At 40.5% G+C, this 110879-nt stretch carries 131 protein-coding genes, 1 other RNA gene and 14 pseudogenes (2 of these 146 cut by a window edge); 96 read left to right on the top strand and 50 right to left on the bottom strand.

The genetic code is table 11. From position 1 onward, the window contains the following. From ACQXR1_RS07265 to ACQXR1_RS07280, 4 genes are all read left to right on the top strand, one after another. On the top strand, positions 1-371 hold the end of the coding sequence (locus ACQXR1_RS07265) for an SGNH/GDSL hydrolase family protein (RefSeq protein WP_151257382.1). Its footprint begins 397 nt before the window's first position; 371 of the gene's 768 nt are visible here — the last part of the coding sequence; its start codon lies beyond the left edge, outside the window; the stop codon is at positions 369-371. Between the two features lie 9 nt (positions 372-380). Next, on the top strand, positions 381-944 hold the full coding sequence (locus ACQXR1_RS07270) for a YpmS family protein (protein WP_040082845.1): 564 nt from the start codon (positions 381-383) through the stop codon (positions 942-944). 12 nt (positions 945-956) lie between these two features. Further along, positions 957-1151: a protein YpmT gene (gene ypmT / locus ACQXR1_RS07275; protein WP_147772143.1), complete on the top strand. Its 195-nt coding sequence runs from the start codon at positions 957-959 to the stop codon at positions 1149-1151. Positions 1152-1222: 71 nt separating this feature from the next. After that, on the top strand, positions 1223-2560 hold the full coding sequence (locus tag ACQXR1_RS07280) for an MATE family efflux transporter (RefSeq protein ID WP_430771909.1): 1338 nt from the start codon (positions 1223-1225) through the stop codon (positions 2558-2560). 51 nt (positions 2561-2611) lie between these two features. Here the strand turns inward: ACQXR1_RS07280 and ACQXR1_RS07285 are convergent, their stop codons facing one another. Continuing rightward, positions 2612-3037 carry a MarR family transcriptional regulator gene (locus tag ACQXR1_RS07285; RefSeq protein WP_004398634.1) on the bottom strand — a complete coding sequence of 142 codons (426 nt, stop codon included), beginning with the start codon at positions 3035-3037 and terminating at the stop codon, positions 2612-2614. A 131-nt stretch (positions 3038-3168) separates the two neighbouring features. On the opposite strand from ACQXR1_RS07285, the gene msrA reads away from it, so the two are divergent. Both msrA and msrB read left to right on the top strand, forming a co-directional pair. Further along, entirely contained in the window at positions 3169-3702 is a 534-nt protein-coding gene (gene msrA, locus ACQXR1_RS07290; protein ID WP_430771910.1) for a peptide-methionine (S)-S-oxide reductase MsrA, read from the top strand. Beyond that, positions 3703-4137, top strand: coding sequence for a peptide-methionine (R)-S-oxide reductase MsrB (gene msrB, locus ACQXR1_RS07295; protein ID WP_040082849.1), 435 nt, complete (start codon positions 3703-3705; stop codon positions 4135-4137). 43 nt (positions 4138-4180) lie between these two features. On the opposite strand, the gene ACQXR1_RS07300 is transcribed toward msrB, so the two are convergent. Further along, complete coding sequence (locus tag ACQXR1_RS07300; protein WP_014664318.1) at positions 4181-5206, bottom strand: SDR family NAD(P)-dependent oxidoreductase; 1026 nt, start codon at positions 5204-5206, stop codon at positions 4181-4183. Positions 5207-5549: 343 nt separating this feature from the next. Between ACQXR1_RS07300 and ACQXR1_RS07305 the strand changes: the two genes are divergently transcribed. Beyond that, positions 5550-6698 (top strand): phytase, encoded by a 1149-nt coding sequence (locus ACQXR1_RS07305; RefSeq protein WP_430771911.1) that lies wholly within the window; start codon positions 5550-5552, stop codon positions 6696-6698. Between the two features lie 73 nt (positions 6699-6771). Here ACQXR1_RS07305 and cgeB read toward each other — a convergent pair whose 3' ends face one another. Together cgeB and cgeA are read right to left on the bottom strand one after the other, a co-directional pair. Beyond that, positions 6772-7713, bottom strand: coding sequence for a spore maturation protein CgeB (cgeB, locus tag ACQXR1_RS07310; protein WP_430771912.1), 942 nt, complete (start codon positions 7711-7713; stop codon positions 6772-6774). A 6-nt stretch (positions 7714-7719) separates the two neighbouring features. Further along, the gene (gene cgeA, locus ACQXR1_RS07315; RefSeq protein WP_040082853.1) at positions 7720-8121 is read right to left on the bottom strand and encodes a spore crust protein CgeA; all 402 of its coding nucleotides are present in this window, start codon (positions 8119-8121) and stop codon (positions 7720-7722) included. Positions 8122-8326: 205 nt separating this feature from the next. Here cgeA and cgeC point away from each other — a divergent pair, with 205 nt between their 5' ends. The 14 genes and pseudogenes from cgeC to ACQXR1_RS07385 all read left to right on the top strand — a co-directional run bounded on the left by cgeC (position 8327) and on the right by ACQXR1_RS07385 (position 18759). Then, positions 8327-8632, top strand: coding sequence for a spore maturation protein CgeC (gene cgeC, locus ACQXR1_RS07320; RefSeq protein WP_014664314.1), 306 nt, complete (start codon positions 8327-8329; stop codon positions 8630-8632). A 63-nt stretch (positions 8633-8695) separates the two neighbouring features. Beyond that, complete coding sequence (gene cgeD, locus ACQXR1_RS07325) at positions 8696-9976, top strand: spore maturation glycosyltransferase CgeD (protein ID WP_430771913.1); 1281 nt, start codon at positions 8696-8698, stop codon at positions 9974-9976. A gap of 28 nt (positions 9977-10004) precedes the next feature. Continuing rightward, complete coding sequence (gene cgeE, locus ACQXR1_RS07330; protein WP_430771914.1) at positions 10005-10784, top strand: spore maturation N-acetyltransferase CgeE; 780 nt, start codon at positions 10005-10007, stop codon at positions 10782-10784. A 43-nt stretch (positions 10785-10827) separates the two neighbouring features. Then, positions 10828-10977: a YjcZ family sporulation protein gene (locus tag ACQXR1_RS07335; RefSeq protein ID WP_370881202.1), complete on the top strand. Its 150-nt coding sequence runs from the start codon at positions 10828-10830 to the stop codon at positions 10975-10977. Then, a pseudogene (locus ACQXR1_RS07340) lies at positions 10971-11125 on the top strand (hypothetical protein). Before ACQXR1_RS07335 ends, ACQXR1_RS07340 begins: the two are co-directional and overlap by 7 nt. Further along, on the top strand, positions 11106-12440 hold the full coding sequence (locus ACQXR1_RS07345; protein ID WP_430771915.1) for an aspartate aminotransferase family protein: 1335 nt from the start codon (positions 11106-11108) through the stop codon (positions 12438-12440). The pseudogene ACQXR1_RS07340 and the gene ACQXR1_RS07345 overlap by 20 nt, the downstream one beginning before the upstream one ends. Positions 12441-12446: 6 nt before the next feature. Further along, entirely contained in the window at positions 12447-13136 is a 690-nt protein-coding gene (locus ACQXR1_RS07350; protein ID WP_014664308.1) for a CoA transferase subunit A, read from the top strand. After that, a complete protein-coding gene (locus ACQXR1_RS07355) occupies positions 13121-13774 on the top strand; it encodes a 3-oxoacid CoA-transferase subunit B (RefSeq protein ID WP_069839277.1) in 654 nt (217 codons plus the stop codon). The genes ACQXR1_RS07350 and ACQXR1_RS07355 overlap by 16 nt, the downstream gene beginning before the upstream one ends. A gap of 8 nt (positions 13775-13782) precedes the next feature. Next, entirely contained in the window at positions 13783-15093 is a 1311-nt protein-coding gene (locus tag ACQXR1_RS07360; RefSeq protein WP_430771916.1) for a peptidase, read from the top strand. Further along, on the top strand, positions 15071-15898 hold the full coding sequence (gene ablB, locus ACQXR1_RS07365) for a putative beta-lysine N-acetyltransferase (protein WP_069839279.1): 828 nt from the start codon (positions 15071-15073) through the stop codon (positions 15896-15898). The genes ACQXR1_RS07360 and ablB overlap by 23 nt, the downstream gene beginning before the upstream one ends. Before the next feature lie 28 nt (positions 15899-15926). Then, positions 15927-17342: a lysine 2,3-aminomutase gene (gene ablA, locus ACQXR1_RS07370; RefSeq protein ID WP_071577953.1), complete on the top strand. Its 1416-nt coding sequence runs from the start codon at positions 15927-15929 to the stop codon at positions 17340-17342. Continuing rightward, positions 17339-17617, top strand: coding sequence for a YokU family protein (locus ACQXR1_RS07375; RefSeq protein ID WP_040082864.1), 279 nt, complete (start codon positions 17339-17341; stop codon positions 17615-17617). Before ablA ends, ACQXR1_RS07375 begins: the two co-directional genes overlap by 4 nt. An 86-nt stretch (positions 17618-17703) precedes the next feature. Next, a complete protein-coding gene (locus ACQXR1_RS07380; protein WP_003241575.1) occupies positions 17704-17928 on the top strand; it encodes a YozE family protein in 225 nt (74 codons plus the stop codon). Positions 17929-18078: 150 nt separating this feature from the next. Then, complete coding sequence (locus tag ACQXR1_RS07385) at positions 18079-18759, top strand: hypothetical protein (RefSeq protein ID WP_014664302.1); 681 nt, start codon at positions 18079-18081, stop codon at positions 18757-18759. Here ACQXR1_RS07385 and ACQXR1_RS07390 read toward each other — a convergent pair. Beyond that, a complete protein-coding gene (locus tag ACQXR1_RS07390) occupies positions 18756-18899 on the bottom strand; it encodes a hypothetical protein (RefSeq protein ID WP_014664301.1) in 144 nt (47 codons plus the stop codon). The genes ACQXR1_RS07385 and ACQXR1_RS07390 overlap by 4 nt on opposite strands. Positions 18900-19017: 118 nt before the next feature. Here ACQXR1_RS07390 and ACQXR1_RS07395 point away from each other — a divergent pair, with 118 nt between their 5' ends. The 3 genes from ACQXR1_RS07395 (at position 19018) to yodL (ending at position 20259) form a co-directional block, all read left to right on the top strand. Beyond that, positions 19018-19194: a YozD family protein gene (locus ACQXR1_RS07395; RefSeq protein ID WP_003231166.1), complete on the top strand. Its 177-nt coding sequence runs from the start codon at positions 19018-19020 to the stop codon at positions 19192-19194. Positions 19195-19272: 78 nt separating this feature from the next. Beyond that, positions 19273-19884, top strand: coding sequence for a phosphatidylglycerophosphatase PgpB (pgpB, locus tag ACQXR1_RS07400; RefSeq protein ID WP_040082866.1), 612 nt, complete (start codon positions 19273-19275; stop codon positions 19882-19884). A 60-nt stretch (positions 19885-19944) separates the two neighbouring features. Then, on the top strand, positions 19945-20259 hold the full coding sequence (gene yodL / locus ACQXR1_RS07405; protein ID WP_014664300.1) for a shape determination protein YodL: 315 nt from the start codon (positions 19945-19947) through the stop codon (positions 20257-20259). 39 nt (positions 20260-20298) lie between these two features. Here the strand turns inward: yodL and ACQXR1_RS07410 are convergent, their stop codons facing one another. Continuing rightward, positions 20299-20424 (bottom strand): hypothetical protein, encoded by a 126-nt coding sequence (locus tag ACQXR1_RS07410; RefSeq protein WP_003231174.1) that lies wholly within the window; start codon positions 20422-20424, stop codon positions 20299-20301. 201 nt (positions 20425-20625) lie between these two features. Here ACQXR1_RS07410 and deoD point away from each other — a divergent pair, with 201 nt between their 5' ends. Next, positions 20626-21327: a purine-nucleoside phosphorylase gene (gene deoD / locus ACQXR1_RS07415; RefSeq protein ID WP_430771917.1), complete on the top strand. Its 702-nt coding sequence runs from the start codon at positions 20626-20628 to the stop codon at positions 21325-21327. An 82-nt stretch (positions 21328-21409) separates the two neighbouring features. Further along, positions 21410-22231: an LD-carboxypeptidase LdcB gene (ldcB, locus tag ACQXR1_RS07420; protein WP_014664298.1), complete on the top strand. Its 822-nt coding sequence runs from the start codon at positions 21410-21412 to the stop codon at positions 22229-22231. Between the two features lie 80 nt (positions 22232-22311). On the opposite strand, the gene ACQXR1_RS07425 is transcribed toward ldcB, so the two are convergent. After that, positions 22312-22563, bottom strand: a complete 252-nt coding sequence (locus tag ACQXR1_RS07425) for a hypothetical protein (protein ID WP_014664297.1) — start codon at positions 22561-22563, stop codon at positions 22312-22314. A gap of 86 nt (positions 22564-22649) precedes the next feature. Then, entirely contained in the window at positions 22650-23351 is a 702-nt protein-coding gene (locus tag ACQXR1_RS07430; RefSeq protein WP_430771918.1) for a class I SAM-dependent methyltransferase, read from the bottom strand. 152 nt (positions 23352-23503) lie between these two features. Between ACQXR1_RS07430 and ctpA the strand changes: the two genes are divergently transcribed. Then, positions 23504-24904 (top strand): carboxy-terminal processing protease CtpA, encoded by a 1401-nt coding sequence (gene ctpA, locus ACQXR1_RS07435; RefSeq protein ID WP_430771919.1) that lies wholly within the window; start codon positions 23504-23506, stop codon positions 24902-24904. Between the two features lie 34 nt (positions 24905-24938). Here the strand turns inward: ctpA and ACQXR1_RS07440 are convergent, their stop codons facing one another. Together ACQXR1_RS07440 and ACQXR1_RS07445 are read right to left on the bottom strand one after the other, a co-directional pair. Next, positions 24939-26429 (bottom strand): sodium:solute symporter family protein, encoded by a 1491-nt coding sequence (locus ACQXR1_RS07440; RefSeq protein ID WP_430771920.1) that lies wholly within the window; start codon positions 26427-26429, stop codon positions 24939-24941. Further along, positions 26429-26629, bottom strand: coding sequence for a DUF3311 domain-containing protein (locus tag ACQXR1_RS07445; RefSeq protein WP_014477095.1), 201 nt, complete (start codon positions 26627-26629; stop codon positions 26429-26431). Before ACQXR1_RS07445 ends, ACQXR1_RS07440 begins: the two co-directional genes overlap by 1 nt. 183 nt (positions 26630-26812) lie before the next feature. On the opposite strand from ACQXR1_RS07445, the gene ACQXR1_RS07450 reads away from it, so the two are divergent. Continuing rightward, positions 26813-27724: a ring-cleaving dioxygenase gene (locus tag ACQXR1_RS07450; protein WP_430771921.1), complete on the top strand. Its 912-nt coding sequence runs from the start codon at positions 26813-26815 to the stop codon at positions 27722-27724. Positions 27725-27738: 14 nt separating this feature from the next. Continuing rightward, on the top strand, positions 27739-28341 hold the full coding sequence (locus tag ACQXR1_RS07455) for an alpha/beta hydrolase (protein ID WP_103032217.1): 603 nt from the start codon (positions 27739-27741) through the stop codon (positions 28339-28341). A gap of 43 nt (positions 28342-28384) precedes the next feature. On the opposite strand, the gene ACQXR1_RS07460 is transcribed toward ACQXR1_RS07455, so the two are convergent. Further along, positions 28385-28993, bottom strand: coding sequence for a nitroreductase family protein (locus ACQXR1_RS07460; RefSeq protein WP_430771922.1), 609 nt, complete (start codon positions 28991-28993; stop codon positions 28385-28387). Positions 28994-29122: 129 nt separating this feature from the next. On the opposite strand from ACQXR1_RS07460, the gene yodB reads away from it, so the two are divergent. Next, positions 29123-29461: a transcriptional regulator YodB gene (gene yodB, locus ACQXR1_RS07465; protein ID WP_014664291.1), complete on the top strand. Its 339-nt coding sequence runs from the start codon at positions 29123-29125 to the stop codon at positions 29459-29461. A 370-nt stretch (positions 29462-29831) separates the two neighbouring features. On the opposite strand, the gene ACQXR1_RS07470 is transcribed toward yodB, so the two are convergent. Further along, the gene (locus ACQXR1_RS07470; protein ID WP_014664290.1) at positions 29832-30221 is read right to left on the bottom strand and encodes a tautomerase family protein; all 390 of its coding nucleotides are present in this window, start codon (positions 30219-30221) and stop codon (positions 29832-29834) included. Positions 30222-30690: 469 nt separating this feature from the next. Here ACQXR1_RS07470 and ACQXR1_RS07475 point away from each other — a divergent pair. Together ACQXR1_RS07475 and ACQXR1_RS07480 are read left to right on the top strand one after the other, a co-directional pair. After that, positions 30691-30870, top strand: a pseudogene (locus tag ACQXR1_RS07475) (gluconate permease); the annotation flags it as partial. Between the two features lie 86 nt (positions 30871-30956). Continuing rightward, positions 30957-31193 (top strand): hypothetical protein, encoded by a 237-nt coding sequence (locus ACQXR1_RS07480; RefSeq protein WP_069149732.1) that lies wholly within the window; start codon positions 30957-30959, stop codon positions 31191-31193. A 31-nt stretch (positions 31194-31224) separates the two neighbouring features. On the opposite strand, the gene gerT is transcribed toward ACQXR1_RS07480, so the two are convergent. Then, on the bottom strand, positions 31225-31698 hold the full coding sequence (gerT, locus tag ACQXR1_RS07485; protein ID WP_071577937.1) for a spore germination protein GerT: 474 nt from the start codon (positions 31696-31698) through the stop codon (positions 31225-31227). 98 nt (positions 31699-31796) lie between these two features. Between gerT and rarD the strand changes: the two genes are divergently transcribed. From rarD to bshB2, 4 genes are all read left to right on the top strand, one after another. Further along, on the top strand, positions 31797-32693 hold the full coding sequence (rarD, locus tag ACQXR1_RS07490) for an EamA family transporter RarD (RefSeq protein ID WP_040082880.1): 897 nt from the start codon (positions 31797-31799) through the stop codon (positions 32691-32693). Between the two features lie 75 nt (positions 32694-32768). Then, on the top strand, positions 32769-33047 hold the full coding sequence (locus ACQXR1_RS07495; protein WP_040082881.1) for a hypothetical protein: 279 nt from the start codon (positions 32769-32771) through the stop codon (positions 33045-33047). Next, a complete protein-coding gene (locus tag ACQXR1_RS07500; protein WP_003231213.1) occupies positions 33044-33394 on the top strand; it encodes a YojF family protein in 351 nt (116 codons plus the stop codon). Before ACQXR1_RS07495 ends, ACQXR1_RS07500 begins: the two co-directional genes overlap by 4 nt. A gap of 18 nt (positions 33395-33412) precedes the next feature. Next, positions 33413-34078 (top strand): bacillithiol biosynthesis deacetylase BshB2, encoded by a 666-nt coding sequence (gene bshB2 / locus ACQXR1_RS07505; protein ID WP_040082883.1) that lies wholly within the window; start codon positions 33413-33415, stop codon positions 34076-34078. A gap of 25 nt (positions 34079-34103) precedes the next feature. Here the strand turns inward: bshB2 and rsbRC are convergent, their stop codons facing one another. Together rsbRC and ACQXR1_RS07515 are read right to left on the bottom strand one after the other, a co-directional pair. Beyond that, on the bottom strand, positions 34104-34952 hold the full coding sequence (rsbRC, locus tag ACQXR1_RS07510) for an RsbT co-antagonist RsbRC (RefSeq protein WP_071581994.1): 849 nt from the start codon (positions 34950-34952) through the stop codon (positions 34104-34106). A 14-nt stretch (positions 34953-34966) separates the two neighbouring features. Beyond that, on the bottom strand, positions 34967-36325 hold the full coding sequence (locus tag ACQXR1_RS07515) for an MATE family efflux transporter (protein WP_430771923.1): 1359 nt from the start codon (positions 36323-36325) through the stop codon (positions 34967-34969). A gap of 265 nt (positions 36326-36590) precedes the next feature. Here ACQXR1_RS07515 and cdaS point away from each other — a divergent pair, with 265 nt between their 5' ends. The 8 genes from cdaS (at position 36591) to odhB (ending at position 48206) form a co-directional block, all read left to right on the top strand. Continuing rightward, on the top strand, positions 36591-37214 hold the full coding sequence (gene cdaS / locus ACQXR1_RS07520; protein WP_430771975.1) for a cyclic di-AMP synthase CdaS: 624 nt from the start codon (positions 36591-36593) through the stop codon (positions 37212-37214). Positions 37215-37449: 235 nt separating this feature from the next. Beyond that, complete coding sequence (locus ACQXR1_RS07525) at positions 37450-38667, top strand: macrolide family glycosyltransferase (protein ID WP_430771924.1); 1218 nt, start codon at positions 37450-37452, stop codon at positions 38665-38667. A gap of 379 nt (positions 38668-39046) precedes the next feature. Continuing rightward, positions 39047-40285, top strand: a complete 1239-nt coding sequence (cwlS, locus tag ACQXR1_RS07530; protein ID WP_430771925.1) for a D-gamma-glutamyl-meso-diaminopimelic acid endopeptidase CwlS — start codon at positions 39047-39049, stop codon at positions 40283-40285. 93 nt (positions 40286-40378) lie between these two features. After that, positions 40379-40969: a superoxide dismutase family protein gene (locus ACQXR1_RS07535; RefSeq protein WP_014664276.1), complete on the top strand. Its 591-nt coding sequence runs from the start codon at positions 40379-40381 to the stop codon at positions 40967-40969. Between the two features lie 63 nt (positions 40970-41032). Beyond that, entirely contained in the window at positions 41033-41947 is a 915-nt protein-coding gene (locus tag ACQXR1_RS07540) for an AAA family ATPase (protein WP_430771926.1), read from the top strand. 10 nt (positions 41948-41957) lie between these two features. Next, a complete protein-coding gene (locus ACQXR1_RS07545; protein ID WP_172640303.1) occupies positions 41958-43874 on the top strand; it encodes a nitric oxide reductase activation protein NorD in 1917 nt (638 codons plus the stop codon). Positions 43875-44102: 228 nt separating this feature from the next. Continuing rightward, a complete protein-coding gene (gene sucA, locus ACQXR1_RS07550) occupies positions 44103-46937 on the top strand; it encodes a 2-oxoglutarate dehydrogenase E1 component (RefSeq protein ID WP_430771927.1) in 2835 nt (944 codons plus the stop codon). A gap of 15 nt (positions 46938-46952) precedes the next feature. Further along, positions 46953-48206: a 2-oxoglutarate dehydrogenase complex dihydrolipoyllysine-residue succinyltransferase gene (gene odhB / locus ACQXR1_RS07555; protein WP_430771928.1), complete on the top strand. Its 1254-nt coding sequence runs from the start codon at positions 46953-46955 to the stop codon at positions 48204-48206. Positions 48207-48255: 49 nt separating this feature from the next. Here odhB and ACQXR1_RS07560 read toward each other — a convergent pair whose 3' ends face one another. Then, the gene (locus ACQXR1_RS07560) at positions 48256-49221 is read right to left on the bottom strand and encodes a bile acid:sodium symporter family transporter (RefSeq protein ID WP_306289717.1); all 966 of its coding nucleotides are present in this window, start codon (positions 49219-49221) and stop codon (positions 48256-48258) included. A 219-nt stretch (positions 49222-49440) separates the two neighbouring features. On the opposite strand from ACQXR1_RS07560, the gene ACQXR1_RS07565 reads away from it, so the two are divergent. Further along, complete coding sequence (locus ACQXR1_RS07565; RefSeq protein ID WP_430771929.1) at positions 49441-50778, top strand: sodium-dependent transporter; 1338 nt, start codon at positions 49441-49443, stop codon at positions 50776-50778. Positions 50779-50810: 32 nt separating this feature from the next. Here ACQXR1_RS07565 and ACQXR1_RS07570 read toward each other — a convergent pair whose 3' ends face one another. The 3 genes from ACQXR1_RS07570 to dhaS all read right to left on the bottom strand — a co-directional run bounded on the left by ACQXR1_RS07570 (position 50811) and on the right by dhaS (position 55132). Then, positions 50811-51656: a superoxide dismutase gene (locus ACQXR1_RS07570; protein WP_430771930.1), complete on the bottom strand. Its 846-nt coding sequence runs from the start codon at positions 51654-51656 to the stop codon at positions 50811-50813. Then, a complete protein-coding gene (gene sqhC / locus ACQXR1_RS07575; protein ID WP_430771931.1) occupies positions 51646-53544 on the bottom strand; it encodes a sporulenol synthase in 1899 nt (632 codons plus the stop codon). The genes ACQXR1_RS07570 and sqhC overlap by 11 nt, the downstream gene beginning before the upstream one ends. 100 nt (positions 53545-53644) lie before the next feature. After that, positions 53645-55132, bottom strand: a complete 1488-nt coding sequence (gene dhaS, locus ACQXR1_RS07580; RefSeq protein WP_243572336.1) for an aldehyde dehydrogenase DhaS — start codon at positions 55130-55132, stop codon at positions 53645-53647. 229 nt (positions 55133-55361) lie between these two features. Here dhaS and ACQXR1_RS07585 point away from each other — a divergent pair, with 229 nt between their 5' ends. Continuing rightward, the gene (locus tag ACQXR1_RS07585) at positions 55362-55565 is read left to right on the top strand and encodes a DUF6501 family protein (RefSeq protein WP_003231245.1); all 204 of its coding nucleotides are present in this window, start codon (positions 55362-55364) and stop codon (positions 55563-55565) included. Between the two features lie 354 nt (positions 55566-55919). Next, the gene (locus ACQXR1_RS07590; protein WP_003220141.1) at positions 55920-56264 is read left to right on the top strand and encodes a PH domain-containing protein; all 345 of its coding nucleotides are present in this window, start codon (positions 55920-55922) and stop codon (positions 56262-56264) included. Positions 56265-56342: 78 nt separating this feature from the next. Here the strand turns inward: ACQXR1_RS07590 and ACQXR1_RS07595 are convergent, their stop codons facing one another. Both ACQXR1_RS07595 and ACQXR1_RS07600 read right to left on the bottom strand, forming a co-directional pair. After that, positions 56343-56576, bottom strand: a complete 234-nt coding sequence (locus ACQXR1_RS07595) for a hypothetical protein (RefSeq protein ID WP_014664266.1) — start codon at positions 56574-56576, stop codon at positions 56343-56345. Between the two features lie 4 nt (positions 56577-56580). Then, positions 56581-56844, bottom strand: a complete 264-nt coding sequence (locus tag ACQXR1_RS07600; protein WP_004399338.1) for a hypothetical protein — start codon at positions 56842-56844, stop codon at positions 56581-56583. Between the two features lie 66 nt (positions 56845-56910). Here ACQXR1_RS07600 and yocM point away from each other — a divergent pair, with 66 nt between their 5' ends. Beyond that, positions 56911-57387 (top strand): salt stress-responsive protein YocM, encoded by a 477-nt coding sequence (gene yocM, locus ACQXR1_RS07605; RefSeq protein WP_014664265.1) that lies wholly within the window; start codon positions 56911-56913, stop codon positions 57385-57387. On the opposite strand, the gene ACQXR1_RS07610 is transcribed toward yocM, so the two are convergent. Further along, positions 57374-57601, bottom strand: coding sequence for a hypothetical protein (locus tag ACQXR1_RS07610; protein WP_069149723.1), 228 nt, complete (start codon positions 57599-57601; stop codon positions 57374-57376). The two genes, yocM and ACQXR1_RS07610, sit on opposite strands and share 14 nt — an antisense overlap. A gap of 76 nt (positions 57602-57677) precedes the next feature. Between ACQXR1_RS07610 and ACQXR1_RS07615 the strand changes: the two genes are divergently transcribed. From ACQXR1_RS07615 to ACQXR1_RS07640, 6 genes are all read left to right on the top strand, one after another. Then, the gene (locus tag ACQXR1_RS07615) at positions 57678-58010 is read left to right on the top strand and encodes a hypothetical protein (RefSeq protein ID WP_134975440.1); all 333 of its coding nucleotides are present in this window, start codon (positions 57678-57680) and stop codon (positions 58008-58010) included. Positions 58011-58084: 74 nt separating this feature from the next. Continuing rightward, the gene (locus tag ACQXR1_RS07620) at positions 58085-58576 is read left to right on the top strand and encodes a TraR/DksA family transcriptional regulator (RefSeq protein WP_014664262.1); all 492 of its coding nucleotides are present in this window, start codon (positions 58085-58087) and stop codon (positions 58574-58576) included. A gap of 151 nt (positions 58577-58727) precedes the next feature. After that, a complete protein-coding gene (gene azoJ, locus ACQXR1_RS07625) occupies positions 58728-59354 on the top strand; it encodes an FMN-dependent NADH-azoreductase AzoJ (RefSeq protein WP_014664261.1) in 627 nt (208 codons plus the stop codon). 232 nt (positions 59355-59586) lie between these two features. Continuing rightward, a non-coding RNA gene (ssrS, locus tag ACQXR1_RS07630) (6S RNA) lies at positions 59587-59773 on the top strand. 141 nt (positions 59774-59914) lie between these two features. Next, a complete protein-coding gene (recQ, locus tag ACQXR1_RS07635) occupies positions 59915-61690 on the top strand; it encodes a DNA helicase RecQ (RefSeq protein WP_326273608.1) in 1776 nt (591 codons plus the stop codon). A gap of 247 nt (positions 61691-61937) precedes the next feature. Next, positions 61938-62801, top strand: coding sequence for a LysM peptidoglycan-binding and 3D domain-containing protein (locus tag ACQXR1_RS07640; RefSeq protein ID WP_151257397.1), 864 nt, complete (start codon positions 61938-61940; stop codon positions 62799-62801). A gap of 550 nt (positions 62802-63351) precedes the next feature. On the opposite strand, the gene desR is transcribed toward ACQXR1_RS07640, so the two are convergent. The 5 genes from desR to ACQXR1_RS07665 form a co-directional block, all read right to left on the bottom strand. Beyond that, entirely contained in the window at positions 63352-63951 is a 600-nt protein-coding gene (gene desR / locus ACQXR1_RS07645) for a two-component system response regulator DesR (protein ID WP_014664257.1), read from the bottom strand. 18 nt (positions 63952-63969) lie between these two features. Beyond that, on the bottom strand, positions 63970-65082 hold the full coding sequence (gene desK, locus ACQXR1_RS07650) for a two-component sensor histidine kinase DesK (protein ID WP_014664256.1): 1113 nt from the start codon (positions 65080-65082) through the stop codon (positions 63970-63972). Between the two features lie 119 nt (positions 65083-65201). Next, a complete protein-coding gene (gene desE / locus ACQXR1_RS07655) occupies positions 65202-66260 on the bottom strand; it encodes a fatty acid desaturase DesE (RefSeq protein WP_168781014.1) in 1059 nt (352 codons plus the stop codon). A gap of 161 nt (positions 66261-66421) precedes the next feature. Further along, entirely contained in the window at positions 66422-67399 is a 978-nt protein-coding gene (locus tag ACQXR1_RS07660) for a S66 family peptidase (protein ID WP_326273613.1), read from the bottom strand. Between the two features lie 63 nt (positions 67400-67462). Then, entirely contained in the window at positions 67463-67960 is a 498-nt protein-coding gene (locus ACQXR1_RS07665; RefSeq protein ID WP_040082905.1) for an N-acetyltransferase, read from the bottom strand. A gap of 170 nt (positions 67961-68130) precedes the next feature. Between ACQXR1_RS07665 and ACQXR1_RS07670 the strand changes: the two genes are divergently transcribed. Together ACQXR1_RS07670 and ACQXR1_RS07675 are read left to right on the top strand one after the other, a co-directional pair. Then, positions 68131-68913, top strand: a complete 783-nt coding sequence (locus tag ACQXR1_RS07670) for a VLRF1 family aeRF1-type release factor (RefSeq protein WP_326273616.1) — start codon at positions 68131-68133, stop codon at positions 68911-68913. Positions 68914-69050: 137 nt separating this feature from the next. After that, positions 69051-69587 carry a DUF420 domain-containing protein gene (locus tag ACQXR1_RS07675; RefSeq protein ID WP_003231280.1) on the top strand — a complete coding sequence of 179 codons (537 nt, stop codon included), beginning with the start codon at positions 69051-69053 and terminating at the stop codon, positions 69585-69587. A gap of 89 nt (positions 69588-69676) precedes the next feature. On the opposite strand, the gene ACQXR1_RS07680 is transcribed toward ACQXR1_RS07675, so the two are convergent. Further along, positions 69677-70354, bottom strand: coding sequence for a lysozyme family protein (locus ACQXR1_RS07680; RefSeq protein WP_014664251.1), 678 nt, complete (start codon positions 70352-70354; stop codon positions 69677-69679). A gap of 192 nt (positions 70355-70546) precedes the next feature. Between ACQXR1_RS07680 and czrA the strand changes: the two genes are divergently transcribed. Then, on the top strand, positions 70547-70870 hold the full coding sequence (gene czrA, locus ACQXR1_RS07685) for a Zn(II)-responsive metalloregulatory transcriptional repressor CzrA (RefSeq protein ID WP_003231284.1): 324 nt from the start codon (positions 70547-70549) through the stop codon (positions 70868-70870). 26 nt (positions 70871-70896) lie between these two features. Here czrA and csk22 read toward each other — a convergent pair whose 3' ends face one another. Then, positions 70897-71442, bottom strand: a complete 546-nt coding sequence (csk22, locus tag ACQXR1_RS07690; protein WP_014664250.1) for a mother cell-specific sporulation protein Csk22 — start codon at positions 71440-71442, stop codon at positions 70897-70899. 206 nt (positions 71443-71648) lie between these two features. Here csk22 and ACQXR1_RS07695 point away from each other — a divergent pair, with 206 nt between their 5' ends. The 7 genes from ACQXR1_RS07695 to csaA all read left to right on the top strand — a co-directional run bounded on the left by ACQXR1_RS07695 (position 71649) and on the right by csaA (position 76440). Beyond that, positions 71649-72587 (top strand): helix-turn-helix transcriptional regulator, encoded by a 939-nt coding sequence (locus tag ACQXR1_RS07695; protein WP_430771932.1) that lies wholly within the window; start codon positions 71649-71651, stop codon positions 72585-72587. A 53-nt stretch (positions 72588-72640) separates the two neighbouring features. After that, positions 72641-73123, top strand: a complete 483-nt coding sequence (locus ACQXR1_RS07700; RefSeq protein ID WP_430771933.1) for a GyrI-like domain-containing protein — start codon at positions 72641-72643, stop codon at positions 73121-73123. A 77-nt stretch (positions 73124-73200) separates the two neighbouring features. Continuing rightward, entirely contained in the window at positions 73201-73902 is a 702-nt protein-coding gene (locus ACQXR1_RS07705; RefSeq protein WP_430771934.1) for an MBL fold metallo-hydrolase, read from the top strand. A 5-nt stretch (positions 73903-73907) separates the two neighbouring features. Next, positions 73908-74483, top strand: coding sequence for a TetR/AcrR family transcriptional regulator (locus ACQXR1_RS07710; RefSeq protein ID WP_430771935.1), 576 nt, complete (start codon positions 73908-73910; stop codon positions 74481-74483). 76 nt (positions 74484-74559) lie between these two features. Then, entirely contained in the window at positions 74560-75303 is a 744-nt protein-coding gene (locus ACQXR1_RS07715) for a GNAT family N-acetyltransferase (protein WP_430771936.1), read from the top strand. 14 nt (positions 75304-75317) lie between these two features. Continuing rightward, a complete protein-coding gene (locus ACQXR1_RS07720) occupies positions 75318-76043 on the top strand; it encodes an AraC family transcriptional regulator (RefSeq protein ID WP_430771976.1) in 726 nt (241 codons plus the stop codon). A 64-nt stretch (positions 76044-76107) separates the two neighbouring features. Continuing rightward, positions 76108-76440: a chaperone CsaA gene (gene csaA, locus ACQXR1_RS07725; RefSeq protein WP_069839307.1), complete on the top strand. Its 333-nt coding sequence runs from the start codon at positions 76108-76110 to the stop codon at positions 76438-76440. Between the two features lie 356 nt (positions 76441-76796). On the opposite strand, the gene ACQXR1_RS07730 is transcribed toward csaA, so the two are convergent. Next, positions 76797-77039 carry a hypothetical protein gene (locus ACQXR1_RS07730; protein WP_169051582.1) on the bottom strand — a complete coding sequence of 81 codons (243 nt, stop codon included), beginning with the start codon at positions 77037-77039 and terminating at the stop codon, positions 76797-76799. Next, positions 77014-77364: a winged helix-turn-helix transcriptional regulator gene (locus tag ACQXR1_RS07735; protein WP_014664240.1), complete on the bottom strand. Its 351-nt coding sequence runs from the start codon at positions 77362-77364 to the stop codon at positions 77014-77016. The genes ACQXR1_RS07730 and ACQXR1_RS07735 overlap by 26 nt, the downstream gene beginning before the upstream one ends. Positions 77365-77532: 168 nt before the next feature. On the opposite strand from ACQXR1_RS07735, the gene ACQXR1_RS07740 reads away from it, so the two are divergent. Beyond that, positions 77533-78279, top strand: coding sequence for an SDR family NAD(P)-dependent oxidoreductase (locus tag ACQXR1_RS07740; protein WP_430771937.1), 747 nt, complete (start codon positions 77533-77535; stop codon positions 78277-78279). A 432-nt stretch (positions 78280-78711) separates the two neighbouring features. Here ACQXR1_RS07740 and ACQXR1_RS07745 read toward each other — a convergent pair whose 3' ends face one another. Further along, positions 78712-78885, bottom strand: coding sequence for a hypothetical protein (locus tag ACQXR1_RS07745; protein ID WP_169051584.1), 174 nt, complete (start codon positions 78883-78885; stop codon positions 78712-78714). A 44-nt stretch (positions 78886-78929) separates the two neighbouring features. Here ACQXR1_RS07745 and ACQXR1_RS07750 point away from each other — a divergent pair. The 3 genes and pseudogenes from ACQXR1_RS07750 to ACQXR1_RS07760 all read left to right on the top strand — a co-directional run. Further along, positions 78930-79082: pseudogene (locus ACQXR1_RS07750) on the top strand (ABC transporter ATP-binding protein); the annotation flags it as partial. Positions 79083-79095: 13 nt separating this feature from the next. Then, complete coding sequence (locus ACQXR1_RS07755; RefSeq protein WP_040082925.1) at positions 79096-79305, top strand: bacteriocin-like WGxF protein; 210 nt, start codon at positions 79096-79098, stop codon at positions 79303-79305. A 168-nt stretch (positions 79306-79473) separates the two neighbouring features. Then, positions 79474-79956: a hypothetical protein gene (locus tag ACQXR1_RS07760; protein WP_227098657.1), complete on the top strand. Its 483-nt coding sequence runs from the start codon at positions 79474-79476 to the stop codon at positions 79954-79956. Between the two features lie 16 nt (positions 79957-79972). Here the strand turns inward: ACQXR1_RS07760 and ACQXR1_RS07765 are convergent. Then, a pseudogene (locus tag ACQXR1_RS07765) lies at positions 79973-80055 on the bottom strand (hypothetical protein); the annotation flags it as partial. Between the two features lie 87 nt (positions 80056-80142). Between ACQXR1_RS07765 and ACQXR1_RS07770 the strand changes: the two are divergent. Continuing rightward, positions 80143-80307: pseudogene (locus ACQXR1_RS07770) on the top strand (hypothetical protein); the annotation flags it as partial. A 163-nt stretch (positions 80308-80470) separates the two neighbouring features. Here ACQXR1_RS07770 and ACQXR1_RS07775 read toward each other — a convergent pair. The 3 genes from ACQXR1_RS07775 to ACQXR1_RS07785 form a co-directional block, all read right to left on the bottom strand. Then, complete coding sequence (locus ACQXR1_RS07775) at positions 80471-81631, bottom strand: Rap family tetratricopeptide repeat protein (protein WP_430771938.1); 1161 nt, start codon at positions 81629-81631, stop codon at positions 80471-80473. 156 nt (positions 81632-81787) lie between these two features. After that, the gene (locus tag ACQXR1_RS07780; protein ID WP_252408507.1) at positions 81788-82237 is read right to left on the bottom strand and encodes a phage holin; all 450 of its coding nucleotides are present in this window, start codon (positions 82235-82237) and stop codon (positions 81788-81790) included. Between the two features lie 489 nt (positions 82238-82726). Then, positions 82727-83101: a YoqO family protein gene (locus ACQXR1_RS07785; RefSeq protein WP_168781000.1), complete on the bottom strand. Its 375-nt coding sequence runs from the start codon at positions 83099-83101 to the stop codon at positions 82727-82729. Between the two features lie 332 nt (positions 83102-83433). Between ACQXR1_RS07785 and ACQXR1_RS07790 the strand changes: the two genes are divergently transcribed. Beyond that, a complete protein-coding gene (locus ACQXR1_RS07790; RefSeq protein ID WP_252408506.1) occupies positions 83434-83610 on the top strand; it encodes a hypothetical protein in 177 nt (58 codons plus the stop codon). 464 nt (positions 83611-84074) lie between these two features. Here ACQXR1_RS07790 and ACQXR1_RS07795 read toward each other — a convergent pair. Beyond that, positions 84075-84289 (bottom strand): annotated as a pseudogene (locus tag ACQXR1_RS07795) (hypothetical protein). Positions 84290-84434: 145 nt separating this feature from the next. On the opposite strand from ACQXR1_RS07795, the pseudogene ACQXR1_RS07800 reads away from it, so the two are divergent. Both ACQXR1_RS07800 and ACQXR1_RS07805 read left to right on the top strand, forming a co-directional pair. Then, positions 84435-84546: pseudogene (locus tag ACQXR1_RS07800) on the top strand (hypothetical protein); the annotation flags it as partial. Positions 84547-84663: 117 nt separating this feature from the next. Continuing rightward, positions 84664-85587: a hypothetical protein gene (locus ACQXR1_RS07805; protein WP_430771939.1), complete on the top strand. Its 924-nt coding sequence runs from the start codon at positions 84664-84666 to the stop codon at positions 85585-85587. 92 nt (positions 85588-85679) lie between these two features. Here the strand turns inward: ACQXR1_RS07805 and ACQXR1_RS07810 are convergent. Further along, positions 85680-85772, bottom strand: a pseudogene (locus ACQXR1_RS07810) (ATP-dependent DNA ligase); the annotation flags it as partial. A gap of 69 nt (positions 85773-85841) precedes the next feature. Continuing rightward, positions 85842-86517, bottom strand: a pseudogene (locus tag ACQXR1_RS07815) (SOS response-associated peptidase). Positions 86518-86773: 256 nt separating this feature from the next. On the opposite strand from ACQXR1_RS07815, the gene ACQXR1_RS07820 reads away from it, so the two are divergent. After that, positions 86774-87295 (top strand): hypothetical protein, encoded by a 522-nt coding sequence (locus tag ACQXR1_RS07820; protein WP_136654090.1) that lies wholly within the window; start codon positions 86774-86776, stop codon positions 87293-87295. 38 nt (positions 87296-87333) lie between these two features. Here the strand turns inward: ACQXR1_RS07820 and ACQXR1_RS07825 are convergent, their stop codons facing one another. Continuing rightward, a complete protein-coding gene (locus ACQXR1_RS07825; RefSeq protein WP_082032992.1) occupies positions 87334-87567 on the bottom strand; it encodes a hypothetical protein in 234 nt (77 codons plus the stop codon). A 141-nt stretch (positions 87568-87708) separates the two neighbouring features. Here ACQXR1_RS07825 and ACQXR1_RS07830 point away from each other — a divergent pair, with 141 nt between their 5' ends. The 6 genes and pseudogenes from ACQXR1_RS07830 (at position 87709) to ACQXR1_RS07855 (ending at position 90645) form a co-directional block, all read left to right on the top strand. Further along, the gene (locus ACQXR1_RS07830) at positions 87709-88410 is read left to right on the top strand and encodes a hypothetical protein (RefSeq protein ID WP_103749677.1); all 702 of its coding nucleotides are present in this window, start codon (positions 87709-87711) and stop codon (positions 88408-88410) included. 196 nt (positions 88411-88606) lie between these two features. Then, positions 88607-88837: pseudogene (locus tag ACQXR1_RS07835) on the top strand (helix-turn-helix domain-containing protein). A 500-nt stretch (positions 88838-89337) separates the two neighbouring features. Continuing rightward, entirely contained in the window at positions 89338-89718 is a 381-nt protein-coding gene (locus tag ACQXR1_RS07840; protein WP_430771940.1) for a hypothetical protein, read from the top strand. Positions 89719-89767: 49 nt separating this feature from the next. Then, positions 89768-89953 (top strand): hypothetical protein, encoded by a 186-nt coding sequence (locus tag ACQXR1_RS07845; RefSeq protein WP_430771941.1) that lies wholly within the window; start codon positions 89768-89770, stop codon positions 89951-89953. A gap of 33 nt (positions 89954-89986) precedes the next feature. Continuing rightward, positions 89987-90208: a hypothetical protein gene (locus ACQXR1_RS07850; RefSeq protein ID WP_116315615.1), complete on the top strand. Its 222-nt coding sequence runs from the start codon at positions 89987-89989 to the stop codon at positions 90206-90208. Positions 90209-90252: 44 nt separating this feature from the next. Then, a complete protein-coding gene (locus ACQXR1_RS07855) occupies positions 90253-90645 on the top strand; it encodes a UPF0715 family protein (protein ID WP_430771942.1) in 393 nt (130 codons plus the stop codon). Between the two features lie 9 nt (positions 90646-90654). On the opposite strand, the gene ACQXR1_RS07860 is transcribed toward ACQXR1_RS07855, so the two are convergent. Next, positions 90655-90885, bottom strand: coding sequence for a hypothetical protein (locus ACQXR1_RS07860; protein ID WP_430771943.1), 231 nt, complete (start codon positions 90883-90885; stop codon positions 90655-90657). Between the two features lie 163 nt (positions 90886-91048). Here ACQXR1_RS07860 and ACQXR1_RS07865 point away from each other — a divergent pair, with 163 nt between their 5' ends. Together ACQXR1_RS07865 and ACQXR1_RS07870 are read left to right on the top strand one after the other, a co-directional pair. Next, a complete protein-coding gene (locus ACQXR1_RS07865; protein ID WP_430771944.1) occupies positions 91049-91378 on the top strand; it encodes a hypothetical protein in 330 nt (109 codons plus the stop codon). A gap of 173 nt (positions 91379-91551) precedes the next feature. Further along, positions 91552-91965: a hypothetical protein gene (locus ACQXR1_RS07870; RefSeq protein WP_430771945.1), complete on the top strand. Its 414-nt coding sequence runs from the start codon at positions 91552-91554 to the stop codon at positions 91963-91965. 20 nt (positions 91966-91985) lie between these two features. On the opposite strand, the pseudogene ACQXR1_RS07875 reads toward ACQXR1_RS07870, so the two are convergent. Continuing rightward, positions 91986-92164: pseudogene (locus tag ACQXR1_RS07875) on the bottom strand (hypothetical protein). 70 nt (positions 92165-92234) lie between these two features. On the opposite strand from ACQXR1_RS07875, the gene ACQXR1_RS07880 reads away from it, so the two are divergent. From ACQXR1_RS07880 to ACQXR1_RS07895, 4 genes are all read left to right on the top strand, one after another. Then, on the top strand, positions 92235-92525 hold the full coding sequence (locus ACQXR1_RS07880) for a hypothetical protein (protein ID WP_430771946.1): 291 nt from the start codon (positions 92235-92237) through the stop codon (positions 92523-92525). A 207-nt stretch (positions 92526-92732) separates the two neighbouring features. Then, on the top strand, positions 92733-92846 hold the full coding sequence (locus ACQXR1_RS07885) for a hypothetical protein (protein WP_430771977.1): 114 nt from the start codon (positions 92733-92735) through the stop codon (positions 92844-92846). 651 nt (positions 92847-93497) lie between these two features. After that, positions 93498-93854 carry a hypothetical protein gene (locus ACQXR1_RS07890; protein ID WP_040082941.1) on the top strand — a complete coding sequence of 119 codons (357 nt, stop codon included), beginning with the start codon at positions 93498-93500 and terminating at the stop codon, positions 93852-93854. A 485-nt stretch (positions 93855-94339) separates the two neighbouring features. Then, positions 94340-95629: a Na+/H+ antiporter NhaC family protein gene (locus tag ACQXR1_RS07895; RefSeq protein WP_071582027.1), complete on the top strand. Its 1290-nt coding sequence runs from the start codon at positions 94340-94342 to the stop codon at positions 95627-95629. 135 nt (positions 95630-95764) lie between these two features. Here ACQXR1_RS07895 and ACQXR1_RS07900 read toward each other — a convergent pair whose 3' ends face one another. From ACQXR1_RS07900 to ACQXR1_RS07910, 3 genes and pseudogenes are all read right to left on the bottom strand, one after another. Further along, entirely contained in the window at positions 95765-95998 is a 234-nt protein-coding gene (locus ACQXR1_RS07900; RefSeq protein WP_411813682.1) for a transposase, read from the bottom strand. Beyond that, positions 95910-96194 (bottom strand): transposase, encoded by a 285-nt coding sequence (locus tag ACQXR1_RS07905; protein WP_411813683.1) that lies wholly within the window; start codon positions 96192-96194, stop codon positions 95910-95912. The genes ACQXR1_RS07900 and ACQXR1_RS07905 overlap by 89 nt, the downstream gene beginning before the upstream one ends. A gap of 382 nt (positions 96195-96576) precedes the next feature. Continuing rightward, positions 96577-96759 (bottom strand): annotated as a pseudogene (locus ACQXR1_RS07910) (ATP-dependent DNA ligase); the annotation flags it as partial. 310 nt (positions 96760-97069) lie between these two features. Between ACQXR1_RS07910 and xynA the strand changes: the two are divergent. The 4 genes from xynA (at position 97070) to ACQXR1_RS07930 (ending at position 99941) form a co-directional block, all read left to right on the top strand. Next, entirely contained in the window at positions 97070-97711 is a 642-nt protein-coding gene (gene xynA / locus ACQXR1_RS07915) for an endo-1,4-beta-xylanase XynA (RefSeq protein ID WP_014664226.1), read from the top strand. Positions 97712-98168: 457 nt separating this feature from the next. Then, positions 98169-99071 (top strand): CPBP family intramembrane glutamic endopeptidase, encoded by a 903-nt coding sequence (locus tag ACQXR1_RS07920; RefSeq protein ID WP_430771947.1) that lies wholly within the window; start codon positions 98169-98171, stop codon positions 99069-99071. A gap of 187 nt (positions 99072-99258) precedes the next feature. Further along, positions 99259-99453: a hypothetical protein gene (locus ACQXR1_RS07925; RefSeq protein ID WP_430771948.1), complete on the top strand. Its 195-nt coding sequence runs from the start codon at positions 99259-99261 to the stop codon at positions 99451-99453. A gap of 86 nt (positions 99454-99539) precedes the next feature. Next, complete coding sequence (locus tag ACQXR1_RS07930) at positions 99540-99941, top strand: UPF0715 family protein (protein ID WP_430771949.1); 402 nt, start codon at positions 99540-99542, stop codon at positions 99939-99941. Positions 99942-100026: 85 nt separating this feature from the next. On the opposite strand, the pseudogene ACQXR1_RS07935 reads toward ACQXR1_RS07930, so the two are convergent. Continuing rightward, positions 100027-100107: pseudogene (locus ACQXR1_RS07935) on the bottom strand (hypothetical protein); the annotation flags it as partial. 142 nt (positions 100108-100249) lie between these two features. Between ACQXR1_RS07935 and ACQXR1_RS07940 the strand changes: the two are divergent. Next, the gene (locus ACQXR1_RS07940; protein ID WP_252153570.1) at positions 100250-100330 is read left to right on the top strand and encodes a hypothetical protein; all 81 of its coding nucleotides are present in this window, start codon (positions 100250-100252) and stop codon (positions 100328-100330) included. A 29-nt stretch (positions 100331-100359) separates the two neighbouring features. Continuing rightward, positions 100360-100674 carry a hypothetical protein gene (locus ACQXR1_RS07945; protein ID WP_041521514.1) on the top strand — a complete coding sequence of 105 codons (315 nt, stop codon included), beginning with the start codon at positions 100360-100362 and terminating at the stop codon, positions 100672-100674. A gap of 604 nt (positions 100675-101278) precedes the next feature. Here the strand turns inward: ACQXR1_RS07945 and ACQXR1_RS07950 are convergent. Next, positions 101279-102715 carry a flavin monoamine oxidase family protein gene (locus tag ACQXR1_RS07950; protein WP_430771950.1) on the bottom strand — a complete coding sequence of 479 codons (1437 nt, stop codon included), beginning with the start codon at positions 102713-102715 and terminating at the stop codon, positions 101279-101281. 128 nt (positions 102716-102843) lie between these two features. Here ACQXR1_RS07950 and ACQXR1_RS07955 point away from each other — a divergent pair, with 128 nt between their 5' ends. After that, positions 102844-103398 carry an SMI1/KNR4 family protein gene (locus ACQXR1_RS07955; protein ID WP_430771951.1) on the top strand — a complete coding sequence of 185 codons (555 nt, stop codon included), beginning with the start codon at positions 102844-102846 and terminating at the stop codon, positions 103396-103398. A gap of 333 nt (positions 103399-103731) precedes the next feature. Then, positions 103732-106332, top strand: a complete 2601-nt coding sequence (ppsA, locus tag ACQXR1_RS07960; RefSeq protein WP_430771952.1) for a phosphoenolpyruvate synthase — start codon at positions 103732-103734, stop codon at positions 106330-106332. Positions 106333-106738: 406 nt separating this feature from the next. On the opposite strand, the gene ACQXR1_RS07965 is transcribed toward ppsA, so the two are convergent. After that, positions 106739-107002 (bottom strand): hypothetical protein, encoded by a 264-nt coding sequence (locus tag ACQXR1_RS07965; RefSeq protein ID WP_040082952.1) that lies wholly within the window; start codon positions 107000-107002, stop codon positions 106739-106741. A 370-nt stretch (positions 107003-107372) separates the two neighbouring features. Here ACQXR1_RS07965 and ACQXR1_RS07970 point away from each other — a divergent pair, with 370 nt between their 5' ends. Beyond that, positions 107373-107738: a DUF3221 domain-containing protein gene (locus ACQXR1_RS07970; RefSeq protein WP_251199375.1), complete on the top strand. Its 366-nt coding sequence runs from the start codon at positions 107373-107375 to the stop codon at positions 107736-107738. A 233-nt stretch (positions 107739-107971) separates the two neighbouring features. On the opposite strand, the pseudogene ACQXR1_RS07975 reads toward ACQXR1_RS07970, so the two are convergent. After that, positions 107972-108136 (bottom strand): annotated as a pseudogene (locus ACQXR1_RS07975) (class A beta-lactamase); the annotation flags it as partial. A gap of 315 nt (positions 108137-108451) precedes the next feature. Here ACQXR1_RS07975 and ACQXR1_RS07980 point away from each other — a divergent pair. Further along, the gene (locus ACQXR1_RS07980; protein ID WP_040082955.1) at positions 108452-108883 is read left to right on the top strand and encodes a hypothetical protein; all 432 of its coding nucleotides are present in this window, start codon (positions 108452-108454) and stop codon (positions 108881-108883) included. 165 nt (positions 108884-109048) lie between these two features. Here ACQXR1_RS07980 and ACQXR1_RS07985 read toward each other — a convergent pair whose 3' ends face one another. After that, the gene (locus ACQXR1_RS07985; protein WP_429767285.1) at positions 109049-109927 is read right to left on the bottom strand and encodes a DMT family transporter; all 879 of its coding nucleotides are present in this window, start codon (positions 109925-109927) and stop codon (positions 109049-109051) included. Positions 109928-110027: 100 nt separating this feature from the next. Between ACQXR1_RS07985 and ACQXR1_RS07990 the strand changes: the two genes are divergently transcribed. Continuing rightward, positions 110028-110879 carry the 5' portion of a LysR family transcriptional regulator gene (locus tag ACQXR1_RS07990; protein WP_430771953.1) on the top strand. It continues 21 nt past the right edge of the window, so only the first 852 of its 873 coding nucleotides appear in the window; it begins with the start codon at positions 110028-110030; its stop codon lies off the right edge, out of view.

Below are 110879 nucleotides of genomic sequence, written 5' to 3' on the forward strand. Positions count from 1 at the left end.
TAACCATTGAACCGTTTCAGGAAGCGGAAAAACCGTACGAAAAGCGCTTTGAAAAAATCATTTCTGAAATTCGCAAGCTGAATGATCACGCTGAGCTGATTTATGTCAGCATGTACAATCCGTTTACGTTTACATTATCTGAACTAAATGAAATAAACGGTGTTGTCACGGATTGGAACCATATTGCTGAAAAAGAGCTGAAAAAGGATAAGCATGCGAAAATCATTTATATCGAAGATTTGTTCAACAAAAAAAGTGACAGCAGCCGAATTTCTGAGGAAGATGATTTTCATCCTAATGGTACGGGTTATTCTCTAATCGCGAAGCGCGTCTATCAATTCATAAAAAAAGAAGGATTACCGAAAGAGTAGGGTGACAGCATGAATAAGTGGAAACGACTGTTTTTTATATTGCTTGCAATCAATTTTATCCTCGCTGCCGGGTTTGTTACACTTGTTTTGCTCCCGGGAGAGCAAGCTCAGGTGAAGGATTCATCTGAGAGCGAGTATGGATTTCAAGTGACAAGCACAAAAGAATCATTAGCTGCGTTTGTTAACTCATATTTAAACGACAAGGCATCAAACAAGCTTGATTATAAAGTAGAGATTGATGATGATGTTCATGTCGCAGGGAAAATCAAGGCATTTTCTACCTCTATTGATGCTTTTATCGCTTTTGAACCGACCGTGAAAAAAAACGGTGATGTAGAGTTGAATGTTACGAAATTTTCGTTAGGGAAATTGAGTATACCGATTAGCTTTGTGTTAAATTATATGGACAGCTTTTATGAATTGCCGTCATTTGTCCACGTTCACCCCGGAGATAAAAGCATTGAAGTGCGTTTGTCAGAAATGCCTTTAACGAATGGTATGTATGTCAAAGCGGATAAAATAAATTTAGAAAATGATGAAATTGAATTTTCCTATTACCATCCTAAACAATAGAGGTGACTGAAAATGAAACAGGTTTACCAGTATTTCAGTTTATTATCCTTTACATTTTCCCTGTACTTCGGCTGGCTGGCTTATCATCATTTGGCCGCTGAAGACATGGATCAAATGTATTTGAATGTTTCCTATTGTGCCTTGTTCCTAAGTGTGATGGTGTTTACATTCGGTATGGGAGACCGGAAAAAAACCGATAAATCATGAAAAAAGAGACATGAAACAACGTCTCTTTTTTCGTGCGGTCCGAAGAAAATTTGAGAACACAAGGAGAAAAGATGAGAGCAAACGATTTTACACAGGGGAACGTGCTGAAACAGCTTGTACTGTTTTCAACGCCTATTATGCTCGGAAACGCATTGCAGGTTTCCTTTCAGTTTATAGACAGCTTGTGGATCGGCAATTTACTGGGGGCACAGGCTCTTGGGGCAGCTGCGGTATCAAGCACGATTGTTCTAACCGTGCTGTCTTTTATTTTGGGCCTTAACAATGCGACGTTAACCATTTTATCTCAGCAAAAAGGAAAAGATGATGTAAAGGGAATGACGTCGTATATTAACGCTTTTGTTGTTTTATTAACAGGCCTAAGCATCGGATTCGGCGCGGCCGGTTTTTTTCTGTCAGAGCTTTTGCTGCGTCTTCTAAAAACGCCGGAGTCAATGCTGCCGCTTGCTGAGACTTATTTACAGATTCAATTTATCGGCATTTTATTTTTATTTGGTTATAACTTTATCAGTACTGTGCTTCGGGCGCTGGGCGACAGCAAGACACCGCTCCGGTTTATTGCGTTTGCTGTTGTACTGAATACAGTGCTGGCGCCGCTCTTTATTTCTGTGTTTCGCATGGGAATAGCGGGTGCGGCTTATTCAACGATTTTGTCACAAGGCGTTGCTTTTCTGTATGGGTTGTTTTATGTCATCAAACACAAGCTTGTGCCATTCTCAATTCCGAGAGTGCCCAAGTGGAGAGAGTCCGCGTTGATTTTGAAACTAGGGATTCCGGCAGGTCTGCAGATGATGGTGATTACAGGCGGTATGATGGCGATTATGAGTGTTGTCAACTCATACGGGGAGCACGTGGTATCAGGTTTTGGCGCGGTCCAGCGGCTCGACAGCATCATCACGCTTCCAGCAATGGCTGCCGGTACGGCCGTCAACAGTATGGCAGGGCAAAATATCGGAATCGGAAACAATAAAAGAGTAGGAACGATTGCAAGGCTTGGTGTGCTGGCTGTTATTTCCTGCATGCTGGTGATTGCGGTTATGATTTGGGTGTTTGGTAAATACCTTATAAGGTTATTTATCAGCGAGCCTGATGCGGTCGCATTTGGTGAACAATATTTGCGGTGGATCGCGTTTTTCTACCCTTTTATTGGGATTAATTTCGTACTGAACGGAATTGTCAGAGCCGCGGGAGCGATGCTGCAGGTGCTGGTTTTAAATTTGATCTCGTTTTGGGTGCTGCGATATCCTTTCACGGTTCTTTTTTCAGCTTGGCTTGGACAAAAAGGAATCGGGCTTGGAATCGGAATGAGTTTTTTATTTAGCAGCTGCGCGGCATTTTTGTATTACCGCTATGGCCGCTGGAAAACAATGAAGCTGTTCGCTGAAAAATAAGTGAAGCACTGCGAAAAGCACATACCTATATATAGCGGTATGTGCTTTTTTTTACCGTTTTTTATCAAGTTTGCTGAAGAGCTCGATTAACGTGGCAAGTTCAGCATCAGTGTAACAGTCAAAGCGTTTAAAGAAATATTCCGTTTTTTTCTCGTTAAAGTGCTGAAGGACTTTTTCGCCAGCTTCAGTGATATGAATGCGAATGATACGTCTGTCTTCCTTCGATCTGATTCTCGTAATCCATTCCTTTTCTACCAGCGCATCAGTCACAGCCGTAATGTGGCTTGCCGATACCTCTAAAATAGGCGCAAATTCAGTGACTTTTTTAGGCCCTTGTTCACTGAGGATCCGAAGAATGGTGAATTCATTCCGCGACAGCTCTTTATCTAAAATTTCATTGATTTCGTTTCGTATTTGTTTAAAGACTTTACGGAGTAAAGTTTCCATATCGTACATCATCTGTGTTCTTACTTTCAAATTTGTGAACCTCCATTACATAAGCATATTGCTTAAAACCTATAGATTTTATTGAAAAGCAGAATCATTTTCATTCTATTTTTACATGCTATAATATAATAATACCACGTATTAACAAAGGAGGCACCAGTATGTCTGAAAAAAAAGAAATCGCCACATTTGCAGGAGGCTGTTTTTGGTGTATGGTTAAACCTTTTGACGAACAGCCGGGTATTGAAAAAGTGGTGTCCGGGTATACAGGCGGCCATACTGAAAACCCTACGTATGAAGAGGTGTGCAGTGAAACGACAGGGCATCGTGAAGCTGTTCAAATCACGTTTGATCCTGATGTATTCCCTTATGAAAAACTGCTTGAATTATTTTGGCAGCAAATCGATCCGACAGATGCCGGCGGACAGTTTGCTGATCGCGGCAGTTCCTACCGCGCAGCCATTTTTTATCATAATGATAAACAAAAGGAGCTTGCGGAAGCTTCCAAGCAACGTCTGGCGGAAAGCGGGATCTTTAAAGATCCGATTGTAACGGACATTTTAAAAGCTGAACCTTTCTATGAAGCGGAAGGCTACCATCAGCATTTTTATAAAAAGAATCCAGCACATTATCAGCGCTACCGGACAGGTTCCGGACGTGCCGGATTTATTAATGAGCATTGGGGGGATAAATAAATGGCGTACAATAAAGAAGAAAAATTGAAGTCATTAAATCGCATACAATATGAAGTAACGCAAAATAACGGCACGGAGCCGCCGTTTCAAAATGAATATTGGGATCATAAGGAAGAAGGGCTTTATGTAGACATTGTATCAGGCAAGCCATTGTTTACATCCAAGGATAAATTTGATTCCCACTGCGGCTGGCCAAGCTTTACAAAACCGGTTGAAGAAGAAGAAGTGGAAGAAAAACTGGACACGACTCATGGCATGATTCGCACAGAAGTAAGAAGCCGAACTGCTGACTCTCATCTTGGCCATGTATTTAATGACGGTCCGGGGCCAAACGGGCTTCGTTACTGCATAAATTCAGCAGCGCTGCGGTTTGTTCCAAAGCATAAGCTGAAAGAGGAAGGATACGAAAGCTACCTGCATCTCTTTGATAAATAAAATATTAAAAACAGGCCTGCCTAATGGATAGACAGGCTTGTTTTTATGCCTTTTTCTCTTGATGCAAGTCTTCAATAATCTGGGCAATTCTTTCTTTCGTAATGAGCGGGGCCTGATCAGATTGATACCCAGGCAGATTGACTTTGCGAAAGTCAGGATGTTTTTCAGGCTCTGGAAGGATCGCATAAAGGTTGCCCCATTCATACAGTGATTCAATTTCATGCGGGGATGTTAATTCTTCGTGAAGCTTTTCACCTGGACGCTTGCCGACTTCTACTGCAGCCGGCCGCGGGAGCCCATGCTGCGATGCATATTCTTCAAATCCATGAATCAGTTCTTCAAGTTTCAGTGATTCCATTTTAAAAATAAAGGTTTCTCCGCCTTTTGTAATCGCAGCTGATTGCAAAGTCAATGTAGCTGCATCGTCTATTGACATGAAAAATCTGGTCATGTTCTTGTCTGTGATAGTCAGAGGCTGACCCTCCATCATCTGTTCAAATAATATAGGGATGACCGAACCTCTGGAGCCCAGAACATTTCCAAAGCGGACCGAACAAAACACGGTTCCTTTGTTTTGAACGTGGCGGTTTGCTTGATGAAACAGCTTTTCGGATAACAGCTTGGTGGCACCCATTGTGTTCACAGGAGATACAGCTTTATCTGTACTAATATTAATGACATGCTGCACTCGGTGTAAAAGGGCAGCTTCCACCACATTTTGTCCGCCGATGAGATTGGTCTGGATCGCTTCAAATGGATGATCCTCACATGTCGGAACCTGTTTTAGCGCAGCCGCGTGAAAGACGATATCGACGCCTTTCATCACCTGATTCACCCTTCTGTGATCGCGCACATCTCCTAGTACAAATAATAGCCGCTTATCCTCCGCATACTTTTGGCTCATGACATACTGTTTACTGTCGTCTTTGCTGAATACAATCACCTGTTTAGGTGTAAGCAGCAAAAGGCGTTTGACAATTTGACTCCCGATTGAACCTGTTCCGCCAGTGACTAAAACTGTTTTGTTATGAAAAAATGGTTTTAGTTCTGCTGTTTGCTGTTTAGGCATGGCTTATCCTCCAACTCTCGTTTCTCTACCATGCATCATATGTTCAACTTTATAATCGAATTAATGAAAGCAACCAATAAAACAAAATTTAGGGGAATGATCATGTCACAACGTGTTCTTTTTTAATAGAAAATGATGAAACTAAATAAACAATGTACTAAATATTCATTATGTTTTTATTTCGCACCTCAAAAACAAAGCTGACAAAGTCATCTCACGTACCTCTTTAGGGAAAGTTGTTTATGAGCCAGAAACCCTATAAAAAAAGGTTCATTTTCCTCACGGTAAATACATGTATATATTTTACAATAGGGATGATAGTGATAAAAGAGGAGGGTACCAAATGAAGTTTTCAAAAACAATGCTGCTAAGCACCGCCGCGGGTTTATTGCTTAGCCTGACAGCAAACTCGGTGTCGGCTCATGATGTGAGTGAGGAACATCATTTCAAAGTGACTGCGCAAACGGAGACAGATCCGGTCGCTTCTGGTGATGACGCAGCTGATGATCCGGCTATTTGGGTACATGAGAAACATCCGGAAAAAAGCAAATTAATTACGACAAATAAGAAATCAGGGCTCGTCGTGTATGATTTAGATGGAAAGCAGCTTCATTCTTATGAATTTGGCAAGCTCAATAATGTCGATCTGCGCTATGATTTTCCATTGAAAGGTGAAAAAATTGATATTGCTGCAGCATCCAACAGGTCTGAAGGAAAAAATACAATTGAAGTATATGCAATAGACGGGGATAAAGGAAAATTGAAAAGTATTACAGATCCGAAACATCCTATTTCCACTGGTATTTCTGAGGTTTACGGATTCAGCCTGTATCACAGCCAGAAAACAGGAGCATTTTACGCATTAGTGACAGGCAAACAAGGGGAATTTGAGCAATATGAAATTGTTGATGGTGGAAATGGTTTTGTAACAGGAAAAAAAGTGCGTGAATTTAAGTTGAATACTCAGACTGAAGGGCTTGTTGCGGATGACGAGTACGGAAATCTATACATAGCAGAGGAAGATGAGGCCATCTGGAAATTTAACGCTGAGCCAGGCGGAGGATCAAAGGGACAGGTTGTTGACCGTGCGACAGGAGAACATTTGACAGCTGATATTGAAGGACTGACAATCTATTATGCACCAAATGGCAAAGGATATCTCATGGCCTCAAGTCAAGGAAATAACAGCTATGCAATGTATGAACGGCAGGGGAAAAATCGCTATGTGGCCAACTTAGAAATTACAGATGGAGAGAAGATAGACGGTACTAGTGACACGGATGGTATTGATGTTCTCGGTTTCGGGCTTGGTCCAAAATATCCGTATGGGATTTTTGTGGCGCAGGACGGTGAAAATATCGATAATGGACAAGCAGTCAATCAAAACTTCAAAATTGTATCGTGGGAACAAATTGCACAGCATCTCGGCGGAATGCCTGATCTTCATAAACAGGTGAACCCGAGGAAGCTGAAAGACCGTTCTGACGGCTAGAAAAGAAAGAAAGCAGCTGAACAAGCTGCTTTTTCTGTGAATGAAAAAATCGTTCATAGCAATGAACGATTTTTCAAGAAAGCGCCAGATGAATCGCCTTTAGTGTTGCGGGAAGCTCATCAAACGTAAATGCAGGTACGGTCTCATTATAATTGGCTGCTGCAGCTTTATGCCGTTCTTCAGGGTTTTTGATATAGAAAGCGGTTTTTTCCTTAAAGTCGTCCATGCCGTGATAAGAAATAAAGGATGAAAAAGGATGGGCCGCGGGTAAATCGGTTAATTGAAATGCTTCGCATGCAGCGATATCAAACGTTCGGTTATTAAAACTGGCATTTTTGATGCGCATAGTATTTTGGTTGAAAGCAAAATGATAGGGCCGATGCGCATTGATTACGATATCTGCTCCGTTATAATAATGCACGGCCTGTTCGGGTGGAACCCATCTGCTGACGACATCAATGTGCGGCTGTTTGAGCACTTTTTTAGGCAGATATTTTCTCCATTCCTTGCCGATTACCCGAACCGTGAAAGGCAGATGGACCGCTTCTTTCATAAGCTGAACCCGATTAGGGTAAGGATAGCCGATGATTAACAGATTTGAATGATAGGAATGTTCGGTGCCCATTTTTTTAAACAGCCGATGGTTAACTGGTATCGGAACATAATAGACGTTCTGGTAGCCGAGCTCTTGATAATAGAAAGCGGCATTTTGTTCAATCGTTAATATGGCGTCAGCAAGCTTAATTACCTGTAGGCTGATATCAATATAAAATGGGTCTTCGGTCAGCCAAACATACACGGGGATATCCTTACCCTTTAACCAGGTCAGCCAGTCGTGAGGAACGCGGTCTCCAACCATTATAAGTGCGAAGTCCGGCTGAAACGCTTCGATCTTCACCAAAGGTTTATCTGCAATCATATACTCTGTATGAGTGTTCTGAAAACATTCTTCAGCCCAGCGATCAAAATAACTGTATATGCCTCCGTATCCCGACTGGATATACAAGACTTTCATCGGATGTTATGAAAAGAACGTAACGCTTTCTACTTTGTCTACATCAATTAATGTTGTAGCTTGACCTGCCGGAGTGACGGAGCTTTCCTGTGTTACAAAGACGATACCGTGAACTTGATCGAAAGCAACGAAAACAACCGGCCCGATCATGTCACCTGAATCAGTCACAATGCTGATTGTCGTGCCTGGCGTAATTCTGGCAAAAATCCATCTTGCCGGAAGGGAAGGGTCTAAAATAGATTCTGCCGTAACCGTTTCACTTTCATCTACTTTTTGATCGATGGCAGCTTCAAGCAAGGCTTTAAGATTACTTTCCATGTTTTCTCCTCCTTCTGTTGCAGTTGGAAATAAAGGACTTAAAACGGTTTTAATTAAATCCTTTTTTAATTGTGCATTTTCAGAGCTCATTACACACACCTCCTATTCGATAGTGAACTCACGTTAATCTATTCTTCTGGCTGTTGTTTGGTATGAGTCGAACGCCGTACCAGACCTATTTTTCATGTATTTAAGGAAAATGCTGATTTTTTAATGGAGTGGACATAGCCCTATACCATACATCAAAGTCGCTCATATTGTGAAACAGAGTAAAGGGATAAGGGAGAGGGATTATTTGGATTTAGAGAAACAAGTGGATCGAGAAGAAAACCAAGATGAACTGCATTTTATTTTGCTTTTGCTGATTCTGCTTATTCGTCAATCATCTACTGAAGGAAATCCATCTGATCTCAGACGCCAGCTCGTTTTTGCAAAGGAGCTGGGCGTACCGGTTTCAAAAGTTCATTTGATCAACGGAGATACGCTTCAGAATGTCATCGTAAAAGAAGTACTGACTGATTTGGTTATTTTTCAAAACCCGTTAAATAACACGAGATCTCATGTGTCACTCTCAAGTGTTGTAAGCTGGGGTGCTTTTTAAATGATGACAGAGGCTCTGCTTGCTGCGGAGCCGTTTTTATGTTTGACGGCGGGGGCGGTATAGATGGGAGAGAAAGTGTCTATTATTTTAACAAGTTACAACAAACCTAAATATTTGCAAAAAGCGATCGAAAGCGTGATTCAGCAAACGCATGATCTTTGGGAGCTTTTTATTATGGATGATCATTCGAATGAAGAAACAACTGCGGTGATTCACAAGTATCTCCATGACCGGCGCATTCAATATCATAACAGTTTCGTGCAACCTGCAGATCGATTAAAAACAGCCCGTTATGCCACATTAATTAACAGTGCGCTCCCATTTGCAGCAGGCGATTACATTTCCTATCTTACTGATGACACTGTTTATCATCCCGAGCGGCTGAGCCGTATGGTGCAAGAGTTTTCACATCAGCCTGAAGCGCAGGTTGTCTATTCAAAACAAAAAGTTGTACATGTAAACGAAAGGGGAGAGGAAATCTCATATTTCTACAGAAATGCCAATGCAGTGCTAGAGCAGGCGGCTTTTCATGTTGATCATTGTTCAGTAATGCATCGCCGTTCGTTACTTAATCTCATTCACCATAAATATGGAGGCTATTGGGATGATGATATGAAGCATTGGAATCATGGCGACGCAATTTTTTGGGCGAGACTCAACAACTTTACTCCATTTCTGCCGATAAATGAAGTATTAGATACAACTTATAAAACCCCAGATTCATTTCAAAATGCATATCGGTTTCTGCCCGCCGATTTGATTGACGGTTCTTTTGTGAAAGGTTCAGATCAAACTGTGTATTTTCTTGATCAGGGTGTACGGCACCCTGTCGGGGAAAAGTGGAGTTTTTGGTATCTAAATCGGACTGTCGCTGTTCCAGACCCATATTTATTCCAATATAGGATGGGGAAAATTTTAAACATTCCGAATTATATTTTAGTAAAGGAAGCTGACCATCCTGCCATATTTTATATCGAAGCCGGAAAAAAAAGGCGCATTGTGGACCAGTATGCGTTTCAATTTTATCAATTTCAAAGAAAAGACATATTGACAGTTGGAAAAGAAGAGATGGAGGCGCTTTTGGAAGGGCCGCCGATTATGTGGAAGCGATCTGAATTGATCAAAAATCCGCCTGGCCGAAGGCTGTTTTTCATCGAACGCGAGCCGTTTTTGTTTCTAAACGGCTTCTTTCACCCAATTAGTGAACAAGTAGCAAGGAAGTTTTTTTTACATCAGAAGCCAATCTCCGCTTCTTTCCGAAATATTCAGCAATTTCCAATTGGAAAGCCGTTTTATCCGGTGTACGATGAGATTATAAAGAAATTGAACATTGCAACAGAGTAAAGGGATAGGTCATAAAAAGGAGACGTTCATGACAGGACATTATGCAAAAACGGAACATCAATATATATTGTTAACGTCTGAATCGACATCGTTTGATCATTACAGCGTATACAGAGATCCTCAGCTTCCGCAAATTTTTTCTCATAATTTTGTTCAGCTCCATGATACGTTTCCATTGGAGCGGTTATTGAATTTTTTGCCCTCCGTACCAAAGCTGCTTGAAGCGAATTATCTCCATTTAAAAGCATCGCCGCAGCATGTTTTTCCGCTCGGTTTGAAGCAGTCGCTTGTAAAAAGCGGTTTTGTCGTCGAGGATGAGCTGCTATATGACATAAAGCTTAGTGACTGGAAGGGACAGATGGGACATCCTTTAACCGCATGGGGGACGGCAAAGAGCCTTAGCGACGGATCTTCTATTATGAAAATTTACGATTCCATTTATATTGGAGAAGCGATCGCCGAACAAAAATTAAATAGAAAATATCCTTTCTACGAAGCGGGTACAATCATTCTTGTTGTTTGTTATAGCGACGAGGCACAGAAAATTCCCATTGGGTGCGGAGAGCTGTTTATCGATCAGCAAGAGAAAACAGCTAAAATCGAAGAAGTGGCAATTTTAGATCAGTTTCAAAGGAGGGGCTACGGCAGTATCTTAGTGCAAGAAATGCTGTCCATCGCCAAATCACTAGGAATGGAAGCAGCCTACTTAGTCGCTACAAGCACAGACGGTGCAACCCATTTTTACGAAAAGCTGACATTTAAAAAATATGAGCGGGTGCATACTGTTTTTCATTATTTCCTTACATGAAATAGGCGTTTGCACAAACCATTTGGGACTTGGCCCGCATAAAATGCCGTATATCGTGATAAGAAAGGATGAAAACAGCATGTATGGATACCCTGGATACGGTTACGGATTTGGCTGCGGGACAAATACATTTGTATTGATTGTCGTCTTGTTCATTTTATTAATTATTGTCGGAGCCGCTTTTATTTGCTAGATGCTGAAATTCAAAAAGAGCCTTCCCCTTCAGGGAGGCTCTTTTTATGTGAAAAAGTTTTTGCTGGGAACGTCATGCCGCCATTTGGACACTCATACAATATGTTAAAAGGGTTTTGAGGTGGGAGCATGAGCAGTTATTTGATTAAGCCGGAGCTTAGCTCGGCCTATCCGGTTGTCGGTTATGCGAAGGGTTCATACGTTTATGATCAGACCGGAAAAAAATATCTTGACGGCTCGTCAGGTGCGGTGACATGTAATATCGGCCACGGAGTTCGTGATGTGACTGAGAAGCTGAAAGAACAGCTTGATCAGGTGTCTTTTGCTTACCGCTCACAGTTTACGAGCGAGCCCGCCGAGCAATTAGCCGCTCTCTTGGCACGGGAGCTGCCGGGAGATGTGAATTGGTCTTTTTTTGTCAACAGCGGATCAGAAGCGATAGAAACAGCGATGAAAATCGCCATTCAGTATTGGCAGGAAAAAAAGCAAACACAAAAATCCATCTTTTTGTCTCGGTGGAGCAGTTACCACGGAATAACTTTGGGAGCGCTTTCATTATCTGGTTTTTATGAAAGGAGATACCGGTTCACCCATCTCATAGAGCGGTATCCAGCTATCTCAGCTCCACACCTTTATCGGCTGAATCAAGAGAAGGCAGAAAATTTTGTTCAGTCTGCAGCTGATGAATTGGATACTGCGATCAAAAGAATCGGAAGCCAATTCATCGCCGGCTTTGTGGCTGAGCCAATTATTGGTGCTGCAGGAGCAGCGATTACTCCGCCTCCGGGATATTATGAGAAATTAAGCGAGGTATGCCGCACACACGACGTGCTTTTTATTGCAGACGAAGTCATGACAGGGCTTGGGAGAACAGGAAGGATGCTTGCGACAGAGCATTGGCACACCATTCCTGATATTGCTGTACTGGGCAAGGGTCTCGGTGCGGGGTATGCCCCTATTGCTGCTGCTGTTGTATCTGATTCTATTGTTGAAACGATTAAACAAGGATCAGGTGTGATTATGAGCGGCCACACATATAGTGCACATCCCTATTCAGCCAAAGCTGCTCTTGAAGTTTTGCGGTATGTGTTAAAGCACGGCTTGATCAAACAATCAGAAATAAAAGGAGCTGTGCTGAGGAAGAAGCTTGAAGAGGCGGCGTCTCAAAGCGGCATCATAGGTGATGTGCGCGGAAAGGGTCTGCTATTAGGCATTGAATTTGTGGCAGACAAGAAAACGAAGAAAGTGTTTCCGCCAGAACAGGCGGTAACCCAGCTTATTGTCAGCGAGGCGAAAAAACGCGGGCTGATTGTTTATCCTTCCAAAGCTGGGATAGACAGCGGAGAAGGAGATGCTGTCATTATTGCCCCTCCTTTTACCATTTCTGACGGTGAAGTTGAAGAGCTTATCTCTATTTTTTCAGAAACAGTTGCAGCGGTCGAAAAAAACTTAAAAAAGGATTGACATCAAATGGCGCCATTTCAAAAAGCAATCAGCATTGAAACAGCAATTGCAGATGTTCAGGACGGATCGGTTCTGATGTTTGGCGGTTTTGGAGGAGTCGGGTCGCCTCCTTCATTGATTGAGGCTATTTTGGACAGCGGTGTAACGGATTTAACTGTTATTTGCAATGACGCCGGTTTCCCGGAGATAGGGATCGGCCCGCTTATTGTTAATCAACGGGTCAAAACCCTGATCGCCTCGCATATCGGTTCCAATCCTGTAGCGGGGAAACAGATGACAGACGGGACATTAGAAGTTCAATTTTCACCTCAGGGAACGCTTGCGGAGCGGATTCGCGCCGGCGGAGCAGGACTTGGCGGTATTTTAAGCGATATCGGCATTGATAATCAAATGGTTTGCGAGGAAAAGGACATCGTAACTGTGGCGGGAAAACGATATTTGATAGAAGAAGCGCTGACGGCTGATTTTGCTTTCATCAATGCGTGCATTGCCGATGAATTCGGCAATCTAACGTATGACAAAACTGCGCGCAATATGAATCCGTTAATGGCAATGGCCGCCAGGAGAACCTTTGCCGAAGCTGAGCGTATCGTTCCGATGGGAGAGATTTCTGAAGAAATGATTGTCACACCGGGGGTTTTTGTCGAGGGGGTTGTACGAAGTGAAGGAGTGAAGTGGAAATGGGCATGGGAGTAGCAGAAAGAGAACAAATCGCAAAACGGGCTGCTGCTGAAATTAAGCAGGGCATGATTGTGAATCTCGGCATCGGCATCCCATCCTTGGTCCCTAACTTTTTGCCAACTGACATGCAGGTCATGTTTCAAGCCGAAAACGGTGTCCTTGGCATTGGAGAAAGTCCTGAAAAGGGAGAAGAGGATGCGCATTTATGCAATGCTGCGGGATATCCTGTCCGGGCTGTAAAAGGGGCTTCCTATTTTGATACTACGATGTCTTTTGCAATGATCAGAAGAGGCAAAATTGACATTACCATCTTAGGCGCCCTGCAGGTGAGCCAATCAGGCGATTTGGCAAATTGGCTTGTTCCGGGAAAAAAGGTGCCGGGTATGGGCGGGGCGATGGAGCTTGCCCAAAAAGCGAAAAAAGTGGTTGTTGTCATGAGTCATACAGATCAAAAAGGAAGGCCTAAATTAACAGAAAGATGTACGCTGCCGTTAACTGCCGCAGGCTGTGTGGATTTGATTATTACCGAAAAAGCGGTTCTTGAGGTCGATGGCCATCACTTTATTTTAAAAGAGCTGATGAATGGCTCGACAATCGATGAGGTGACGAGGCTGACTGAGGCTGAAATCAAAATAGATATGCCTTTTTCTTAAGAGGGGGAATGAGGATGCAAGACATTGAAAGAAAAGTTATCGGGTGGCTTGATCAGCATTCGGCCAAAGCCATTCGTCTTCTCAAAAGGCTGATTGGGGAAAAAAGCACTTTGGGGTCAGAGTTTAACGCCCAAGCTGTTGTGCTTGAAAAACTCCGGCAATTTCATATGGACATTGATGTATGGGAGCCAAGCCTAAAGCAATTAAAACAGCATCCCTACTTTAAATCAAATCGTTCTGATTTTCATGAGAGCCCGAACATCGTGGCGAAAAAAACAGGAGCAGGCGGAGGCAGGTCCCTGATTTTGAACGGCCATATTGATGTTGTGCCTGAAGGAAACGTAAAGGATTGGAAGTATGAACCGTATCAAGCTTTCGAAGAGAACGGTAAAATATACGGCCGTGGCTCAACGGATATGAAGGGAGGCAATACAGCCCTTCTTTTTGCTTTAGAAGCCTTGCACGCCTGCAATGTCAAATTGAAGGGAGATGTATTGTTTCAGAGTGTTATAGATGAAGAGTGCGGCGGCGCCGGAACATTGTCTGCCATCATGAGGGGCTATCGTGCTGACGGGGCGCTGATACCTGAACCGACGAATATGAAACTATTTATAAAGCAGCAGGGCTCAATGTGGTTTCGGATCACAGTGAAGGGATTAGCGGCACATGGGGGCACACGCTATGAAGGGGTAAGCGCGATTGAAAAAAGCATGCATGTTATCACAGCGATACAAGAGCTGGAGAAGGTCCGCAATGCGAGAATCTCAGATCCGCTGTATGACAATATCCCAATACCGGTACCGGTGAATATCGGCACCATCTCAGGCGGTGCCTGGCCATCTTCAGTTGCAGACCGTGTCGTCATAGAAGGGAGATGCGGAATTGCCCCCCATGAGAAACCGGAAGCTGTCAAACTTGAATTGGAAAACTGGCTGAAGGATTTAGAATACCGTGACGAATGGTTTAAACGCCATCCCGTACAAGTAGAATGGTTTGGCGCTCAGTGGCTGCCGAATGATTTACCTGATGACCACCCTTTAATTTCTGTGCTGCAATCAGCCTATCAAAAAATGAAACAGACAGAGCCGATTCTCGAAGCTTCCCCGTGGGGAACGGATGGAGGGCTTTTATATCATGCAGGAGATACGCCAGTGATCGTCTTCGGGCCAGGGGAAACAAAAGCGGCTCATCAGGCCAATGAATACATTGAGGTTGAAGCCATGATAGAATCTGCTAAAATTATTGCACTTTTTGTCATGGATTGGTGCGGGCTTCATACAGACGGGGAGGATGCGGATGCTCAAGTCGATAAAGAATAGCGGTGTCACAGCAGTTTTGGACCATGACAGCTTTAATAAACGAATCAGAGTGGTCTGTTATGACGGAGCCATTGAGAAGGCCCTGCCAGATATCGTGGCAGCGGCGAAAGAAGAGAATGCGGAAAAAATCATCGTCTATACGAAACAGCATGATGAACCAATGCTTGCCAATCAATTATTTGCGCCGGAGGGTTATCTAAAGGGCTATTATCTCGGCCATTCGGCTTGTGTCATGGTTCGTTACCTTTCAGAAAGCCGGAGGCAAACAGATTCATATACTGAGGAACAGGAGATCATCGAATCCTTATATCGCACAGTGCCCCGCCTCCGCAACGACAACATACCCGTATTTACGATGAGAAAAGCAGAGATAAACGACATGTATCAGCTGTCAATGCTGTATAAAAAAGTATTCCGTACGTATCCGACCCCCGTATTTGACCCCGCTTATATTGAAAAGACGATGAAGGCAAATACGGTGTATTATATCATGCTTGATCATGACCGCCTGATCAGCGCAGCAAGCGCAGAAATCAATCCAGAGCTGGGGCATGCAGAAATAACCGATTGTGCTGTGCTGCCGGAATACCGAGGCCATTCGCTGACAAGCTTTTTAATCAAGGCGTTAGAAAAAGAAATGGCTGGAAGGGATATCTTCCATGTGTTTTCTCTCGCCCGTGCTTCGTCTTTTGGGATGAATGCTGTGTTGTACCATTCAGGTTATCAGTATGGCGGAAGGCTGATCAATAATTGCTTTATAGCCGAAGGTCTTGAAAACATGAATATTTGGTGCAAACAACTGTAAGTCAAAACATGCGCGAGGAGGAGTTCGTTTGGAAAACAAATGGTATAAACCGAAACGGCATTGGAAGGAGATCGAGTTATGGAAGGACGTTCCGGAAGAGAAATGGAACGATTGGCTTTGGCAGCTGACACATACTGTTAGAACGTTAGAGGATTTAAAGAAGGTCATCAATCTGACCAAGGAAGAAGAGGAAGGTGTCAGAATTTCTACAAAAACGATCCCCTTAAATATTACGCCTTACTATGCTTCTTTAATGGACCCCGACAATCCGAGATGCCCGATCCGCATGCAGTCTGTGCCGCTTTCTGAAGAAATGCACAAAACAAAATACGATCTGGAAGACCCGCTACATGAGGATGAAGATTCACCGGTACCGGGTCTGACACACCGCTATCCCGACCGTGTGCTGTTTCTTGTCACGAATCAATGTTCCATGTACTGCCGCTACTGCACAAGAAGGCGTTTTTCTGGACAAATCGGAATGGGAGTCCCTAAAAAACAGCTGGATGCTGCAATTGCTTATATCCGGGAAACACCTGAAATCCGTGATTGTTTAATTTCAGGCGGTGACGGGCTGCTTATTAATGATCAAATTTTAGAATACATTTTAAAAGAGCTGCGGAGCATTCCGCATTTGGAAGTCATCAGAATTGGAACAAGGGCGCCCGTCGTGTTTCCGCAGCGCATTACCGATCAATTGTGCGAGATATTGAAAAAATATCATCCCGTCTGGCTGAACACCCATTTCAACACAAGCATCGAAATGACAGAGGAATCTGTTGAAGCCTGTGAAAAGCTTGTGAACGCAGGTGTGCCGGTCGGAAATCAGGCTGTCGTATTAGCGGGTATTAATGATTCGGTTCCAATTATGAAAAAGCTTATGCACGATTTGGTAAAAATCAGAGTCCGTCCGTATTATATCTACCAATGTGATCTATCAGAGGGTATCGGGCATTTCAGGGCGCCTGTTTCCAAAGGTTTGGAGATCATTGAAGGGCTGAGAGGGCATACCTCAGGCTATGCGGTTCCTACCTTTGTCGTTGACGCACCAGGCGGCGGAGGTAAAATCGCCCTGCAGCCAAACTATGTCCTGTCACAAAGTCCTGACAAAGTCATCTTAAGAAATTTTGAAGGTGTGATTACGTCATATCCGGAACCGGAGAATTATATCCCCAACCAGGCAGACGCTTATTTTGAGTCCGTTTTTCCTGAAACCGCTGACAAAAAGGATCCGGTCGGGCTGAGTGCCATTTTTGCTGACAAAGAAGTTTCATTTACACCTGAAAATGTAGACAGAATCAAAAGGAGAGAGGCATACATCGCAAATCCGGAGCATGAAACATTAAAAGACCGGCGTGAGAAAAGAGATCAGCTTAAAGAAAAGAAATTTTTGGCGCAGCAGAAAAAACAGGAAGAGATTGAAAGCGGAGGAGATTCTTCATGAAAACATGCGAATGGTGCGGCGAACTTGAAGCGGTGCCCGGAAGGAACACGGTGTACTGGGAGCTCCCTGATGGAACGAGGGCTATAGAATTGACAGACACCCCCGCCATGGTATGTGCTGCCTGCGGTATGAGCTATCAAGAGGAAAATACGGTTAAGGAGATTGAGGATCAGCTGCTTTTGATTCAAACAAAAAAACTGCCTGAAAGCCTAACGTATCAGCAGCTCATGGAGACAGAAAGGATTTTGAAACGCAACTATTTTGACTTCTCCTGAGTCATGTTTCAGTATTCTTTTGTTGTAATTTTACACTTGAACTGTATAATAGAACAACAAAAGACAGACACCAGGAGGGGAAACCCATGAAATCCTTTTATCACTATTTATTAAAATACAGACACCCGAAGCCGAAGGACAGCATCAGTGAATTTGCCAATCAGGCGTATGAGGATCACAGCTTTCCGAAAACATCAACCGATTATCATGAAATCAGTTCGTATTTGGAGCTGAATGCTGATTATCTTCACACGATGGCAACGTTTGATGAAGCTTGGGATCAATACGAGGCTGAAGTGCACGGCAGATAATAGCTGTTTCATCCGCAGATCACTGCGGATTTTTTTATGTCCATATCCATACCATAATTGGATATTTCCTTTGGTTTTCATGCCCATGCGAATTGGCTTCCCCCGGCATACGATAGCGTATGAGAAATGTTGCGGCGAGGGGGAGACACCATGAAGCAAAATAAACCGAAATTCCAAGTAGGGGATATCGTAGTCGTCATTATGTATGGAACAGTTGGCACCATCACAAAAGTGCATCAAATTGATAAACACTATCTTTATGAGGTCAATCATAACGAAGTTTTATACTTTGAATCGTCCATTCAGCTTTATAAAGATTATGAGGGTGTCATTGTCGACATGGAAAAGCTTGATATTGAATATGAATTCCTTATTGGGGACGTTGTTTATGTAAAAGATTATGGAAAAGAACTCTTTCGCATTATCGGCCACAGAACAGAAATTTGGAGATATTTAGAAGATGGCTGGGAAGATATCATTTATGAGCTCACCCGTTTAAAGGATGGAGAGTGGCTTGAAACGGAGGAAGAGGATCTCACGCTGGTGCTTAGAAAATATGAAATGGACCAGTTTGTACACCAGCTGTTGTTTGTCCACTATGTCGGAGAAACTGGCCATGAGATCGGCGAAGATATCGCATCGTCTGCTCTTCTTCAGTTTGAAGGCGATGATGAAGATCAAGATACCCTTCACATCCTTGCTGTATCAATTGTTGATGAGCTTCTGGATATTTATAATGATTACAAAATTCTGTACGAAATGTTTCATGATGAAGAGTATAAAGATATGATGAAGTTTGTTCTGGAAAGTTTAAAAGAGCATTTCAGTTAGTTTGTGAACATACGGATCAAGATATATATAAAATAAGGCAGACAGCCCCAAATCATCACACGCGTCATCCCTTTGAGCGTTTTTTCCATTATGATATCAAATCTTTCTCCGTCCAGTGCTTCCATCATTTTAGCGATCATAGCGTCAGCCTCCCATGGCTCGTTTTTTATTCAATATATGACTGAAAGAATTGTTTAGAACACCGGGTATAATTCAGCCTGTTTTTTCATAAAACATAAAAAAGGAGGCGGTACGGAGATGAAAGAGATAGATCTTGTGATTGATACGGAAGAAATCGCTGAATTTTTTTACAGAGAGCTTGCAAGACGGGGCTACATACCGAGTGAGGATGAGCTGTTTGAAATCGCTGATATTACCTTTGATTATTTGATAGAAAAATGTATGATAGATGAAGAGCTGGATGAAGATGAGTGAGGCTTAAAACCGGAGCGGTCAGCTCCGGTTTTATTATTCATGTTCTATGACTTCTGTGAAATTGAGGTGGTTACATTGTTGTACAAGCCCGTTAGTTTGTTTCTTTTCTTCCTCATTCTAGCTGCGGCCATTCATACAAATGCTGTTCAGTCTGCAGATGAAGCCATAAGCAAAGCGGCTGTTTTGATCCGCCAGCCATGGCTTAATGATGTCATGACAGGAATCACGCATCTTGGTGCTTCTTCTTTTCTGCTCCCTCTAATTGTAATCATCGGAGCGGGCCTGTTTTTTTACAGAAAAACATGGGATGGCCTGTTGATGCTCCTGGTATTCGGCGCAGATCGGCTGTTAAACAAAGTCTTAAAAGAATGGATCGAAAGAGTGAGGCCTGATTTTGCACCGCTGGTTCATGAATCATCCTACAGTTTTCCGAGCGGCCACTCTATGAATGCTGCTTGTGTCTATCCTGTCATTGCTTATGTTTTAGTGAAACACCTCCCGTTTTTGTCCAAGCATAAAAAAATGGTATATACCATTGCCGGCGTAATCACTGTTTTGGTCGGCTTAAGCAGAATCTATCTGGGGGTTCATTTTTTGACAGACGTGTTAGGAGGCTTCAGTCTCGGCTTGCTTCTGTTTTTCCTGGTAAAAGATTTTGACGAAAAGATTAAGCGGTTTCGACAAAAATAGAGAGAGGAAAACACAGCAAAAACGCCAATATGTTAAAGAAATAAAAGGGAGGGGATCTTGATGATGTTATCCGTGTTTAAAAAGAAGTCTTGTTCCTATGACGTGACAATATTTCAAACACCCCGGTTTGGCGAAAAAAAGGGCTACAAAGCCGTCTATCGAACTGAACTGAACGGGAGCGATCATCAAGATGTACTGAAAAGAGCGTTCTCTTTGTTTAATGTATTCGACACTGTTCCGAGTGATTATGATGCGAGATTTATGGCTACAGGGGACGTGATCCTGATTGATGAAGGCAGAAAAGGGAAAACATATTATCAACTGCTTCCCGCCGGCTGGAGGAAAATCAACCGTCTGATTGTACAAACGACATAACGAAAAGAAAACTGCGGAAATCCGCAGTTTTCTGCCAATTTAAGGCTTGCGTTTAGCAGCGGAATATTCTTTCCCGTGTGCTTCTTCAGCTGCAATGATATCTTTTTCAGGTATATGATTGTTCTTTTTTTGGCCGGTGATCCGGTTACGATGTTTTTTACCCATGTCCCACCCCTCCTTCCTGCGGTTAGGTTTTCAAATTAACACCCCGATTATCCGCTTTTCTCAGAAAGCGCCTAACAGATCCCCGAACATTTCTTTTTTCTGCATATTCCTTTATAATCAATGCTGAAGTTTGTTTCATCATGACATTCGTTGTAAAATGGACGGGCTGGATGATAATTTAGATTTACAGGAGGATATGAGATGAGCGTACATATAGGTGCTGAAAAGGGACAAATTGCGGATACTGTGCTTTTGCCGGGTGATCCTCTCAGAGCAAAATTCATTGCTGAAACGTATCTTGAAAATGTTGAATGCTACAATGAAGTCAGAGGCATGTATGGGTTTACGGGTACATATAAAGGCAAAAAAATCTCAGTGCAAGGCACGGGAATGGGCGTTCCGTCTATTTCAATTTATGTGAATGAATTAATTCAAAGCTACGATGTGCAGAATCTAATAAGAGTAGGTTCTTGCGGCGCTATCCGTAAAAATGTCAAAGTGCGAGATGTCATTTTAGCGATGACCTCCTCAACTGATTCACAAATGAACAGAGTCGCTTTCGGAAGCATTGATTTTGCGCCTTGTGCAGATTTCGAGCTTTTAAAAAATGCCTATGATGCCGCAAAGGATAAAGGCGTGCCGGTGACAGTAGGAAGCGTATTTACTGCTGACCAGTTCTACAATGACGATTCACAAATTGAAAAGCTTGCAAAATACGGTGTGCTGGGTGTTGAAATGGAAACCACTGCATTGTATACATTAGCAGCGAAGCACGGAAGAAAAGCGCTGTCAATTCTCACCGTGAGTGATCACGTATTAACAGGAGAAGAAACGACAGCGGAAGAGCGTCAAACCACATTTCATGATATGATAGAAGTGGCTTTACATTCCGTATCACAATAAAATAAATCAAGAGGCGTGCTGGGTGCCGGCAGCCTCTTCTTTATGAATGCGGAAACGATTGATAAAAGGAAGGTAATGTAATATGAAAAAGTCCGGTAAATGGTTCTCACTGGCTGCCGCTCTGAGTGTAACGGCAATAGTCGGAGCCGGCTGCAGCATGTCAAATGGAGATGCTCAAAAGGATACGAAAACCACAGCAGAAACAAAGCAAGCAGAACAAAAAACAGCTGACAGCAAAAAAACAAACACCCAGGACAGTGAGTTTTCATTGGAAAGCAAGTATTTCAATGATATTAAAAAAGTGGACGGTCTGGAAACCATTCAAAATCCAGAAAATATACTCGCGCTTGTCAATAAACAATACGCGCTGCCCGGAAACTATGAACCTAGCGATCTTGTCATACCTGATGTGGAGTTTTCTTTTGAAGAAAAGATTCAAAAACGTTACATCAGAAAGGAAGCGGCAGATGCGTTAAAAACGATGTTCGATGCTGCGAAAAAGGAAGGCTATGAACTGGCGGCTGTCTCAGGATACCGTGCGTATGACAGACAGAAAGTCATTTTCGACAATGAAGTAAGCCTTAAAGGAGAAAAGAAGGCAAGAGAAGCGGTTGCTTATCCAGGTGAAAGTGAGCACCAAACAGGCCTTGCGATGGACATTTCCAGCCGAAGCAACGGCTTTGAGCTAAATGAAGCCTTCGGTAGCACGGCCGATGGGAAATGGGTGCAGGACAATGCTTATAAATATGGCTTTGTCATTCGCTATCCGAAAAATAAAGAAGATATTACGAAATATGAATATGAGCCATGGCACCTGCGCTATGTAGGCAAAAAGGCCGCGAAAGTCATGCATGATAATGATTTAACGCTGGAAGAGTACTTTGAAAAAGTGAAAAAAATCTAAAAGAGATAGCCCGCTTACCATTGATAAGCGGGCTTACTTGTATTCGGGAATCTAGCATTGATCTGACTATGATTCTCTATTTACCAGAAGAATAAACCAGCCAGAGCCACTCCTGCAATTAAACCGAGGGAAATCCCGTAAGCTGCTCCGTATCCCCAATAACCGCCCCAATATCCGTAACCGAAACCTCTTGGCCCTGCGCCGACCGGAGCAATAAAAACTCTGTCTCTTGTTACACGGGTAATTCTGCCGACGTGAACTCTTCCGCCTCTCTCTGTAATTCTGACGACTTTACCTTGATGGTTACGGCAAAGATGGTAATATCTCTCCAATATTGTTCCCTCCTATACTGACTTTCTATCAGCATATGATAGATAGGAAAAAAAGGTTGGACGAAAATAGGGGGCGATACGCCGTTTTACTTATACGCGATAAAAATACAATGACCCATATACTCACTATATATTTGCATGAGCTGATAGTGTGTTTGAAGCGTATCGTAATAGATGGGGGCGATCGTTTGCGATAAATCCATTTCTGTGGTTGGTTCAAATTCCATGTCTTCTGGAAGCAGTGTCATCGCTTCCGTTTTTTGAAAGCCATAAGATCTTAAGAGTTTATGCCATTCGCTTTCTTCATGCAAGCAAGTAAATCCGTAAAAATCCATCATTTGATTCTTTTCTGCAGGGGGCATCGGTTTTTTTAAAGCTGCTTCAATACCAATCAGCATCCCGCCATGTTTTAAAACTCTTGAAATTTCTTGAAGAGAGGAAGTCAGGCGTGAAAAACTGAGGACCGACTCTGACAGGACGCAGGAAAAGGACTCAGAAGAAAACGGGAGATGTTCCAGCTCTGCCTGATATGCAGGGATGGCAAGCCCTTCATTTGCAAATCTTTTTTTCGCTTTTTCAAGCATGATAGGATCTTTATCAACGACTGTCACAGGATACAGCAAATGTCCTAAATAAGCCGCTGTTTGCCCTGTTCCGCATCCAGCATCAAGTATCGGCTGGTCCGGGGAGGGCGCAGCCTTTTGCAAGACTGCTTTTGAAAAAGCCAGCCCGCCTGGGTGCGCTCCTGCGACACCGAATAAGGACAGCATTTCTAAATATCGGCTCAATATCGAATCCTCCTTTTTCTTTATCATATGTCGTATAAAGACATAGGTTTATGAAAAGCAAAAGAAGGGCGTTTCTCTCTCATTTCTGCTCCGAGTTGACGAATAAGAATTCGTCCATGATAATAATGTAAGAAGAAAAAGGTGGTGTTTAATTGAAACGGCAATTAAAACTGTTTTTTATTGTGCTGATCACTGCGGTTGTCGCTTCAGCGCTTACTTTATTTATTACGGGCAATTCCAGTATCCTGGGCCAAAAATCAGCAAGCACAGGAGACAGCAAGTTCGGCAAATTAAATAAAGCGTATGAGCAAATCAAGAGTGATTATTACCAAAAAACAGATGATGACCAATTAGTAGACGGAGCAATTAAAGGAATGATTCAATCTCTGGATGATCCGTATTCCACATATATGGATCAAGAGCAAGCGAAATCATTCGACGAAACGATTTCTGCATCTTTTGAAGGAATCGGTGCCCAAGTGGAGGAGAAAGACGGAGAAATCCTTATTGTATCACCAATTAAAGGTTCACCTGCTGAAAAAGCCGGTATTAAACCAAGGGACCAAATCCTAAAAGTGAATGGAAAAAGCGTTAAAGGCATGAATGTAAATGAGGCCGTTGCTTTAATCCGAGGCAAAAAGGGCACAAAGGTGAAGCTTGAGCTGAACAGAGCGGGAGTGGGTCATATCGATCTTTCCATTAAACGCGATACCATTCCTGTAGAGACTGTCTATTCAGAGATGAAAGACAACAACATCGGAGAAATTCAAATCACTTCTTTCTCTGAAACAACAGCTAAAGAGCTGACAGATGCGATTGACAGTTTAGAGAAAAAAGGCGCCAAAGGCTATATTTTAGACCTGAGAGGCAACCCGGGCGGCTTAATGGAACAAGCGATTACGATGAGCAACCTGTTCATTGATAAAGGGAAAAACATCATGCAGGTTGAATACAAAAACGGTTCAAAAGAAGTCATGAAGGCTGAAAAAGAACGTAAAGTGACCAAACCGACCGTCGTTTTGGTAAATGACGGTACAGCAAGCGCCGCCGAAATTATGTCCGCTGCCCTTCATGAATCGTCAAACATACCGTTAATCGGTGAAACGACATTCGGCAAAGGCACAGTGCAAACGGCAAAAGAATATGATGATGGCTCTACCGTCAAACTGACAGTCGCCAAATGGCTGACTGCTGACGGTGAATGGATTCACAAAAAAGGCATCAAACCTCAAGTGAAAGCAGAGCTGCCTGATTACGCGAAGCTGCCGTATTTGGACGCAGATAAAAAGTACAAATCAGGTGATTCAGGCACAAACGTTAAAGTGGCCCAGAAAATGCTCAAAGCACTTGGTTACAAGGTAAAGGTTACCGGTACGTATGACCAGGATTTTGTATCTGTCGTCAAACAGTTCCAGAAAAAAGAGAAACTGAAAGAAACAGGCGTATTGACTGGCGATACAACAACGAAATTAATGACAGAACTTCAAAAGAAGCTGTCAAATAATGATACGCAAATGGAAAAGGCAATTGAAACACTAAAAAAAGAAATGTAAAAAAAACCATACGCGGCAGCCGCGTATGGTTTTTTTATGCACCTTTTTGATTAGGGTTAGCGTCTTGTTTTTTGCCAAATAAACCTTCAATGACAGGATTGGATCCCGCTTTTTTAACGAACAGCGGATTCAGGACAACCACAGTGATCATGTTGGCGGCCAGTCCCCAGAATCCTTCATAAATGCCATGTGCGGACTGAGTGGTATATACAATAAACGTTACCGCAAGACCGGCTAATAATCCGATAACCGTCGCTTCTTTCGTTTGGTTTTTCCAGAACAGGCTGACAGCAATCGCAGGGAAGATTTGCACCATACCGGATACGCCTAATAGCTGAAGCGTCACTAAAGCAGTCGGAAACAGCATTCCAAACAGAAGCGCAAGGCCGATGACAACAAACACCATTGAGCGTGTGACAAGGGTCAGCTTGCTTTGAGACACAGTCGGATGAATCAAGTCGCGGTACAAGTTATTGGCGAATAAATTCGATGCGCCGATTGCCATGATGGAACAAGGGATCAATGAAGCAAGAGCGATAGTGGCATATGCGAAACCTTGTGCCACGCCGCCGTAAGATGTTTGAATCAAATGCAGCAGCGCCAGCCTTGGATTTGTATCTTCCGGCAGAACAAGAAAGGCGATAAAGCCAAGAAAAATGACCAAAATTAACACAATATTGTATAGCGGCAAAAACATGCTGTTTTTTCTTACTGCATCGGCGCTTTTCGCTGTAAAAACGCCTGTAGCGGCGTGTGCCCACATAAAAAGTGCCAAGGCGGAAACAATAGATGCTGTGATAAACCAAGGAATGCCTTTTGGCCCTTCTGCCGGTATCGTCAGCATTTGCGGCGCTTCCTTCACTAACGTGTCAATCATTGGCGTCCACCCGTTAAAATGAATGAGAGGGAGAGACACCACCATAAACAGCATAATGACCCATACTAAAATGTCTTTAATGATAGCTGTAAATGTAGGCCCTTTAATGCCGCTGAAGAATGTATAAAGAGCAACGAGAATAAATGAAATGATTACAACGAATTTCACATTAATATATCCGGTGCCGGCAACCTGAAGCGTGTCTTGAATGCCGCTCAGCTGAAGGCATATGTACGGAATAAGCATGAGTACCCCGACGATGGCAACAAGGCTTGCCAAAAGCTTACTGTTAAAACGTTCCCGAGCGTAATCCGCGAGTGTTGTTAATTTATGAATTTTCGCAACTTTCCAAAGTTTAGGCAGGAAGAAGTAGGCAATAAAGTAGGCCAACACAGAGTAGGGAATGGCGAAAAATGCAACACTTCCCCCTGTAAAAGCCGTACTTGTTAACCCCAAGAACGTATAGGCCGTATAGAGGTCAGCGCCTACTAAAAACCAGACGAGAAGACCGCCGAAGCGCCTGCCGCCGACAGACCATTCTTCCACAGAAGTGCGTGAGGATTTGTCTCTTCCGGCAAGAAATCCGATACAGACAACGGTTAAAACGATAATAGCTGTAATAAGAAGTGCAGTCAGATTCCCTTGCATTATTCAAGTCCTCCATCTTTTTTTTGCATCTGATAAATGCCAAACGAGCATAACGGCGTAATGATAATCCACAACAGCAGCCAAAAGTGGAAAAACGGCAGGCCGAACATAATTGGTTCTATTCGATTCACCAGCGGCAAAAGCGCGAGCTGAACGAATGGCAAAAGAATAAGAATAACAATAAGTGCTTTTTTAACCATTTACTTTCCTCCTGAAACATGATAATGCTCACTATAATAGCAGTTGTAAGATAAGATCACAAGATAATTATTAGAAAAAAATGATTTTTTCAATTATTAAATCAAAACACATGGTTTGCATCCTTTTTAATAAAGGTTTAAAATGATAAATATCTTGAAATCGAGATAAATAGGAGTGAGAAAATGAAAACAGAAGGATTGCACCATGTCACAGCATTTGCGAGAGATCCGCAGGAAAACTTGCGATTTTATACAGAAGTGCTTGGGTTCAGGCTTGTTAAAAAAACAGTAAACTTTGATGATCCCGGAACGTATCATTTTTACTTTGGGAATCAAAATGGAGATCCCGGCACAATAATGACCTTTTTCCCGTTCCAAGGAAGCGGACAGGGAACGGTCGGCAAAGGCCAAGCGGGCCGGGTGTACTTTTCAGTTCCTGCAGGCTCCCTGTCTTTTTGGAAGGAGCGTCTTGAGAAAAACGGGCTGAACCTAGAGGAAAAGACGTTATTCGGTGAAAAGAGCCTTATTTTTGATGATACAGAAGACCTTCCGCTGGCGATCATGGAGGATGCGAAAAGCAGCAAAAGCGAGTGGACGCCTGATGGGATCACAACAAATGAAGCAATTACGGGAATGAAAGGCGTGCTGCTGTATTCCTACGACCCGCAGGCAACCATACAATTGTTAACGGAAAGCTTTGGATATACCAAAGTGGCCGAAGAAGATCAGATTGTCAGGCTGACATCCTCAGCAGCTGTCGGCGGCGTCATTGACGTTCATTTACATCCTGAAAAAAGAGGGGTGGGAGGTTATGGGACGGTACACCATGTAGCGTTTCGGACAAAGAAAGAGGAACAGGCGAAATGGCTGCCGATTATTGCTGAACACCATCTGCCTGCGTCAGAAATCCTTGACAGGGAATACTTTACATCCGTTTATTTCAGAGAGAAAGGCGGTATCTTATTTGAAATCGCCACAGATGAACCGGGCTTTATGACAGATGAATCATTTGATAAGCTAGGGACTTCCTTAAAACTGCCTGATTGGCTGGAGAAACATAGACAACAAATTACAGACATTTTGCCTGAACTTTAAAGGGGGAATTTATGATGAAGCATATTTATGAAAAAGGGACATCTGAAAACGTACTTTTGCTGTTGCATGGCACGGGCGGAAATGAACACGACCTGCTTTCATTGGGGAGGTTTATAGACCCTCATGCCCATTTGCTCGGTGTCAGAGGATCGGTGCTTGAAAATGGAATGCCGCGATTTTTCAAACGTCTGAGTGAAGGGGTTTTTGATGAAAAGGATCTTGTGGTGCGGACAAGAGAATTGAAAGATTTTATCGACGAGGCTGCAGACACGCATCAATTTGATCGCAGCCGAGTGATTGCAGTCGGTTATTCAAACGGCGCAAATATTGCGGCAAGCCTGCTTTTTCATTATAAAGATGTGTTAAAAGGGGCTATTCTGCATCATCCAATGGTTCCGATTCGCGGTATCGAGCTGCCTGATATGGCCGGGCTTCCCGTTTTTATCGGTGCTGGGAAATATGACCCTCTCTGCACGAAGGAAGAATCAGAAGCGCTTTACCGCTATTTACGTGACAGCGGAGCATCAGCCTCCGTTTTCTGGCAGGACGGGGGCCATCAACTGACTCAGCATGAAGCTGAACAGGCCCGTGAATGGTACAAAGAAGCGATTGTATAAAAAAAACCTTAGTCCGTATGTCGGACTAAGGTTTTTCATATCCTTACAGCCAAGTTGACACTTTTGAAAGCGGCAGGCGGTTGCTTTGATGGGCAGGTTTTACTGCTTTGCCGATTGAAATAAGCATAACAGGAACATAGCGCTCACTGATATCAAACTGCTTTTGGAACTGCTCTTTGTTAAATCCGCCGATTGCGCAAGTATCATAACCTTTTGCTTTTGCGGCAATCATAAGCTGCATAGCAGCTAAAGAAGCATTTAAGAAAGCGGAATCACGTGCGAATTGCTCGCTTTGGTAGGCACCGTTGATTTGGCCGAGCAAAGTCTGTTTGATTTCATCTGTAATATAGCCTTGGCTTGCTAATTCAGCGTAAACTTCTTCACCGTTTTCATTTGCCTTTAAATCGCCTAAAATGGCAACAACTGCAGAAGACTCAACGATTTGTTTTTGATTATACGCTACAGGAAGAAGTGCCGCTTTTGATTTATCGCTGTGGAATACTGTAAAATGCCAATGCTGAAGGTTCCAAGCTGAAGGCGCTTTAGCGGCAAGATCCAATAGCTCAGTCAGCTCTTCCTCAGAGATCGGGGCATTTGTATCATATTCCTTTACAGATGCTCGTGCTTTTAAAACATCCAGAGTATTCGTCATAGTGTTTCCTCCTTCGGATAAACGTGGTATGATAATAGAAAAGTTAGAAGCTTACTAAATGTAACTTGAAAGATTATTGTAATGGATCATTGAATACATGTCAATCAATAGATGAAGGGATGAGGACTTGTGGGAAATACAATGTGCCCTAAAATGGAAACCGCTTTCTCATTGCTGGGAAAACGATGGAACGGTCTGATCATCCATGTGCTTATGGATGGGCCGAAACGGTTTAAAGAGATAACGGAAACAATACCGATGATCAGCCAAAAAATGTTGGCGGAGCGCCTGAAAGAGCTTGAACAAAACGAGATTGTCGAACGGCAGGTTCTCCCTGAAACGCCGGTCAAAGTCATCTATACTCTGACTGAAAAAGGAACAGCGCTTCAAGCTGTATTCCAAGAGATGCAGGCATGGGCAGATCAATTTTGCGAGCCTGGTGACACAGTGTGCGAAGAAGAGAAATAAGGAAATTAGCGTCTGGAAAAAGAGCTTTTATTTCAATGATGAGTCATGTAAGTGTCGGTTCACACCCGTTTACATGACTTTTTATATTTGTCATAATGGCATTTCGGGATTTGCAAACATGTCATGTAGAAGGGAGTATGCTTAAAATAAGAAATAACCCATAAGTTACAGCGTGCAGCCTGTTGTGTTTTACCCTGTTATGCAAATTACAATGCGGAATGTAACCGCCAGCAGTTTCCAATTGGCATAGAGACTGGATTTTAAAGAGATCCAGGCACCTCGTTTTGCAGGATGTTTTCATTCGCTGCTGTTATGAAAAAGAAGAGAGAGCCTCTTTTGAGCTCTCTCTTTTTTATGAAGAAGCGAAATCTTATAGTTTTCCATTCAAAAATTGAGCCTCACCGAGACCGAAACTCCAGTCTGCGTCACCATTCTCAGTAATAGATACCATGAGGTCTTCAGGGGAGATTCCGCATTTTTCTTCTAGCTTTTCAGCAAGCAGGGCATACAATTTTTCCTTTTGGCTCTTTGTTCTTGCTTTGCTTGTCATACTGATAATGACCAGATCCTTGCTTCTTTGCAATCCTAATCCTGTATCCTGGATCATAAGCTCGTTTGCAGGATGCTGGTGGACTATTTGGTAACGGTCTCTTTCGGGAACACCAAATGCTTCAACCATTGCTTGGTGAGCAGTATCTAATAACAATTGCAGCGATTTTTCGTCACGTCCTTCAATTATATCAAAGCGCAATAATGGCATGTGAACGCCTCCTCTTGTGAAGTTGTTATCCGTCTGTTTTCATATGGGTTCAGTTGCTTTCAGACAATGGATAGATGATTGTAGTCAACTTTTAAAAAACATAACATATAACCAATAGTTAATCAATATATAACTAATAAATCGTTGTGACAGACGATAGGTAATCGAAAAAACTCATAAAAAAATTGAAAGTTATTGATTAGGAGATGAGTATGAAAACATTAGTTAATCAAAATATAACAATCATATAACCAAGACGTTTTTTAGATATTAATGAAAACGATTTCTGTTTATCAAGGCATGAAAAGCGCTGAAACATCGCGAGATTCATATCAAACACTTTTGGAGGGTACCATGCCGATTATAATTGTAGCTGCCGGAGTGCTACCGGATTGCTATTACGGTGATTTGCAAATTCGGGAATAAAAGTATACAGACGGCGGTTGTGATTGCCTCTTTTATCATTGGCATTGCTTTAACCGGAGCGGGCAGTGTCATTGCGTGTCATGTAAATGATGCAGGATTTTGGATGGTAAAGGAATTTTTCGGTTTGAGCCTGAAAGAAACATTTCAAACCTGGACGCTGTTTACAACAGTTCTTTCCGTTACAGGGCTCGGCTGTGTGTTATTGGCAGGGCTTGTTGTGTAACAATCTATAGATTCAGTCTATAGCCCAATCGTTTTTCTTCTTTATTGAATACCTTACGTATAGGCAGACATAAAGGAGGAAAAATCTTGTACCCTCATCATTCGTATTATCGCGGGAATCTCGGTCCAGCCGGATACCCGGCGCGTAGTCCTTTTTTGTTTGGCGCTCCTTTAGTCGGCGGTTTATTAGGCGGTTTTCTTGGGAGTGCCCTGTTTAACTATTCTCGTCCCTATGCTTATCCGCCTGGCCCTTATGGATACGGAGGCGGACCGTACGGTTTTGGTGCCGGCGTGCCATATGGGGGATATCCCGGCTTCTATTAATAAAAACGGCCTGCATTTTGCAGGCCGTTTTTTATCGGATGATTTCTACCTCAGACATATTGTAGTCTTGCTGCTTCTGAAACATGACTTCCAGAAGGCCATCCTTATAGACGGCTTTTGTTCCTTTGCGTTTGACTAAACAAGGAAGGTTTACTTTTTTCGGATGATCTGACCTTGGGAAGTTTTCCAACCATAATTCGTGAGATGTGTGTTTAATTCTCACTTGTTCCAGCTGCTCTTCGCCGATTGGAACCTTTACAAACACATGGTCTGCTGTTTCGAATATATCAATATCAGGTTTGACATCAGGTTTTGCATCAGGTTTGGCGGGCTGTTCTTTTTGGGGGAGAGGATCGCGGAAAGGAAATTGAGCCGCATAATCACTGCCGAACACACTTTCCATCACACGATTGACATACGTTTCAACTTCTTTCGGATCAGCTTTTTTTAATGCTTCTTTAGAAAATTGATTGTGGAAAGGAAAGTACTTGTTCCACTCAAACATTGTCTTCACATCCTTTCTTCACGGACAAAATAGTATATGCCCGCCAGATCTTTCACGTGATATAATATAAGATGCTCTAAAGAAAGGCAGGGATATCAATGCAACATGCAGAAACAAAAAAAGGCGTTCTTTACACAGCCGTTTCCTTTATCATGTGGGGGCTGTTTCCGCTTTATTGGAAGCTTCTCGAACAGCTGCCGGCTCTTGATATTTTGGCTCATCGTATTATATGGTCTTTTGTTTTTATGTGTATCGTACTTTTTTTCTTGCGCCAATGGAAAATAGGATGGCAGGAGCTGCGCTCTTTGAAAAAGAACGGAGGAATTCTTTCTTTATTTCTCGCTTCTATCCTGATTTCGATTAACTGGTTTGTTTACATATGGGCTGTCAATCATGGCTTTTTGCTTGAGGCTAGTCTTGGTTATTACATTAATCCGCTTGTATCAGTACTCCTTGGGATTATATTTTTAAAGGAAAAACTGAATCGCCTGCAATTAGTGGCCGTTTCGATTGCGGCGGCCGGCGTCATTATCTCGGCGTTCCAATACGGCTCCATTCCTTATGTCGCGCTTCTGCTCGCATTCAGCTTTGGACTGTACGGGTTAAGTAAAAAAAGAACAAGCCTGCCAAGCGCCATCGGTTTAACGCTGGAAACATTCATGATTATGCCCATTGCATTGGGGTATTTGCTGTTCAGCGGACATGCTCAGCCAGCGGGTGCAGAAAGCGGAGGGACGTGGCTGCTTCTCTTTTTGGCCGGTGTGTTTACGGCATTGCCGCTTTTATTGTTTGCGGAAGGAGCGAAACGGCTGCCGCTGTACCAAGTCGGTATCTTACAATATATTGCGCCAACCATTACTCTGCTGATTGGGCTGTTTGTTTACCATGAGCCATTTTCAAGCTCGAAGGCTTTTACATTCAGCTGTATATGGGCTGCGCTGCTCTTGTTTACGTTTTCACAAGTGAAGTGGAAACGGGCGTCAAAAAGCCATTGAGGCCTTTGGCTTTTCAGCTGATGCATATATTATGTATAATCATTTCATGTATGTAAGACATAAAGGAGCAAGACGATGGACAATGATAAAGAGATAGTGAAAGCCTACGCTTCACTTTGGAATAACCGATCTCTCGCACATGATGACGCAGAAGCGGTAGCAGAGGCGATTGATCTTGAGCTTTTGGATAAACGAACACATCCAAGACTCCGAAAACCGATGCTGGAAAAATATTTTGCCGCGATTCAGCGCATCGTGAATTCACAGCTCGAACCGGCTGTGAAATATCAGCTGGTCAAATTACATACAAAACGTGCAGAGTATTTAAAAGAAGAAAGAGGGGAGCAATCATGAAAGCAATCATAAAAGAAGATGTGCAAGCATCTTTAGAACGATATGCGGACCGCCCTGTATATATCCATTTAGAAACCACCACAGGTTCTTATTCAGCGCATTTAAATGAAAAGAACATGACGGTTGTTGCATATATACGCAATGCAAAAGTCACTTATCATCAGGCAAAAATCAAAGGCAATGGACCTTACCGCGTTGGCTTGAAAACAGAAGAAGGCTGGATTTATGCTGAAGGCTTGACTGAATACACGGTAGATGAAGAAAACCGTTTATTAATGGCGGGACACCTGCCGGGCGGTAAACTGGCTATTTCTCTGCAAATCAGTGAAAAACCGTTCACAGTTTAAAGAAAAGGGTGAATAATAATGAAAGAACATGTACTAGTAATCCTGCCTCACCCTGATGATGAATCATATGGAGTGGCAGGCCTCATTGCCTTAAACAGAAAAAAAGACATTCCCGTTACGTATGCTTGTGCCACTTTAGGTGAAATGGGCAGAAATATGGGCGATCCATTTTTCGCGAATCGGGAAACGTTGCCGCTGCTAAGAAAACAAGAGCTCATCAACGCTTGCAAAGAAATGGATATCAATGACCTTCGTATGCTTGGACTCCGTGACAAAACGCTCGAATTTGAAGATGATGAGTATTTAGCTGATATTATGGAAGAGATCATAGATGATGTAAAACCAAGTTTAATTGTCACATTTTATCCCGGACACGGTGTGCACCCTGACCATGATGCATGCGGGGAAGCGGTTATCCGTGCATTGTACCGCAAAAAGAAAGAAGACCGTCCGCGTACAATCTGCATGGCTATTACCCGCAACAGAGAAGAGATTCTCGGCGAAGCTGATGTGGTACTTGATATCAAAGAAGTAGCTGATATTAAAATGAATGCGTTAAGAGCTCACCGCACACAAACAGAAGGTATGCTCAGAGAGCTTGAAGAGAAATTAAAAAATAATGAACCTGTTATGGCAACATGGTTTGAAGAAGAAATATATTGGACTTATCAATGGAATGATTAATCAAAAAGGTATAAGGCCTTAAGCCTTATACCTTTTTTAATTTTAAGTCCGATGCAATTGCTGAAGCGAGGGTGGATCTCAAGGAAATGTCATCGAAAGACAACCCTAGCTGAACCGCTGTTTGCGCGATTTCCGGACGGATTCCAGACAAAGTTGAAGAAACACCGATTAAACGCAGCGCCTCAATTAAACTGAACAGCTGGTGGGCAACCATTGTATCAATAATTGCTACCCCTGACAAATCAATATACAGCTGTGTCACCTTTTTCTTCGCACATTGATGCAGAGTATTTTCCATAATCAGTTTGGCGCGAACCGTATCAATATCTCCGATTAAAGGCAGCAGCCCGACGCTGTGAAACAGCACAATGACCGGCGCGCTCAATTCAGTAATCATATCTTTTTGGGCCTGCAGCTGAAGGCTTGTGTTTTTGTACATTTCTTCTATAAAAATATGGATCACAAGATCAAACGCTTTGATAAGGGAATGATACAGGTCTTCAGCTTCTTCGCCTTTCACAGCATCCTGATTGAGATGGACAAATTCTTTCACATAGGAAACATATAAATCTCTCACTCTGACAAATTCACGAATAATATAGTGGATAGGAGTCTTTAAATGCTCAGGATCCTGTGTCACTTCAAAGGCCCATTCTTTCAGGATAGGCAGGTATACTTCCTCATCATCTATGAAAATACGATTGATCTTATAATTGAAGGCGAGGTTCTGGCTTTTTAAATTGTGAATGACAGCAGGGTCTGTTGATGCATAAATGGAATTTGGATCAGTCTCCTCAATTGTTTCATACCATGTTGAACTGATGGTCTCCGCATGCTGAGAAAGATACTCGTATAATTTGTTGTTTTTTGCCATGATTGACACCTCTTTTACATGTATTGTTTTTGCGAATAACGTTTTTGCAGTTTTGCCAGCCTGAAAAACAGCCCAACTGCGCCGGCGGCGAGTCCTGCGATTAATCCAATCCAATAGCCGAATGCACCCAGGCTTGTAAACGTACCGACCATATAACCGACCGGAAGGCCAATGATCCAGTAAGAGACAAAAGCAGCCGCAAGCGTATAGTTCACGTCTTTGTACCCCCTGAGCGCTCCCTGGATAGGTGCGGCCACGGCATCGGAAAGCTGAAAAAACAGCGCATAAATTAAAAAGTGCTGTGTCAGCCTGAGCACATCGGGGTCAGAAGTGTACATGCCCGCAATTTGTTCTCTGAATAACAGGATACAGGCGGCTGTGAACAAAGAAAAGCCGATCGCCATCATGATGCCGATTAAGCTATATGAGCGTGCATCTCTAAAACGGGCTGCACCCGCTTCAAAACCGACTACAATTGTTAAAGCCATGGACACGCTGAGCGGCAGCATATATAGAAGAGACGCAAAATTCATGGCTGCCTGGTGGGACGCGATGGTCACTGTATGAAAATGGCTCATCAGAAGCGTAACAGCTGCGAAAATGCTCGTTTCAAAAAATACAGCGAACCCAATAGGCAGCCCTATTTTGAGTAGATTTTTGCATGCTTCCCAAGAGAACTTATACATCGTAAGGAAAATCCCGTATTCAGAAAACGGTGCGTTTTTATGGATAATGAAAAAACTGAAAACGCAGATACACCAATAAGTAAGCGCTGATGCCAGCCCTGCGCCGACGCCGCCAAGTGCCGGCATGCCGAATTTCCCGAAGATAAATACATAATTCAATACAAAGTTGATTGGAAGAGAACTGAGTGTAATCATCATTGTGACTCTCGTTTTTCCTAATGAGTCGATGAATGATCTCAACACGGTGTAAACAAATAAAGGGAAAATTCCCAGTGATAAAAAGCCTAAAAAGTGTTTAGCAATCTGATGCACGTGAATATCAAGGTTCAATCGGCCAAGAATAAGGTCAACTGCAACATATCCAATCACTAAAACGGCGATGCTAAGAAGCGCGGCCACGTATACAGCTTGTAAAACAGTAAAGGGAATCTTCTGTTTTTTCTCGGCGCCTAATAACTGAGCGACAATCGGGGTGACCGCCATTAATATACCTGCCAGTCCTGTGTAAACAGGGGTCCAAAGGCTTGAGCCAATCGCGACACCCGCTAAATCAGCGGGGCTGACTTTCCCTGACATCACCGTATCTAAAAAAGTCATTAGAGAAAGCCCCGCCTGGGTAATGAATATCGGGATTAAAATGTGCAAGAGCTGTTTGATTTTTTCCCGGGCGTTTTGAGTTTCTTTCATACATTGATCTCCGTTTCTTTTTCATAACGAGAGAAATTATAACATTTTATGTATAAAAAGCAATGAACGCCTGGCCTATTCTTTTTTTGTCGGTTTCGTTTTTCTAAACATTTGGGCATAAATAAAAGAAAGTGAAATCACGCCTAAAAAGGTGCAAATATACTGAATGATTCTTTCGATTTCCATTCTTTACATCCCTCCTTTCCCTATAGAATGTGCATCAATAAGATAAGCATTCGTGAAAAGTTGGAAATTTGAACAGGAGATGAAGGCTATGCGTTATGAACAGATATCAGAAAATGCATTCAAAGGGAAAATACAGGTGTACTTAGAGCAAATATTAGGGGATGCATCGTTAATTTTGAAAACGCTTCATGAAAAAGACCAGTGCCTTCTTTGTGAATTAGATGAGTTAGGGCACATTTTTCAGGATATGCAGGGGGTTGCATCATCTTTTTATTTGCAATCATACATTGAGGAGTTTACGCCGGCATTCATTGAGCTGGCCAAGGCGATTAAAGCCTTATCGGAGCATAAGCACGGCGCCTTAATTGTGATTGAAAGAGCGGATCCAGTTGAACATTATATTCAAAAAGGCACCGCTCTTCATGCCGAGATCAGCTCATCATTAATTGAAAGCATCTTTTTCCCTGGAAACCCTCTTCATGACGGTGCTTTATTGGTGAGAGAAAACAAGCTTGTGTCTGCAGCCAATGTGCTCCCGCTGACGGCGAAGGAAGTGGATATCCATTTGGGAACACGGCACCGGGCGGCTCTCGGTATGTCGGGCTATACGGATGCGCTTGTGCTTGTGGTTTCAGAGGAGACAGGGAAGATGTCGTTTGCCAAAGACGGTGTATTATATCCGTTAATTTCACCAAGAACGTAAAAATAATGAAAAGGGCCTGATTTAGAATCCTGCCATGAGACAAAATGACTGAATTCGCATCTTTATTAAAGCATTCGCTTCAAGCTGAATGCTTTTTGTCTTGAAGACAGAAAATATAAAGTGGTAGAAAAGTTACATGTGGTTAATATTAATTAAGTGAAATACTTTACCTGTTTATGTATTTATAGTACCGTATGAAATATTACATAAATTTTCAAAGGAAGGGTGCTGCCGCATGGCTAATGTATTAATGATCGGTTTTCCCGGTGAAGGGCATATTAATCCCTCTATCGGTGTGATGAAGGAGCTGAAATCCCGGGGGGAAAACATTACGTACTACGCAGTGAAGGAATATAAAGATAAAATCACAGCACTTGATATTGAGTTTCGTGAGTATCATGATTTTAGGGGGGATTACTTCGGCAAAAATGCAACCGGTGATGAAGAAAGAGACTTTACTGAAATGATCTGCGCTTTTTTGAAAAGCTGTAAAGATATTGCGACTCATATTTATGAGGAAGTCAAACATGAATCGTATGATTATGTCATCTATGATCACCATCTTCTTGCGGGTAAAGTCATTGCCAACTTGCTGAAGCTGCCGAGATTTTCATTGTGTACAACCTTTGCGATGAATGAGGAATTTGCTAAAGAAATGATGGGAGCGTACATGAAAGGGTCACTTGAAGATTCGCCTCATTATGAATCATATCAGCAGCTTGTAGAAGCTTTAAATGCTGATTTTCAAGCAGAGATCAAAAAGCCATTTGATGTTTTTTTAGCTGATGGTGACTTGACGATTGTCTTTACATCAAGGGGATTTCAGCCAATGGCTGAGCAGTTCGGTGAGCGGTATGTTTTTGTCGGCCCTTCTATTACTGAAAGAGCCGGAAACAATGATTTCCCATTTGATCAAATTGACAATGAAAACGTGCTGTTTATTTCGATGGGAACCATTTTTAACAATCAAAAGCAGTTTTTTAATCAATGCCTTGAAGTGTGTAAAGACTTTGATGGTAAAGTTGTGCTTTCCATCGGCAAACATATTAAAGCAAATGAGTTAAACGAAATTCCTGAAAATTTCATTGTACGCCCGTATGTTCCTCAGCTTGAGATCCTGAAAAGAGCCAGCTTATTTGTGACCCACGGCGGGATGAACAGCACAAGTGAAGGTTTGTATTTTGAAACACCACTTGTTGTCATACCGATGGGAGGTGACCAATTCGTGGTCGCAGATCAGGTGGAAAAAGTCGGCGCAGGAAAAGTAATTAAAAAGGAAGAATTATCTGAAAGTCTGCTGGAAGAGACGATTCAAGAAGTGATGAACAATCGCACGTATGCTGAAAAAGCAAAAGAAATTGGACAATCACTGAAAGCGGCAGGCAGCTCTAAAAAAGCGGCCGACAGCATTCTTGAAGCTGTAAAACAAAAATCTCAATCAGCAAATGCATAGTGTAAAAGCCTGTTCTTATCGAAAGAACAGGCTTTTTGCCTTTTCATAAGAATGCAGAGGGAGGGATTTGGCAGATCGATAGAGAATGATAAGAAAAACAGACAAGAAAGGAGGAAAATCTGCTTCATTCATCAATAGAAAACCATCATTTTTACCCTCACTTAAATAGTTCGTTAGACTTTCGAAAAACATATCGTGTTTATGTAAAATGTTAGATGTTTATTTGAAGGTTTAAAGGTCGAATGATGCTGAAAATGCTGCCAAATGTTTGAAAAAGGGTTTAACTTGCTGAAAAATTGACGATAAAACAGTTGTATGCCATTTTTGGAAACAAAATACTAGCTGTTTTTGCCAAAAAACAGTTTAGGAGGTTGAATGAATGAAAAAGAAAATTGTAGCCGGCTTGGCTGTTTCTGCAGTTGTTGGGTCGTCGATGGCCGCAGCACCCGCGGAAGCAAAAACGATAAAAGTAAAAAGCGGTGACTCTCTTTGGAAACTTTCCCGCCAGTATGATACGACAATATCAGCTCTCAAATCCGAAAACAAATTGAAATCAACGGTGCTTTACGTCGGACAAAGCCTTAAAGTTCCTGAAAGCGGCAGCAAAAAAAGCACGACATCCTCGTCTAACTCAAGCAAAACGTCAACATACACAGTTGCCTATGGTGATTCCCTATGGATGATTGCTAAAAATCATAAAATGAGTGTATCTGAGCTTAAAAGCTTAAACGGCCTGAGCAGTGACCTGATTCGTCCGGGGCAAAAGCTTAAGATCAAAGGGACAAGCAGTTCAAGCGGATCAAATGGATCAAAGAAAAACAGCGGTTCCAATTCTTCAGGTTCTTCAAAAAGTACATATACGGTTAAGCTCGGTGACTCACTGTGGAAAATCGCAAACAGCTTAAATATGACTGTAGCTGAATTGAAAACATTAAATGGCTTAACATCAGATACGCTTTATCCTAAACAGGTGCTCAAAATAAAAGGAAGCAGCGCACCTAAGAGCGGAAACAGCGGTTCCAAGAAGCCGCCAAACGCCAATTCCCCAAAAACAACGACGTACAAGGTAAAAGCAGGCGATTCACTGTGGAAGATTGCAAATCAGCTTGGAGTCACTGTCCAAAGCATCCGTGATAAAAACAATTTATCATCGGATGTGCTGCAAATCGGGCAGGTTCTGACTATTTCGGGAACATCAAAATCTAATCCGACAAAGCCAACAAAGCCAAAAGATAACTCAGGGTCAAACATTCAAATAGGCTCGAAGATTGACAGAATGATAACGGAAGCGAAAAAATATGTCGGAGTGCCGTACCGATGGGGCGGAAACACGCCTGCCGGTTTTGATTGCAGCGGCTTCATTTATTACCTCATTAATAATGTATCATCTATATCAAGATTGAGTACGGCAGGATATTGGAATGTCATGCAGAAAGTAAGCCAGCCGTCAGTAGGAGACTTTGTCTTCTTTACCACATATAAATCCGGCCCGTCTCACATGGGGATTTATCTAGGCGGCGGTGATTTTATTCATGCAAGCTCATCGGGCGTCGACATTTCCAATCTCAGCAATTCGTATTGGAAACAACGATACTTGGGCGCACGAAGTTATTTTTAAAAATGAGCATGGCAAAAAGCCTTTTATAGGCTTTTTTGTTTATATCAGACAATGATTGACCACACTGTTAGAAAAAAACAAGGGGGAGACAGTATGTACCGTCTCTTGCTGTTGATAATGCTGACGGCACTGGGAGTTGCGGGATGCGGACAAAAAAAACCTCCAGACCCGCCTAATCGGGTGCCGGAAAAAAAGGTAGTTGAAACGTCAGCGTTTGGTCACCACGTCCAGCTGGTCAATCGTGATGGGAAAGCAGTCGGTTTCATAGAGATCAAAGAATCAGATGATGAAGGCCTCGATATTCACATTTCTGCAAACAGCCTGCGTCCAGGGGCTTCCCTCGGTTTTCATATTTATGAGAAAGGTTCTTGTGTCAGGCCGGATTTTGAATCAGCGGGCGGTCCCTTTAATCCGCTGAACAAAGAACATGGCTTCAACAATCCGATGGGGCATCATGCCGGAGATCTGCCGAACCTTGAAGTCGGTGCTGATGGAAAGGTAGATGTCATTATGAATGCGCCTGACACCTCATTGAAAAAAGGAAGTAAACTAAATATTCTCGACGGAGACGGGAGTGCGTTTATTATTCATGAGCAAGCCGACGACTATTTGACAAACCCAAGCGGCAATTCTGGTGCGCGTATTGTCTGCGGAGCCCTTTTGGGAAATAACGAGAAGCAGTAATATCATCCAAGCCCTTTTGTATTGAGCATACAGGGGCTTTTTTAGTATACTCGTTAATGGAATATGAATAGGAAAGGGAATCAGTCTATGACAACTCAACTACAGCACTTAACATTGCCGGAAGATATACAACAAAAGCTATTATCATATAAAGATCAGCCAATTTCCCCAGAGTTTCAATCGCTCATCGGAACATCAGGCTATGAGGCGGAGGATGAAGCCATTTTATTCGATGCCATTATTGCATTAGCCATGGGAAAAAATGTCCTGCTGAAAGGGCCTACAGGCTCAGGGAAAACAAAGCTGGCTGAAACATTGTCCAGCTATTTTCATAAACCGATGCACAGCGTCAACTGTTCAGTCGACTTGGACGCTGAGGCATTGGTCGGCTATAAAACGATTGAAAATCAATCTGGCCAGGCGACAATCGAGTTTGTTTCAGGGCCTGTTACAAAGGCAATGAAGGAAGGACATTTTCTTTATATAGATGAAATCAATATGGCGAAGCCGGAAACACTGCCTATTTTAAACGGTGTTTTAGATTACAGAAAAATGATGACAAATCCGTTTACAGGCGAGGTCATACGGGCTAAAGGCGGTTTCGGAGTCATTGCAGCCATCAATGAAGGCTATGTCGGAACTGTTCCTCTAAATGAAGCATTAAAAAACCGTTTTGTCATCATTGATGTGCCTTATATTAAAGGCGAGCTGCTGAAACAAGTGCTTATGTCTCAGTCAGCCTTGAAAGACGAGAAATTAATTGACAGATTTATTACGCTTTCCTCTGATTTGATTGTTCAGGCCAATAACGGACAGGTGTCTGAAGAAGCGGCATCCATCAGAGCTTTAATCGATACATGTGATTTAGCCGCTTATATTCCGCCGCGTCGTGCCATTGAGCGGGGAATTGTAGAAAAGCTTGATGATGACCGGGAAAAAGCCGCCGTCCGAAATATTGCAGAAACTCTGTTTGAATGAGGGGGCTGCGATGAAATTTATCAAATTTAACGACAGCACGATTGATTCGTTTTTATTTATGATGCTGGCTGATTTGGCCAAAACACTCACCAAGAGTGAAGCGGTAGAAGTAGAGTATGGCGTTCAGTCCTATTACAATCCATTCGAAAAGAAAATCTATATGAGCCACTTTTGGAAAGACAGGGCAGCTGAGGACATGGAAGCGGGGCTGAAAAGCGACGTCTACCTGCGTTCAGTCGGAACAAGATATAGCTCGCTGCATGAGTTCGCGAACTTTTTGAATGATATCCATCGCCGCCTTACATTCAAAAGTTTTGCCAAGCAGCTGTTTATGCTGCTTGAAGACATCAGGATCGAAGAATGCATCAAACGTGAGCGCCCGGGTACGAAACATGTATTTGCAAAACGAAAAGACATGTACAGAAAACATTTCTCAACCCAGCTCACCTTAAATTTGGAACGAAGCATTTTTACGGATGCGCTCTTTTGCGCGATCTATGTCAAGCTCACTGCGGAATCACCGCTTGAGACCCTTCCGTCCATGCGTGAAGATATCGATCTGATGCGCCCATTTATTGAGCAGCAGCTCTTGCTTGTGTATGAAGCAGATTCGACACGGCAGGTTCTGAAAATTGTGGAGGACCTCATGGACGGGCTTGAAGAGGTGCTCGATAAAGATATGCTCAACACTTACTTTTTTTTGCCGGAGCTGGATTATGCAAAAGCTGCTGATCAGCCGTTATTCGAAGAAGAGAAAAAAGCGCCGAAGCTGAGTGATGACATTACGCTTCCAAAACAATCTGACGGTGATGAGGATATTCATGAAGAAGAAATGCCGACATGGCACAGGGAAACAGAAGCACCGTCTAAAAGTTTTCTTCAATTTGATATTGAGCACGGCGCAAAATCGGATTTAGGAAAAGATGCAGCAAGGGAAGGCGACGATGGAGATCAGGCCCTTGGCTCTGTTCAAGGATCAGCCAGACAAACGAAACGGAAAGACTATTCCAAGCTGGAAGCGCTGGAATCCCAAAAAGACCAGCCGAATGGAGCGGGTATGGCTGACGGCAAAGAAAATAAATACGCATTCCCAATTTATAAAGAACCGCAGCCGGCAACAAATGAAGAAGAGCTTTCTTATAAACAGCAGGCAAAAACGATTGAATCGTATCAAAAGCGTTTGAAACAAATGATTCAAAAAACGCTGGAGCATAAAAAAACATTGCCGAGAACAGACCTTCATGCCGGGAGACTGAACAATAAGCTTCTCAGGTATTTCACTGAGCGAAATCCGCGCCTGTTCTATAAAAAGCAAGAACCATCTTCGGAAATCGACGCTGTTTTTACATTACTGGTGGACTGTTCAGCCAGCATGTTCGACAAAATGGACGAAACAAAACGAGGAATCGTGCTGTTTCACGAAGCGTTGAAATCGGTAGCGGTTCCGCATCAGATTGTCGGCTTCTGGGAAGACACAAATGATGCGACCGAAACAAGCCAGCCAAACTATTTCAATACGGTTATTCCCTTCCAATCATCATTAAGGCAAGAATCTGGGCCGGCAATTATGCAGCTTGAGCCAGAGGAAGATAACCGTGACGGGTACGCGATCCGCCAGATGACAAAAAAAATGCTGCAGCGCAGCGAGGCGCAAAAGTTTTTAATTGTTTTCTCAGATGGAGAGCCGGCTGCATTTGGCTACGAACAAAACGGAATCGTCGATACAAGTGAGGCGGTTATCGAAGCTCGAAAAAGAGGAATAGAAGTGATAAATGTTTTTCTCTCCAACTCAGAAATAGAAGAATCGCAAATGAAGACAATTCAGGATATGTACGGAAAATTCAGTATATTTGTCCCGGATGTTGATCAGTTACCGGATGTTCTGTATCCGCTGCTGAAAAAACTGCTTCATAAAAGCATAGGATAGCCCTTAATCCTATGCTTTTTGGCGTTTCTTTTTTCGAATGATTAAATTTTTTGTTTTTTATAAAGGTTTTTTACTATTTTGTGAACAATCAAGGTAGAATCAAATTGCAAACAGTGGTAAAATATCGTTGGAAGCGTTTTTATTACATAATTTTGGACACAGCGTTCGAAAGTTATTTCAAGATAGTGAATCAATCACTTGATTATCTAAGTTGGGGGTAATATTCAAATGTTTCAAAATAGTATGAAACAACGAATGAATTGGGAAGATTTTTACGGTCCGAACCTCGGCTATGCGCTGGAGCTTTACGATCAATATACCCAGGATCCGGACAGCATTGACCCGGATTTGAAGGAAATGTTCGACGAGCTCGGTGCTCCGCCAAGCGAGTTAAAAGAGGCCTCGGGAACAAAAGAAAAGGGACGTGTTACAGCCGATCTGATTCAAAAGATCGCATCCGCAGTCAGACTTGCAGAAGATATCCGAACCTATGGCCATTTAAACGCTTCCGTCAATCCGCTCAGAAAGGATGGGAAAAAGAGTGAACTTTTTCCATTATCCGATTACGGGCTAACAGAAGAGGAAATAAAAGCAATACCTGCGTCAGTCATCTGTAAAGACGCTCCTAAAAACATTACGAACGGTTTAGAAGCCATTCAGTATTTACGAAATACGTATAAAAGAACCATCTCATTTGAATTTGACCATGTGCATGACTTCAAAGAGCGCGAATGGCTGACAAAGATGATTGAATCTGGCGAGCTGTTCCAGAAGAACTCAGATGAAAAGCTGTCAGCTGTGTTGGAAAGACTGACAGAAGTAGAGGGCTTTGAGCAGTTTTTGCACCGCACATTCGTCGGACAGAAGCGCTTTTCCATTGAGGGTCTGGACGCTCTTGTTCCAGTGCTTGATGACATTATTGCACAATCTGTCAAATCAGGAACGACAAGCGTCAATATCGGGATGGCGCATAGGGGACGCCTGAATGTCTTGGCACATGTGCTTGGCAAGCCGTATGAAATCATCTTCTCCGAATTCCAGCATGCGCCGAACAAAGATCTTGTTCCGTCTGAGGGATCAATTGGAATCAGCTACGGCTGGACAGGGGATGTCAAATACCATTTGGGGGCGAATCGGGAGCTTCAAGACGCTGAAACAAAATCAGCGCGAATTACGTTAGCAAACAACCCGAGCCACTTGGAATTTATCAATCCGATTGTTGAAGGCAGCACAAGAGCGGCACAGGAAACGCGAACACAAAGCGGATATCCAGTGCAAGACGAAACAAAATCGCTTGCCATTTTAATTCATGGAGACGCTGCATTCCCTGGGGAAGGAATCGTCGCTGAAACATTGAATTTAAGCTCTTTAAAAGGGTATCAAGTAGGCGGTGCGATTCATATTATCGCCAATAATATGATCGGATTCACAACAGAAAGCGCTGAATCCAGATCGACAAAATATGCCAGCGACTTGGCAAAGGGCTATGAAATTCCGATTGTTCACGTGAATGCGGATGACCCAGAAGCTTGTCTTTCTGCTGTGAAGTTTGCAGTCGAATACCGAAAAACATTCAACAAGGATTTCCTGATTGACTTGATCGGGTACAGACGCTATGGACACAACGAAATGGATGAGCCGTCAACCACTCAGCCAATGCTGTATGATGCTGTCAGAAAGCATCCGACCGTCAAACAAATTTTCGCTGAAAAACTCGTAAAAGAAGGTGTGCTTACCGAGGAAGTCGTTCAAAATATCGAAAAATCGGTAACGAAGCGCATTGAGGACGCTTATCAGAAAGTACCGTCTAAAAAGGAACATATCGCCTGTGAAATTGAACTTCCAGAGCCTGTATCAAACGGTTTCCCTGATGTGGACACATCGATTGATTTTGATGTGCTTCGCAAGCTGAATGACGAATTGATCAACTGGCCGGAGTCATTTAATGTTTTCGGCAAGCTAAAGCGCATTTTAGAAAGACGCGCCAAGGCGTTTGATGATGACAGAAAAGTGGAATGGTCTTTGGCAGAATCACTTGCGTTTGCTTCGATTTTGAAAGACGGAACACCGATTCGTTTAACAGGACAGGATTCCGAGCGCGGAACGTTTGCCCAAAGAAACCTTGTGCTTCATGACAGTGAGACGGGCGAAGAATTTGTGCCGCTTCATCACTTATCTGACTGCAGCACATCATTTGCCGTTCATAACAGCCCGCTGTCGGAAGGATCAGTTCTCGGGTTTGAATACGGCTATAACGTTCATTCACCAGAAACGCTTGTGTTATGGGAAGCGCAGTACGGAGATTTTGCCAACGCTGCTCAAGTGTATTTTGACCAATTTATTTCTGCCGGACGCGCAAAATGGGGCCAAAAATCCGGATTAGTCATGCTGCTTCCGCACGGTTACGAGGGACAGGGGCCTGAGCATTCAAGCGGAAGAATCGAGCGGTTCCTGCAGCTTGCCGCGGAGAACAACTGGACGGTTGCCAACCTGACAAGCGCGGCACAGTATTTCCATATTTTAAGAAGACAGGCTAAAATGCTGCTTCGTGAAGAAATCAGACCGCTCGTCATTATGACGCCGAAAAGCCTTCTTCGCAACCCAAATACAGTGTCGGAAGTGCAGGAGCTAAGCGAAAGCCGCTTCCAGCCTGTTTATGAACAGTCGGGACTTTCTCATGACTATGAAAAAGTAACCAGACTTGTGTTATCCAGCGGTAAAGTGTCAATAGACATCAGTGATCATTTTAATAAGCTAGAAGACGGTAAAGAGTGGCTTCACATTGCGAGAATTGAACAGCTGTATCCATTCCCGGCAAAAGGAGTCAAAGAATTATTTGCAAAACTTCCGAACCTGAAAGAAATCGTTTGGGTGCAGGAAGAGCCGCAGAACATGGGAGCTTGGAGTTATATCAGCCCGTATTTGACAGAGATTGCACCAGAGGGAGTAAGCGTTCAATATATTGGACGAAGAAGACGATCCAGCCCTGCAGAGGGAGATCCGACAGTTCATAAAAAAGAACAGGAACGTATTGTATCTGATAGCTTGACTCGCAAAAACTAAGGGGGAAATGAAAAAATGGCGGAAATTAAGGTACCTGAATTAGCAGAATCAATCTCAGAAGGAACAATAGCCCAATGGTTAAAGCAGCCTGGTGACTATGTAGAACAGGGTGAATATCTGCTTGAACTAGAAACGGATAAAGTGAATGTTGAATTGACAGCAGAAGAATCGGGTGTACTTCAAGAGGTATTGAAAGATTCGGGTGATACCGTCCAGGTCGGAGAAATTATCGGTACGATTTCAGAAGGCGCGGGTGAAAGTTCTGCCCCTGCTCCTACAGAGAAAGCAGAAAGCAAGGAAAGCGTGAAAGAAGAGAAACAGGCTGAACCAGCTGCACAAGAGGTGAGTGAGGAAGCGCAATCTGAAGCAAAATCAAGAATGGTCGCTTCTCCGTCAGCCCGAAAGCTGGCGAGAGAAAAAGGAATTGACCTGTCTCAAGTTCCAACTGGAGATCCGTTTGGAAGAGTGCGCAAGCAGGATGTCGAAGCGTATGAAAAACCAGCATCAAAACCTGCTCCTCAGCAAAAACAGCAGCCTCAGGCTCAAAAAGCACAGCAAAGCTTTGACAAACCTGTCGAAGTGCAAAAAATGTCACGCCGCAGACAAACGATTGCAAAACGCCTTGTAGAGGTGCAGCAAACATCGGCGATGCTGACTACATTTAATGAAGTGGACATGACGGCTGTCATGAATCTCAGAAAACGCCGCAAAGATCAATTCTTTGAGCAAAACGAAGTAAAGCTCGGCTTTATGTCTTTCTTCACGAAAGCGGTCGTCGCTGCATTGAAAAAATATCCGCTGTTGAATGCGGAAATTCAGGGCGATGAGTTGATCGTTAAGAAATTCTATGATATCGGTATCGCTGTTGCGGCTGATGAAGGCCTTGTTGTTCCGGTAGTACGTGATGCGGACCGCCTGACATTTGCAGGAATCGAAAAAGAGATCGGCGAGCTGGCGAAGAAAGCAAGAAACAATAAATTAACCCTTAGCGAGCTTCAGGGAGGTTCCTTTACGATTACAAACGGAGGTACTTTCGGTTCACTGATGTCAACTCCGATCTTAAACAGCCCTCAAGTCGGTATACTGGGCATGCATAAGATTCAGCTGCGCCCAGTAGCAATTGATGAAGAACGTTTCGAAAACCGTCCGATGATGTATCTCGCTTTATCTTATGATCACCGGATTGTAGACGGTAAAGAAGCGGTTGGTTTCCTCGTGACAATCAAAAATTTACTGGAAGATCCTGAACAGCTTTTATTAGAGGGATAATAAAAAAAAGGTACATCACTTTATCGTGATGTACCTTTTTTGATGATATTTAAAGTGATAGATTGCTGCTTTTGGATCCTGCTTGTTTCTTTTTCACTTTTTTAGACCAAAATGTTGCAAGCATAGAACCTGAAAGGTTATGCCACACACTGAATATTGCGCTTGGTACGGCAGATAGCGGTGAGAAATGGGCCGTGGCAAGTGCAGCCCCAAGTCCAGAGTTTTGCATGCCGACTTCGATTGCAATCGCTTTTTGAGAAGGGTAATCCATTTTTAAAAGCTTTGCGCCCATAAATCCAAGCAAATAACCGATACCGTTATGCAGGATAACAACTGAAAAAATCAGCAACCCTGATTGAAGCAGATTTTCCCGGTTGCCGCTGACGACAGCTGAGACAATCGCCACGATGCCAATGACAGAAACAAGCGGAAGGGCATGTACGGCTTTCGCCACTTGTTTTCTGAAAAACATTTTGACGATCACACCTGCAATGATTGGAAATAAAACCGCTTGTAAGATTGAAAGAAATAAAGATCCTGGCGAGACAGGAAGCCATTCCTTGGCAAACAGCATAATCAAAACCGGAGTTAAAACGGGTGCCAACAAGGTAGATATTGTTGTAACAGCAACAGAAAGGGCCGTATTTCCTTTTGCTAAAAATGTCATGACATTAGATGCAGTTCCCCCTGGACAGCAGCCGACAAGAATAACACCTACTGCGATTTCAGCCGGAAGATGCAGTCCAATTGAAAGGCCGAAAGCAACGAGCGGCATGATGGTATACTGAGCAATCACCCCAATAATGACATGCCAAGGTTTTCTGAGCAGCTCTTTGAAATCATCGGCTTGCAGTGTAAGTCCCATCCCAAACATGATAATACCAAGAAAAATCGTAATATAAGAACTGATCCACGTAAAAAAAGACGGGAAGGAAAATCCCAGCACGGCAAACACAATGACCCATATGCCAAAGGTTTGTCCCGCAAAATGGCTTATTTTTCTAATGATGTCCATAAAAACACTCCTAACACATTCATCAAGAACTTCAGCAGAAATTCTCACAGATTTTTAAACATTCTCTTATTATAATTAATTTTCTGAATAATTCAATATCAATCGCCGAATAATAGTCGATAAATTTATTATGTAAACTAATCAAAATGTTCTTGACTATATAGGAAGATATTCTTACAATGAACCTTTATAATGGTTAGACAAAATAGGAGTGATAGGGTGAAGGAAGCGAATCAATGGTCTTCGAAGATCGGCTTTATTTTAGCCGCGGCAGGATCAGCTATTGGGCTTGGCGCGATATGGAAATTCCCATATGTAGCTGGAACCAGCGGAGGAGGCGCATTTTTACTTATTTTTATTTTATTTACGGTTTTAATCGGACTGCCTTTATTGTTAGGTGAATTCATCATAGGCAGAAAAACGCAGAAAGATGCCGTTCAGTCCTATAAAACACTTGCTCCAGGAATGAAGTGGCATTGGATCGGATATTTAGGCATGGTAACGTGCTTTATTCTTCTCTCCTTCTACAGTGTCGTCGGCGGGTGGATTTTAATTTATATTATAAAAGGCTTCACTGGCGGTTTGTCACAAACATCTGGTTTTGATACGATATTTGCAAGTACCATTTCAAATCCTTATTTGGCTGTAGGAGGCCAGTTGCTCTTTATGGCAGTGACCATTTTGGTTGTTGCAAAAGGAGTTAGCAGCGGAATTGAAAAGGCTAGCCAAGTATTAATGCCGGCGCTATTTATATTATTTATTATTTTAATGGTGCGTTCTGTTACCCTTGACGGTGCGATGGAAGGGCTCAAGTTTTTCCTGATGCCTGATTTTTCAGCGATTGACGCTAATACCATTTTGTATGCGATGGGCCAGTCCTTTTTCTTATTAAGTGTCGGTGTATCTGTCATGGTTACTTACAGCTCTTATTTAGGGAAACAGGAAAATCTTGTGCAGTCCGCTGTATCAGTAACTGTATTGAACGTACTTGTTGCAGTTATGGCAGGGATTGCGATTTTTCCAGCTGTATTTTCATTTGGTCTCAAGCCAGACCAAGGACCGATTCTGTTATTTAACGTGCTGCCAACTATATTTAATCAAATGCCGTTCGGAATTATCTTTTTATTAGCATTTTTAATTCTATTTTTATTTGCTGCATTGACATCCGCTTTTTCAATGCTGGAAATTTTGGTCGCAGTGCTTTCAAAAGGTGATGTCAATAAGAGAAAACGATTCGCTTGGTTAGGCGGAATCGCTATATTTATTGTCGGTGTGCCGTCTGCACTATCATACGGTGTCTTAAGTGACGTTTCTATATTTCACTTATCCATTTTTGATGCGGCCGACTATCTTGTGAGCAATATTTTAATGCCGTTAGGCGCGTTATTGATCTCGATTTTTGTCCCGCTTAAAATACCGAAACAGGATTTGTTTGACGAGCTGAAAAGCGGTTCCAGCCTCAAACGGAAGTGGTTTGCGGTTTGGCTGCTGCTTATTCGTTATCTATCTCCTGTTGCCATCATCATCGTGTTTTTGCATGTGATAGGCATTTTTTAACACACGAAGCCCCCGGGGAAAGGGGGCTTTTTTTAATAGAGTTTCCAAACGACTTCTTTTGCCTGCTCAAAACGTTTTTCTGCCTCGCGCCAATCCACGACATTCCACCAGTGATCGACATAGCTGGCCCGGTCATTTTTATATTGCAAATAGTAGGCATGCTCCCATACGTCAAGCGGTAAAAGAGGGATCACATCCCACTGGCTGAAGAGCTGGTGTTTTTCTGCTGTTAAAATCTCCAGCCGTCCTGATCGAGGTGCCCAGACCAGAATGGCCCAGCCGACACCTTCCACTTTTTTAGCGGCTTGGGTAAAATGTTCTTTAAAAGCGGAATAGCTTCCAAATGAAAGGTCAATCATTTGAAACAATGCCCCTGTAGGGCGCCGCTTTCCGTTTGGATGCATGGAAAACCAGAAAATACTGTGCAAATAATGGCCTGCTCCATGGAACGCAAGCTCTCTTTCCCAATGAGTGATCAAGTCAAAATTCTTTGTCGCCCTCGCTTTTTTAAGCTCCAATTCTGCTTTGTTCAGGACATCGACATAGCTTTGATGATGTTTTGTATGATGAAGGACCATAATATCGCGTGAAATATAAGGTTCTAAGGCGGAATATTTGTATGGAAGCTTTGGCAGCACATGTTTCCCTATAGGGACATAAGCGCGTCTTTCATTTGTATCATCTGATTCTGTAATATCCCGGTAAAGGGCAGCTGCCTGCTTATACCAATCTTCTTCTGTTGTTTGGTCATCTTCCAGAGCCTCAATCATCTTGTCGATTTGATCTTCGAACTGGTCAAGCTGTCCCCGCTTTTGAATCTGGTCTTTCAGTGCTTCACACCAATTGAACATCTCCGTTTGATAAGATTCACGTTTCATTTGCTGTCTCCTTTTCAATAGAATCAAAATACTTCCCGACAGCCAGCAAAGAGAATACATATGGATAACTGTGATAGCGAATATAAAATTGCTTTGGCAATCCGATTCCTGCTGGATATGCGAGGTTATCAGCGCTGCGTGAACTGCTGTCAGTAAGGTAGTGCATGCCTTTCACAACAGACGGATGTTCGGGATTTTCGTATGTGAGTAAAGCGTCTAAAGCCCAGGCCGTTTGTACAATGGTTCCTCTTTGAAGCGGTACATATGTTTTGATTTCGGCGCTTTTGCAAGATTCTCCCCAGCTCCCGTCATCATTTTGTATGGATTTGAGCCAACGCAGAGCCTTTTGTATAGCGGGGTGCTTTCGGTCAACCCCGCATGCATGCATACCCGTAAGAGCAGCCCAGGTGCCGTAAATGTAGCAAACACCCCATCTTCCGTACCATGACCCATTTTGTTCCTGATTCTGGAAAAGCCACTTCACTGCGCGTTGAATATGCTGATGTTTTTCTGTGAAGCCAACTTTCTCGCCTAAAAAATGCAGTACACGTCCGGTGAGGTCGGCGGTTGAAGGGTCAACTGCAGCGTCCTCGGCGGATTCAAGCGGCAGATGGCGAATCAGTGGATGGTTCACATTTTTTTCAAAAGCAGAAAATCCGCCATCATTGTTTTGCATCGATAAAAGCCAAGACACCCCTCGTTCCCAAGCTGCAGGAGAATAATTGCGGGGAATCGCTTTTAAAACAGCTGCAGTGTCGTCACAGTCAGGGTTATTTGTATTAATGTTTGAAAATCCCCAGCCGCCGGGAATTGAATTTGGATTTTTGACAGACCAATCTGCTATTTTAGCATGCTGGCGTTCTAGCAAAAAGTCGGCTGCTTTTGTAACAAAGCCATCCGTTTCGGTCACACCATTTTTTTGAAGAGCATAGCTGATTAGAGCTGTATCCCAAACAGTTGAAGTAGAGTTTTCTAGATAAGGAATCCCGTTGCATTTAGTCATCAGTGATTTGATACCGTTAATCGCCCTGCTGATAACAGGGGAGTAGCGCGACACACCTAGTGACAGAAGGCTGTAAACCATAAATATGGTTGCACTCGCATAGCTGTATAATGTTCCGTCTTTTTCAATCCGGTCCAGCATATACGTTTTAGCTGTCTGTAAGCCCAGCTGCTGGAACGCAAATGGCGCATGGAAAATGCGTTTCCAATGTGACAAAATAGACGTGAGATCTCTTTCTTCAAAAGCATCAGACCGAAGCCAAGTGAAAGGGTTTTTTGTCATGTGCGGATCGAGATGGCGAAGAGATGAAATATTGCGGTTATTAAGGATAAATCGCTGATTGAGTGTTACAGCCATAGGAGCAAAATGAATACGGGCATATGAGCTGAACTGATAGAAATGAACCGGCAATGTTGGAGGGAGCGCCATAAGTGATAATGGTAAATACAAAGCAGGCCAAGGATAAAGCCCGTTCGCGGCAAGCATCCATTTTGTCATGAAATGTACATGTCTCAAACCTCCATGTGAGATGATAAATTGTTCGGCTTTTTTCATGTGCGGGTCAGATCTGTGAAAACAGCCAGAAGCAAGCATCCCGACATATCCTTGGACGGTAGCCGTTAGATTTCCGGGAGTTTCATCGGGATAATTGATAAATGTGCCATCGGGCTGCTGTTTTGCGCGTATGCCAGCGGCAAGTGCTGATATCAGTTCTTTTTCATTTTTGCCGTCATCTAGGGAGGTAAGGAGCAAAATAAAAAAGGAATTTGTCATGATTGGTCCTTCAAAGCAAAATGTCCATGAACCATCAGCATTTTGCCTGTCTCTTAACTCCGTAACGGTTTTCTTTTGAAAACGCCTCACTTTCTCCTGAAGTGTGCCCACCACGCTCAACTCCTTCAGAAGCATATATATTCAGCATCTTTTATGGGCATTACAGAAAGAAAAAAACTGCTGGCAGGCAGCAGTTTTTTAAACATACATGTTAGTCTTCAAGATTTATCCAAACACTTTTAACTTCTGTGTAATTATCCAGGGCATATGATCCCATTTCTCGTCCGAGTCCCGACTGTTTATAACCGCCAAATGGAGATGCCGCGTCGAACACATTATAGCAGTTCACCCAAATGGTTCCGGCTTGAAGGCGGTCCGCGATATAGTGCGCCTGCTTGACGTTCTCTGTCCACAGTCCGGCCGCAAGCCCATATTCTGAATGGTTTGCCCGTTCAATAACTTCATCGACTGTTTCGTACGGAATGGCAGTCAGCACGGGTCCGAAAATTTCTTCTTTTGCGATGGTCATTTCATCTTCAACATTCGCAAATACAGTCGGTGCGACAAAATATCCTTCTTCAAAAGGACAGCTTCCGCCAGTCACTGCTTTTGCTCCTTCATCTTTTCCTTTTTGAATATAGGAAAGAACGCGTTCATGCTGTTCCTTGCTTACGAGAGGCCCGATTTGCGTATCTTTATGAAGACCCGCTCCTTGGCGGAGTGACTCAGCATAGGACACCATTTCATCAACAACTTCATCATATTGGTCTTTATGAATGAAGACACGGGAGCCCGCACAGCAGACCTGGCCCTGGTTAAACATCACACCGTTTAAAGCGCCCGGGATTGCTTTTTTCAAATTCGCATCCGGCAGAAGAATATTAGGCGATTTTCCGCCCAGCTCCAATGTAACACGCTTAATGCTTTTCGCTGCGGTGGACATGATTTTCTTTCCAATTTCAGTCGAACCGGTAAAGGCAATTTTATCAACCGCTTCGTGGTTCGTCAGGGCTTCTCCCGCATCTTCACCGAATCCCGGAATGATATTGATTACACCGTCCGGGAAACCGGCTTGGTCTATTAATTCTGCCAAATAAAGGGCTGAAAGCGGTGTTTGTTCAGCCGGTTTGAGAACGATTGTACAGCCTGTTGCAAGTGCCGCGCCCATTTTCCACATCGCCATCAGGAGCGGGAAATTCCATGGAATGATCTGGCCGACGACACCGACAGGCTCATGACGCGTATAATTAAAATAAGCGCCGGAAACCGGAATCGTCTGTCCTATTATTTTTGTACACCAGCCGGCGTAATAGCGCATATGCTCGATAGCCAGCGGAATATCTCCATTAGTCGTTTCATTAATTGGTTTCCCATTATCAAGTGTTTCAAGCTGAGCAAGCTCAGTTTTATGCTCTTCCATTAAGTCTGCCAGCTTATACATCAGTCTGCTTCTAGAAGCTGGAGACATTGTTCTCCATTCGCCTTGATCAAAGGCTTTCCGGGCAGCTTTCACCGCTTTGTCCACATCCGCAGCCTGGGCTTCATACAGCGTCATCAAGGTTTCGCCGGTCGCCGGGTTGGGAGTGTCAAAGGTTGCCCCTGAGGCACTCGGAACAAATTTTCCGTCAATATAAAGCTTCTTTGTTCCCTGTAAAAATGTCTCCAGCCTTTTCGTCACTTGCATCGTTAAAGAACTCATTCGTAACAAACCTCCAGTCATTTTTTATGGTCTGTCCTGAGATTCTTGGTGATAGCACATTGATTTCTTGATTGCATAGCAGAAATAAGCTGTGATATTTGCTGCAAACGTAAGCGTATACAAACATTCTATAATAGAAAACAAGGCAAAATCAATGAATAACCGATATTGCAATTTACAAAAGAAAAAAGCTACAATAAGCTTATAGATAAGTAAAGGAGATTTCATCATGATTCATAAAAATTGGCTTGAAAAAGAAACAATCAAAAAGGTAAAATGTGTGCAGACAAACGCAAAAAAATATATCGTAAACCGGGTCTTAACTCCGGGAAAAGAATATGAAGTGAAAAATGAAACAGAGGAGTTTCTCTTTGTGGTCGACAATACGAATAAAGTGGGCGGCTACTATAAAGAATACTTCGAAGAGATGTAATGTTTCCTTAAAGCATCAGACAAACTTGTTAAAAGCAGTCGATACATAAAACCGCAGCTCAGCTGCGGTTTTTTTGTGATTAAACAGGAAATATAAAACAAAATGCATGAAACATTAAAAACAACTTTTTTTATAAAAACATTGCTGAATATTGAAACTTTTTCCTCAATATGTGCGTATTACTTGATGACAACAGCGTAAAAGCTGAAAAACAAATCAAAAATTTGAAAAATGTAATCTGTTCGTAATGGTTTAAATGTCTTCTATGTCGTATTCTTATATAGGGATAAAGGACTTATTTTTATGTAGTGAATGATAAAACAAATAGATAAATGCAGAAAGAGGGGTTCTTCATTGGGTATTTTTTCTGTTAGCAGATCAACGGATGCAAAGAAGCTTGAAGCTTTGCTCGTTGAAGGGGAAAGAATAGAATCGATTTATAAGCTCCGAGTGGACCAAATTTGCTTTACAAATAAGCGGATCATTTTCTTTGACAATAAAATGTTTTCCAAAAAGAAGGTTCGTGTATTTCTTCCATATAAAACAATTGAAAGCTTTGCCATCCAAGAAGCGGGAATGTTCGATCCGGACACTGGGCTTTTACTGATGACAAGAAGCAAAACGTTCGAATTAGAATTTGCGAAAGACACCGATTTAAGCGAAGTTCAGGCGGTGCTGACAAAGCATTTGTGCAGCTGAATATTTGATGAGCCAGCCGTTCAAAAAATGGTTAGGCTTTTTTTTATAAAAAAACAGGGCATATGCGCCCTGTTCTGGTTATACCACACTGTTTTTCGCTGAGTTCGAATCAATAAGATCTGCATCTAATACATTTGAAATCGGTACGACAAGAGGAGTAAAGTCGCCATTTTCTTCTCCAAAGCCTTGATTTATTTTGGCTGATAAAAAGTAATCGACCTGCTGATACGGACCGAGTGTTAAAGAGGAACCACGGTCCATCGTATTGATTTTAAATCCGCCGACATTCACGACGGAGGGTGAAAAGAACATCTCATCACTTCCTTTTGATCGAAGAGTTAACCGCTTCACTTTCAAAAGAGGCCGGAGAATCAATTTGGTCTCTGTCATCCACATGGCTCCTCGTGCCCATAAATCCGCTCGCATCTCCAAAATTCTGTCCGTAGCCTTGATTTTTTTTATCTGAATTTTGCCATTCTGCCAATAAATTTTGTCCTACGTTAACCGCTGAAGCATTTTCAAAGGAATTAATTTTCAGCATGAAAATATTAATATTGATATACGGAGTTGGTTGAACCACAGGCAAACCTCCTTTCTATAGTTGTATGCTGGCGGTTATAAAGTATGTTAAGACAGGGGGCTTCAAATGGATTTCGAAAAGATGAAGCAGTGGATGGAATTCGCACAGCAGATGTACGGCGGTGACTTTTGGAAACAGGTATTTGATGAAGACCAAAAAACCCCTTTTATGACAAATGGCCAATCTCCGTTTCCGTTTTCGCAGCAAGATCAGCGAGGGAAAGGAGATGCTTCATTTCCAAGCATGGATATTGTAGATACCGTTACGGAAGTCCAGTTTTTGATTTATCTTCCAGGCTACCGTAAACAGGACGTTCACATATTATCGTACGGAGATTATTTAGTGGTGAAGGGGCAGCGCTTTTCCTATTTTAATGAACAGGACTTTCGCCAAAAAGAAGGGAAGTACGGAAGTTTTGAAAAGAAAATTCCGCTTTCCGACCATCTTCATGGAAAGATGAGTGCCATTTTTAAAGACGGAATCCTATACATCACCATTCAAAAAGACGAGGGTCAAGCGAAAACCATTGTTATTGATGATTGATTTTCATACTGAGTGCATCTGCCCCGTCACGGTCATCAATTGATTCAATTGGAATGACCATGGCCACAAAATCTGCATTTTGTTCCCCGAAACCGTTATTTCTTTTGATAGCAGAGCACTTGTTCCTTAATTCCGCAGAACCAAAGGTAAGGGATGAGCCGCTGCCTATCGTGTTAGTTTTGAGATGAGCAATATTGATGTTAGTCGGAAGCATGAAAACCTCTCCTTTCTTTGGGATATACACATTATATATGTAGACGAAAGAGGAGTATGCAAAGGGTCGTGATGTCATGAAAAAAATGCTTAGGTCCCTGATCAGGCATTGTTTGAAATCAGAATTTGACAAACTGCGTGAATGTGAAGAAAGGCTTTCACGGCTTGAGGAACAGAACAACAGCAGCAAACAGCAGGCTGAAGAAACCTATATACATATTGAAACGCTGAATGTTGAAAAAATTGATTATCATCTCGAATTCGGCGAGCTGACCATTGATGAACTGAGCGGCAGATTAAATATAGGCGCAACCTATTATATGCCGCCAGAAGAGAAAGACAAAAAGTGCCGGCGAAAATCCGAAGCGCCACCAACACCAGCGGTCACGATCCGTTCAAAAAGGCAGTAGCTCATCCTTCCATCCATGTTCCCATGTTTGACAGGAGGCAAAACGGGAAACAGAATAGAAAGGAGAGGATATACATGGCACTGACAAATGAACAAACACAGCATCTCTATCATAAATTGCTCGATATGCAAAAAGAATTGTCTGGAGAGAAAAAGGAAACAGAATCAATGACAGAAGAAGTGGGGGAGCTTTCCAATGGGGTTGACAACCATATGGCAGATCACGGTACGCTCGTCACAGACCGGATGACAGACCAAACGGTGAGAGAGATTGACCGGGAGCTGTTAGAGGAGGTTAACCATGCATTACAAAAGATGAAAGAAGGAACTTACGGCGTGTGTGAAAAAACGGGCCAAGACATTCCTTACGAAAGACTTGAAGCTGTTCCCTATGCGAGAATGACAGTTGAGGCGCAAGCTGATATGGAGGATGACCTTGAGGCAGATGCTCCTTCATATGAACGAGCGTTTCACGAACAGGTAAAAGATCTATCCAACAAAGAAACAATTGATCAAAAAAGCTCACAGACGTATGAAATCTTGGATCGTGAACAAGATTCGAAGTAAAAATGCCAGGCAAGTACACCGATATTAGATGTACTTGCTTTTTTTTTTGAAAAAAATCTCATATTCAAAATAAAGTGATTGACTTTGAGTAAAAAAGAAAGTAACATACTATTTGTAAGTAAATATAAAAAGTTTACCGGGAGGAATACAAATGTCTACAGTTTTATTTGTAAAATCAAGCGACCGTACAGCTGAAGAAGGCGTTTCAACTAAACTTTACGAAGCTTTCTTAGCTGCTTATAAAGAAAATAACCCTAATGATGAAGTGGTTGAATTAGACCTTCATAAAGAAAACCTTCCTTACCTCGGAAGAGATATGATTAACGGAACATTTAAAGCAGGTCAAGGAATGGAAATGACAGAAGAAGAGAAAAAACAAGCAGCAATTGCCGACAAATATCTGAATCAGTTTGTAAAAGCTGACAAAGTTGTTTTCGCATTCCCGCTTTGGAACTTCACAGTGCCAGCAGTGCTTCATACTTATGTTGATTACCTGTCTCGTGCAGGCGTTACATTCAAATACACACAAGAAGGACCAGTTGGTTTAATGGGCGACAAAAAAGTTGCACTCCTTAACGCGCGTGGCGGCATTTATTCTGAAGGACCAATGGCTTCTTTAGAAATGTCATTAAACTTCATGAAAACAGTTCTTGGTTTCTGGGGTGTTCAAGACTTACACACAGTTGTCATCGAAGGACATAACGCAGCGCCTGATCAAGCGCAAGAAATCGTTGAAAAAGGTTTACAAGAAGCAAAAGATCTTGCTGCAAAATTCTAATGAACAAAAACTCCTATCGCATTGATAGGAGTTTTTTTGTATACATATTTATATAGAAGAAAGTGATGAATCCTCTTAGCGAAAAAAGGCTGTTTTTTTATTGTAATATATTTTTTGATTTGTCGAATCTTTGGATATAATAGCGAAAAAACATTTTTATTGGCTGGAAAAAGTTTTTCTAAACAATTGTTCTGGCCTCTTGATTAAAACCGCCCGATGGTGTACTATATAAAAGAAGCTACTTTGTGCGTATTGTTAATTAAGTTTTAACCTTTAAGCTGTAATAGGGAGTTTTATATCGAAGCCGGAATGTCATGCCTCCATTGCTGAGGACGACAGGAACGTTTCTGCAAACACCCACTTTGAGGAGTGGTGGTTTAAAACTTTCTTACTTGCATACGGCAAGATGTAGCGAAAGCCATTTCCTTTTCGGAAATGGCTTTTTATTTTATCTGAAAAGGTTGGTATAGCAAAAAATTCAATTTTTGTGTGAAAGAAAAGAAGGCCTCTTTTTTATGATATGATGGGGGAAATTCAAGGAAAAGCGAGGTTTACACATTATGTTACATAGAGCCCAATCCCTTTTGGCTCATTATTTTGGTTATGAAAAGCTTCGCAGCGGCCAGGATGAAGCGATCCGCTTGGTAACGGAAGCGAGGCAAAATACGGCCTGTATTATGCCAACGGGAGGCGGCAAATCGATTTGCTATCAAATTCCAGCATTAATGTTTGAAGGGACGACAATCGTCATTTCACCGTTGATTTCCTTGATGAAGGATCAAGTTGATGCATTAGAAGAAGCGGGGATTAACGCCGCCTACATTAACAGCACACAATCCAATCAGGAAATATACGAGAGGCTGAACGGACTCAAAGAAGGGGCTTATAAGCTTTTTTACATTACACCAGAGCGACTAACGTCCACGGAGTTTATCCGGATTTTGCAGGGCATAGATGTTCCTTTGGTCGCAATAGACGAGGCGCATTGTATTTCTCAATGGGGGCACGATTTCAGGCCAAGCTACAGAAATATTGAAATTTTGTTCCGTGAATTACACGCCAAGCCTGTCATCATGGCGTTAACAGCAACAGCCACACCCGAGGTTCATGATGATATTTGCAAACAGCTGCACATTCAAAAAGAAAACACGGTATATACCGGATTTTCACGAGAAAATTTAACCTTTAAAGTAGTAAAAGGAGAAAATAAAGATCGTTTTATAGATGAATATGTGCAAAACAATAGACATGAAGCAGGAATTGTCTATACCGCGACCAGAAAAGAAGCTGATCGGATATATGAGAGATTGAAACGAAATCAGATCAGGGCAGGGCGGTATCACGGAGGTTTGGATGATGATGTGAGAAAAGAGCAGCAGGAAAGGTTTCTTAATGATGAGCTTCAAGTGATGGTGGCAACCTCTGCTTTTGGAATGGGGATTGATAAATCAAATATCAGATTTGTTCTGCATGCACAAATTCCAAAAGATATGGAAAGCTATTATCAAGAGGCTGGACGAGCTGGGCGGGACGGTCTTGCCAGTGAATGTGTTCTCCTGTTTTCACCGCAGGATATTATGGTGCAGCGCTTCTTAATTGAGCAATCAGAACATGAAGAGAAACAAAAGCAGGATTTAAAAAAGCTGAGACAAATGGTCGACTATTGTCATACGGAAGATTGTCTGCAGCGTTTTATCCTTATGTATTTCGGAGAAAAGGAGCCCGATGCGTGCGGACAATGCGGAAACTGCACTGATACAAGGGCGGCCCATGACGTGACGCGGGAGGCACAAATGGTCTTATCTTGTATCATTCGCATGAAAGAACGATTTGGCAAGACGATAGTTGCCCAGGTGCTTGCCGGCTCCAAAAATAAAAAAGTTCTTGAAAACGGTTTTTCAGACCTTTCAACATACGGAATATTAAAACACCAATCAGTTGGCGAAATCAGTGATTTTATTGAATTTCTTATTTCTGACGACTTTATCAGGATGTCAGATGGTACGTTTCCGACTCTTTTTGTCAGCAGTAAAGGAAGGAATGTGCTGAGAGGAGAATTATCAGTCACGAGAAAAGAAGCGTTAAAAGCGGCAGCGATTACTGAAAATGACGAGCTGTTTGAACGATTGCGCATGGTTCGAAAAGAAATCGCGGCTGAGCAGGGTGTTCCGCCATTTGTTGTTTTCTCTGACCAAACGTTAAAAGAAATGTCCGGAAAACAGCCCGTAAATGATGAGGAACTTTTGTCTATAAAAGGAGTCGGAGAACAAAAAAGAGCAAAATACGGCCGGCTTTTTTTACAAGAAATACAGGCTTATGCAAGGATGACAGACTAAAAAAACAGAAAATCAATCTTTTTTTCTATAAAAAACACATTTTATTTTCTCTGTTTTGCCTTAAAATAAAAAGACTTGCGAAGCCTATTATATCAAGGGTTCAGCAAGTCTTTCCATCAGAGAGAAATCCTTCATGTAAAGGAACTGTAATCTAAATCATATCTTTTTGTTATTGATTTGACATTTACGTGTGTTACGATATCACCTGTTAGCCGCCAATAAAAAGCTAACAAGGGAGGATTTACTTATGAAGAAGACGATTATGTCCTTTGTGGCAGTTGCTGCACTTTCAACAACTGCATTCGGAGCTCACGCTTCTGCAAAAGAAATTACGGTGCAAAAGGGTGATACGCTCTGGGGAATCTCTCAGAAAAACGGAGTGAACCTAAAGGACTTAAAAGAATGGAACAAGTTAACTTCTGATAAAATCATTGCAGGAGAAAAACTGACCATTTCTTCAGAAGAAACAACCACTAATGGGCAATATACAATTAAAGCGGGAGATACGCTTTCTAAGATTGCTCAAAAATTCGGCACGACAGTCAACAACCTGAAAGTTTGGAATAACTTAAGCTCTGACATGATCTATGCTGGATCAACTCTTTCAGTAAAAGGTCAGGCAACAGCAGCAAACACAGTTGTTGAGAATGCGCAAACAAGCGCACCTCAAACTGCACCAAAACAAGAGGCTGTGCAAAAAGAGCAACCTAAACAAGAAGCTGTACAACAGCAACCTAAACAAGAAACAAAAGCTGAGGCAGAAACTTCTGTTAACACAGAAGAGAAGGCTGTTCAATCAAATACAAATAATCAAGAAGCTTCAAAAGAACTAACAGTTACTGCTACTGCTTACACTGCTAACGACGGCGGCATTTCCGGCGTTACAGCTACAGGCATTGACTTAAATAAGAACCCGAACGCGAAAGTTATCGCGGTTGATCCTAATGTGATTCCGCTAGGTTCTAAAGTCTATGTTGAAGGCTACGGGGAAGCAACAGCAGCAGACACTGGCGGCGCTATTAAAGGAAATAAAATTGACGTATTTGTACCAAATAAAAGCGATGCATCAAATTGGGGCGTCAAAACTGTAAGTGTGAAAGTCTTAAACTAATGATATAGATTGTGATAAAAGACATGAGCTTTTGGCTTGTGTCTTTTTTTCTTTATCATATGCTGATAAAGAAAAGTGGTCCCGTTTTTCTTTTTGTGTGCGATTCAGGGGCTCCGTGTTCAATGAATGATTTCACATTCCAGAGACATTTTGCACCATGGCATTTATAGCTGGTTGTTAATATCCTTGATCGGCGAAATGAGCTGCTTTTTTGGCGGGTAAAAAGCAGTTGGATGTAGCAGATTTCCTATACGGAATTGGATTCATTTAGGCGATCTTTTATTGTCATATTAGGCACTCTTGCAGAGCTTGTGAGCGGAGTTGGTCAGCAGATGACTTTCCATATTAAATACGCAATTCAATTGATATCAGCAATTCAGCAGATGTGCAGTGGTGGCGATTTTAACAGGACAACAAGTCAATCTGAGGCTGTTAAGCATATCATCGTTCAGCTGGCTTTAAGCGTGAAGGATATCGATCCGTCTAATTCCGGTTCCGGCGATGTATTCAGGTTAACAAAAAAGATCTTGGCATCTGCCAAGATCCTTTTTTATTTAAACCAGCCTTTTTCCTTTGAACGGGTAATGGCTTCGATTCGATTTTTCACTTCAAGTTTTTCTAGAATCATTGAGATATAATTTCGCACCGTTCCGCTTTTGATGCTGAGTTCCTGAGCGATTTCTTTGGTATTTTTACCGTTAGCCACAAGTTCAAGCACTTCTTTTTCTCTATCTGTAAGAGGGTTAGCCTCGCTGTATAAGTCCTCCATCAGCTCAGGTGCATAGATGCGCTTTCCGTTCATAACGCTACGGATGGCGCAGGCGAGTTCTTCGCTCGGACTGTCTTTTAATAAATAGCCTTTTACGCCTGCTTTAATAGCTCTCTGAAAGTAGCCGGGTCTGGCAAAGGTGGTTAGGATTATAATTTTGCAGCCTGTATTCTTTAGCTCCTCGGCAGCTTCGAGGCCTGTTTTTCCAGGCATTTCAATGTCCATAATACATACATCAGGCTGGCGTTTTTTGACAAAATCAACAGCATCTTGGCCGGTTGTCCCTTTTCCTACGACTTCCATATCGTCTTCTAGGTTTAGAAGTGATCCTAAAGCGCCCAGCAGCATTTGCTGATCTTCTGCAATAAATATACTAATCATGTAAGCCATCCTTTATGTTTATTTTGAATTATTAGGAATTGCCATGGTAAGCTTGGTGCCGTTTTCGGTATCGATGTGAAGGCTTCCGTTTGCAAACTCAAGCCGTTCTCTCATCCCGAGTAAGCCATGTCCTTTAGAAAAGGAATTTTCTTCTCCTTTAAATGTTCCATCGTCAGACACTGTAATGACAACTTCCTTCCAGAGCTGCTGAATGTCTACTCGGCAAGTTTTAGCCTGACTGTGTTTGACGACATTTGTGACAGCTTCTTTTAAGCACATGCTCAAAATGTTTTCATTTAGCAATGAGATATTTTCAGGCCACTTCTCTTCTTCATAGATAAACGTAATGTCTGCGGCTTCGAGAATCTGTTTGATGTTGATCAGTTCATCCTTGAGGCGGATGCCTTTCATGGAGGATACGATTTTTCTTACTTCATTTAAAGAAGTTCTCGCTGTTTGCTGAACACTTTTCAGTTCACGAGCTGCTTGTTCGGGATCTTTGTAAATCAATTTTCTCGCTAAGTCGCTTTTTAATCCGATAAGAGAAAGCTTTTGTCCAAGCGTATCATGGAGATCGCGGGCAATTCGCTGACGTTCTTCTAATTTTACCAGTTCTGCAATCCGTTCATTTGCATCCTCAAGCTTTTCTTCCAGCCGTTCGCGTTCCTTACGGCTTCTTATACTGAAGGGTAATAAAATCGCGCTGATGAGGGTAATGACGACAAAAGGAATTTGAGTCAAAAAGAATTCCTTTTTTAATACGAGACTGAAATTAGCTGCGACAGCCGCGCTTATTAAATGGACATAATATAAAATGTGAAAAGGGACGCGTTCCTTAATGTTTCCAATAAAATACGCGATAAAAAAAGCAAAATAAATATAACTGAACAGAGTAATGGAGGACGTCGAAATGCCGATTAATAAAAATCCCCACAAATAAATGGTCCAGCCTTTTGAGACGAAAGCAAATCTATATACGGAAAAAAATAAAAGCGTCAAAATGATGCCGACAATAATAACAAATGTAGATGATGATTTCCATATAAAGTAGAAGGGGAGAATGAAAAATATTGTCCATATATAGGGAGTAATTCCGCTTAGTTTTTGAAATGTAAAATGCTTTTTAATCATGATCTTACCTCATTTTCAGCTTTTCATCTTACTTGTAACTTTATCATTGTGAAAGCCGGAATGCACCCTCCAATAATAAAAAGGAAGTCCTCTAGTATATTAGAAGACCTCCTTCATCATCAGGCGTTCTTTCGCAACTGCTCTTTATCTGGTGAACCAGGCGAAGAGCTTGAAGGTTTATGTTTGATGCCCCGAAAGGACACAAATTGTTTTTTATCTTCATCCCAAAGGCGGAATGCAAGTGATTGCAGACTTGTTTTTAAGGTAATTGTCGGTACGTTTTTTAATGGTTCGTGATGTTCATGAGCCACTTCAAGCTTATAGTTAGGCACCTTTGGACTCAAATGATGCACGTGGTGGTAACCGATATTGCCTGTCAGCCATTGAAGCAGCTTCGGAAGCTTATAAAATGAACTGCCTTCAACAGCGGCCTGAACGTAGCTCCAGTTTTCATCCGCTTCAAAATAAGAATCTTCAAAGGTATGCTGTACGTAAAACAGCCAAACACCGATTGAACCTGAAATCAGAAATATCGGGCCTTGCACGAGCAAAAACGATTGCCAGCCAAAGATCAGACAGCAAGCGGCAGCCAACGCGGCAATTGCCAGATTCGTAAGGTATGTGTTTACACGCTCCTTGCGTCTTGCGCCTTTTTTGTTAAAACGGTTCGTGATCAGAAAAACATAAATCGGTCCGAGAATAAACATGATAAACGGGTTTCTATAAAGTCTGTAGGCAAGCTTTGTTCGTCTGGATGCAGCCTTATATTCGTTCACTGTTAACATCCAGATATCACCTGTTCCGCGTTTATCCAGATTGCTGCTTGTCGCATGGTGAATCGAATGGCTGTGCTGCCATTGAAGATACGGGAATAAAGTCAGGACACCTGTCAGAAAACCAAGAATATGGTTATAGCGTTTTTGTTTGAAAAAAGATTGATGGCAGCAGTCATGGAAGATGATAAAAATTCTTGTCAGAAAACCCGCGGCAATCACTGTTAATGCTAACGTAAGAAGATAGGAGACATTGAGGCTGAGATAAGCAAGAAACCACAGGCCGAAGAATGGAATAAACGTGTTCAAAAGCTGAATCAGGCTGTTTTTCGTTTCAGGCTGAGCAAATGCAGCGACTTGCTTTGTCAGCTGTTTTTGTTTATGTGCAACGGTTTGTTCAGTCATAGTAAGTATCCTCTCATTGTGTGTCTCGGTTCAGTATACGCTAATGAGAGAAGTCTTTTGTAGTAGCACACATCATGCCTCCTATATGACATTTGTCATGTCTGGTGCGCCTTGCATAACCGATTGCGCTAAAAAAGCTTGTAAAAAAATTTACAAGCTGATTAATGTTTATCGATCCATATTCGCGATGTGCCCGAAACAGCTTCAATTCTGCATGTTCCCCCTATAGGGAATGTGGCAATTGGCGAGGTATGTCCAGCATTTATGTTTGCGATGACCGGGATGCCGGATAATTCTTTTTTTGTTTCGATCATGGCTTTTACGAGATCTATTGATACGTTTGATGCTTTCTGAAATCTGCCGATCAAAATACCCTTTACATGTGAAAAAGCGGGGAGGTGGATGAGTGATTGCAGATCGCGGTCAAACATGTGGATGTCTGACATATAATCATCTTCAATCAATAAGATGGTATGTTCTGTTTCTGGAAAATACTCCGTTCCCTGCAGCAAATTAAGCGTGCATAGGTTTCCGCCAATCAAAGTGCCTTCCGCATAACCCTCTTGAATCACAACAGGTCCGTTATTTGGATAAAAGTGCCTGCTTTCTTGATCCAAATACCAGCGGTCATCGCTCCATTCGCTCGAAGGATGAATCTCAAACGGGTCGTCCGAAGCGCAGCAAGAAAGAAAATAATCTTGTGTATAATCGAGCCCTTTTTTCATTGCAAATGTTGAAAAGTGGGGGCCTGAATACGTAACAAGACCCGTTTTTTGATAAATGGCATTGCTGAGGGCCGTTATATCAGAATAGCCGCACAGAATTTTTGGATGCTGTTTGATTTTTTCGTAATCAAGAAAGCGCAGCAGCTGATTTGAATTGAAGCCTCCGAGTGTCGTTAAAATCGCTTTGACGCCTGGATCAAAAAAGGCCGCGTGCAGATCATGGACTCTTGACTCGATAGAGGATGAATCAAATTCGTTACATTCATTTGCATGTTCAGTAATGGTGACCCGATAACCTAAGCGTTCTAATGTTGTTTTTGCTTGAACTTTTGCTTCGTTTGATAATATAGACATGCTGGTTGCGGGAGACACAATCCGGATCTCGTCTCCCTTTTTCAGTTTTGAGGCGTACATAGAACCCTCCATCAATGGTTTTACACCATTACAGCACATCTAGGCTCATTATTCCAGATTTTTTTACAAATCAACCCACTTAATGCTGCCGGATTGTGTATCAGGATCGACGCATACTTTGAATTGATGTTTTTCATAAAAATGAATCAGCCGGTCTACATGATTCCAATCACGCTTGGCAATGTCGCCTGTGACTTTCGGAATATTGTGGTCTCTGGCGATATCTTTTAAATATTTCATGCAAATGGAACCAAACCCGTGATTCGGAGGGCCTTTGATGTCTCCGATATGAATGGCATCATCCTTGTAAGACGCTACAAGTGAAAAACTGCCTTTTCCTCTGTAAGCCGTTTTACAATCAGTAAGCATAATTTTGCATGTTTGGCCATCATCAATCGAGGAAACAATCATCCACTCTTGATGTTTCGATTGATCAATACCAAGCACTTTGGCATCCTTAGATAAATCCTTCATATTCTCCTGCATTCGGTAAATTTGAAATTCTAATTCATTTAGCTCTTCCTCAAGCTCTTGACGATTTTTTTCTTTAATAGTAAACAAGATCAAACTCCTTTCAAAAAACTGCTTAGAAACACAGTTACCAATTGTATTAGAAGAGAGGCGTATTGTAAACAACAATTCCATTATTACTAGAAATTAGCGCTAAGTCAGGTTTGATCATTTTTAAGAGAGGAAAAAGAAAACTAACCTGTGAAAAAGGAGGAAGCGGAATGGCGATTGATTCATTGATTAACAAATTACAATATGTCCAATTGGAACCGCCGGATAAAATTCTCTCCCTGTATCTCAATACAGATACGAGAGATCCAGATCAGCAGAGGGGGGAATGGAAGATTGCCCTAAAGTCAGGATTCAGCCGATTAAAAGAGTATTTGGCTGCTAGTAATCCAGAGGAGGAGAAGTGTCTGGATGGAATCAGAGCTAAAATGAATCAATACCTGAATGCAATGGGAAAAGACATGCCCCGCAGTCTCGTGTTTTTTGTTTCCGACAGTGGCATATGGGAAGCGATTAAGCTTCAAGTCCCTGTAGATACTAGATTTTACTGGGAAGAAACAGCTGTCCTGGATCAGCTAAGGGATTTGCGCCAAACATACCCAAGTACGGCGTTTATTTTAACTCAGCAGCATGAAGTGAAAATTATTGAAACCGTTTTAGGGGAAATTGAGACGGTGGAGCGTTATGAGTATGATATGATCAATGAGTCTTGGAAGAATTGCCATTCCGCTGTAAACAAAGCGGAAGCATTTGAAGAGAACCGGATGAGGGAACATGTAACAGAGAACCAATCGAGACTATATAAGCGGCTGGCTGCCAGCCTAGATCAAAAAGCTGCTGCGAAAAGATGGGAACGAATGGTCATCGCCGGGGATAAAGAAACGGCTGATATCTTGGATCAGCATATGAATAAACCCATTCATTCGAAAATTCAAAAGAACCTGCTGAATGAAAATGAACATAAGGTCATTGAACATCTGATAAAAGAAGCGTAAACCTGACAGGGCCGGGGCTAATAGCCGCCGGCCTTTGAAGTGTGTCTAATTTCTGACGAAGCAGTCGAAAACGTTGACATCTTCTTTGAATTTGCATACGATTTGGATAGCCAGTACAAATTAGGAGAGGTCACCAAATGAATCAAACAGAAAATAAACCGAAAAATTACACGGGGATTGTCCTCACGCTGACAGTTCTGATTAACGGTTTAATCGCAGTGCTGTTTTTTATGCCTAAATTAGATCAGTTCAGCCATGCGAATATTCACATTTTGCCCATGCTGAATGCGATATTCAACAGCTTTACGTTTATCTTCTTATTGGCCGCGCTGATTATGATTAAACAGAAAAATATTAAAGCTCACAAACGCTTTATCTTAGCCGCATTCACAACAACATTACTATTTTTGATTTGCTATGTGACTTACCACTCGATTGCGGAAAATACGCTTTATGGCGGAGAAGGTATTATGCGTCCGATTTACTTCTTTATTTTAATTACACATATCTGCCTTTCTGCAATCATTGTGCCGCTTGCGCTGTTTACGCTGATCAGAGGCTTCAGCATGCAGGTAGAGCGCCATAAAAAAATCGCCAGATGGACAATGCCTTTATGGCTGTATGTAAGCCTTACAGGCGTTATTGTATATTTGATGATTTCACCATATTATTAAAAGCCATACTGAGTATGGCTTTTTTTACATGTAAACATGACAAAATCCCAAATTCATGTTTGGGATTTTGTCAACAAATTGATAGACTCTTATTCATGAGCCTTGGATTCCATGGTTTCAAGTGTTGCAACCTGCATAGATTCTTCAACAGTTTTTGTTTTTTCTTTTACTTTTTCTGCATACGTATAATCACCGTAGCAATACGGATAGCGGAAATTGTTCATGTTTCCCCCGCAAGTATACAGATCAGGATTTTTTTTGACTTGCTGCTCGGAGTATTGTTTTGCCAATTCCTCAGTATGCGTTCCTCCATGTTCAGCTACAAAATCAATGTAACCTGCCCCCATGTTGTAGCTTTGAATAATGGTATCCAAATCCACACCTTTTTCCTTACCGGTCTTGTACATGAGGGTAAATTGCTTGATGCCTTGTTTAACACTGAGTTGAGGGTCTGTTATCTCATTGCGTTTTAACCCCAGAGATTCAGAGGACTGCATGGGATCATTGCCTTTTCCTTTTGACTCCTGATACATCATGCCTAATATGAGTGATGTATAATGAGAGAGTCCTTGGCTTTCAAGCTCTTCTTCCACCAAGGGTTTGTAATCGGTTAAACGTTCCAAAACAATCGTTTTTGTATCGATCGGAAGTTTTTTGATTAAATCCCGGTTAAAAAAAAGCAAGACCAATAAAAAAGAGGCGATGACAAAGACAAAAATCATCATAAAACCCGCAGCAGCGAAACAGCCTTTTCTCTTTTTCTTCACTGTGTTTCACCCTCAATGTTTGGAGCAGTATGACCTTTTTATTATGACATAGAACGATAAATCAGACCAAGTAAAAACCTGATTTGAAACATAAATTTAAACTATGAGATTGAAATGGAATACAAGCAGGCTGTTTTGCACTCAAGCGCATTTGTTATAAGATAAAATTATGAATAAAGAAAGGTGATACATATGACTGAATTTAGAGAAACGGAACAATCGGCTGCTGATCTGGACGAGGAGACTTTGTTTCTAGTAGCGCAAACATTCAAAGCGCTTTCTGATCCTACCCGAATCAGAATTCTTCATTTATTGTCACAGGGTGAACATGCAGTAAACGGAATTGCAGAAAAGCTGAATTTACTGCAGTCTACAGTGTCCCACCAGCTTAGATTTTTAAAAAATCTCCGGCTTGTCAAATCGCGCAGAGAAGGAACATCAATTTATTACTCTCCGGAGGATGAACATGTTTTAGATGTTCTTCAGCAAATGATCCATCATACACAGCATGATTGAAAAAGACATCCTTGCTTAACTCGCTGTTAGCGGGCAAGGATGTCTTTTTCTTTATTGTGTCTGTGCTGTTCGAGTTCGTTTCGGCTAAGCTTGATGACAAAAGAGGAAAAACCGATATAATAAACGGCTATCAGAAAAAAGACGCCAATTGTCAGAGGGTCCGTTCCGATTGACTGACTGTATGATCCAAGGCTGTTTAGATCAGGTGAGGTAAGATAAAGCTCCGTCACTCGATACAGAAATCTTGATAGAAATAAAGTTAAGAGAATCATCTCTACCCAAATATGAGTCCGAAAATAGATCTTTCCTCTGCGTTTTTTAAAGGAGATGTTTTTCTTAGCGAAAAAGACAAGGAGCCATCCGCCAAGAATACCCATAATGAGATATCCATATAAAAAAGGGTGGATGAGGCTGAAGATTGAAAGCACAAAAGCAAACAGCGAGAAAAGAATGATGCGGGTGAACAGCCAGCGGGGCTTCAGCGGCTGGTATCCGATGGACCTTTTAATTTTTTTATACAGAAAAAAGATGATGATCATGGCAGGATAAACGCTTTGAAGTGTAAAATGCATGATGTGAAATCCCCTCCGTTGAGAAGTGTATGCTTATCCGGTTGGAAATAGTAGCTGAAATCAAATACTGAACACAAAAAAGAAGGGGGAACCCCTGTTTTCATAACATATGCGAGGTGTATGTGGCCGCATAATAGATATGCCCAAGCTTTATCAAAATGTTATGATTGTTTTGATGGGAAATACAAGAAGAAAAGGTGCGCAGAATGAAACTGGAACGTTTGTTAGCGATGGTTGTATTATTAATCAGCAAAAAACAAGTGCAGGCTGCTGAACTTGCTGAGCTGTTTGAAGTATCAGTCAGAACCATTTACCGTGATATTGAGACGATCAATAGGGCTGGTATTCCAATTGTGACCTCACAGGGCTCCGGGGGCGGAATTGGCATTATGGAGACGTATCGGCTTGAGAGAGAGTGGCTGAAGGAGGAGGAGCTGTTTGCGATCGCTTCTGCTTTGCAGAGTGTTTCATCTATGCACGAACCTGTTTCTCACAACACAGCTTATCGAAAAATCAAGCACCTCATACCTGAGCAGTCAGCCGAAGCATTTAAGCACCAAACTGAAAAATGGTTTATTGACATGACGGCTTGGGGCCAGACTGAGGATCAAAAGGCGCTTCGTGAGAAAATCAGCGCTGCCATCGATCGATTGTCAACGATATCTTTTACATATACAAGCGCAAGCGGGGAAACACTGCTTCGGGAGACTGAACCTTATACATTGGTTTGCAAGGCGGGGCACTGGTATTTATATGCCTACTGCCTGGTAAGAAATGATTTTCGTTTTTTTAAACTAAACCGGATGAAAGATCTGGCCATCTTACATCAGACCTTTATCAGAAAAGACATTCAGCTGGACACTTTGCCATGGGATAAGAGATGGTACCAAAAGGACCGTTTAACTGAATTGGTTAATCTTGTTCAGCCGGCAGCACGTCAGCGCATAGGTGAATGGTTCGGATATGATGTCCTTCACTGTGATGAAAATGAAATCTGCCGGGCAGTGATTTCGCTTCCTGAAGATCAATGGCTGATCGGTTTTTTGCTCCAGTTCGGAAAGGATATTGAGGTTCTGCAGCCTCTTCATATACGGGATAAAGTAAAAGAAACCATTCATCACATGCAAAAAATATATGAAACCTGACACACTGCTGTCAGGTTTCTTTGTCTATAATCTTAAAAAAAGGAGGAGATCGTATGGGCTTTTCACATATGACACACTTAGACCGGAAACGATTTGCCGGACTTTCACAACGGACAAGCAACGCACTGGAAATGACGGAAGAAAGGAGGATTCCGGCACTGTGGGACCAAATCTGGAAGCAGGATATGAGCGTTCTTTTATCACAGGGAGAAAAAGACCAGAGCATTATTGCCTTATATTCGAATTATGAACAGGAGACAAATGGGCTTTACACATTTTCAATCGGAACGTTTCAGGAATACGACGACATCCTTCCGGAACCATATGAAAACATTGATTTGCCGGCTTCCGCTTATGCCGTTTTCACTTCCAGAATCGGTCCTATTGAAGAGATTGTGCTTGAAACGTGGAAGGACATTTGGACGTGGGATAAGCGACATCTGCGCACGTTTACAGGTGACTTTGAGGTGTATGATCGAAGTGCTGCAGTGCCACAGCGGGCACAAGTTAACATTTATGTAGCGATAAAAAAATAATAAACTCTTGAAAAACTAATGGCATTAGTTAATAATAAAACTAATGCTATTAGTTTTTTGTTAGGGGGAATAAAAAGATGAGAATGACTCAGTATCAAACCGTTTGGCAGCTGACTTTTTTTCCAGCATTGTTTCCAGTCAATTGCTATTTAGTAGAGGAAGAAAACGAAGTCACCCTTATTGATGCCGCGCTTCCAGGCAGCTATAAAGGAATCATTCAAGCTGTGAATCAGATTGGAAAACCGCTTCAGCATATTTTACTGACTCATGCACATGGGGACCATGTTGGATCACTGGATACATTGGCACAAATATTTCCGCATGCGAAGGTCATGATCTCGGAACGGGATTCATTCTTGCTTCAAGGTGACACATCCTTGCGGCAAGATGAACCGCAGACGCCTATAAAAGGAGGTATTCCGAAACACATACAAACAAAGCCTCACCAACTGCTGACGGGCGGTGAAACAATTGGTTCCCTGCTTGCCATCCCTACACCCGGCCATACACCAGGCAGCATGTCATTTCTTGATACAAGAAACGGCACTTTAATAGCAGGGGATGCGCTTCAGTTGCGCGGAGGAATCGCTGTTTCAGGCCAGATAAAATGGACGTTTCCTTTTCCCGCTTTCGCTACATGGAATAAGGAGGAGGCCATCAAAAGTGCACAATTGCTCGCCGATAAGGCGCCTTCCTGTCTCGCTGTCGGACATGGAAATTTCCTGCGATCACCTACAGAGCGGATGAGACAGGCGATCCAAAAAGCCAAGAAAGGATGATGAGCATGTCACCGAGAATAGGATTAACCCCAAAAATGATTATAGACGCTGCAGCTGAGATCGCTGATCAGGAAGGGGTAAATGGTGTCTCACTTGCAGCGCTTTCTAAAAAAATGAATGTACGCCCTCCGTCATTGTATAACCATATCAACGGGCTGCAAGCAATCAGAACAGAACTTGCTGTCAGAGGACTGACAAAGCTTTTTGATCAAATAGCGGACTCCGTAACGGAACGAAAGGGAGATTCGGCTATGCTTTCTTTAGCTCATGCATATGTTGATTTTGCAATTGAAAATCCCGGATATTATGAAGCGGCTCTGCTTAAGGTTCAGGACAAAAGAGCGGAAATCGCTTCAAACCAAATTGTCCGTCTTGTGACAGAGCTGCTCATTGAAAACGGCTATGCAAGTGAAAAGACTGCCATTCATGCGACAAGGGGGCTTAGAAGCCTGCTGCATGGCTTTACTGCTTTAATTGCAAAAGAAGCATTTGAACGCGAGGAGAACATTTCAGAAAGCCTGTCATTTTCAATTAGAACGTTTTTGTCAGGTTTATTAATAAGCAATAAAACTATTATGTAAACCTATAAAAGGTGTCTTATATTTCTGAATATTGTATAATGTCAAGGAAGTATACATAGGGGAGAGGCATTATGCAATGGATGACATTCACAAGATTGAACGGTTAGCGGCAGCTTCATGGCCGCCTTATATTCAAAAAAACATAGGACAATGGCTTCTCAGAGCGAATTTTGGAGTAACCAAAAGGGCAAATAGTGTATGGACTTCTGCGGATATGCCTGAAGGTGATTTTCAGCTTGAGGCCGAACTTTTTTATCAAAGTTTAGGCTTGCCTGTTTGTTTTCATATTAGCGACGCATCACCGAAAGGGCTTGATGACGCATTGGCAGAAAGCAGATATGAAAAGGTTGACGAGTGCTTCCAAATGACGGCGTTGTGCCGGTCGATTATGAGCCGAACAAATGACAACAGCCGATTTACATACAAGTGGGAACAAGAGCCATCATCTGTTTGGATAGATGAATTTATTCAATTAGAAGGGTTTTCGCCCGAGCGTCACCAAGGTTACAAACACATTTTCGAACGCATGCCGCCGTGTAAAACTTTTTTTAAGATGTATGACAAAGGAAGCCTGACAGCGCTTGGCACGGTTTCTGTTATTGATGGTTATGGCGGACTTAGTAATATCGTTGTAGCCGAGGAGCACAGAGGAAAAGGAGCAGGAACCCAAGTGATCAGGGTGTTGACTGAATGGGCAAAAAACAACGGAGCGGAACGCATGTTTTTACAAGTGATGAAAGAAAATCTGGCGGCAGTTTCGTTATATGAAAAAATCGGATTTTCGCCTATATCGGAACACCATTACCGGATGAAAAGATGACCAAAGAAAGGGGGTTGCTGATGGAATCGCTTCAAGAGATTATTTGCGAAAAACGGACATACACACGCCTATATCATTCACATAAGCACGCGTACAGCCAATTTCTTTTTCCGCTTGAGGGAAGTATAGATCTTGAGACTGAGGGGCGCCAGGTGAAATTAAATCCGGATCATTTTTTATATATTCAACCGGAGTGCGAGCATCGCTTCCGCTCTATCGGAAGAAATGAATGTCTTGTACTGGATGTTCCGCTTCATGCAATGAAAATTGATGAGTATCGTGCAGGATCGGGAATTGAAGCTGCACTCGATCCTTTCTGGTCTTCGATCAGGTACTTGCTGACAGAGGAAGCAAAGGCCGGAACAGCCAACTCGCTTCATATGCTAGTACAATACATAAAAGAAAAGCTTCAATCCCATAGCTATGCTTCAATTGCATACATTCACAGCCATTTATTTGAGCGGCTGACGATTAAGAAGCTGGCAGAAATCGAGCATTATCACCCAGCTTACTATTCAAGCTGGTTCAAAAAACAGACAGGGAAGTCCCCGCAGAACTATATTGCCGACCTTCGCCTTAAGGAAGCAAAACGAATGCTGATGGAGAGAAATGAAACTCTTACCGTTGTGAGCGAGGCGCTGGGCTTTCAAAACCTTTCTTCTTTTACCAGATGGTTCACAAAAAGCACAGGAATGCCGCCCCGCCTGTATCGAAACACCTTATATTCAGATAAAAAATAATGGCTCTTTGGTTAAGCGAATCTTGAATATCTCCTTTACAATAGGAGAAAAAGGAGTTATTGATATGGCAGTCATTGAAGACTTTGAGAAATTGGATATCAGAACGGGAACAATTGTAAAAGCGGAAGAATTTCCTGAAGCAAGAGTACCGGCAATCAAGCTTGTAATAGATTTTGGGTCGGAAATCGGCATAAAACAATCGAGCGCGCAGATCACGAAGCGTTATCAGCCGGAAGTTCTCGTCAACAAGCAAGTCATAGCAGTCGTGAACTTTCCGCCCCGCCGGATCGCCGGATTCAAATCGGAAGTCTTGGTCCTTGGCGGCATTCCTGGCCAGGGCGACGTCGTTCTGCTGCAGCCGGATCAGCCTGTTTCAAACGGCACAAAAATCGGATAACACAAAAAAGACGTTTGCCTAAGGCAAACGTCTTTGCGTATTGGGGCGATGCACCACACGCCACATTCGTGTGTGCCGTAAAGGCATGTACATCGGCTTACACAATTCAGCTCATCGCTATATGAATATAGCATGGCGGGCGTAGGAATGCAAGGTAAATTTGTAATTGTGAGTGAATTTGTTGTCAGAATTTGATAATGTGAATAAAACCTGTTAAATCAATAAACACGTACTAAATAATAAGGTGAATACAGGGGAGTAGTGTGACCTGGATTTTTAATTCAGGTCTTTTTTATGCACAAAAAAATGCCTATCTAGAGATCATAGGCATTAAATATTATTATCAATATCTTCATTTATTTTTTGGCTAAGTTTCTGAACCTTCTCTTTAACATTTGAAACAGTCTTTTTTGAATCTCATCAAAGTTCTCTTGAATATAGTCCATGACACTTCTTATTAAAACTTCGCTTTCAAAATTGAATATCTCATTTATTTCTGACTGTTCTTCATCTGTTAGGTGATGGTATTGAAGTTGTTTAGCATTTACTTCAGCAGCTACATCAATCCTAACTTTAGTTGTCTGGTTGTACAATTTCATATTCGCCTTCTGCATACTCTTGCTCCGCATAATGGCTTCCCCATTGACATAGCTCCTGCAAGATAGGTTTAAGAGATTCTCCAAGTTCAGTGGATGAATATTCAACCTTCGGCGGTACTTGATTATACATCTTTCTGCTCACAAGTCCACTGGCTTCAAGCTCTCTAAGTGTTTGAATCAGCATTTTCTGAGTTATATTTGGGATAATGCGCTTTAATTCACTCGTTCTCTTTGGTCCATTCATTAAAAAGTATAATACAAGGCCTTTCCATTTTCCGCCAATAACTTCCTTTGTCACTTCAAACCCACAGCTAAATTTTTTCATGTCGAAAGCTCTCCATTCCACATTTATTACTTTTTAGTTACTATATCACAAAAAAGTGGGTACTTCCGATAATGTGCTTACTGAAGGATACTATATCATGTAAGTTGTTCTTCAAGTACTTAAAGGTACTAGACATAAAATAAAATTAATTCTAAAGGAGTGTTAAGTATGGGTAAATTTGAAGGTAAAATAGCGCTTGTAACGGGTGGAACAAGCGGGATTGGTCTTGCTACAGCACAAAAATTTGTAAACGAAGGTGCATATGTTTATATCACGGGACGTAGACAAAACGAACTTGATAAAGCTGTTAACCAAATTGGCATGAACGTAACCGGTGTTCAAGGTGATGTATCTAAGCTTGAAGACTTAGACAAACTATATGACATTATAAAGCAGGAAAAAGGTAAGTTGGACATTCTTTTTGCTAATGCAGGCATCGGCAACTTCCTTCCATTAGGTGAAATTACTGAAGAGCAGGTTGATAGGACGTTCGACATTAACGTTAAAGGAACCATCTTTACTGTTCAAAAAGCGTTATCACTATTCCCGAACAAAGTAGGTTCTATTATTGTAACGGGCTCTACTGCTGGATCAATTGGCAACCCAGCGTTTAGTGTATATGGAGCATCTAAAGCAGCATTAAGAGCACTAGTTCGCAACTGGATTCTTGACCTAAAAGGTACTGAAATCCGTGTAAACGTGGTTAGTCCAGGAGTTATTCTTACACCTGCATACGATGAGCTTTTTGGTGATGCACTTGAAGGAGCAATGGAAAATACCAGAAATACTGTCCCAGCTGGAAAAGTTGGGACACCTGAAGAAGTAGCAAACGCTGTATCTTTCCTTGCTTCAGACGAAAGCAGTTACTTGACGGGTGTTGAATTGTTCGTAGATGGCGGGCTAGCACAGGTATAATTTCACTGCGCAGAGATTACAAATAGTCCCCGAAAAAGGTTAATGGGGATTTACTTGAAGAAGTGGTATAAAAAAGTCGTTTTCCTTAAAGGACAGGGAATTCTACTTTTTTATGTATGAATTTGATTAACGTTGTAAATTTGCATTTACCTGGGGCTACCACTAAATGACCTGTAAAAAAGATTACTTTGTGAATAAATGTACTTAAAGTAACGGGGGCGTTAGTTGTAGAACAAACAACACCGTTGTTGTAGTAAATGAGGTCATTTGTTGTCTAAAAAAAGGATAGTTGAATACACCCTGTTCATCTATCCTCTCTTTTTGTTTATAAAATGTGTGACATTTCAGTTGGTTGCTTAATTATTAATAATATTAAACATTTTCTTGACTTTTAATAAAAAATAATATTCCTGTCCTTGTATTCTAATACTTTTAAAAATATTTAAAGGAATCCTTATGTCCTGAATAACCACAAATGCTGCATACATAATCTCCTGTGCTTGTACCAAGGTAATACTCTTTATCGGGTCTATTAGGATGGTCGCAAGGTGGATTCCCTTTTTCTTTCCAAGCTTTTCTTAACTCAGCTGCTTCGCTCATTTGCATACTAGTATTTTCCTTTCCGGTTGTATAAAATAGTATATACCTAGGCCGATGAACCGACCGGAAACCTTGATGAGTACAATAAGAACATTATTCTTTCTCTTTTCCATCAGTTGAAAGAAATGGGGAAAACAATCATATGTGTAACGCATGATCCAGAAATAGTTAACTGCTCTGATAGAGTAATAAACCTTTCGTAAGGAGTTGTTCTTGATGAAACATATTACTTTTGCAATTTCTACAAGCATCCTGATTATTATTACCGGTATTGTTCACAGGGTTATTTTTAGACTATTTGGATTTCCATTCGATGAAGCGCTTGTCTTCTGGGGCGGGTTTGTTGTTGTTTATTTTGTTTTAGCTTTGATTGCTTCCTTACTCTTTAGAAATGTTGGTTCTAGCAGCAGAAGATATCAGGCGTAACTCAATCTGGTCATTTAAACAATAAAATATCCCTTATCTTGAATACATCCCAAATATAAAGTATCCTGTAGATGTATTTAGTTGGTGTATCAACCACTATAGGCCAGAGAGTTCCCTCACACACTCTCTGGCTTTTTGTTTCGTTTTAACTTGGAAGGAGACAGTATTGTGTGGAAAACTTTAAGACAATTATTCAAGAAACAGAAGAATCAAAGTCCAATCGATGAAGGTTATATACAGATTCCAGAAAAGGATATCAATCAAGTATTAAAACAAGTGATATTTGAGTTGGAGAGCCTGGGGGAGGCAGTATCCGAGAAGCTGCAGAATAAGTATGCAGGTGTTTTTGAAGCTCAGGGTAAACCAAATCTCAGCATCAAAGTTTGTAGAGACATAGATGGAGATGTAATAAATGATTTAACGGCTGAGAGATGCTTGGAAAAAGAATACCGTTCACAAATAACCATTAATTATTATCAACCTGCAAAAGCCTATGATGAAGATTTGGACTGTTTCACAATTGATTTATGGTATTACTATGGTGGCTTTGTAGGAAGCTGTTGTGGAACATTATTCGATTTAAATAATAATGACTTAGAAAAAGAAATTGAAGAGATGCTAATATTTTTTCTCAATTATAAACAAAAATAAAAAGAAAGCCACAAAGGCTTTCAATTTGGTCTGTCTTCTGTAATACATCCGTAGATGCATATGAATCATTTGAGCTGCAGGCGCCAACGATAAGCTCAAAGTGAATGCTGCAAAACCTAATAAACTCTATTTAAATCGGTAAACCATCAATCAATATAATCCTGTATCCAATTAATTGTGAATTTAATTAGTTTATTTGAAGTGGATAATGAAAAGAGAAGGAAACTCGGGTTTGTCATGGATGGGATTAGAAGCAAATATGGATCGAAAGCAATTCTGAGAGCAGTTTCTTATACACCTGCAGGAACTGCGCTTCACAGAGCAGGGCTGACTGGTGGACATAAATCATGAGAATAGAGGGGAGTTCCCTCCATTCTCGCATACTTAGTTATTAGTTTTTACGTTTCGGCTCTTTCAGCAACTTTGAGCGTATCGTTTTGTTGTTGGAGATAGGAAGCACCCACTGTTCCGGCAACACCGAATAATAGAACTGCACAGATAATTAGTTTTGTTTTCATATTGCTTCTCCCCTTTTAATTTGTATTCTTGCTTCATTTGCCAAACGATAAAATTCAATTGCACCCCAAGCTTCTTTCTTTCCTGTGAGAAAATCAGCTACAACAACTCCATAGCTTTCCATATCGGGGTACATGCATCTTTCTCTGAAGAACTGGAATGCTTCTCTTACTAAATTTAAATCCGAGTCCAAGAAAAGACCTTTAACCATTTTCAGCTTTTCAATTACTACTTCATTGTTATACTGTTCTGCTATCTGCTTTGATTGTTCATAAAATGCTTGAGCATTTTTAGTGTCGTTTTGCCTTCCTTTTAAGAAGGAAATAACAAACAATGATTTAGCTGCATAATCATGGTTTTCTGGCTCAATGATTTGGAGCGACTTGTTAAAATAAAAAAATGCTTTATCAAGTTCTTCCATTTGATTATAACATAATCCAATATTAAACAGTGCTGAACGTATCAAATGTCCACGATTCTTCTCATTTTTATTCAGCTCTTCTGCTTCTTGATAAGCTTTATATGCTCGTTTTAACGCCTCATCAAACTTCATGCTGTCAAGCAAATTGCCAAATATGACGAATTGACAACGTACTTTTTGTACCCCGTATGTAGAGTTTCCATCAACATCAGGCTGCTTTTTAAAAATATTATAGGCTCTCATGGCATAATTCATTGAAAAGTAAGTCTGTTTCATGTGGTAATACACTTCTGACAATTTGAAATAAAATTCAGCTTTTTCAACTTCAATGTCTTCGCTATCGATTGAGTCCAAGTATTTCTCTGCTTGTCTATAGTGATTAAGGGAGAACGTCAATTCTTTTTGTCTAAAATAAAACATGCCCATAAAAAAATAATAATAATATTCGAGCATACCTGTTAAGTTTTCATGACCTTCATATTCTTTTAACTCACCATAATTTTTCTCAATATCCTTTATGGCGTTAGGGTACATATACGATAGCATTAATTTATGTCTAAATTCGAGTAGAGAGTAGTATAGCAAGACATCTTGATTCTCTTCCATAATCTTTATTTCTTGCATAACTTCTTTTCGCATTTCCTCTGCTCTACCGACCCAATTCTTTTTAATTGCCACATACCAATGATTCATTTTTGTCGCTACTAAGTCATAGGGAATGACTTTTTCAGTCTTCAAGTTTCAAACCCCTTTCTGTCCTTTTTATTATATAGTTGCACTGGAGGAAGGAAATGTAAAGTTATTTGTATGAAAATTACAAATAAATTGATTGTATGCGTGAAACTTCAAAAAACGAAAAAAATACCCTCCTCAATCAAGAGAAGGGTAGGGGTTTTATCTCGGTAAATCATAATCCATTGCTTGTTCACTATCAGAAATACCTTGAGTTGTTGGGTCAACAATGATACCCATTGCAGTTAAAAAAGTTAGAAGCGCATTAAATTTCTCAGTCAAATTGTCGCCAAATACAGTTAAGTCGTATATCGTACACGAATAACATGCTTGTCGCAAAAATTTATAATGAGCTAAAAAAGACAGTAAACATAAGGATTTTGATACTTTAATTAGTGAATAGGGGGTAAACGATCGTAAATCATAAGCGGGAGTAAGGGAAAGGGGGTATTTTAAGCAAATATTGATGAATAAGGAGAGATTTGAAGAGGGAAAAACATTGATATTATAGGCTTTTACGATAGCGATTGCGATGTTAAATAGGATGATTTTAAGGAAAATTATGAAAAAGGAAACTTGGATAGGGTGTGGAAATAGAGGTACTATGAGCATTTTTGTTCTTGTTTTTGAGTATTTGGATGTTAATAGACCTCCTATATATTGGTAACGAAATCCCTATACAATAGCTCTTATATCTGCATTTCAGTTACATATAAGGGTTATGCTCGAATGCTTTATAGATATATATAAGTGAAAATCAAGAATATTTTTAAAAAAAAGCAGAATAATTTCTAGCTTGAAATGGAATAGATAACTCTGTTTTTTGATCGTTATCGTAACAGGAAAAATTAATACGAACACTTATTATGTCCTTAATAAGCAAAATGTTCTGAATGAAGTACTCAATGTCTTTTTAATGGAAATGGAGCATCCATCGTTTTTTTATTTGGCTATATTTTAATCCCTCAATGATCTCGACTGACTAAACTTTATATGCAATATAAAATATGGCCAAGTAATTGTTATTACTCAGCGGTAACAGGAGAGAAGGAATTAGGGAGAGCATTTGATTTCATACATAAGAGACCACAAGGCAATGAGTTAAAACTCTTTACCATGAGGTGTTTTTCTTAACCGATTCGCAATAAGTTTCATTAAATTTACTGCAATAGATACCAAAACAATGATCAAAGCGATCTCAAGTAAGATGATAAGTCCAATATTTAAGTTAAGCCTATCAAAGTAATCACCGGTAAAGGAAATTAGTTGATAAATCCCTAGCATTAGAGCTATAAAGGTTGCTCCTAAAACAATTAGAGATTTTTTTGAGAAATCCTTAGCATGTTCAAAATTATAAATTATTAGGAATACAAATAGACAAGCCATAGCAATCTCATGAGTCAACGAACCACTTGCTGAAAACCCTTGCACAATTAAGGAAACAATTAATCCAATTATTCCGATTATTTTATTCAAGACATCACCTGCTTTGTATGATCCTAGGTGCCAGCTTACCAATTAAAGGGGAATTTCTCAAGACGATGTACTTTAAAGTTAACTTAAAATCGTGATTTTAATAGATCAGGGGGAAACGGATGAATCAAGATATTCAGTTTTTAAAAGAGCTTCAAAATGAATTGAAAACACTCATGACTCTCAAGCTGCACCTCGATTCTGGTCTGTAGGGGATTATAAATCGATCCAAACTTCAGAGGATAATGCGGAACGCTTTTCTTTTTACATCCCTGAAGATCAAGTGATTCTTATGACTGGAAAGTTATCTAAAGGACATCAAGGAGAATAATGAATTGATTTCAGAAGCGTTAGAAGCGATGGAAGATATAGAGTATGAAGCTTCAGCATTAGATTGGATACACGAATATGTTGACAGTAGTGCGGATCTGATACCAGAAACAGAGATTCATCATATCTATCAAAATACAATGTTTCTAACTAAAGCGGAGGCAAAACAGCATATAAAATAAAATCATTACCACTATTCGAGAAAGGTTCATACATACGAAATGACAGCTTGGAGAGCACCCAAAGTTGAAAGATTGCTTAAAATTCTCGAAATGTTTTATTGGGATTCAATTAAAGACAATCAATACATTTTATAAAGAGGACTATAAATGAACACGTATGTTGTTACTAAGGAAACTGAAGATTATTTAATAAAATAAATAAATTGTTTATGTGGGCATTAATAAAGATGCTGCCTTTAGCCATACTCCTGAAACAAGTGAAAACAGACTAATTTTAGATGTCTGGTTTAATGATCTATTGATTAAATCATTCAGCAGAATTCCTAATGAAAACTGGTGTTTATCCCTTGATAAAGTAACAGTTGCGAAGAAAGAAGTTGAAGACTAAAGCAGAGAATTAAAGAAGGCACAAGAACTTTTAGAAATATTAGAGAAAGCTGATGAGTTTAAATAAAAGATAGTTTTTAACTAAACATATAAGGATGGATCGTTATCGTACATGCATCGATAACGATCGCAGAAGGGGTTGTTAATCATAGCGGTGTCTTTTCTCGAAATAATCTGGATACTTATTCTGCTTTGATCTGGATTTAAATACAAACCAAATTGCAAAAGCAAACATATAATCCAGGACTTTTTCAAAAGTCCAATTTGTGAAAAGATCCAGAAGAAAATTCATTAGATTTCACCTCCGAGACAAAAATGTCCTATCTCTCTTAGATGGCATGTGTATGACACACCTCTATAAATAAAAGAGTGAAATCCAATATGAAAATCTAAAAAAGAATTGAAAAAAACATAAAAAAATATAAAGGGTGCAGTAAATGACGGAGACTAAAGCGAACGCAAATGTAAAGATTCACGTACTGGTTGACGAAACACTAAGCGGTATCAAGCGCGAAATACGTAGAGGTAGATGGTAAAACGGGGGTTGGCTAGAAGATCATAATTTTTTGATAAAAATGATCCGGATGATGAGTACGAGAACAGAGCTAATTTAATATGGATTTTCAATTTTCAAAATTGTAAGGTTAATTTATCTACCTGGAGGTGATGTTAATGTATATAGGAAATGGCCATTACTGTTATTCAAATTCAACTGCAATGTTTCTTTCATCAATAGGAGAAAATGTATCTCCTCAACTTATAGAAATATTAACTGGTGTTGGGTTAGGTGCGATGATAGAAAATGAAAAAAAACTTTATTTTAGTATGAGAGATCCTGATGATGGTATCAATTACGCTTTAAACATCCTTGGATTTACTGCAGAAGAACATCAGCAAGCTAGTGACTTAGATGACCCATTTCCGTTATTAAAACAGCAAATCAAACAAAATCCTGTCATTCTAGGTCCTTTAGATATGGGGGAGCTAACATACCATCCGAATCATAAAAATTTAAATGGTTCTGACCATTATGTTCTAGGTTACCAAATGGATAATGAAAATATTTATGTGCAAGATCCAGCTGGCTTTCCATTTGTTCCACTGTCACTGGACCAATTTAAGAAGGCTTGGATGGCGGAAAGGATCCCGTATAGGAAAGGAATTAATAAATATTGGTCTACAGCAAAAAAGGTTGTCACATTAGACAATAACGAAATATACGAGAGAGCAATTGATTATTTTAAGAGAACTTATCGGGAATTCGAAAAAGTGGATATAGGGTTAATTGGAAGGGAAGCAATTTGTTTTTATGCTGATCAATTATTAAATGCCTCTATTACAGCTGATACTATAGGGCATACAACATTCTTCCTTTTCCAATTAAGTGCAAGAAGGGCCAACGATTATGCAGTGTATTTTAAAGGTAGGCATTCACATTTATCAGTGTTGAAGACTGAACAGGCTAAGGTGTTTGGTATGTGCCATTCTATGTCTGTAAATAAAGATTGGAAAGGTATATCGGAGAAGTTAATGAAGCTAGCCGATTTAGAGGATAATTTTAGATTGGAAATTTTAAAGGTCGGCTATTAATTATAGAGATTTCCACTTTAACAAACGGGGCGTTTGTTAAATAAAGGTCTCAATACATATTATATATATCAACTAGGTATGAGCCCTTATTTTAATTTTAGTCTTGATAATTTAAGCTCAGTGATATAGTTCTCGTCGTCAAATGGCCCTTTTATTGAAAGCAATAGCATTGGCGATATAAACAAAATATCACCTCCTACTTAGAACATATTAGCTAAGAGAAGGTGATGTATAAAGCGATCTGGCAGTGGTACTTAATGGGGTTCAATGAGCTCAGGTGAATTGTTTTTAGGTGAATTCACTAAAGATGAAACCTGGTATGCTTCCATGTTATCAGCATCATAAGGCTGCAGTAAGCTTTGTAGATAATCAGGATCAGTATTTTTAGGGTTGAGCCATTCCTTTTCGTTTTCATCAGTAAGGATAACCGGCATCCGATCATGAATGTCTTCCATAAGTTCATTAGGCTTTGTCGTGATGATTGTGCAAGTGTACAACAGATTCCCTTCTGGCGTGTTCCACTTTTCATATAAGACCAGCAAAAGCAAAGAGATTAGATGATTTAAGCTTAATCCGCATAGGAATCTTAGTCTTTGGGTCAAGGCGTTTCCATTCATAAAAACTGTCAGCGGGTATGATACAACGTTTGCTGACAAGTGGCTTTCGAAAGCTTGGTTTCTCGGCCAGTGTTTCGGCACGAGCATTAATCATCTTGTATCCGATCTTTTCAACTTTAGCCCAAGGAGGGATAAGGCCCCATCTAAGCTTGCCCAGACGGTTATTGGATCCATCGTTAATGATTGTCAGGATGTTTTGTGAAGGAGCTACATTATAGCTTGGGGATATTCTACCTTCAGGTAAGAATTGATCTATGTTGAATTGCTCGATGATGTCATCAAACTCAGAAAATAAAGTAAACCTGCCACACATATTCATCATCCATTTAAAAAGTTGTTATCTATACATAAACAGTCACTATTTTACCCAACTAGAAGCATAGCTTTAATCTGGATGTATTTATTAGTTTTGCAGGAAACAGACAACCTTTAATTGACCTTTTATTTAATGGAATAAATATATGAGTGATTAAGTCAGACTAGTTGAAAAATCTCACTTTATAGTTTAAATGGATAAATATGGGGTAATAACCGAATGTACACAATTTTACATTTGGAGGAGGATTACCTTGAACTCTACAATCTGTAAGGTGGGTATTGTTGGAGCGCTGGTCATTGGTGGACTGTTTTCACCTTTTGCGACTGGAGCAGAAGCTAAAGAAGAAGCTAGAAACAACCATACAACTATATTAAGTGTTAATCAACCAGTTAATGTAGTTAAAACAGCTTCAAGGTTTAATAGTCAAAACATTGAAGCAACTGCTGATGACTGGGAATCAGCAGGAACTGAGTATGGAAGCACAAAGTTCGAAAAATATTCTTTAGCTGCAGTTGTTCAGACTCTAGGATTTGCATTAAACCTTCCTTCAGGTGGATGGTCTTCCTATTTAGCCGGATTAGCAAATATGATTATTCTAGGCGAATATCCTGTTGTTTATTTTAAAGATCGTAAAGAGTTTAAAATGGCCGGTGCGACACTAATGACACGCCACAATGTTACAATTTATGAAGACAAAGATCGTAAGAAGAAAATTGGATCAGATAGCTTTATCATTACTGATACAGGTGGCCCAAAAGCAGCTAAGAAATAAGTTTAAACAAATAATCCTCCCACAAGGGAGGATTATTATTACATATTAACTAAAGTGTAAGTCAATGAAACGATGAATAAAAAATACGAAATATAAGAAAGTGCCTTTGACGAACTTGTTCTATGTTTTTGGAATGTATAGATAAGTGCAAAACCCAAGAAGAAAACTGTTACAAACCAAGAAGTGTATTCTGGAAAGATGGCAACCAGCAAAACCATGATTGTTGAAAAAATAAATGAAGAGTAATGAGTAACTTTATGATCATTATTCAAAAAAATCACCTCTACAGATTTTTACCCAATTAAGTTTGTATTAAAACATTATATAAAAAGGAGAATAGAAAAATGCCAAACATTAATTCTAATTAATCAATAAAACATGGACTTTATTCTAAACGAAGAGAGATGTGAGCAATGGTAAATATCTTAACTAATATCTTGAAAAGTGACAGATTGGATGAATATCCACTATTTCGAAAGTTCTGCTCCCTCAAAGAAAAAGGGTTACGTAAGGAATCCTTTAAAGCATTATCCTCCTTTATTGATGAAGCAAAGACGTGGGATAATAATGTCCAACAGAAGTTTGCTTGTTGGCTATTTGCTTTATTTGAAACATCAGATGATATTCACCATGTACTCGTTCATCCTTTGGAAGAGGAACTTTTAAAGCCTTTACTTAAGGGATGGATGAAGAGTAATCCGGAAGATCCAAGGCCATATAGGTGGTATGGTTTGTTTTTCAATACTGAAAAACGTGTCGATTACTTACACAATGCGCTTAGACTTGGTGGCAGCAATGAACAATTATCCTTACTAACGCTAATCGATATAAATTTGAACGCACTTTGGTATTCATTTCATCATATATCCGAAGATTTGTACCTTGGCGATATTAAAGACGATACAGCACTTATTATTAAGTCGCTGCAGTTAAACAACAAGGTAGAATGTCAACAAACAAGAAATAGCAATAACGAAGCACTTAACTATTATCAAGATCTGTTGAATGACTGGGTGTTGTTTACAGAAAAACAATCAAAGGGATTTATTGAATGGTGTGAAAATAAGGGTAGAAATTATCATTGGGTCAAATCCTATTATTACGAAAAACATTGAGCGCAGCAAGTGAAGCTCGTTATGAGTCGAAAAGTGGGGACGTAAAAATCAAAGGCAAATATGGGATTGACCATGATGATCCTGAAGATTATCCATTTTAATGTTCCAACAGGGTCAAGGAAAATAAAAAGCCTTGGCCAATATTATAAATTTGATGATCATTTTAAGTGATCAAAAGTAACCAGAGGTGACAACAATGATTAAATCAAATTTAAAGCACATAATAGACGAAAGGAAGATCAGGATAGGCAGCTCAGCTATCCAGAGATATTGATAATGAATATCCGACTGTCAGAAAGCTTTATCATGACGAAATGGAGCGGTATCCAAGAGTCTGTTAGATAAAGTCTGTACATACCTAAACATCGAGCTGCAGGAATTGCTGATATTCGAAAAAGGTCATAATCATATCGATCGCTCAGGATGAAAATGGTATATTAAAGTTGCAAGCATAGGAAGTAATTACAGTTTTCTAGGTCTACATAAAATCGTACTTTTATTTAGTTAGGGGAGAGGAGAGTAAATTGGTTAAGTTAAATTGGGTTGCTGGGAGTTGGAATACACCCGATATTTTTCGAGGAGTTCCTCATAGTGTAAACTTTGAATCTCTCTTGTGAGTTTAATTGATACAATGAGTAAATGTAAGTATATCGGCGAATGGATGACTGGTAGTAAAGGTAACAGAATTGATATTGATTTAAGGGAAACTGCTTAAAATAGATATAGGGGGATTAAATTGAAACCAACCACTACTTATGCAGTCATATGGATCTCGACTGCATTGGCTACTTCAGTAGGAATTATAGTTACCAAGAGCGCACTGCCCTTATGGGCGCTGTTAATTCCTTTAACAATACCGTTTCCAAAAAATAAAAACAAATAAAACCAGCCTTTTAATGAACTATGAAGTAGTAAATGGGGGATACTATGAAATTAACTCTTTTAGAAACTGGAGTGGACTCTTTAAAAGCAACATACAATTCTTTAGAAGATATTGATTTTATCCTTGAAGGCGTAGAACATAGAGTTAAAGATTCTATTTTATCTTTAAATCATGCTAATGAAATTTTATTTAAGCTCTTGCTTAAACAGAGAAGTGAAGGTTTGGTCTTTGTTGATATGGAGGCTTATATGAATGCAAAAGCAGAAATGAACTCTAAAGAGAAAAATAATGCATTTGAGGTTAAACCTGGTTTGCAGACAGTTGGTTTTTCTGAAGCAATTAGAAGATTAGAATTGATGTGTGATATTGAAGTGTGCTCATTCTTAAAGAGAAGTCTAAATTATTTGAAACAGAAGAGAAATTAAATTATGCACTACGAAATTTGAACTTAACGAGGGAGAATTCAATGCAATTGTGAAAAAATTAGAAAAGTGCTATGAATACACAATTCAGTTCTTTTCAAAACATATTGACAAATTGAGTGAGTTAATAGATGATGTTAGATTTGAATTAACAGTCGATGAACCAGATGTTGAGGCAATGCATGATGAATTAATTTTGACTACTTGGCTGAAATGGATGAAAAGAATAACTGAATAAAACTACGATTTTAAAGAGAAGCAGGGGGCAATAATGTTAAAAATGATTACTGTTTGGTATAAGTATTACGATGATAATGACCCTAAGTTAAACCATATTGAAGACGGCTGGTCAAAAAATGAGTACCCAAAACCAATTAAATCATCGTTTGCAAATCAAGAAGCTTGGAGAAAAAGCGAGTGGGAGAGAAAATATGCATATCTTGATGAAAAATCTAGAGTAGTTGATGCGACTAAGGCTATTTGGCTTAAGTAAAGTTTTGTATTAATAAGGTTTTTTGAAGACAGGGGGATAGACTTTTGCTACCTAATAGATTGTTAAACAGTTATGTTTATACTCTAATAATCTCTAGTTTATCATTTGGTCTAATCTTTGGTCTGTATATGTTTGCTTACTCTGGTTTTATGGCAATCGCATTAGTCACTATTGGCATCATAGGATTTTATGCTTTAATCACTTACTTGGTATTTGCTGTCCCTTTGCAAGTGTGGCTTAGAAGAAGGCCCAGAAAATTCAGTTTGAACAATTTTTTAATTTATATTGCAGTAGCCCTTTTAGCTGTGTTTTTGTTCTGGACTGTTGATTATCCGCCAAATGCTCTTACTATATTCAGAAGCTTAAATTTTTACATTATGAGTATTGTTGCAGGTCTTATTTATTGGTTTTGGGACTCCATATTCCTACGAAATTAACACATTAAATTAAATTATGAATTTCACACCGTTTACAACAAGTAAGAAGGCTGCTGATCCAAACAGTAAATATCCGGACAGTTTTTGTTTGCTTAATATCGCTTCAACTCCGACTAATAATAAAAGGGCGGCAACAAATAATTGCACAACAATCAACAATAATTCATTTTGATTGAACAATGAGTATATGCACAAGACTAATGCAATGCAAGAAACCGAAATTTTTGCAACTTTTAGCAAGGTATCACTCCTTATGCGGTCATGAATTAACCTTAACACGATTACGCGTCTTAATCCGAGAGCATAAAGAATCAAGATAAAAGAAGTGTTTTATAGAGAATTGAAACCTTTCTTATGCCTATTCGTATGAAAGTGAGCGAAAAATTAAATGGAGGCTTGTTTTATGGGGAGAGGGACTGCTATTTATGAAGCTTTAGTTAAAGGATCAAATGGTAAATTGGAACCGATTAAGGCAACAGAAGTTACTAAAGAAATGAAGGATAGAAGTGAAATTTTTTATTGTCCAACTTCTAATTGTAAGGCTAAGTTAAGTCATAATAAAGGACGTGGAAAGAATCCCAAGCCATATTTTTTCCTCCGTAAGCTCCCAAAAGGTGAGCTTAATAACCATGTAGATTGCGACTATATAAATGAAACGTTAACATTAAAACTGCTAACAAAAAGAGAATCAAATATCACGGGGTCGAATGGAGAGTTCCATTATTCGAATTAGAGGGCCCCAATAATGTAGATGGTCTCTCCCCCCATACAGATCAAAAAAAATCTTCAGTAAAAATAACTAGAACAAATAAATTTACCATAAAACCTAATATTGAAAAATTGGCTAGTGTTAGATCTCTGTTTGCATTACGAAATGAGCTCAAAGAGTTTGACAAAGAAACACAAGTGAAAACATATAGTGAATTAAAAGATCAGTGCGTCTTCTATAATACTAAATCATACGATAAACTTTTAATTGATATACAACATAAAAAGGTAGATAATGCATTCTATGTATTAGGCTATCTTTGGATGTCGGAATGGAAGAACCTAAAATTTTCAGAAAACACTTATTTTTTCTTGAGGGGTGCAAATAGAGACATTATAAAATGTTATACAGGTATAAATACTGTTGGACGTGCTGTTAAGGATTTAACCTGGGAAATAAGAAATAAACTCGAAAATAATCCATCTGCGAAGAAATCCGTTTTTATAGCGGCTAAAGGGGTAAAGGTTGGAACCGAAACACTAAAGATAAATGAAAAATCAACTACAGTTTCAGTAATTAAAGTATATGAGGTTGGTACAGAAGAAGATTAGGCAGGCTAAAGAGCATTAAACTAAATGCTCTTTTTCATACCGCAACGACGGCATTCACGTAAGAATATTCCACTCTTCACAGAGCTTTTGAACAAAGTGTAATCACAATTGTCGCAGCGACCGTATTTTACATCAAGATACTCTTTGTAATCATAAACGATTGAAGTATCTTACCCGTTTGTTTGTATTTCTCTTCCACAAGATCACCTACATAACTTATTCAACATACTCAAGAATACCAAATTTCGTTCGGTATAGGGGAGGAAACAATGATTGGATTAGCTTATTTTTTTATTATCTGGCTTGGAGTTGGATTGTTGACTGGCATTAAGTTTAATTTTGTTGATCAGGTCTATGCTGAAGAGTTTAAAGAACTCATGGATAAAGAAACAGTGGCGGGCATGGAAAGGAATTTGGCCAGCCTGTTTCTCAAAAATAAGCTTAATGCAATTGCCTTTTTCATGTTAATTGGTTTGCTGCCATTAGCAATAAGGATTACAAAATTATTTAAAAGAGGTGATTTATGCCTTTACTTGATTATTTTATGTACTGCATTTTGAAAACAAGGAATACTTCAAATCATTCAAGTTAGATGAGGAAGGTTATTTGACATCTAGCTACCTCCACGGAACATCTAAATTGCAAACAATGTATGAAATCATTGAGGTAGCAAGTGAGCTCAAATCAAAGTGTAATGTGCAATGGTGAGGTAAGGGAAATTCAGGTCGTCAAGCGTTAGGGGGATTTCGGTGTATTGGATAGAGTGAATTGAGAACGGGGAAAAGAAAAGTCTTGTTGCGGAAGGATCGATTGAATGGGCTGCAATACTTGAAGACCTATATCAAAAACGGTTTGAGTCTGTTGAATGGAAGCGGCTTTAAAAAGGGGTGAAATGCCATTAAAAGTTTAGTTTTATTGTCCAGCTTTTTCGGGGTTGTGCTATCAATTATAGGGCAATTATTTGGAATCCTGACAGATTTCTTTATTCCAGGTATTGCACGGCTTATGGGTGTTTTAGCTGGTCTCCTCGTATTACTTAGCTTGAAGTCAAGAAACACAGAAATACAGGCATTTATAGTGGGTTCAAGTACCGCGTTAGGAATAATGGGTGCAGGAATTTTATATTTTCCCGCTGCGATTGTCAACGTCTTAATTGGGTTCAAACTAAACAAAAAGTTAAAGGATGAAAACACTAAGAAGCAGATCTGAATTGACTGCTTTTTGTTTATTGGAACTATGGAAAATTGTGGTATTATAGTAATAAAATAATTATTTTATTCATTGTGAGGTTTAGAGAGTGCTTAAAGAAAGAGGTCAAATAGGTCAAGAATTTGGCGCTGAAGAAATTGCCGACTACTTAAAATCAAAGAGCTATAACCAAAAATGAAAGTTATTTCGAGATCACTTTGGTGGCTCTATAACCTTTTGGCACAGATATTAAATCATTTGAGAAATTGTCGATATCTAACATATGAAAAAGATGGAAAGGATGCTCTATAATTATAAAAAGCATGAAAGGATTGTGATTAGCGGTGGTAAATGTAAACTCAAGTGAACTTATTTATGATCCAAAATTCTTAGCATTTTGCTGCTTGGCTACAGAAGGGTATGGAGGGAATAATCCAACTCTTTCATCCATTGGTTTTAGTGAATTCTGTGAAAAACTTGAGAAAAATGAGGTAGTAGAACCCGAGAATAAAAAAAGCTCACTTGACCTAAATAAGTCTTTAGATTATTGGAAATCAAGATTAAATGGTGGAAACAGCCTTTCTGCATTGGATTCGCAGTTATTAGATATGATCAAAAAAGCTTACAACTTAGGCATGGTTAATAAAGATAATATGCTGTTGCGAAACGAAGCAATTAATGCTTATAAAAATTCAATTTAAATATAAAACAGGGAACAGTTTAATAAAGTGCTGGGCGTTTTTCTTATTGAAATCATTTTCTTGTAAATTCTTCTCATATTCTCTGAAATTGTTTTGTCTTGTTTGAATAACAGTTGCTACGACCGCAGATTGAGTTGGTGCATATAGAGGAAGGGTATGAACTCTTTCATTACTGTTTTTTCTGCCGAATATCGTTGTTGCCAACTTCCCCAAAGTTTTAAAAAATAGTTTTAATTTTCTAGATATTCCCGCTTAAACACACCTCATCAAACAGTTGTATTTGCATATTGTACTTTCCAAATAATCTGTTGATAAGAGTGTTTTTTCCTCACCATGAATAATCCTTCTTTCTTTTCTGTTATTAATTTAATAAATACTAATACTATTTTTCAGCTTGACTTTTTTACTGTAGCCTTTTAAAGTATGGAATGTTGTTTAGACTATGTTTAACGGTTTTGATATTGAAATTAGAGGTGGCTACTTAGATGAAACAGAATGGAAATCCTTGGGCGCTATTGCCGCTAGTTTTATTTGTAGGTCTTTTTGTCGGCTCTGGTGTATTGACTGGAGATTTCTATAAATTACCAATATTGATTGCGGCAATTATAGCATCAGCTTTCGCGCTATCATTTAACCAGAAGCAATCGCTCAATCAGAAAATTGAATGGTTTGCTTCCGGTGCGGGACATCCTGATATTATTATTATGGTTATCATTTTTATATTAGCAGGTGCTTTTGCTTCTGCAGCTGAAGCGATGGGAGCGGTACACTCAACCGTCAACCTTGCTTTGAGCATTATTCCGCAGCAGTTTATACTGCCAGGGCTTTTTATCATTGCTTGTTTTATTTCTGTTTCGATGGGAACATCAATGGGGACGATTGCGGCAGTTGCTCCAATTAGCGCTGGTATGAGTGGAGAACTGGGCTTGTCTTCTGCAGTCGCAATTGCAGCTGTTGTCGGCGGAGCTATGTTTGGAGATAATCTTTCTTTTATTTCGGACACCACCATCGCGGCAGTACGTTCTCAAAAAACACAAATGATGGATAAATTTAAAACGAATTTTTTGATCGTTTTGCCTGCTGCTATCATAACTATCATTTTATTATTTTTTATACCGACAGGGCACATAGGACATACTGGAGCTGAATCTTACAGCTGGTTTAAAGTACTTCCTTATGTTGCCGTGTTAGTCTTTGCGTTAATTGGTTTTAATGTGGTGGCTGTCATTTTTGGCGGATTGATCTTAACAGGAATTATAGGGTTTGTAAGCGGCAGCTTAACGCTTGAGTCTTATTTTAAAGCAATTACAGATGGAATTGCCGGAATGTCTGATCTTATCGTCCTTTCAATGTTAATTGGCGGAATGGTCGGTGTCATGAAACAAAACGGCGGGATTGACTTTTTACTGGGAGTCATTTCTAAAAAAATCCATTCGAAAAAAGGTGCTGAAGCCGGTATTGCCGGATTGGTCAGCGTTACTAACCTAGCTACTGCCAATAATACGATTGCTATTATTACAGCCGGGCCGATTGCCAAAAATATCTCTGATGAATTTAAAATAGACAATCGAAAGTCGGCAAGTATCTTAGATATCTTTTCCTGCATGATACAAGGTTTAATTCCTTATGGAGCGCAGATGTTATCGGCCGGGAAGTTTGGAAATGTTTCACCCGTCAGCATCTTGCATTACTCCTTCTATCCTGTTTTAATCGGGATCTGTGGCATCATAGCAATTATATTTGAAATTCCAAAATTTACAAGAAATACGAAGTGAAGATAAAAAAAGTACCAAATGGTACCTTCAGCTTGTAGAGAAAACGATGTTTTTTCTACAAGCTTTTTTTGTTTTATACAGTTTCTTTAGATATTCATCAGGTTTCAGAGATGCAGAAAAAGCGCTCCCACATGCCTAGCCCTGCTTGGCTAGGTATGTGGCAATCTTCTTCATGTTCTGGCATGCGGCTGTGAGGAGAACTTGTTCACTCACATTTCGTTTTCCCCTCAACCTGCAATAGCGAAGCCCATGCAGCTGTTTTGAATCTGAAAGCTTCGCTCTATTTTTTCTTTTCTTTTTTTGTAGAGGTTTTTTCCTGAAACAGACAAGCGATATTGTCTGTCCTTTTTTTATGATCTTCCCAAACATGCCGAATAATCACTTTTAGCCGATTCTTTGATTTTGTTAAGTTTTCAAGCAGTGGGCATGAGGAACATATTTCAGGATTTGATTTGTATGACCGGTAGCCTTTTCGGTCAGTTGTTGAGTATGTAAGTGTTTGGTGATGTGGACAAATGTATCTGTCTTGTTCACTGTCATAATGAAATTTCCATTTTGGAAACAAGCCTCGGATAGGGTGATAACGTCTATGTGCGATGACACCAAAGATTTGTGGTCAGATAATCCTTTACAGATCGGAGTCGTTAAATATCCGGAATCAAGGGCGACGGCTTCTACTTGAAAACCAAATCGTGTCTTAACATGTGGCCTGACGAAATAAAAAAGCGATGAACTGCGCTGTGTAAGACTTTGTCATACCTCTTTGAACACACCACATTCGTGTGTGCCGCAAAGGCATGTACATCGGCTCACACAATTCAGCGCATCGCTATCTGAATAAAGCATGGAGGGCGAAGGAATGCAAGGATTACTTTGTTAATGCGATTGAAAACGTGATAAAACTTGTCTTATTTTGTTTAAATTAATCGTGAGTAATTCTATAACTATAGTGAATTCAAAACTGTCTTACGCACAGTGAGCGGCTTAGAGGCAATTGACTGACCGTCTTTATACATAACATGGAAGACACAGTAAACAATCATATAAGCTAATTTTTTGGACAAGAAACGTTGCATTAGAGCTTGAAAGTCAAGATCACCACCTTGATCAGCTACAATAATTTCAAAATCTCTCATGAATATCACCTTTATACGAAATGGTTCCAATGGGAATTCGTTACAGATGTTACTCCATCAGATTTAGAAACAAGAATTGTGATCCTGCGAAGAAAGAATTAGAATATGGCAGAACAAACCATCTATAATATGATTTTTAGGTATTTGTAATTAAATTACAAATACTTTTAATATTCACTCGTGAATTCGTGGTATTATACTGAAGGGAACGATCAAAAGCTATGGCGTTAGTCATTAGAATGTTTTAAATATATACAAGTGCTACCTCATGTCAAAGTCAGAAAAAAATTATAGGAGGTAACAAATGTTTAAGTTTAAAAAGAATTTTTTAGTTGGATTAACGGCAGCTTTAATGAGTATAAGCTTGTTTTCGGCAACCGCCTCTGCAGCTAGCACAGACTATTGGCAAAATTGGACTGATGGTGGCGGAACAGTAAACGCCGTCAATGGGTCTGGCGGGAATTACAGTGTTAATTGGTCTAATACCGGAAATTTCGTTGTTGGCAAAGGCTGGACTACAGGTTCGCCATTTAGGACGATAAACTATAATGCCGGAGTTTGGGCGCCGAATGGCAATGGATATTTGACTTTATATGGTTGGACGAGAGCACCTCTCATTGAATATTATGTAGTGGATTCATGGGGTACTTACAGACCTACCGGAACGTATAAAGGTACTGTAAAGAGTGATGGAGGTACATATGACATATATACAACGACACGTTATAACGCACCTTCCATTGATGGCGATCGCACTACTTTTACGCAGTACTGGAGTGTTCGCCAGTCGAAGAGACCAACCGGAAGCAACGCTACAATCACTTTCAGCAATCATGTGAACGCATGGAAGAGCCATGGAATGAATCTGGGAAGTAATTGGGCTTACCAAGTCATGGCGACAGAAGGATATCAAAGTAGTGGAAGTTCTAACGTAACAGTGTGGTAACAGATCATCTTTAATCAGGGGTAGCTAACGGGCTGCTGATGATCGTTCCTTTAATCATTGTTTATTGTCAATTACTAAGAAGCGATGGTCTTTTAGTTGAATCCTAATATATGCCTCGGATATTAGTAGGTTAAAGGTCGTTTTCTACTCCGGCCTTGGTATTGTTTGAGGTAGGGTTTTCTCAAAGAAACGTACAATGGCCTTGTTGATTGACCGCGTATCCCTCTCACTTTATTGCGAAGCGAAAGAATGCTTTAGCTGACGCCGAATATACTCGAAGAACTTAGAAGCGCATCTGTAGCATGAAAGCAGAGCGTTTTTTTTATGGAGAACTCAATAAAACAACATTTTTTAATGAAAATAAAAGTAGTGGGATTAGAGTAAATACAGCTTTAGAACGTATAGGGACGGTAGGGAAAATAGTGCTTAGCATGAATGATCTGAAAGGGGTATTCAAATGCAAATTTATTTGACCAAAAGGGGAAAACAAGACAATCATCGTAAATGGTTTGGAACCGTCTTGCTCAGTTGGGGAACGTTCGTATTTGCTTTGTTTATAGCTACTTTAGTCGGTTCAATGGCTAGTCAAGCAGGAGCTTCCAAGCTTTTGCAGCAAGGTATCCAAGCAAGTTTAGTCACATTAATTACTGTCCCGTTACTCTACATTCTTCTTAAACGGATATCTAGTAGACAATTTGGCACTATAGGACTGCATGGGTGGCGGCAAGCTATTCCGAAGGCCTTGATGGGGGCAATGTATGTGATTGTATTATCCGGATCTGGTTTCGCTATCGCCCATTTATTAGGCTGGATCAAAGTTACGCAATTTCACGTCTCTGTCCATTTAGTGACAGCATTTTTCTTGAATATGATTATCGCTTTCTTTTATGAAGCTTTTCCAGAGGAATTAACTTTTCGCGGGACGGTGTACAATGCTCTAAATAAGCGATGTAACTGTTTCACGGCCTTGCTCTTACAGCCGATCCTGTTTGTGCTTGCTCCAATAACTGTAATTGGCTTGCAATATATAGCTGGAATTGAATCATCTACTATCACATTAGATTACATCATTTTATTGTTGTGTTTTGGATTCATCCTTCAACTTCTGCGTATTGTAACAGGCAGCTTGTGGACGTCTATTGCTTTTCATCTAGCTTTTCTCGAAAATTCTCGGTTTTTCGTTCTGCAGGGGGAGGAGCGTTTTATTACCTACGAAGAAATTGTTCCGGGAACAGGAGTGCTGTTTGTGGTCTTTTTTATGTTGCTTATTGTCGGGACTCTACTATTAATACCTATTGCAATCACTCGCCGAAATACTATTCAATGGCGGAAGAATAAGAAAGACGACCACGATGTTTAATTTCTGAATAAATCAGCAGTTTTACACTTAAAATTAGGCAACAGATTAACCTGGTGAAAATGAACTGAACGTGACTAGCAGTTTAAACAGGATAGCCCCAGATGTATGCTCGGTTGTATATATAAGGTAAGATGTACATATATCAACAAAATACTTTTTAAAATTATTTTGATAAGGAGAAATAATTATGAAACAATTTCGGTTTAAGGGTACAGTGGTGTTATTAAGTAATGAATTGTGGTGTCTAAAAGATGAAAATGGCGTTATTCAAGATGCAGGTGAGTTATTAACCAGAATTGATATATTAACGGAAAATAATGTGCCAGGTAGCTTTGAACTTATTGAAGGTGATGAAATTGAAGTCGTTGTTAAAAGAAAATAAAGTGGGATTTTCAGATTAATCAAATAAAACCTAGATTTTAAAGTGGTATTAAGGGGGAGCTGAACAATATTGAAGAAGGTTCTAACATGAAAGGGGTACTAAATATGCAACTTTTAAAGATCTTTATTGTTCATGTCTTGTCTGCATTAACAGCTGCTGTTGTTTATGTTTGGGGAAGTGATTACGATGGCTATATTCCATACTTCTTAATAAGTGTTATTCTCTTTATCTTCTATTTAATCTTTGCTGCATCTGTTCAATATTTTTTGAATCGCAATCCAAAAAGGTTTAGCTTGAAATATTTACTCATATACATATTCTTTTCCTTCTTAGTGTGGTTAATCTTTGCTGTAACTACTGACCCAAAGGCAACCATAGGTTTTCTAATGGGATACGAAATTTACTTATTTGGCATTTCATTTGCTCTAATCTTTTGGGTATGGGACTCAGTTTTTCTGCAAAACAAGGAAAAAATAGCAGCTAAGTAATCTAAGTTATATCACCAACTTCTAAATTACCAAAATATTATATAATTAGGTGAAGGGAGGAGAGGGATGAAAAGGTTAATCGTTTTGACTTTACAGAGCTTTTGAACAGAGTGTAATCACAAACAATTTAAGTATCGTACCCGATGGTTTCAAATTTCTCTTCCAATAGATTACCTACATAATTTATTCAACATAGAATAGCAAATTTCCTTCGATTAGCAATGAAGATTACAAAATTATTATGTCTTCACTTGTTAGGTGATGGAAATAAGACGTCAGAGTCGTTCCATGTGTTTTGACTAGAGTGGATTGAGGACGGACAAGGTTGGATTGAATGGGTTGCTATACTTGAAGACCTATATCAGAAAAGGTTTGGGTATGTTGAATAGAAGCGGCTTTAAAAAAGGGGGAAGACACCATTAAAAAATTGGTTTTATTATCCAGCTTTTTTGGGATTATGCTATCAATTATAGGGCAATTATTTGGAGCCCTGACAGATTTCTTTATTCCGGGTATTGCACGGCTTATGGGGGTTTTAGCTGGCCTCTTAGTATTACTTTGCTTGAAGTCAAGAAACACAGAAATGCAGACATTTATAGTGACTTCAAGTACTGCATTAGGAATAATAGGTTCAGGAGTTTTGTATCTTCCAGCAGCTATTGTCAATGTCTTAATTGGGTTCACACTAAACAAAAAGCTAAAAGAAGAAAACACGAAGGGGCAGTCTAATTGACTGCTTTTTGTTTAGTGTGACCATGGAAAACAGTAAGAAAATAATCATGTTAAAAATTTTACAGACTTCTTAGAACAAGTGAAGTCGAGTTTTTTCAGGTTATACAAAAAGAAACTTCAAACATTTACGGCTATATCTTAATCGTTGATTCAAAAAGAAAAGGAGAGCTGTCTGATAATCCAGTGTTAATTGGTATAGAGGATGAAAATAAAAATGAGGGTTCCTCAAATTATATTCAAGTAATTGCATTCACTGAAGAAAGATATCTTGAAAACTTTACAGCTGATACCTTTTCTTTTATAGATGGTCTGTTAAACATGAAACCAGATTGCCAATTTTTTATTAAAGAACAGGTATATAATTCAGCTTCTGAGTTCCTGAACTTTGATTTCCCTTTTGATATGACACCTATAGTGCATTTGATTGCACCTTTATGCACAAATGATAAATAAAAACATACATCTTAACAACATTCAAAACAGTGATTTTAACTACCTTTCACAAAAATAATCGAAAAAATTAAAGCGGAAAATGACTAATGAGTGCTTAATTAATTATTACTAATTCAGAATTGCTTGCCCTTTAGTCAGAAGATGAGCAGGACCTAAGGTAAGCGATTGACCCCATCAGCAACGCGTATTCCAGATTCAATTGCGCCCTGCATCCACGCATGGGTGAGTGAGGCGTGTTCTCCGGCGAAATGAATTCTGCCCTCAGGGACAGGAATATAGGGATACAGCTCTAATTCTTGTCCTGGTTCGAAAGCTGTAAATCCCCCCGCAGAATAGGGGTGCTGGCTCCAGCTGAAAGAAGCGCCTGATACAAATTCAGACCATACAATATCACCATAGATTTTAGATAAATCCAGTAAAGTATACTGGATACGCTCTCCTTCTGAAAGGCTGTCCCATATCAGTGCCTCATCTGCCCATGTATAGCTGGCCAGAATGACAGCATGTCCATTTGCTCCAATATTTCTGCTTGGATAATACGAAAAACGAATCGGTAAATCAGTAATAGATTTGCCGCCGCGCTGCCCGGCTTTTTCCCAAAATCGGCTTTTAAACTCTATTCCGATTTTTGTTGCACTGATATAGTTTAACTCACGGATGGCCCTCCGTTTATAGTACGAGAAAGAATGGTATGGTTCGACTTTTACAAATCGCAAAGTTGAAAAAGGAATGGTTACAATAGCGAGATCAGCTGTAAACGATGCAAATTCTGCCGATTGTTGATGCTGGCAATGGATCGTAACACGATTTTCATCCTGAGATATTTTCATCATTTTTTGATGGTATAGAATGTTTGTTTTTAATTGGGGAAGAAACGCGTGTGGAAGCAGATCCATGCCGCCTGTTATCTCATAGAAGTGAGCGGGTGATGAAAAAAAGATGGATTCCCGCAATACTTCAACAAGGGACATCCCCATATACGCTTCCATATCCAAAAGTACACCAATCATATCGATCACGCCATAGGAAAAATACCTATTCAAAAAAGAGCTTAACGAATCATTTTTGTATTGTTCTTCGACAATCCGCCAATTTCTCGCTGGATTTTGATTGATGAAATTTAGAATAGGCTGCAGTACAGAAAGCATCAGCTCTTCAGATGTTTTCCCTTGTTCATGTGATGCGACTGGGTACCCCAGTATTCCAGGAGCTCGTTCAAACATGTGGAGACGTGTCTTGATTCCATTGGCATAAATGATGTCCAGAGGGGTTCTGTTGATAAATACATTTGTTGGCAATTTGAATTTTTTGATATATTCTAAGGTTAACAAATGGTTATTCGGTATGCGCATCGGACCAACGTTAAAATACAAATCACCACTAAAGGGAGATCTCAAAGTGCAGACACGGCCGCCCGCTCTGCCGCTCGCTTCGAGAATCGTTACTCTGTGACCGGCATTTTTCAGCAATGATGCTGATACAAGCCCGGACAATCCAGCTCCTACAACAAGAATATGCTTTGGGTGCTGCGTTGCACTAAGGCCATTTCGAATGATCTTCACCATGTCATCATTCTTTAGAAAATTCACTTTTGGGAGGCACCTCTTTTTAGGATTTATTGCATTGTATTCACTGAAAAGAGCGTCTAACACGGATCTGTTCACATTTTTTGGATGTTGAAGGATAATTGTTAAAAGGAAATAAAGGGGTGATGTATTTGACTAACTTTGTTCATAAGACAGTAAATGGTTTGAAAAGTCTCTTAGATGAAAAAGGAGCCATTCAATTGTTTTGTTCTGAAGGCGATATCATGGAGTTTCTTGTTACATTTTCACAGGACAAAGCAACCCTGAATGACATTCAAAGCTTTGAGGCGAAACACCAGCTTACCCTTCCAGATGATTATCAGAAGTTTATTACACTGCATAATGGTGCGAAAATTTTTGAAATTCTTTCGGATGGGGAGAATATAGGCGGAGGACTTTATTTATTTAGCCTTGAAGAGATTGAAGAAGAATTAAAATATGAGGATTTGTTTGAAGGCATCAATGGTATTCCAATTGGTCACTTATTAGAAGGGTGCCATTTGATGATCGACAAAGGCAAATTGGATAAAGGGGATCCCAACTATCTTTTCATATTAGAAATAGGGGAATATACACCATTAAATTTAAATTTTGAGATATTTCTAGATCGGTATATAGAATCCAATAGGGCAACTTTTTGGGAATGGCGCTTCTATACAGCAGAAAACTACTACAAAACAAGATAGCTCTATGTATAAGACAGTCTTTGACTGATAAAGTTTATAGGATCGAAACTTATGACTCGAAGTTTCTTACACAAAAAATAAGTCTAATTTATGAATGGGGACTAAACGAACAAAGTTTGAACCAAGTTTTTTATGTGGCTAATAGTTGCGGAAATTAAGAAAGAACCTGGTGAAATTGCCCAGGTTCTTTTTATATTGCACAAAAACAGACACGGTGATATAATCACACTACGTGCGCTTCCTAGTTTAAAAGTCATAGTTATCCAACTTATAATTTTATTATATCCTACTGGGAAGCTCTTGTCAATATTTTTTTTGAAGGGGAGATGTAGAATGAGTTCTTTCGTTCTCGGTTTACACGAAATTGAAAAAACACAGCATTCGCTCGTTGGAGGAAAAGGAATAAATTTAGGAGAATTATTAAAAATTCAAGGAATACAAGTACCAGAAGGATTTTGTGTTACAACAAGAGGATTCCAAAAAGCCATTGAACAAAACGAAACGTTACGAGCGATGTTGGATCAATTGGTCATGCTAAAAGTTGATGACCGAGATCAAATTGGTAACATCAGCCGGAAGATTCGGCAAATCATTATGGAAGTAGATATTCCTTCCGATGTTGTGAAAGCAGTGGCTCACTATCTCTCCCAGTTCGGTGAGGAACATGCCTATGCCGTGCGTTCAAGTGCGACTGCTGAAGATTTACCACATGCCTCTTTTGCCGGTCAACAAGATACCTACTTAAATATTATCGGCGTCGATGCAATCTTGCAGCATATCAGCAAATGCTGGGCTTCCCTATTTACGGATCGAGCGGTAATCTACCGCATGCAAAATGGATTCGACCACAGCCAAGTCTATTTATCCGTTATCGTTCAAAGGATGGTTTTCCCTCAGGCTTCGGGGATTTTATTTACCGCTGATCCGATTACCTCTAACCGAAAGGTGTTATCCATCGATGCCGGCTTTGGACTTGGTGAAGCTCTGGTCTCCGGCTTGGTATCTGCCGATTGTTATAAAGTACAGGATGGGCAAATCGTCGATAAGAGAATAGCAACTAAAAAAATAGCTATCTATGGACGGAAAGAAGGCGGAACAGAAACACAGCAAATCGAGACTGATCAGCAAAAGGCTCAAACGCTGACTGATGAACAAATTTTACAGCTTGCACGCATCGGAAGACAGATCGAAGCTCATTTCGGCCAGCCGCAAGATATCGAATGGTGTTTGGTCCGAGATACTTTTTATATTGTACAGAGTCGTCCAATCACTACTTTATTCCCCATCCCTGAAGCGAGTGACCAAGAAAATCACGTCTATATTTCTGTAGGTCATCAACAAATGATGACGGATCCCATAAAACCACTGGGATTGTCTTTTTTTCTGTTGACGACTGCTGCACCCATGCGGAAAGCCGGTGGAAGGCTATTTGTTGATGTCACACATCAACTGGCATCCTCTGACAGCAGAGAAGTTTTCTTAAAAGGCATGGGACAGCACGATCAGCTCTTAAAAGACGCACTTATGACTCTAATAAAGCGACGAGATTTCATAAAATCGATACCAAATGATAAAACAGCACCAAATCCCACCAGAGGCAATGCAGATATGCCAGCTCAAGTTGAAAACGATCCGACAATCGTGTCAGATTTGATTGAGAGCAGTCAAACATCGATAGAAGAGTTAAAACAAAACATCCAAACGAAATCAGGATCAGATTTATTTCGTTTTATTCTGGAAGATATCCAGGAATTAAAGAAGATTTTATTTAACCCAAAAAGTTCGGTTCTGATTCGATCTGCTATGAATGCTTCATTATGGATTAACGAAAAAATGAACGAGTGGTTAGGTGAAAAAAACGCAGCAGATACGCTTTCTCAATCTGTGCCCCATAATATTACTTCAGAAATGGGTCTTGCGCTATTGGATGTCGCAGATGTGATTCGTCCTTATCCAGAGGTAATTGCTTATTTACAGGATGTCAAAGATGATCACTTTTTGGATGAGTTGGTTAAGTTTGAAAATGGACAGGAAATTCAAGACGCGATCTATGCTTATCTGAACAAATACGGAATGCGATGTGCCGGAGAGATTGATATTACAAGAACTCGATGGAGCGAAAAACCAACTATACTTGTCCCGATGATTCTTAATAATATCAAAAATTTTGAGCCTAATGCCGGCCAGCGGAAATTTGAGCAAGGGCGAGAGGAGGCTTTAAAGAAAGAACAAGAGTTATTAGATCGCTTAAAGCAATTGCCCGATGGTGAACAAAAAGCCAAAGAAACCAAACGGATGATCGACATCATCCGGAATTTCAGCGGGTTCAGGGAATATCCAAAATACGGAATGGTTAATCGCTATTTTGTTTATAAGCAGGCTTTACTGAAAGAAGCCGAAAAACTCGTAGAAATGGGCGTTATTCATGAAAAAGAAGATATATATTATCTTACTTTTGAAGAACTTCACGAAGTCGTACGCACAAATAAACTTGATGATCAAATCATCAGCAAACGAAAAGACGAGTACACATTATATGAAAAACTTTCTCCACCACGTGTTATCACGTCTGATGGTGAGATCATTACAGGCGAATACAAGCGAGAGAATCTCCCAGCCGGAGCAATTGCAGGTCTCCCTGTTTCCTCGGGAGTGATAGAGGGGCGAGCACGTGTCATCTTAAACATGGAAGATGCAGATCTAGAAGATGGAGATATATTAGTCACCTCCTTTACTGACCCAAGCTGGACACCATTGTTTGTATCCATAAAAGGCCTGGTCACCGAAGTTGGTGGACTGATGACCCATGGAGCTGTTATAGCGCGCGAATATGGCTTGCCTGCAGTTGTTGGCGTTGAAAATGCTACGCAACTGATAAAAGATGGGCAACAGATTCGCGTTCATGGTACAGAAGGCTACATTGAAATACGATAATGGCTGATGAGTGTAGCGAGCCATCAGATATTTTTCCATGTTCTCAGAAGCTGTAAGCGGATGGAATAGCATTTGTACCAAGAAAAGCCGGAACCTCTTAGAGGAGATCCGGCTTTTTATTTTAAATTGGTGTAGTGTGAGAAAGCCGATTTTGCGGGCGACAACTTTTTAAAGTGAATTTTTTTATTATCAGCATTTAAACTGAGCTTACTTTTTGTTCGTGTTGAAAATAAAGAACGGCTTTAAAGGAAATTGAACAACAGTGAATCAATCGTATTGAGAACATGGAAGATCAAGAAAAGAACAAAACCAGAGAATGTTGATATGTATTTGATAGAAGACCACATAGAAAGAAACACCTTGCTTAAAACAAGAGAAAAAGGAGCTAAAAAGCTCCTTTATAAGTTTAAACAACTTTTGTATAAATAGCCGTGTAAAACCCGATTGAGTAATCAAAATAATGACGTGTAAGCGTATAAGTATAACCGTTATATTCTATTGTCGGCTGGAAGTTCATTGGCAGAGGACTAATGCGGTATATAGTGTCATAATCATATTCTTCATTTTTTACTGCAACTTCAGGCGAATTTTCAGCAGCCAATGCGGGAACCGCGGATATGAGCATGCCAAAGGATAAAACAGAACCCAATAAGATTTTCTTAATGTTCAATTATACCAACTCCTTTTACAATTAATACATATATTATGTAACGATTGGAAGCCGTTTTAGAAGTGAATAATGGATCATAAAATGTGAAAATTTTGATTTTAATGGGAGTTGTGATGTAAACGACAGTAATGATAAGTATATTTATGCTGGAATCCACAAAGAAGGAGCCTTCAAGTTTAAAAGCGTAAAAGAGTAAGGGGATAATGTCGAAGGCAACCACATATAAACATTTGAGAAAGAACAAAAAGAAGTTTGAGGAATTGGAGAATGGAGTATGCTGCTGTTATGAATTGCAAAAAGAAGTAGATGGGTTGGGTGATCCTGTTGTTTATTTTAAAGATCAAAAGAGGTTTAAAGAGGAGGGAGAAAGGTGCCTAAAATCGGAGTAAGCTTGATAGTGCTCATGATTTTCCTTGCTGGCTGCGATAAAAATGAACAAAACGGAGACGAAACAATGATGCAGAGCCTAGTCGGCTATGTCGGGTTTAAAGACAATAATAGGGCAATTCTCATTACTGATACGGAAGCCCTAGCGAAAGAAGATTATAATCTTTCGGAAGAACAACTGATGAACAAGTTTAAAAATAAGATAGTCATAGTGGGATTAAGTGAGATTGATAGCACAGCTGATCTCAAAAGAGGTGAAAAAGTAAAAGTGTGGTTCCATACACGAAAAGAGTCAAATCCACCAAGTGCAACGATACAGCAATATAAATTATTACAAAAAAATAATTGAATTCTCATATAGATAACCTCTGATGGTCGTTCAAACTTTACTTGGTTTCATAAATGAAAACTTGCCATTCATGTTAACGATTCGTGTTTGTGGTGTTTTAAGATACTTAAAAAAAGAGGTATTAGTGAGAATATGAAAAAACCGTTCATTAAAAATGAACGGCGGGGTTTAAAAAAGTAATGTCTTTTTTAACTTTATGGCAAAAGGATAAAGCAATTCGCAATATTGTGCTTTTATTTGAGAACGTTAAGGACGACTTTAGCTGCCTTAGCAATAAGAGCATTATCATAATTTGCATCTTTCGTAAACCGCTTTGATAGGATTGCCAAAACAATAGGAGCTCTGTTAGGCGGCCAAACGATAGCAATGTCATTTCGTGTCCCGTAACTTCCGGCTCCTAATTCAAATGATTTTGTATTGCCTTCTAATTAACCTCGCAAAAGCAGATATAAAAATAATATTTTTCCAATGAAATGTTTCCCATGACAGTTAGTGTAACAAACCCCTTTAAAGTTTCAGGTTTTAACATCAGGAAAGACTTCAGATGACATATCAAAAGCTTCACTGGCTCTTAAAAAGGAAATAGATTCGGATGAAAACTGTTCTCTTTAAGGCTCATTTCATGGTGCTAAAGATTCATTTGAAGAAGGCGGTCTTGATCAGAAAAGATCCTTCCAATATATTGAAGTAAAAAGATATCGGGAGGAACTCTTTTGAAAAAGATGTTGATGCTAGCTTTCATATTTCTTTTGGCTTTGACTATTCATATAAGGGAAGCTTCGGCAGTTATAGTGAAAGATGAGGAGAAAGTGAGCTTTACAATGACAGAAAATGAAAAATGGTTTATGAAATCTGATGATTTAAATCCAAACCATTGGACGTCTTACTTTGGATACAGATTCACCATTTTCGATACTGAAGGATGTACAATTAACGCAAGAATCATGCGAATGACTTTGTCTGGATACGAGATAACCGTTAGTGAAAAAAACTTCTCAGGGGATCATTATGATTTTAGTGCAACTGATCGAGTTGAGGCGATGCCTTATAAGACTCATTATTTGATTTTAACAAAAGATCCAGATTGCGGAGATGTTAAAGTAAAAGGTCTATACGGTTTTCAGTTTGATCAGCCGGAATGGTAATAAAAAAGAATTTTGGCAACCTAAACGCCAATAAAAAAGCTAATGTCTCACATGCAGATATTAGCTTTTTTTATTGTTTAATAGGCTGCCGGCAGGATTGTAAAAGACAGCCGTCTCCTGTCACACGAGGCACAAATCGTAAAAAAAAGTGTACCCTCTGTCCATTCACATTTTTCGTCGTGAAAATGTAAATGTATTCATAAAGATGCCGCAGCATATCAGCAGTGCGCCGAGGATAATGTTGATGGTGATCTGTTCGTGCAATTGCAGCCATCCAAAAAATAGGGCCAATACGGGAACAAACATTAATGCCATGGATGCTTTTGACGCTTCGATTTGATTGAGCACCCAAAACCATACGACAAAGGTAAAGCCGGTGGAAAGCAAGCCATTAAACAGCAATGACCATACCGCCTGATATGTCCACTCGGCTGAAGGGACCGGCTCAAATATAAAGGAAAACACCAATAACATGACGGCCCCCATCATAAGTTGCCAGGCATTCATATGAATAACATCGATATGCTTGAATTGTAGCTTACTGAACACATTCGCGATTCCCCAGCTAAGCGCTGCCGCAAGGACGCACAGCTCTCCAAATAAAGCGCTTTGATCGATAGCAAGCATTTCCTTTCCAAATATAAATAACAGTCCGAAGAGACCGCATATCAGTCCGATCGTTTTATACGCATTCATTTTCTCATTTAATGTAAAATGGCTGAGCACCGTAACAAATATGGGCATCGTATATACCAAAACAGAGGTTTTTCCTGAATCGACAAACTGCATTCCATACGTTAAGATCCCCATATAACCCAGCCCTATCAGCAGGCTCATGATGATATAGCTTTTGAGATGTTCTTTTTGAATGGAAAGCTTTTTTCTTTGAATGAAGAGAATGAGAAATAATGGAACCGCTCCGATGAACAGGCGCAAAGCCGAAAATAAAAGCGGGGGGATGTCATGAATTCCTACTTTCATTGCAACCCAAGTATAACCCCAAATAAATGTGACAGATAAGATTCCCAACATGACTTTTACCATGATGAATCCGCCTTTCTTGTTTAAATATCGTGCTGGTTTCTATCATATGTTACATTTGTATATAACTGAAATACATTTTTATTATCGGAGGTATAACCAAATGGTTATGAACATGAACCATCTTCACATATTTGTAAAAGTCGGGGAGAAATTGAATATTACAGAAGCGGCAAAAGAATTGTTCATCTCTCAGCCGGCGGTAAGCAAAGCGATAAAAAACCTGGAGAGCTCGCTGCAGCTCAAATTATTGATCAGGGATAAACATCATGGTTTAATGCTGACTGACGTCGGAAAAGAAATTTTGCTGCTGGCGAGGCAAATGAAGGGAATTGAAAGCAAAATATATCAATTAGCCAACCGGGAAAACAAGCTGTTAAACGGGAAGGTGAAAATTGGTTCATTTTCTGCAGTTTCAACAAATATCATGCCCCAGGCGATTGCGGCATTCAGATCAAACTACCCGTTGATCCGCATCGAATTGATCGAGGGAACCTCTGACCAAATAAAAGGATGGGTTGAGGATCGGACGGTTGATATTGGGATCACAGCATCTCCATTTGAACCATTTGAAAATCAGCTATTGTGTAACGACTATATGGTGGCCATCATCCCGCCGCAGCGTGATGAATTAAAACAGGAAAAGCATGTCAACCTTGAAACATATCAAGATGACCTCATTTTCTGTAAAGGCGGTCATGAAATCGCGATGTCAAACGCATTTTCGCAATACAACATCGAATTCAAGGAAAACTTGACTGTGCAAAATGCCGAAACCTTGATTAATATGGTCAAAAATAACTTGGGCATAGGCATTATTTCAAACTTTACACTTTCATCCGTCCGGCATCAATTGAGTAAAAAGAACATTTTTCCTAGGATCACACGCGATATCGGCGTCATCGCACATTCATTTGAAGAGATAACGCCGGCGGCGCATGAGTTTGTCAAGTCG

Source organism: Bacillus sp. ATD, assembly GCF_050585765.1.
Taxonomy (GTDB): Bacteria; Bacillota; Bacilli; order Bacillales; family Bacillaceae; genus Bacillus; species Bacillus stercoris.

Excerpts from the sequence above, each read along its gene's own strand:
- ACQXR1_RS07470 (WP_014664290.1), bottom strand. The coding sequence starts at position 30,221 with ATGCCATTATTGCGCTTTGATATAATTGAAGGACGTGACGAAAAATCG.
- ACQXR1_RS07515 (WP_430771923.1), bottom strand. The coding sequence starts at position 36,325 with ATGAAAGAAACTCAAAACGCCCGGGAAAAAATCAAACAGCTCTTGCAC.
- ablB (WP_069839279.1), top strand. The coding sequence starts at position 15,071 with ATGCTCAAGTCGATAAAGAATAGCGGTGTCACAGCAGTTTTGGACCAT.
- ACQXR1_RS07355 (WP_069839277.1), top strand. The coding sequence starts at position 13,121 with ATGGGCATGGGAGTAGCAGAAAGAGAACAAATCGCAAAACGGGCTGCT.
- cgeB (WP_430771912.1), bottom strand. The coding sequence starts at position 7,713 with ATGAAAGTCTTGTATATCCAGTCGGGATACGGAGGCATATACAGTTAT.
- ACQXR1_RS07270 (WP_040082845.1), top strand. The coding sequence starts at position 381 with ATGAATAAGTGGAAACGACTGTTTTTTATATTGCTTGCAATCAATTTT.
- gerT (WP_071577937.1), bottom strand. The coding sequence starts at position 31,698 with ATGTTTGAGTGGAACAAGTACTTTCCTTTCCACAATCAATTTTCTAAA.
- ACQXR1_RS07350 (WP_014664308.1), top strand. The coding sequence starts at position 12,447 with ATGGCGCCATTTCAAAAAGCAATCAGCATTGAAACAGCAATTGCAGAT.
- ACQXR1_RS07730 (WP_169051582.1), bottom strand. The coding sequence starts at position 77,039 with ATGAAATTGTACAACCAGACAACTAAAGTTAGGATTGATGTAGCTGCT.
- ACQXR1_RS07805 (WP_430771939.1), top strand. The coding sequence starts at position 84,664 with ATGTTAATGTATATAGGAAATGGCCATTACTGTTATTCAAATTCAACT.
- ACQXR1_RS07375 (WP_040082864.1), top strand. The coding sequence starts at position 17,339 with ATGAAAACATGCGAATGGTGCGGCGAACTTGAAGCGGTGCCCGGAAGG.
- deoD (WP_430771917.1), top strand. The coding sequence starts at position 20,626 with ATGAGCGTACATATAGGTGCTGAAAAGGGACAAATTGCGGATACTGTG.
- ACQXR1_RS07615 (WP_134975440.1), top strand. The coding sequence starts at position 57,678 with ATGAAAAAAATGCTTAGGTCCCTGATCAGGCATTGTTTGAAATCAGAA.
- ACQXR1_RS07660 (WP_326273613.1), bottom strand. The coding sequence starts at position 67,399 with ATGTACGCCTCAAAACTGAAAAAGGGAGACGAGATCCGGATTGTGTCT.
- msrA (WP_430771910.1), top strand. The coding sequence starts at position 3,169 with ATGTCTGAAAAAAAAGAAATCGCCACATTTGCAGGAGGCTGTTTTTGG.
- recQ (WP_326273608.1), top strand. The coding sequence starts at position 59,915 with ATGTTACATAGAGCCCAATCCCTTTTGGCTCATTATTTTGGTTATGAA.
- ACQXR1_RS07640 (WP_151257397.1), top strand. The coding sequence starts at position 61,938 with ATGAAGAAGACGATTATGTCCTTTGTGGCAGTTGCTGCACTTTCAACA.
- ACQXR1_RS07620 (WP_014664262.1), top strand. The coding sequence starts at position 58,085 with ATGGCACTGACAAATGAACAAACACAGCATCTCTATCATAAATTGCTC.
- ypmT (WP_147772143.1), top strand. The coding sequence starts at position 957 with ATGAAACAGGTTTACCAGTATTTCAGTTTATTATCCTTTACATTTTCC.
- xynA (WP_014664226.1), top strand. The coding sequence starts at position 97,070 with ATGTTTAAGTTTAAAAAGAATTTTTTAGTTGGATTAACGGCAGCTTTA.
- ACQXR1_RS07395 (WP_003231166.1), top strand. The coding sequence starts at position 19,018 with ATGAAAGAGATAGATCTTGTGATTGATACGGAAGAAATCGCTGAATTT.
- ACQXR1_RS07540 (WP_430771926.1), top strand. The coding sequence starts at position 41,033 with ATGAATAGGAAAGGGAATCAGTCTATGACAACTCAACTACAGCACTTA.
- sucA (WP_430771927.1), top strand. The coding sequence starts at position 44,103 with ATGTTTCAAAATAGTATGAAACAACGAATGAATTGGGAAGATTTTTAC.
- ACQXR1_RS07525 (WP_430771924.1), top strand. The coding sequence starts at position 37,450 with ATGGCTAATGTATTAATGATCGGTTTTCCCGGTGAAGGGCATATTAAT.
- ppsA (WP_430771952.1), top strand. The coding sequence starts at position 103,732 with ATGAGTTCTTTCGTTCTCGGTTTACACGAAATTGAAAAAACACAGCAT.
- ACQXR1_RS07745 (WP_169051584.1), bottom strand. The coding sequence starts at position 78,885 with ATGCAAATGAGCGAAGCAGCTGAGTTAAGAAAAGCTTGGAAAGAAAAA.
- ACQXR1_RS07360 (WP_430771916.1), top strand. The coding sequence starts at position 13,783 with ATGAGGATGCAAGACATTGAAAGAAAAGTTATCGGGTGGCTTGATCAG.
- desR (WP_014664257.1), bottom strand. The coding sequence starts at position 63,951 with ATGATTAGTATATTTATTGCAGAAGATCAGCAAATGCTGCTGGGCGCT.
- ACQXR1_RS07715 (WP_430771936.1), top strand. The coding sequence starts at position 74,560 with ATGGATGACATTCACAAGATTGAACGGTTAGCGGCAGCTTCATGGCCG.
- ldcB (WP_014664298.1), top strand. The coding sequence starts at position 21,410 with ATGAAAAAGTCCGGTAAATGGTTCTCACTGGCTGCCGCTCTGAGTGTA.
- ACQXR1_RS07440 (WP_430771920.1), bottom strand. The coding sequence starts at position 26,429 with ATGCAAGGGAATCTGACTGCACTTCTTATTACAGCTATTATCGTTTTA.
- ACQXR1_RS07780 (WP_252408507.1), bottom strand. The coding sequence starts at position 82,237 with ATGCTCATAGTACCTCTATTTCCACACCCTATCCAAGTTTCCTTTTTC.
- ACQXR1_RS07280 (WP_430771909.1), top strand. The coding sequence starts at position 1,223 with ATGAGAGCAAACGATTTTACACAGGGGAACGTGCTGAAACAGCTTGTA.
- cwlS (WP_430771925.1), top strand. The coding sequence starts at position 39,047 with ATGAAAAAGAAAATTGTAGCCGGCTTGGCTGTTTCTGCAGTTGTTGGG.
- ACQXR1_RS07380 (WP_003241575.1), top strand. The coding sequence starts at position 17,704 with ATGAAATCCTTTTATCACTATTTATTAAAATACAGACACCCGAAGCCG.
- ACQXR1_RS07705 (WP_430771934.1), top strand. The coding sequence starts at position 73,201 with ATGAGAATGACTCAGTATCAAACCGTTTGGCAGCTGACTTTTTTTCCA.
- csaA (WP_069839307.1), top strand. The coding sequence starts at position 76,108 with ATGGCAGTCATTGAAGACTTTGAGAAATTGGATATCAGAACGGGAACA.
- ACQXR1_RS07740 (WP_430771937.1), top strand. The coding sequence starts at position 77,533 with ATGGGTAAATTTGAAGGTAAAATAGCGCTTGTAACGGGTGGAACAAGC.
- desE (WP_168781014.1), bottom strand. The coding sequence starts at position 66,260 with ATGACTGAACAAACCGTTGCACATAAACAAAAACAGCTGACAAAGCAA.
- cgeE (WP_430771914.1), top strand. The coding sequence starts at position 10,005 with ATGACAGGACATTATGCAAAAACGGAACATCAATATATATTGTTAACG.
- ACQXR1_RS07305 (WP_430771911.1), top strand. The coding sequence starts at position 5,550 with ATGAAGTTTTCAAAAACAATGCTGCTAAGCACCGCCGCGGGTTTATTG.
- msrB (WP_040082849.1), top strand. The coding sequence starts at position 3,703 with ATGGCGTACAATAAAGAAGAAAAATTGAAGTCATTAAATCGCATACAA.
- ACQXR1_RS07345 (WP_430771915.1), top strand. The coding sequence starts at position 11,106 with ATGAGCAGTTATTTGATTAAGCCGGAGCTTAGCTCGGCCTATCCGGTT.
- ACQXR1_RS07880 (WP_430771946.1), top strand. The coding sequence starts at position 92,235 with ATGATTGGATTAGCTTATTTTTTTATTATCTGGCTTGGAGTTGGATTG.
- ACQXR1_RS07850 (WP_116315615.1), top strand. The coding sequence starts at position 89,987 with ATGTTAAAAATGATTACTGTTTGGTATAAGTATTACGATGATAATGAC.
- ACQXR1_RS07410 (WP_003231174.1), bottom strand. The coding sequence starts at position 20,424 with ATGGGTAAAAAACATCGTAACCGGATCACCGGCCAAAAAAAGAACAAT.
- czrA (WP_003231284.1), top strand. The coding sequence starts at position 70,547 with ATGACTGAATTTAGAGAAACGGAACAATCGGCTGCTGATCTGGACGAG.
- ACQXR1_RS07695 (WP_430771932.1), top strand. The coding sequence starts at position 71,649 with ATGAAACTGGAACGTTTGTTAGCGATGGTTGTATTATTAATCAGCAAA.
- ACQXR1_RS07710 (WP_430771935.1), top strand. The coding sequence starts at position 73,908 with ATGTCACCGAGAATAGGATTAACCCCAAAAATGATTATAGACGCTGCA.
- ACQXR1_RS07585 (WP_003231245.1), top strand. The coding sequence starts at position 55,362 with ATGATTCATAAAAATTGGCTTGAAAAAGAAACAATCAAAAAGGTAAAA.
- dhaS (WP_243572336.1), bottom strand. The coding sequence starts at position 55,132 with ATGAGTTCTTTAACGATGCAAGTGACGAAAAGGCTGGAGACATTTTTA.
- ACQXR1_RS07925 (WP_430771948.1), top strand. The coding sequence starts at position 99,259 with ATGAAACAATTTCGGTTTAAGGGTACAGTGGTGTTATTAAGTAATGAA.
- ACQXR1_RS07735 (WP_014664240.1), bottom strand. The coding sequence starts at position 77,364 with ATGAAAAAATTTAGCTGTGGGTTTGAAGTGACAAAGGAAGTTATTGGC.
- ACQXR1_RS07455 (WP_103032217.1), top strand. The coding sequence starts at position 27,739 with ATGAAGCATATTTATGAAAAAGGGACATCTGAAAACGTACTTTTGCTG.
- ACQXR1_RS07595 (WP_014664266.1), bottom strand. The coding sequence starts at position 56,576 with ATGTTCTTTTCACCCTCCGTCGTGAATGTCGGCGGATTTAAAATCAAT.
- ACQXR1_RS07390 (WP_014664301.1), bottom strand. The coding sequence starts at position 18,899 with ATGATCGCTAAAATGATGGAAGCACTGGACGGAGAAAGATTTGATATC.
- ACQXR1_RS07830 (WP_103749677.1), top strand. The coding sequence starts at position 87,709 with ATGGTAAATATCTTAACTAATATCTTGAAAAGTGACAGATTGGATGAA.
- ACQXR1_RS07675 (WP_003231280.1), top strand. The coding sequence starts at position 69,051 with ATGAATCAAACAGAAAATAAACCGAAAAATTACACGGGGATTGTCCTC.
- ACQXR1_RS07385 (WP_014664302.1), top strand. The coding sequence starts at position 18,079 with ATGAAGCAAAATAAACCGAAATTCCAAGTAGGGGATATCGTAGTCGTC.
- azoJ (WP_014664261.1), top strand. The coding sequence starts at position 58,728 with ATGTCTACAGTTTTATTTGTAAAATCAAGCGACCGTACAGCTGAAGAA.
- ACQXR1_RS07495 (WP_040082881.1), top strand. The coding sequence starts at position 32,769 with ATGGACAATGATAAAGAGATAGTGAAAGCCTACGCTTCACTTTGGAAT.
- bshB2 (WP_040082883.1), top strand. The coding sequence starts at position 33,413 with ATGAAAGAACATGTACTAGTAATCCTGCCTCACCCTGATGATGAATCA.
- ACQXR1_RS07920 (WP_430771947.1), top strand. The coding sequence starts at position 98,169 with ATGCAAATTTATTTGACCAAAAGGGGAAAACAAGACAATCATCGTAAA.
- ACQXR1_RS07700 (WP_430771933.1), top strand. The coding sequence starts at position 72,641 with ATGGGCTTTTCACATATGACACACTTAGACCGGAAACGATTTGCCGGA.
- ACQXR1_RS07450 (WP_430771921.1), top strand. The coding sequence starts at position 26,813 with ATGAAAACAGAAGGATTGCACCATGTCACAGCATTTGCGAGAGATCCG.
- ACQXR1_RS07500 (WP_003231213.1), top strand. The coding sequence starts at position 33,044 with ATGAAAGCAATCATAAAAGAAGATGTGCAAGCATCTTTAGAACGATAT.
- ACQXR1_RS07545 (WP_172640303.1), top strand. The coding sequence starts at position 41,958 with ATGAAATTTATCAAATTTAACGACAGCACGATTGATTCGTTTTTATTT.
- cdaS (WP_430771975.1), top strand. The coding sequence starts at position 36,591 with ATGAAGGCTATGCGTTATGAACAGATATCAGAAAATGCATTCAAAGGG.
- cgeD (WP_430771913.1), top strand. The coding sequence starts at position 8,696 with ATGGGAGAGAAAGTGTCTATTATTTTAACAAGTTACAACAAACCTAAA.
- ACQXR1_RS07300 (WP_014664318.1), bottom strand. The coding sequence starts at position 5,206 with ATGCCTAAACAGCAAACAGCAGAACTAAAACCATTTTTTCATAACAAA.
- ACQXR1_RS07840 (WP_430771940.1), top strand. The coding sequence starts at position 89,338 with ATGAAATTAACTCTTTTAGAAACTGGAGTGGACTCTTTAAAAGCAACA.
- yocM (WP_014664265.1), top strand. The coding sequence starts at position 56,911 with ATGGATTTCGAAAAGATGAAGCAGTGGATGGAATTCGCACAGCAGATG.
- rsbRC (WP_071581994.1), bottom strand. The coding sequence starts at position 34,952 with ATGGCAAAAAACAACAAATTATACGAGTATCTTTCTCAGCATGCGGAG.
- yodL (WP_014664300.1), top strand. The coding sequence starts at position 19,945 with ATGATGTTATCCGTGTTTAAAAAGAAGTCTTGTTCCTATGACGTGACA.
- ACQXR1_RS07865 (WP_430771944.1), top strand. The coding sequence starts at position 91,049 with ATGGGGAGAGGGACTGCTATTTATGAAGCTTTAGTTAAAGGATCAAAT.
- odhB (WP_430771928.1), top strand. The coding sequence starts at position 46,953 with ATGGCGGAAATTAAGGTACCTGAATTAGCAGAATCAATCTCAGAAGGA.
- ACQXR1_RS07930 (WP_430771949.1), top strand. The coding sequence starts at position 99,540 with ATGAAAGGGGTACTAAATATGCAACTTTTAAAGATCTTTATTGTTCAT.
- cgeA (WP_040082853.1), bottom strand. The coding sequence starts at position 8,121 with ATGAGCTCTGAAAATGCACAATTAAAAAAGGATTTAATTAAAACCGTT.
- csk22 (WP_014664250.1), bottom strand. The coding sequence starts at position 71,442 with ATGCATTTTACACTTCAAAGCGTTTATCCTGCCATGATCATCATCTTT.
- ACQXR1_RS07985 (WP_429767285.1), bottom strand. The coding sequence starts at position 109,927 with ATGGTAAAAGTCATGTTGGGAATCTTATCTGTCACATTTATTTGGGGT.
- ACQXR1_RS07560 (WP_306289717.1), bottom strand. The coding sequence starts at position 49,221 with ATGGACATCATTAGAAAAATAAGCCATTTTGCGGGACAAACCTTTGGC.
- ACQXR1_RS07445 (WP_014477095.1), bottom strand. The coding sequence starts at position 26,629 with ATGGTTAAAAAAGCACTTATTGTTATTCTTATTCTTTTGCCATTCGTT.
- ACQXR1_RS07535 (WP_014664276.1), top strand. The coding sequence starts at position 40,379 with ATGTACCGTCTCTTGCTGTTGATAATGCTGACGGCACTGGGAGTTGCG.
- ACQXR1_RS07755 (WP_040082925.1), top strand. The coding sequence starts at position 79,096 with ATGAAACATATTACTTTTGCAATTTCTACAAGCATCCTGATTATTATT.
- ACQXR1_RS07335 (WP_370881202.1), top strand. The coding sequence starts at position 10,828 with ATGCCGTATATCGTGATAAGAAAGGATGAAAACAGCATGTATGGATAC.
- desK (WP_014664256.1), bottom strand. The coding sequence starts at position 65,082 with ATGATTAAAAAGCATTTTACATTTCAAAAACTAAGCGGAATTACTCCC.
- ACQXR1_RS07610 (WP_069149723.1), bottom strand. The coding sequence starts at position 57,601 with ATGCTTCCGACTAACATCAATATTGCTCATCTCAAAACTAACACGATA.
- ACQXR1_RS07670 (WP_326273616.1), top strand. The coding sequence starts at position 68,131 with ATGGCGATTGATTCATTGATTAACAAATTACAATATGTCCAATTGGAA.
- ACQXR1_RS07570 (WP_430771930.1), bottom strand. The coding sequence starts at position 51,656 with ATGAAACGTGAATCTTATCAAACGGAGATGTTCAATTGGTGTGAAGCA.
- ACQXR1_RS07895 (WP_071582027.1), top strand. The coding sequence starts at position 94,340 with ATGAAACAGAATGGAAATCCTTGGGCGCTATTGCCGCTAGTTTTATTT.
- ACQXR1_RS07900 (WP_411813682.1), bottom strand. The coding sequence starts at position 95,998 with ATGTTTGGGAAGATCATAAAAAAAGGACAGACAATATCGCTTGTCTGT.
- ACQXR1_RS07460 (WP_430771922.1), bottom strand. The coding sequence starts at position 28,993 with ATGACGAATACTCTGGATGTTTTAAAAGCACGAGCATCTGTAAAGGAA.
- rarD (WP_040082880.1), top strand. The coding sequence starts at position 31,797 with ATGCAACATGCAGAAACAAAAAAAGGCGTTCTTTACACAGCCGTTTCC.